The sequence below is a fragment of the Mesorhizobium sp. B1-1-1 genome, from assembly GCF_006442955.1.
Taxonomy (GTDB): Bacteria; Pseudomonadota; Alphaproteobacteria; order Rhizobiales; family Rhizobiaceae; genus Mesorhizobium.
Window position 1 is genome coordinate 389,953 of record NZ_VFWW01000005.1, and the last position, 96,477, is coordinate 486,429.

The 96,477-nt window shown below is 60.9% G+C and carries 85 protein-coding genes and 3 pseudogenes (1 of these 88 only partly in view); 45 read left to right on the top strand and 43 right to left on the bottom strand.

From position 1 onward, the window contains the following. Both FJ986_RS12700 and FJ986_RS12705 read left to right on the top strand, forming a co-directional pair. Positions 1 to 629, top strand: the 3' portion of a protein-coding gene (locus tag FJ986_RS12700; protein WP_140674430.1) for an NAD(P)-dependent oxidoreductase. 268 nt of this gene lie to the left of the window's left edge; only the last 629 of its 897 coding nucleotides appear in the window; the start codon falls outside the window, past its left edge; its stop codon occupies positions 627 to 629. 671 nt (positions 630 to 1,300) lie between these two features. Continuing rightward, positions 1,301 to 2,923, top strand: a complete 1,623-nt coding sequence (locus FJ986_RS12705) for an alpha/beta-hydrolase family protein (RefSeq protein WP_140499384.1) — start codon at positions 1,301 to 1,303, stop codon at positions 2,921 to 2,923. 8 nt (positions 2,924 to 2,931) lie between these two features. On the opposite strand, the pseudogene FJ986_RS12710 reads toward FJ986_RS12705, so the two are convergent. The 3 genes and pseudogenes from FJ986_RS12710 to FJ986_RS30775 form a co-directional block, all read right to left on the bottom strand. Continuing rightward, positions 2,932 to 3,057, bottom strand: a pseudogene (locus FJ986_RS12710) (ionic transporter y4hA); the annotation flags it as partial. Between the two features lie 259 nt (positions 3,058 to 3,316). Beyond that, the gene (locus FJ986_RS12715) at positions 3,317 to 4,792 is read right to left on the bottom strand and encodes a Do family serine endopeptidase (RefSeq protein ID WP_140556221.1); all 1,476 of its coding nucleotides are present in this window, start codon (positions 4,790 to 4,792) and stop codon (positions 3,317 to 3,319) included. A 656-nt stretch (positions 4,793 to 5,448) separates the two neighbouring features. Further along, on the bottom strand, positions 5,449 to 5,703 hold the full coding sequence (locus FJ986_RS30775) for a hypothetical protein (RefSeq protein WP_224655846.1): 255 nt from the start codon (positions 5,701 to 5,703) through the stop codon (positions 5,449 to 5,451). A 166-nt stretch (positions 5,704 to 5,869) separates the two neighbouring features. Here FJ986_RS30775 and FJ986_RS30780 point away from each other — a divergent pair, with 166 nt between their 5' ends. The 5 genes from FJ986_RS30780 (at position 5,870) to FJ986_RS12745 (ending at position 9,356) form a co-directional block, all read left to right on the top strand. Then, complete coding sequence (locus tag FJ986_RS30780) at positions 5,870 to 6,019, top strand: BA14K family protein (protein WP_224618859.1); 150 nt, start codon at positions 5,870 to 5,872, stop codon at positions 6,017 to 6,019. Positions 6,020 to 6,076: 57 nt separating this feature from the next. Further along, positions 6,077 to 6,637: a hypothetical protein gene (locus FJ986_RS30785; protein WP_224655847.1), complete on the top strand. Its 561-nt coding sequence runs from the start codon at positions 6,077 to 6,079 to the stop codon at positions 6,635 to 6,637. A gap of 806 nt (positions 6,638 to 7,443) precedes the next feature. Then, entirely contained in the window at positions 7,444 to 7,989 is a 546-nt protein-coding gene (locus FJ986_RS12735) for a DUF308 domain-containing protein (RefSeq protein ID WP_181181875.1), read from the top strand. A 415-nt stretch (positions 7,990 to 8,404) separates the two neighbouring features. Beyond that, positions 8,405 to 8,926, top strand: a complete 522-nt coding sequence (locus FJ986_RS12740; RefSeq protein WP_140499392.1) for a DUF1269 domain-containing protein — start codon at positions 8,405 to 8,407, stop codon at positions 8,924 to 8,926. 85 nt (positions 8,927 to 9,011) lie between these two features. Then, positions 9,012 to 9,356 (top strand): hypothetical protein, encoded by a 345-nt coding sequence (locus FJ986_RS12745; protein WP_140499394.1) that lies wholly within the window; start codon positions 9,012 to 9,014, stop codon positions 9,354 to 9,356. 31 nt (positions 9,357 to 9,387) lie between these two features. Here FJ986_RS12745 and FJ986_RS12750 read toward each other — a convergent pair whose 3' ends face one another. The 4 genes from FJ986_RS12750 to FJ986_RS12765 form a co-directional block, all read right to left on the bottom strand. Further along, positions 9,388 to 10,416: an AI-2E family transporter gene (locus FJ986_RS12750; protein WP_140499465.1), complete on the bottom strand. Its 1,029-nt coding sequence runs from the start codon at positions 10,414 to 10,416 to the stop codon at positions 9,388 to 9,390. Positions 10,417 to 10,563: 147 nt separating this feature from the next. After that, positions 10,564 to 10,878 (bottom strand): YMGG-like glycine zipper-containing protein, encoded by a 315-nt coding sequence (locus FJ986_RS31160; RefSeq protein ID WP_348640446.1) that lies wholly within the window; start codon positions 10,876 to 10,878, stop codon positions 10,564 to 10,566. Between the two features lie 197 nt (positions 10,879 to 11,075). Then, a complete protein-coding gene (arcA, locus tag FJ986_RS12760) occupies positions 11,076 to 12,320 on the bottom strand; it encodes an arginine deiminase (protein WP_140556220.1) in 1,245 nt (414 codons plus the stop codon). A gap of 18 nt (positions 12,321 to 12,338) precedes the next feature. Beyond that, entirely contained in the window at positions 12,339 to 13,772 is a 1,434-nt protein-coding gene (locus tag FJ986_RS12765; RefSeq protein WP_140674434.1) for a basic amino acid/polyamine antiporter, read from the bottom strand. A 265-nt stretch (positions 13,773 to 14,037) separates the two neighbouring features. Here FJ986_RS12765 and FJ986_RS12770 point away from each other — a divergent pair, with 265 nt between their 5' ends. After that, a complete protein-coding gene (locus tag FJ986_RS12770) occupies positions 14,038 to 15,468 on the top strand; it encodes a basic amino acid/polyamine antiporter (protein ID WP_140556218.1) in 1,431 nt (476 codons plus the stop codon). Here the strand turns inward: FJ986_RS12770 and FJ986_RS12775 are convergent. After that, a complete protein-coding gene (locus tag FJ986_RS12775) occupies positions 15,465 to 16,520 on the bottom strand; it encodes a helix-turn-helix domain-containing protein (protein WP_140556217.1) in 1,056 nt (351 codons plus the stop codon). The genes FJ986_RS12770 and FJ986_RS12775 overlap by 4 nt on opposite strands. A gap of 471 nt (positions 16,521 to 16,991) precedes the next feature. Here FJ986_RS12775 and FJ986_RS12780 point away from each other — a divergent pair, with 471 nt between their 5' ends. The 13 genes from FJ986_RS12780 to FJ986_RS31065 all read left to right on the top strand — a co-directional run bounded on the left by FJ986_RS12780 (position 16,992) and on the right by FJ986_RS31065 (position 33,243). Next, positions 16,992 to 18,185 carry a succinylglutamate desuccinylase/aspartoacylase family protein gene (locus FJ986_RS12780; protein ID WP_140674487.1) on the top strand — a complete coding sequence of 398 codons (1,194 nt, stop codon included), beginning with the start codon at positions 16,992 to 16,994 and terminating at the stop codon, positions 18,183 to 18,185. Between the two features lie 79 nt (positions 18,186 to 18,264). After that, positions 18,265 to 19,707 carry an amidohydrolase family protein gene (locus FJ986_RS12785; protein WP_140521318.1) on the top strand — a complete coding sequence of 481 codons (1,443 nt, stop codon included), beginning with the start codon at positions 18,265 to 18,267 and terminating at the stop codon, positions 19,705 to 19,707. Between the two features lie 266 nt (positions 19,708 to 19,973). Next, positions 19,974 to 20,555 (top strand): HdeD family acid-resistance protein, encoded by a 582-nt coding sequence (locus FJ986_RS12790; protein WP_140674436.1) that lies wholly within the window; start codon positions 19,974 to 19,976, stop codon positions 20,553 to 20,555. A gap of 15 nt (positions 20,556 to 20,570) precedes the next feature. Then, the gene (locus tag FJ986_RS12795) at positions 20,571 to 21,704 is read left to right on the top strand and encodes an efflux RND transporter periplasmic adaptor subunit (RefSeq protein ID WP_140556215.1); all 1,134 of its coding nucleotides are present in this window, start codon (positions 20,571 to 20,573) and stop codon (positions 21,702 to 21,704) included. Further along, a complete protein-coding gene (locus tag FJ986_RS12800; RefSeq protein WP_140674438.1) occupies positions 21,701 to 24,862 on the top strand; it encodes an efflux RND transporter permease subunit in 3,162 nt (1,053 codons plus the stop codon). Before FJ986_RS12795 ends, FJ986_RS12800 begins: the two co-directional genes overlap by 4 nt. Before the next feature lie 238 nt (positions 24,863 to 25,100). Continuing rightward, on the top strand, positions 25,101 to 25,808 hold the full coding sequence (locus FJ986_RS12805; protein ID WP_181168378.1) for an META domain-containing protein: 708 nt from the start codon (positions 25,101 to 25,103) through the stop codon (positions 25,806 to 25,808). A gap of 18 nt (positions 25,809 to 25,826) precedes the next feature. After that, complete coding sequence (locus tag FJ986_RS12810) at positions 25,827 to 27,008, top strand: alpha/beta fold hydrolase (protein WP_140499415.1); 1,182 nt, start codon at positions 25,827 to 25,829, stop codon at positions 27,006 to 27,008. A 38-nt stretch (positions 27,009 to 27,046) separates the two neighbouring features. Continuing rightward, on the top strand, positions 27,047 to 27,754 hold the full coding sequence (locus FJ986_RS12815) for an MgtC/SapB family protein (protein WP_181174428.1): 708 nt from the start codon (positions 27,047 to 27,049) through the stop codon (positions 27,752 to 27,754). 62 nt (positions 27,755 to 27,816) lie between these two features. Further along, the gene (locus FJ986_RS12820; RefSeq protein WP_140499417.1) at positions 27,817 to 28,017 is read left to right on the top strand and encodes a hypothetical protein; all 201 of its coding nucleotides are present in this window, start codon (positions 27,817 to 27,819) and stop codon (positions 28,015 to 28,017) included. Between the two features lie 110 nt (positions 28,018 to 28,127). Next, positions 28,128 to 29,066, top strand: coding sequence for an AraC family transcriptional regulator (locus FJ986_RS12825; protein ID WP_140674440.1), 939 nt, complete (start codon positions 28,128 to 28,130; stop codon positions 29,064 to 29,066). A 651-nt stretch (positions 29,067 to 29,717) separates the two neighbouring features. Further along, positions 29,718 to 30,788: an AraC family transcriptional regulator gene (locus FJ986_RS12830; protein WP_140499421.1), complete on the top strand. Its 1,071-nt coding sequence runs from the start codon at positions 29,718 to 29,720 to the stop codon at positions 30,786 to 30,788. Positions 30,789 to 31,536: 748 nt separating this feature from the next. Continuing rightward, complete coding sequence (locus FJ986_RS12835; RefSeq protein ID WP_181181876.1) at positions 31,537 to 32,388, top strand: helix-turn-helix domain-containing protein; 852 nt, start codon at positions 31,537 to 31,539, stop codon at positions 32,386 to 32,388. Positions 32,389 to 32,637: 249 nt separating this feature from the next. Continuing rightward, positions 32,638 to 33,243, top strand: coding sequence for a L,D-transpeptidase (locus tag FJ986_RS31065; protein ID WP_140565654.1), 606 nt, complete (start codon positions 32,638 to 32,640; stop codon positions 33,241 to 33,243). Between the two features lie 137 nt (positions 33,244 to 33,380). Here FJ986_RS31065 and FJ986_RS12845 read toward each other — a convergent pair whose 3' ends face one another. From FJ986_RS12845 to FJ986_RS12865, 5 genes are all read right to left on the bottom strand, one after another. Continuing rightward, positions 33,381 to 33,833 carry a universal stress protein gene (locus FJ986_RS12845; RefSeq protein WP_140499425.1) on the bottom strand — a complete coding sequence of 151 codons (453 nt, stop codon included), beginning with the start codon at positions 33,831 to 33,833 and terminating at the stop codon, positions 33,381 to 33,383. Between the two features lie 673 nt (positions 33,834 to 34,506). Further along, entirely contained in the window at positions 34,507 to 35,331 is an 825-nt protein-coding gene (locus FJ986_RS12850) for a Ku protein (RefSeq protein WP_140517447.1), read from the bottom strand. Between the two features lie 137 nt (positions 35,332 to 35,468). Then, positions 35,469 to 36,464, bottom strand: coding sequence for a YihY/virulence factor BrkB family protein (locus FJ986_RS12855; protein WP_140630372.1), 996 nt, complete (start codon positions 36,462 to 36,464; stop codon positions 35,469 to 35,471). A 5-nt stretch (positions 36,465 to 36,469) separates the two neighbouring features. After that, complete coding sequence (locus FJ986_RS12860; RefSeq protein WP_140630370.1) at positions 36,470 to 36,709, bottom strand: hypothetical protein; 240 nt, start codon at positions 36,707 to 36,709, stop codon at positions 36,470 to 36,472. 102 nt (positions 36,710 to 36,811) lie between these two features. Further along, on the bottom strand, positions 36,812 to 37,117 hold the full coding sequence (locus tag FJ986_RS12865) for a preprotein translocase subunit YajC (protein WP_140500644.1): 306 nt from the start codon (positions 37,115 to 37,117) through the stop codon (positions 36,812 to 36,814). Positions 37,118 to 37,637: 520 nt separating this feature from the next. Between FJ986_RS12865 and cyoA the strand changes: the two genes are divergently transcribed. The 15 genes from cyoA (at position 37,638) to FJ986_RS31070 (ending at position 51,622) form a co-directional block, all read left to right on the top strand. Continuing rightward, on the top strand, positions 37,638 to 38,585 hold the full coding sequence (gene cyoA, locus FJ986_RS12870) for a ubiquinol oxidase subunit II (protein WP_140630367.1): 948 nt from the start codon (positions 37,638 to 37,640) through the stop codon (positions 38,583 to 38,585). 2 nt (positions 38,586 to 38,587) lie between these two features. Further along, complete coding sequence (cyoB, locus tag FJ986_RS12875; protein ID WP_181170974.1) at positions 38,588 to 40,591, top strand: cytochrome o ubiquinol oxidase subunit I; 2,004 nt, start codon at positions 38,588 to 38,590, stop codon at positions 40,589 to 40,591. Beyond that, the gene (gene cyoC, locus FJ986_RS12880; protein WP_140674444.1) at positions 40,588 to 41,262 is read left to right on the top strand and encodes a cytochrome o ubiquinol oxidase subunit III; all 675 of its coding nucleotides are present in this window, start codon (positions 40,588 to 40,590) and stop codon (positions 41,260 to 41,262) included. Before cyoB ends, cyoC begins: the two co-directional genes overlap by 4 nt. Further along, positions 41,259 to 41,669 (top strand): cytochrome o ubiquinol oxidase subunit IV, encoded by a 411-nt coding sequence (gene cyoD, locus FJ986_RS12885; protein WP_140517457.1) that lies wholly within the window; start codon positions 41,259 to 41,261, stop codon positions 41,667 to 41,669. The genes cyoC and cyoD overlap by 4 nt, the downstream gene beginning before the upstream one ends. A gap of 429 nt (positions 41,670 to 42,098) precedes the next feature. Then, positions 42,099 to 42,821 carry a heme-binding protein gene (locus FJ986_RS12890; RefSeq protein ID WP_224519043.1) on the top strand — a complete coding sequence of 241 codons (723 nt, stop codon included), beginning with the start codon at positions 42,099 to 42,101 and terminating at the stop codon, positions 42,819 to 42,821. Between the two features lie 122 nt (positions 42,822 to 42,943). Beyond that, entirely contained in the window at positions 42,944 to 44,704 is a 1,761-nt protein-coding gene (locus tag FJ986_RS12895) for a methanol/ethanol family PQQ-dependent dehydrogenase (RefSeq protein ID WP_263486167.1), read from the top strand. Continuing rightward, positions 44,685 to 45,554, top strand: coding sequence for a substrate-binding domain-containing protein (locus FJ986_RS12900; protein WP_140672434.1), 870 nt, complete (start codon positions 44,685 to 44,687; stop codon positions 45,552 to 45,554). The genes FJ986_RS12895 and FJ986_RS12900 overlap by 20 nt, the downstream gene beginning before the upstream one ends. After that, complete coding sequence (locus FJ986_RS12905) at positions 45,551 to 46,084, top strand: c-type cytochrome (protein WP_140663469.1); 534 nt, start codon at positions 45,551 to 45,553, stop codon at positions 46,082 to 46,084. The genes FJ986_RS12900 and FJ986_RS12905 overlap by 4 nt, the downstream gene beginning before the upstream one ends. Then, positions 46,081 to 47,094, top strand: a complete 1,014-nt coding sequence (gene coxB / locus FJ986_RS12910) for a cytochrome c oxidase subunit II (RefSeq protein ID WP_140500653.1) — start codon at positions 46,081 to 46,083, stop codon at positions 47,092 to 47,094. Before FJ986_RS12905 ends, coxB begins: the two co-directional genes overlap by 4 nt. Next, on the top strand, positions 47,091 to 49,061 hold the full coding sequence (gene ctaD / locus FJ986_RS12915) for a cytochrome c oxidase subunit I (protein ID WP_140674446.1): 1,971 nt from the start codon (positions 47,091 to 47,093) through the stop codon (positions 49,059 to 49,061). Before coxB ends, ctaD begins: the two co-directional genes overlap by 4 nt. Continuing rightward, the gene (locus FJ986_RS12920) at positions 49,058 to 49,663 is read left to right on the top strand and encodes a cytochrome c oxidase subunit 3 (protein ID WP_140674448.1); all 606 of its coding nucleotides are present in this window, start codon (positions 49,058 to 49,060) and stop codon (positions 49,661 to 49,663) included. The genes ctaD and FJ986_RS12920 overlap by 4 nt, the downstream gene beginning before the upstream one ends. A 1-nt stretch (position 49,664) precedes the next feature. After that, positions 49,665 to 50,006, top strand: a complete 342-nt coding sequence (locus tag FJ986_RS12925; protein ID WP_140500656.1) for a hypothetical protein — start codon at positions 49,665 to 49,667, stop codon at positions 50,004 to 50,006. Beyond that, positions 50,003 to 50,881 carry a cytochrome c oxidase assembly protein gene (locus FJ986_RS12930; protein ID WP_140559931.1) on the top strand — a complete coding sequence of 293 codons (879 nt, stop codon included), beginning with the start codon at positions 50,003 to 50,005 and terminating at the stop codon, positions 50,879 to 50,881. Before FJ986_RS12925 ends, FJ986_RS12930 begins: the two co-directional genes overlap by 4 nt. Position 50,882: 1 nt before the next feature. After that, complete coding sequence (locus FJ986_RS12935) at positions 50,883 to 51,269, top strand: c-type cytochrome (RefSeq protein ID WP_224519045.1); 387 nt, start codon at positions 50,883 to 50,885, stop codon at positions 51,267 to 51,269. Positions 51,270 to 51,496: 227 nt separating this feature from the next. Beyond that, positions 51,497 to 51,622 carry a hypothetical protein gene (locus FJ986_RS31070; RefSeq protein ID WP_263490097.1) on the top strand — a complete coding sequence of 42 codons (126 nt, stop codon included), beginning with the start codon at positions 51,497 to 51,499 and terminating at the stop codon, positions 51,620 to 51,622. Between the two features lie 340 nt (positions 51,623 to 51,962). Here FJ986_RS31070 and FJ986_RS12940 read toward each other — a convergent pair whose 3' ends face one another. Next, the gene (locus FJ986_RS12940; RefSeq protein ID WP_140558719.1) at positions 51,963 to 52,952 is read right to left on the bottom strand and encodes an NAD-dependent epimerase/dehydratase family protein; all 990 of its coding nucleotides are present in this window, start codon (positions 52,950 to 52,952) and stop codon (positions 51,963 to 51,965) included. A gap of 563 nt (positions 52,953 to 53,515) precedes the next feature. On the opposite strand from FJ986_RS12940, the gene FJ986_RS12945 reads away from it, so the two are divergent. Beyond that, a complete protein-coding gene (locus FJ986_RS12945) occupies positions 53,516 to 54,391 on the top strand; it encodes an ABC transporter permease (RefSeq protein ID WP_140559933.1) in 876 nt (291 codons plus the stop codon). Positions 54,392 to 54,394: 3 nt separating this feature from the next. Next, a complete protein-coding gene (locus FJ986_RS12950; RefSeq protein WP_140559934.1) occupies positions 54,395 to 55,624 on the top strand; it encodes an ABC transporter ATP-binding protein in 1,230 nt (409 codons plus the stop codon). 9 nt (positions 55,625 to 55,633) lie between these two features. On the opposite strand, the gene FJ986_RS12955 is transcribed toward FJ986_RS12950, so the two are convergent. The 9 genes from FJ986_RS12955 to FJ986_RS12995 are packed head-to-tail and all read right to left on the bottom strand — an operon-like array spanning position 55,634 to position 65,319. Next, positions 55,634 to 56,572 carry a glycosyltransferase gene (locus tag FJ986_RS12955; protein ID WP_181165252.1) on the bottom strand — a complete coding sequence of 313 codons (939 nt, stop codon included), beginning with the start codon at positions 56,570 to 56,572 and terminating at the stop codon, positions 55,634 to 55,636. Next, a complete protein-coding gene (locus tag FJ986_RS12960) occupies positions 56,569 to 57,447 on the bottom strand; it encodes a glycosyltransferase (RefSeq protein WP_140674450.1) in 879 nt (292 codons plus the stop codon). The genes FJ986_RS12955 and FJ986_RS12960 overlap by 4 nt, the downstream gene beginning before the upstream one ends. After that, positions 57,440 to 58,477 (bottom strand): polysaccharide deacetylase family protein, encoded by a 1,038-nt coding sequence (locus tag FJ986_RS12965; RefSeq protein WP_140674452.1) that lies wholly within the window; start codon positions 58,475 to 58,477, stop codon positions 57,440 to 57,442. Before FJ986_RS12965 ends, FJ986_RS12960 begins: the two co-directional genes overlap by 8 nt. Next, positions 58,435 to 59,997 carry a glycosyltransferase gene (locus tag FJ986_RS12970; RefSeq protein ID WP_140672440.1) on the bottom strand — a complete coding sequence of 521 codons (1,563 nt, stop codon included), beginning with the start codon at positions 59,995 to 59,997 and terminating at the stop codon, positions 58,435 to 58,437. The genes FJ986_RS12965 and FJ986_RS12970 overlap by 43 nt, the downstream gene beginning before the upstream one ends. Next, the gene (locus tag FJ986_RS12975) at positions 59,994 to 61,088 is read right to left on the bottom strand and encodes an NAD-dependent epimerase/dehydratase family protein (protein WP_181172023.1); all 1,095 of its coding nucleotides are present in this window, start codon (positions 61,086 to 61,088) and stop codon (positions 59,994 to 59,996) included. Before FJ986_RS12975 ends, FJ986_RS12970 begins: the two co-directional genes overlap by 4 nt. Further along, the gene (locus FJ986_RS12980) at positions 61,085 to 62,188 is read right to left on the bottom strand and encodes a Gfo/Idh/MocA family oxidoreductase (protein WP_181175404.1); all 1,104 of its coding nucleotides are present in this window, start codon (positions 62,186 to 62,188) and stop codon (positions 61,085 to 61,087) included. The genes FJ986_RS12975 and FJ986_RS12980 overlap by 4 nt, the downstream gene beginning before the upstream one ends. Then, the gene (locus FJ986_RS12985) at positions 62,172 to 63,164 is read right to left on the bottom strand and encodes a glycosyltransferase (RefSeq protein WP_140672443.1); all 993 of its coding nucleotides are present in this window, start codon (positions 63,162 to 63,164) and stop codon (positions 62,172 to 62,174) included. Before FJ986_RS12985 ends, FJ986_RS12980 begins: the two co-directional genes overlap by 17 nt. After that, a complete protein-coding gene (locus FJ986_RS12990; protein WP_140517478.1) occupies positions 63,161 to 64,177 on the bottom strand; it encodes a glycosyltransferase in 1,017 nt (338 codons plus the stop codon). The genes FJ986_RS12985 and FJ986_RS12990 overlap by 4 nt, the downstream gene beginning before the upstream one ends. Continuing rightward, a complete protein-coding gene (locus tag FJ986_RS12995) occupies positions 64,174 to 65,319 on the bottom strand; it encodes a glycosyltransferase family 2 protein (protein ID WP_181170979.1) in 1,146 nt (381 codons plus the stop codon). The genes FJ986_RS12990 and FJ986_RS12995 overlap by 4 nt, the downstream gene beginning before the upstream one ends. A 611-nt stretch (positions 65,320 to 65,930) precedes the next feature. Between FJ986_RS12995 and FJ986_RS13000 the strand changes: the two genes are divergently transcribed. After that, a complete protein-coding gene (locus tag FJ986_RS13000; RefSeq protein ID WP_224655852.1) occupies positions 65,931 to 66,155 on the top strand; it encodes a hypothetical protein in 225 nt (74 codons plus the stop codon). Between the two features lie 103 nt (positions 66,156 to 66,258). Here FJ986_RS13000 and FJ986_RS13005 read toward each other — a convergent pair whose 3' ends face one another. The 14 genes and pseudogenes from FJ986_RS13005 to FJ986_RS13065 form a co-directional block, all read right to left on the bottom strand. Then, positions 66,259 to 67,380, bottom strand: a complete 1,122-nt coding sequence (locus FJ986_RS13005) for an aminotransferase class I/II-fold pyridoxal phosphate-dependent enzyme (RefSeq protein ID WP_140672445.1) — start codon at positions 67,378 to 67,380, stop codon at positions 66,259 to 66,261. Between the two features lie 11 nt (positions 67,381 to 67,391). Next, positions 67,392 to 68,651 carry a cysteine desulfurase-like protein gene (locus tag FJ986_RS13010; protein WP_140500672.1) on the bottom strand — a complete coding sequence of 420 codons (1,260 nt, stop codon included), beginning with the start codon at positions 68,649 to 68,651 and terminating at the stop codon, positions 67,392 to 67,394. Positions 68,652 to 68,662: 11 nt separating this feature from the next. Next, positions 68,663 to 69,652 (bottom strand): pyridoxal-phosphate dependent enzyme, encoded by a 990-nt coding sequence (locus tag FJ986_RS13015; protein ID WP_140622704.1) that lies wholly within the window; start codon positions 69,650 to 69,652, stop codon positions 68,663 to 68,665. Between the two features lie 14 nt (positions 69,653 to 69,666). Beyond that, on the bottom strand, positions 69,667 to 70,653 hold the full coding sequence (locus FJ986_RS13020; protein ID WP_140672446.1) for an ornithine cyclodeaminase family protein: 987 nt from the start codon (positions 70,651 to 70,653) through the stop codon (positions 69,667 to 69,669). An 11-nt stretch (positions 70,654 to 70,664) separates the two neighbouring features. Beyond that, positions 70,665 to 71,789 (bottom strand): aminotransferase class I/II-fold pyridoxal phosphate-dependent enzyme, encoded by a 1,125-nt coding sequence (locus FJ986_RS13025; protein WP_140672447.1) that lies wholly within the window; start codon positions 71,787 to 71,789, stop codon positions 70,665 to 70,667. Between the two features lie 20 nt (positions 71,790 to 71,809). Continuing rightward, positions 71,810 to 72,619 (bottom strand): histidinol-phosphatase, encoded by an 810-nt coding sequence (gene hisN / locus FJ986_RS13030; RefSeq protein ID WP_140500676.1) that lies wholly within the window; start codon positions 72,617 to 72,619, stop codon positions 71,810 to 71,812. Continuing rightward, positions 72,606 to 73,340 (bottom strand): ABC transporter permease, encoded by a 735-nt coding sequence (locus tag FJ986_RS13035; protein ID WP_140663445.1) that lies wholly within the window; start codon positions 73,338 to 73,340, stop codon positions 72,606 to 72,608. Before FJ986_RS13035 ends, hisN begins: the two co-directional genes overlap by 14 nt. Then, complete coding sequence (locus FJ986_RS13040) at positions 73,337 to 74,035, bottom strand: ABC transporter permease subunit (protein ID WP_140500678.1); 699 nt, start codon at positions 74,033 to 74,035, stop codon at positions 73,337 to 73,339. Before FJ986_RS13040 ends, FJ986_RS13035 begins: the two co-directional genes overlap by 4 nt. Before the next feature lie 77 nt (positions 74,036 to 74,112). Beyond that, positions 74,113 to 74,904, bottom strand: coding sequence for a transporter substrate-binding domain-containing protein (locus tag FJ986_RS13045; protein WP_181181877.1), 792 nt, complete (start codon positions 74,902 to 74,904; stop codon positions 74,113 to 74,115). A 25-nt stretch (positions 74,905 to 74,929) separates the two neighbouring features. Next, positions 74,930 to 75,694, bottom strand: coding sequence for an ATP-binding cassette domain-containing protein (locus tag FJ986_RS13050; RefSeq protein WP_140500680.1), 765 nt, complete (start codon positions 75,692 to 75,694; stop codon positions 74,930 to 74,932). A 129-nt stretch (positions 75,695 to 75,823) separates the two neighbouring features. Further along, on the bottom strand, positions 75,824 to 77,305 hold the full coding sequence (locus FJ986_RS13055) for a PLP-dependent aminotransferase family protein (RefSeq protein ID WP_140674456.1): 1,482 nt from the start codon (positions 77,303 to 77,305) through the stop codon (positions 75,824 to 75,826). A 223-nt stretch (positions 77,306 to 77,528) separates the two neighbouring features. Beyond that, positions 77,529 to 77,639: pseudogene (locus FJ986_RS30795) on the bottom strand (integrase); the annotation flags it as partial. Between the two features lie 151 nt (positions 77,640 to 77,790). Continuing rightward, positions 77,791 to 79,122: an aspartate aminotransferase family protein gene (locus tag FJ986_RS13060; RefSeq protein WP_140500682.1), complete on the bottom strand. Its 1,332-nt coding sequence runs from the start codon at positions 79,120 to 79,122 to the stop codon at positions 77,791 to 77,793. 97 nt (positions 79,123 to 79,219) lie between these two features. Further along, complete coding sequence (locus tag FJ986_RS13065; protein ID WP_140500683.1) at positions 79,220 to 80,197, bottom strand: LysR family transcriptional regulator; 978 nt, start codon at positions 80,195 to 80,197, stop codon at positions 79,220 to 79,222. 118 nt (positions 80,198 to 80,315) lie between these two features. Between FJ986_RS13065 and FJ986_RS13070 the strand changes: the two genes are divergently transcribed. The 3 genes from FJ986_RS13070 to FJ986_RS13080 are packed head-to-tail and all read left to right on the top strand — an operon-like array spanning position 80,316 to position 86,796. Then, entirely contained in the window at positions 80,316 to 82,763 is a 2,448-nt protein-coding gene (locus FJ986_RS13070) for an FAD-dependent oxidoreductase (protein WP_210241333.1), read from the top strand. Then, entirely contained in the window at positions 82,760 to 85,225 is a 2,466-nt protein-coding gene (locus FJ986_RS13075; RefSeq protein WP_140674461.1) for an FAD-dependent oxidoreductase, read from the top strand. The genes FJ986_RS13070 and FJ986_RS13075 overlap by 4 nt, the downstream gene beginning before the upstream one ends. A gap of 14 nt (positions 85,226 to 85,239) precedes the next feature. Next, entirely contained in the window at positions 85,240 to 86,796 is a 1,557-nt protein-coding gene (locus FJ986_RS13080; RefSeq protein WP_224684688.1) for a trimethylamine methyltransferase family protein, read from the top strand. An 80-nt stretch (positions 86,797 to 86,876) separates the two neighbouring features. Here FJ986_RS13080 and FJ986_RS13085 read toward each other — a convergent pair whose 3' ends face one another. The 5 genes from FJ986_RS13085 to FJ986_RS13105 all read right to left on the bottom strand — a co-directional run bounded on the left by FJ986_RS13085 (position 86,877) and on the right by FJ986_RS13105 (position 92,186). Continuing rightward, positions 86,877 to 88,403: an ABC transporter permease subunit gene (locus FJ986_RS13085; protein ID WP_210241334.1), complete on the bottom strand. Its 1,527-nt coding sequence runs from the start codon at positions 88,401 to 88,403 to the stop codon at positions 86,877 to 86,879. Beyond that, the gene (locus FJ986_RS13090; RefSeq protein ID WP_181181882.1) at positions 88,390 to 89,442 is read right to left on the bottom strand and encodes a betaine/proline/choline family ABC transporter ATP-binding protein; all 1,053 of its coding nucleotides are present in this window, start codon (positions 89,440 to 89,442) and stop codon (positions 88,390 to 88,392) included. The genes FJ986_RS13085 and FJ986_RS13090 overlap by 14 nt, the downstream gene beginning before the upstream one ends. A gap of 164 nt (positions 89,443 to 89,606) precedes the next feature. After that, on the bottom strand, positions 89,607 to 90,620 hold the full coding sequence (locus FJ986_RS13095) for a glycine betaine ABC transporter substrate-binding protein (RefSeq protein ID WP_140517491.1): 1,014 nt from the start codon (positions 90,618 to 90,620) through the stop codon (positions 89,607 to 89,609). 120 nt (positions 90,621 to 90,740) lie between these two features. After that, entirely contained in the window at positions 90,741 to 91,094 is a 354-nt protein-coding gene (locus tag FJ986_RS13100; RefSeq protein ID WP_140500687.1) for a Rieske (2Fe-2S) protein, read from the bottom strand. Positions 91,095 to 91,103: 9 nt separating this feature from the next. Next, positions 91,104 to 92,186: an amidohydrolase family protein gene (locus FJ986_RS13105; RefSeq protein ID WP_140674463.1), complete on the bottom strand. Its 1,083-nt coding sequence runs from the start codon at positions 92,184 to 92,186 to the stop codon at positions 91,104 to 91,106. A 124-nt stretch (positions 92,187 to 92,310) separates the two neighbouring features. Here FJ986_RS13105 and FJ986_RS13110 point away from each other — a divergent pair, with 124 nt between their 5' ends. From FJ986_RS13110 to FJ986_RS30800, 3 genes and pseudogenes are all read left to right on the top strand, one after another. After that, complete coding sequence (locus FJ986_RS13110; RefSeq protein ID WP_140559947.1) at positions 92,311 to 93,168, top strand: LysR family transcriptional regulator; 858 nt, start codon at positions 92,311 to 92,313, stop codon at positions 93,166 to 93,168. Between the two features lie 89 nt (positions 93,169 to 93,257). Beyond that, positions 93,258 to 94,313 carry a hybrid-cluster NAD(P)-dependent oxidoreductase gene (locus tag FJ986_RS13115; RefSeq protein ID WP_181181878.1) on the top strand — a complete coding sequence of 352 codons (1,056 nt, stop codon included), beginning with the start codon at positions 93,258 to 93,260 and terminating at the stop codon, positions 94,311 to 94,313. A gap of 99 nt (positions 94,314 to 94,412) precedes the next feature. Then, positions 94,413 to 94,665: pseudogene (locus FJ986_RS30800) on the top strand (zinc-binding dehydrogenase); the annotation flags it as partial. A 68-nt stretch (positions 94,666 to 94,733) separates the two neighbouring features. On the opposite strand, the gene FJ986_RS13125 reads toward FJ986_RS30800, so the two are convergent. Further along, positions 94,734 to 96,477: hydantoinase/oxoprolinase family protein (locus tag FJ986_RS13125; protein ID WP_140674467.1), on the bottom strand; the 1,744-nt coding region annotated here is incomplete at its 5' end.

Sequence of the window (96,477 nt, forward strand, 5' to 3'; positions counted from 1 at the left end):
TCCTGCGACCGGATAACGCCATGTTCGCCGCCAATGTGCAGTCGACCTACAATGTGATCGAAGCCGCCACCAAGCTTGGCATCCGCAAGATCGTCACTGCTTCCAGCGAAACGGTGTACGGTGTGTGCTTTGCCGAAGGCGACCGCGATTTCACATCGTTTCCGGTGGACGAGGACTATGACGTCGATCCGACCGACAGCTATGGTCTCTCCAAAGTGCTGGGGGAGAAGATTGCGCGCTCTTTCGCCTCCCGTACTGGAGCCGACGTCTATGCCCTGCGGATCGGCGGAGTCGTCGAACCGCGGGACTATGGCCGCTTCCCGGAATTCCTGGCCGACGCCTCGAAACGGCGGCGCGACGGCTGGACCTACATGGACGTGCGCGATCTTGGCCAGATCATCGATCTGTGCATCGAGAAGGACGGCTTGGGGTTCCAGATATTCAACGCAGTCAACGACAACATCGTGGCCGAGATGCCGACGGCGGAATTTCTCAGCAAGCACGCACCCAACATACCAGTCACACGCGCCATGGATGTATTCGAGGGACCGATCTCAAATCGGAAGCTGCGCGACATCCTTGGGTTCCGGCAAGAGTATGACTGGCGCACACAGCCTGCGGATACTTGACTGGTGGCGGAGAAGGCAGCGGTAGATGGGGAATGTTCCTGAGGCCAAGGTTGGCGCAGAGACCAGATTTTCCTGAACTCAAGCAGCGCGCTGGGTAAACGTAGCACTCGGTTCACGAATATTGCCGGCGCTGCGGTGCCACATGGCTTCAGGGCCTTTGGCCGGGCTAGTCCAACGTCTGCTTCCTAGCTCACGCAGTTTGGAGCTAAACGGCGGGTTGGAGCCGCAAAGCTGCCATCCGCAGACGATGCGATCGGCGAGTGTCTAGACCATCGCCTCGAATCGCCTTGGCGAACCGCTTCGTAGCCTAATGGCGGATAACGACAATGGTCGGCCCGGAGGGCCGACGTCTTCTACTGGAAGTCAAGACGTTAGCGGACGGTTCGGCAACCCGTTTCCTTCATATTCTCTGGTATGGTCTGGCGAACCTAAAGAACCGGGGGAGCACTAGTTTTTACTACGCGTGGTATCTCTGTCTTGTCCCGCAAAGGGGTCGATGCATGTTGACCCAGGGCATGAGCCCGACTGGTTAGGAGGCCAATAGCGGACGCGCGACTCCGAAGATATAAAAACCATAGGCCAACGTTATCCTGCGGTCCAACTCGAGGCGTAACACCCAAGTGACAACTACTCGTTTCCTTAGTATCTGGCGATCGCTCTCCGGTGTCGGCATGGCCCTCGGCATGCTGTTCTTCGCGGCCGCCCTGACGCCGACGCTCGTTCCCCGCACCGACCTGACGCAAGGCGTACTGGCGGGCGCGTGCTTCGCCATCGGCTACAGCCTTGGCGTCGCCTTGCGGTGGCTGTGGAAATATCTCGAGATTCCGGAACTGCCGCCACGGCCGCGTTTGCTGTCCAAGGCGATTATCCTGGTCCCGTGCCTCGGCCTTGCCGTTGTGGCACTGTGGCGATCCGGCGCGTGGCAGAACTCCATCCGCGCGGTGATGGGCATGCCGGCTGTCGATGGCGCTCATCCCCTCAATGTCTGCGCCCTGGCCATTTGCACCTTCATCGTCGTGCTCGCGCTGGCGCGCCTTGTCGCTTGGCTGGTGCGCGCCATCGCCGGGGCACTGAGACGCTACATACCCCGGCGCCTGGCGAATGTCGCCGGCGCCGCTGTCGCCGTGCTGCTCATCTGGTTGCTGGTGAGCGACGTTGCGATCCGCGCGATCTTCGGCGCGCTCGATTCCTCGTTCGCCAAGTTCGACGCACTCATGGAACCGGAGCGCCAGCAGCCGAGCGAACCCTCCAGGACCGGAAGCCCCGCCTCGCTGGTCAGGTGGGACGAGCTCGGCCGCGCCGGCCGCGAGTTCATCGCGGACGGTCCCGCCGCCGCCGAGATAGGGACCTTCACCGGCCGGCCGGCGCAACAGCCGGTCCGGGTCTATGTCGGGCTGGGAGCGGCGGACAGTGCGCAGGCCCGCGCGAAACTCGCGCTGGAGGAGCTGAAGCGGGCGGGCGGCTTCAGCAAATCCACGCTTGTGGTCATCACGCCGACCGGGACCGGATGGATCGATCCGGCCTCGATGGATGCGCTCGAATATCTGTGCCGCGGCGATGTCGCCAGCGTCGCCGCGCAATATTCCTATCTGAGCAGTCCGCTGTCGCTGCTGGCGCAGCCGGAATACGGCGCCGAGACGGCCCGGGCGCTGTTCCTCGAAATCTACGGCTACTGGACCACCCTGCCGAAGCAGTGGCGGCCGAGGCTTTACCTGCACGGGCTCAGCCTTGGCGCCATGAACTCCGAAAGATCGGCCGGGCTGTTCGAGATATTCAGCGATCCGATCAGCGGCGCACTCTGGAGCGGCCCGCCCTTCGAAAGCCGCATCTGGCGCTCGGTGAGCGATACGCGCAACAACGGCTCGCCGCAGTGGCTGCCGATCTTCCGCAATAGCAGCCTGGTCCGGTTCATGAACCAAAGCGGCCCGGCGGTGGCGCCCGACACGCCCTGGGGCCCGCTGAGGATCGTCTACCTGCAATATGCCAGCGACCCGATCGTATTCTTCGATTATCGCGACGCCTACCGGCAGCCGGATTGGATGAAGGCGCCGCGCGGGCCGGACGTCTCGCCGCAACTGAGCTGGTACCCGGTGGTGACCATGCTGCAGCTCGGTCTCGATATGGCCGTGGCGACAACCACGCCGATCGGCTACGGCCATGTCTACGCGCCGCAGGACTATGTGGAAGCCTGGAGTGCGGTGTTGGGCGTGAAGGACTGGTCGCGACAGGACCTCGCCGCCCTCAAAACCCATCTTGCCAGCAAGGTTGCAGCACAGGCCGACAGAGGCGGCTAGCTGGGGCTTCAGGGCACGGCCGAAATCAGCAGGAACATGGCGAATATGCCGAGATGGACCACTCCCTGGAGTCTCGTCGTGCGGCCCGTGCCGAGCGTGGGCGTGCTGACGAACATGGTGAGCAGAAGAAACACCGCGAGCCCCGACATCCGTTCAGGCTCATGATGCAGTCGATTTGCCACTGACGTAAATGGCGGAAAACGGCAGCGGGCGTAGGGAGCCCGCTGCCGCCAGGAGCGAGGCACGACGACGGACTGACGTGCTCGGCTCCTTGTTCCCGCAGCGGCTTGGCGGCAGACATCGCCGCGGGAAATTGCTGGATGTTCGCGGCTATCGCGGCGGCAGCATTTGGGGCGGGCGCCCTGAAACCAACAGGCTCCAGGCCGCCTTCTGTCAGGCCTTGCCCACGGGCAGCGCGACGAACCGGCTCGAGTCGTCGCGGGTGATCTGCATCAGTACGGCCTTGCGGCCAGCCTTGGCTGCATCGGCCATGGCCTTGGAGACGTCATCAGTGGTGTTCACCTTGGTCGAACTGACGGCGGTGATGACATCGCCCGGCTGGATGCCACGATCGGCCGCATCGCTATTGGGATCCACATCGGTGACGACCAGTCCTTTGCCATCGTCTGACTTGGCGATGGTCAGGCCAAGATCGGCCAATGCGTCGGCCTTGGCAGGCGCGACCTGCTTGCCGTCATCGCCGGAGGCCTGTTTGTCGCTGGACGGCAGTGTGCCGAGATCGACCTTGATCGTCTGGCTTTTGCCATTACGCAATACGGTAAGATCGACCGACTTGCCCGGCGCATAGGCGCCGATCGTGCGGGCGAGGTCTTTGGGCGAATCGACATCCTTGCCGTCGACCTGGGTGATGACGTCACCGGCGGCAATGCCTGCCTTGTTGCTGGGACCAGCGTCCTGGGCGTTCGAGACCAGTGTGCCCTTGTCGGATTTCAGACCAAGGGATTCAGCAATTTCAGCGGTGACCGGCTGGATCTGGACGCCGAGCCAACCTCGCTTGATGGAGCCTTCCTTCATCAGGTCTTCCACGACCTGCTTGGCGGTCGAGGCCGGGATGTCGAAACCAATGCCGACACTGCCGCCCGACGGCGAGAAGATGGCTGTGTTGATACCGATCACCTGGCCATTGAGATTGAAAGTCGGGCCCCCCGAATTGCCATGATTGACCGGAGCATCGATCTGGATGAAGTCGTCATAGGGGCCGGCGCCGATATCGCGGCCCCGAGCGGATACAATGCCGGAAGTGACGGTGCCGCCGAGGCCGAACGGGTTGCCGACTGCCACCACCCAATCACCGATGCGGATCTTGGAGTCGTCGGCGAAGTCGACATAGGTGAACTTGCCGCCGCCATCGACCTTCAGCACAGCCAGGTCCGTCCGCGGATCGGTGCCGACCAGCTTGGCGTCGAGTTCCTTACCGTCACTGGTGACGATGGTGAAGGACGAGCCTTCCGAGACGACGTGATTGTTGGTGACGAGATATCCGTCCTCCGAGATGAAGAAGCCTGAACCCTGTGCCACCGGGCGCGGCTTGCCGTCACCATGTTTGAAGCCGCCCTGCTGCCGGTTGTCGGGCAGGTTCTCGAAACCATCCTGATCGTCGGAACCGTCGTCGGCGACCGGCTGGACCGTGGACTTGACCTTGACGCTGACGACCGCCGGCGAAACCTGCTCGACGACATCGGCGAAGCTCGGCATCTGCGGCGCCTGGACATGCACCGCGTCGGCCAGCACGGGGGCAGTGCCGGAAACAACAGCTCCGACGCCTACAGCGCCTACAGCGCTCAGCGACACTACAGCCGCCGCCAGGCGCCGACGAGTTCCGGAATACGAATTGGGGACAATATTCATGGGGTTCCATCCTTTTGAGTGAGATGCACTGAGCATCCTTGGCCAGGATGGTTAGAAGAACCTACATTACGGCATCATTGCCATATCATGAAAGTTTTGTCATTTTCATTCCATAGTATTTATAAAGACGATATGTATAGTTATTTTCACTAATATTGCAAATTTGTAACTTGCACGTTCGATTATTATTCAATTCTGTGACATCGAATTCGGTGGATTTGCGATGTCACGACAATCTAAATCGACACTAGAAAAAGTGAATGTGCCTTCCGATTTATTCGGAGTTTACGCGACATTGGGCCGGGGCTTGCCGGGCGGCGATTTCAGATCGAATTTCATCGCGAGTTCTCTATGTGTTGATTGCATGGCAGGCCATTTGAAGGTAGCGCGCATGGCATTGGGCGCGCCTTTGTCGCCGGGACGCCAAGAGGCCGCTCCGGGCGGTGATTTTCAGCAGGGTGAGAGCCTCCCCAGGAGGTGATTATCGTCCAAGCGAGGCGTCGAGAGGGTCTGTCGCTAGCTCGCTAAAGACCGGCGCACCGCTACCATACCACTGGCCCTCCGTCCCGCATCGCCACCGGCATTCGAGCAACACTGGTGGCGCCTGTCGCGACGGGCGTCATTGGCGGAAAGACATGCTGTTCGACTAGCCTCATTCATACCGCAAGCAAGAAATAAACGCTCGATCCACGTTTGGGATTCACCGCATATTCCAAGAAAACCAGGTACTGCCTTAAATTACTTGGCTTTGATGCCATCCGCAGCAGCAGGTCGCACGGCGGGATGAAGTCCACGGAGAAGCATATGAGGCGCATCATCGTCGCTGCGATCATCGCAAGCATGGCAGCCCCCACCTGGGCAATGCCCGTCGGAGCGCTAAGGCCGTCGGCTTCCGATACGGTCACGAACATCGACCTAAGGAGGCCTTCCCGCCATCGACCGGGACATGGAGTACGGCCACCGCACCACAGGCCACCCCATTATCGGCCCTCGCGTCCGCCACGCCATCACCGGCATTCGAGGAACAATAGCGGCGCCGTCGCCGCGGGCCTCATTGGCGGAATGCTGCTCGGCGGGATGGCGATCTCGGCTGCCCGCCAGCACAATCACAGCGCTTGGAACAACCATGTGAACTGGTGCTCGCAGCGGTACCGCTCCTACCGGGTCTCGGACAATAGCTGGCAGCCCTACAATGGCCCACGCCGGCAGTGCATCTCGCCCTTCTGAGTGCGCTCTGGGCTCGCTGGTGCTAGGAAGCCTACTGGGATTTGTTGAAACGGCTGAATGCAAGCTTGGACGGGAGCAAAAGCGAGCCTGGCAAAGGCCGGCGGGGCCATTGGCGTGAGCCAGCGGAAGTATCCCGCCTGTTCAAAGAGCATCTCCGCGAAGGCGTTTGCCGATCAATTGATACATGTCCGGCGTTCTGGTCGATGCGACGAATCTCGGTCCGAAAGTCGCAGGTCCGCAGGGAAGACATGGTTCTCTGTTTTCATCCACGTCGATGCGCCAGTTGGGAGGACTATTGTGCTAAAAAATCTATCGATCGCGGCAATCAGCGCCATCATGATTGTAAGCTTCAAGCATTCCGCGTTTGGCACGTCGATCGGCGTGGGCAATCCCTACCCAGTCAGTCACTACGAGTGCCAGGACGGCACGCGTCTGGCAGTGCGTCTCCTCGGGGATCGCGCTTCTGTATCCGTCAACGACGCGGCCGAGGTCGATCTGCCCTCCAAGGGACCGGAAGGAACGACGTATTCGAACGGTCAGTGGACGCTGACCATCATACAGGGACGCCTGTCCTGGGGTGTTGGCCGAGCTGTGCCATCTCTATGCGCCGGCGGTTGAGCCTCCCACCTCAGGAAAACTGATGAAGACTATCCAGTTCGGTCGCGCACTTCATCGCAGCTTTCGAGATCCAGATACGCGTCGGCTCCTCGTGCATTGCAGTGTTTCTGGACGCCTGGTGCCTCGGCGCGGCCGGCGGCAGGAACAATGGCACCCATGACAATCTCCATCCGTCAAACCAGCGGTTAATGCATGTCGCCCAGAAGTGCGCAGCGGTTCTGGGACAACGATATGCATCAAAACAAAGACTTAAAGCGAGTCGCCTGAATCTGTTTCGACGCGACACGCTTTAATCCCAAGAGATGCGCTTCGACAATAATACCGAAAACGCACGCGCTCTGACGGCAGTGCATAAAATGCAAAGAATCCAGAAACTAGGCATTGTGTCTCCAAATATCCGAGCCACCATGCAGAATTATTGACAACGTGTTCGCATGCGCGTGATGTCGGCTTAATTCACCAAAGAGGACGAAAGATATGCGGAGATATGCACTAGCTGCCCTGTTAAGTGCCGCACTCGGCTTTGGTATTCCTCTTGCCGCTGTGTCCCCAGCGGGAGCTGTGACCGTAAATATAAATATCGGATCAAACCTTAACAACGGCCGCGCGATTACTTGCGCTCAAGGCCAGCGATTGATTCAGAGCAGAGGCTTCAGGGACGTGCGTCGCGTGGACTGCCGGGGACGCAATTTTGTTTATCACGCGCGTCGCATTGGCGGCAGCACTTTCGAAATAGTGCTGAATGCCCGTACTGGCCGCGTGGTGGATTTCCACCGCATTCGTAGATGACTCAGAGAGGCAAGGGAATGACGCAGTTGTCCGAGACCCAGCAACCCAGACGATCTGCGTGGACGAACTCGGCGATCGGAATCGTCTTTATCCTGGCAGGGATCTTCGTGTTGGGCGATCTGGCGCTGGCCACGACCATCAGCGCGCTTGTCCTGGGAATTGCGATCGTATGCGCCGGCTTTGTCGAGATCGCCCTCGCCATCTGGGCCGGCGGGTGGCGTGGTTTTCTCTGGCAGACGATGCTCGGCATCCTGTACGTCGTTTTTGGCTGCCTGCTCATCAGCTTGCCGGTGCTGGGATCTATCATCCTCACATGGGTGCTCGGTGTCGTGCTCGTGATATCTGGGCTCGGAAGAATGTCTTTGAGCCTGCGCTACCTGTCCACCGACCGATGGATGATGCTTCTTTCCGGCCTGTTCGGTCTCGCGGCTGGCTTCTTGATACTCATCGGATGGCCATCGACCGGGGTTTGGGTGATTGGGGCGTTCATGGGTATCGACCTAGTTCTTCACGGCCTGGGCTGGCTCGTTACAGGCTTTCGGCCAACGGATACGACCCGATGATCCAACCATTTTCACCGTGACCGTTACCCGCTTTGCGGCATTGGCTCCTGTCCTGCCGCGACGGTTCCCAAGCGCGGCAAGCTTTTTGCGTAGGGTTTCATTTTGTCCTGGACGTCGCGAACGGCCCGTCGATGCGCACGATGCCGCATGATCGGGATCAGCCACCCCTCGAGACCAGCAGCGCGCCTCTGATCACATAGGAGAAGTTCGGGCGGCTCCGGACGAGAATTCGTCGCGACAAAGCCGAGCGCAACGGACGAAGCGGCCGACAACCAATGTCGAGACCGCAGGCTTGCCAGTCGGACAGGCAAGCAAAATGAGACGTGCTGCACACTATTCGGATTTCCGGCTCAATCTTTCACCTTCTAGGATGTGTATTACGTGCCCTTGGAAAGTCTTAGCCTAGGAGGGTCCCATGTCCGATCTGATCGTCATCGTCTATCCAAACGAGGCCAAGGCTGAAGAGGTACGTCAACGGCTCATAGGACTTCAAAAGGAATACGTTATTAAACTTGGCGACGCGGTTATTGCCACCAAGACCGAGGCGGGTGCGATAAAGCTCAATCAACTTGTGAATACGACGGCGGCAGGCGCTGTATCCGGTAGCTTCTGGGGCTTGCTTATCGGTGTTCTCTTCCTGAATCCGTTGATCGGACTTGCGGTCGGCGCCACCTCCGGAGCCCTTGGCGGCGCTTTGACGGACGTGGGTATCAACGATGCGTTCATGCGCGATCTGTCAGCCAGCATCCAGCCTGGGGACGCTGCCCTGTTCGTGCTCGCGCACGAGATGACAGCGGACAAGGTGCTCAAGGAGATCCAGGCCTTTGGCGGCGTGGTGCTTAAGACGTCGCTGGATGAGACGAAGGAGCAGGTTCTGCGCGATGCGCTTCAACGCGCTTCGGCGATGGCCGGCCAAGGCGCGGCCGCGACCGCCTGACCGCGGTCACGGAACATCCCGGAATCGGAACTCTGCTGGTCGGCAAGGGCGATGGATGGCCCGATAGTAAGTGGGCGATGCAAGCATGTCCGGCCTTGAGACAGCGGCCCTGCTTTTGATTGAAGCCATCTGCGGCGCGGGCGGAGCTTTCGCTACGACTTGGTTTTGGCGCATGGCTGCGCTGGGTTGGAAATCTGTCGCGGCGGCTGGCGTCGTGGGAGGACTGACCCTGACAGGGCTGGCCGGTCGGATTCCCGCCTTGGCAAACTTCCTCGGCAACGTCGAAAATGCTGTCGATGCCACCGCTCGTGGTGTCGGCACCCTCACGCCCGGCGTGCTGATTGGCGTCGGCATTGCCGGCCTTCTTGGCGGCATCCTGTCGGTTTGTATCATCGGCCTCGTCCGGGGCGCGGGATCCGGACGTCGCTAGGGGCCCGGCCAATCGAATTTCCTGGCGGCAATCACGCGTTCCGCCGATCGGCGGACCCAAGCAACTGAGCGATCCAAAGGGTCGCCGGCGATTGCGAGCAAAAAGTAACCAGCGCGATGGTGATGGGCACACCTATGAACGCGCCGAACACACCCCAAAGAAACGACCAGAAGAAGACCGAAAACAGCACCACAAAAGGCGACATCGCCAACACGTAACCGGCAACCCGCGGTTCTATGTAGCTGCCGATGACGAACTGAATGATGTTGAGGCCGGCAAAAATCGAGACGGCGGCCTGTGGCGATCCGAACTGCGCGAGCGCGTAAAGCGTCGGCAAGAATGTCGCGACGAACGGCCCGATAAACGGAATATAGTTCAAGGTGAAGGCGATAACGCCCCACTCGGCGGCAAACCGCAGTCCGAAAGCCGCCGAAAGCGCGCACACCATCGAACCGGTCGCAAGGCTCATCAATGTCCGAACCAGCATGTAACGTCGCCATTTCGATGCTGTCTGACTGCTGCCATTGATCAGTGCGGCCGCCGCCTGGGCGCTCAGCGCTACACGAGCATTGCGAGCCGCCGCTTCAGCGTCGAGAAGACCCAGAAGCACGTAAACGACGACAACGATCCAGAACGAGATCACGGTATTCAGCCTTGCGGTCACGCCTTGAGCTATCCGCACGAACCAGCCGACATTGAAATGCTCGGCCCAGGCGCCGGCCATCACGACACCGTGCCCTTCCAACCACTCGGCGAGTTGACTGTAGAGTCCTTGAAAGCGGGCGCTGTCGGCGAGGACCGATCGGCCAATGCGGCCAAAACCCCAACTGGCGATCGATGCAAAGGCGAAGAATGCCAGGACGACGACACAGACGACTATCGCCAGTGCGATCAGCTTTGGAAGAAGCCGCTGCAGGTTGCGCTGCAATGGCCACACCAGCGCGATGAGGAAAAGAGCGCACACGACTGGCGCGAAAATTGAGGCAGCGGCCTGCAGCGCCCATATGACGGCGATAACCGCCAGAATATACGTAGGCGCAAAGAGCGTTCGCTTCGCCATGGTATAGTCTGTTCCCGGCCGGCTGGATGACGTTACAGACAACTCCGAAATTGGTCCGGAAGCTTGCTCAGCGCCCAGACCAATGTTCATCGATATCGCTTAACCAGCTCGATTCGTGCTGAATAAAGCTGATCTTACGCATCGCGCCTAGCACCGTTTTGTGATGGGTCGACCCTGACGATCGCGAACCGTGTGACCCCAGCGATCACGAACCCAGCATTCGCGATGATGCGCGCGCGGTGCCGTCGCAGCGCCGACCACAGCCCCTGTGCCGCCACCGACCGCCGCGCCTACAAGGGCACCTCGACTGCCGTTTGCAAGGCCGCCGATGACCGCACCCGTTCCGGCTCCTGCCAACGCCGTGCCTGCTGTTCGCTGTTCCGTGGCAGTACAACCCGCGGCCATCAGAGCCAAAGCAGAAACGAATATAATACTTCTCATGGTTTCATCTCCTGGGTACATTTACATCCGCTCGCCAACAACGAGCATTCCGTCCAACAATGTGCCGATTGTTCCTATAGGATTGGGAGCGACTCCAACGCTCTATGAGCAATTCTGGGGTAGACGGTCTTTATGTGCTGGAGGCCGTCCGACAGGTATGGCCTTCAGACTATTTGGGGGCCGACCGGCCGCCTGTATCGAGCCCGGCCGGATTGCTATCAATAGTCGACCGCATCGCGAATGATGGGACAGGTCATGCAATGACCCCCGCCTCGGCCGCGGCCGAGCTCCGCGCCTGAGATAGTGATGACCTCTATGCCTTCCTTGCGCAGCAGCGTATTTGTGTATGTGTTGCGATCGTAGGCAAAAACGACACCAGGCGAGGCGCAAACCAGGTTGGCGCCGCTGTCCCACTGGGTGCGCTCGCGCATGTAGTCGTTGCCGCCGGTTTCAACGACGCGCATCTTCTTGAGACCAAGCGAGTCACGCACCGTCTCAACGAAACTGCCTTTGTCCTTGTGGAGTTCGACGCCCCCCTTGCCGTCAGGGCGATAGGAGAATGCGTCAATGCCGTTGACGATGTCCGGATACATCAGCACGCAGTCACGATCGGCAAACGTGAATACCGTGTCGAGATGCATCGCCGCGCGCAGCTTAGGCATTGCGGCGACGATCACACGTTCGGCAGCTCGTTTCTCAAACAGGGCCGCCGCCACTTGGCTGATAGCCTGGCGCGAAGTGCGCTCGCTCATGCCGATAAGCACATTGCCCTTGCCGATAGGCATCACGTCCCCACCCTCGAATGTGGCAAGCCCCCAATCCCTGGTCGGGTCACCCCACCAGACATTGACCTTGCCGGCGAAGTCCGGGTGGAACTTGTATATCGACGTGGTGAGGATGGTCTCCTCGTGGCGCGCAGGCCAATAAAGGGCGTTCAGCGTCACGCCGCCATAGATCCAGCAGGTGGTGTCCCGGGTGTAGAGCGTGTTGGGCAAAGGCGGCAGCAGATATTCGTTGACGCCGGCCGCGTCACGGATCAGCGCCAGTTGTTCGCCGCCGATGCTTTCCGGGAATTCGAAGGTCGACAGCCCGCCGATCAGTGTTTCAGCGAGGTCGCGATTAGAGAGGCCGTCGAGATAGGAGCGGACCTCGTCGATGAGGCCGAGGCCGACCTGGTTCGGTACGATCTGTTGGTCGAGGATCCACTTCTTGGCTTCCGGAATGGCGACCGTCTCGGCGAGCAGATTGTGCATCTCGACCACCTCGACGCCCCTGTCGCGCATCTTGGTCATGAAGTCGAAATGATCGCGCTTGGCATTGTCTACCCAGAGCACGTCGTCGAAGAGGAGTGCGTCACAATTGCTGGGTGTCAGCCGCTGGTGGGCACGGCCGGGAGCGCACACCATGACCTTGCGCAACTGACCAACCTCTGAATGAACGCCGAATGAAGTATTGTTTGTCATGACCTTCCTTCTTTCTGTTCAAGGTGCGATGGCGCCCGTCAGCAGCCCGTAGGCTCCGATCAGGCCAGCGATGAGCGTGACGGCGAACACGAAGAGTTCGGCGAGCGTGAACAGCTGCAATTTCTGCTCGCGCCGCGCCCAGACGTAGAGGATAGTTCCGGGCGCGAAGAGGACGGCAACAAGCAGCACGTATTTGAGCCCGGCGGCGACGAACATGAAGACCGTGTAAATCGCCGCGATCCAGGCGAAGATCTGGTCGCGGCCGCGCTGATCCGGCGTCTTTTCATAGCCAACGCCGCTACGAGCGAGCAGGATGCCGTAGCCAGCCACGAGCAGGTAGGGCAGCAACGCGGTGACGCTCGTCATGTCGAGCATGAAGTTGAACGCGTCCCGCGACCAGTAGGTGGAGATCACGAAGAGCGATACGACGATGTTGGTGAGCCAGAGTGCATTAGCGGGAACCTTGTTGCCATTCTGCGCTGCGAAGAGCCTTGGCATGTCCTCCGACTTCGCCGCCGCGAACAGCACCTCGGCGCAGATTAGGGACCAGGCGAGATAGGCGCCGAGCACCGAGATCAGAACGCCGATCGAGATGAAGACCGCACCCAAGTGACCGACGACCGCTTCGAGAACGCCGGCCATCGACGGCTGCTGGACACCGGCGACAGCCGATTGCGGCAGAGCCGCGTAGGGCAGCAGCGTGACCGCTACCATCAGGCCTGTGACGCCGACGAAACCGAGAATCGTCGCCGTACCGACGTCGGAACGCACCTTGGCAAAGCGGGAATAGACGCTGGCGCCCTCGATGCCGAGGAAGACGAAGACCGTGATCAGCATTGTGTCGCGCACCTGGGCGATCAGGGACTTCGGCGGCATGTCCAAGCCGCCGAAGAAATTCTCGCGGAACTGCCCGAAATGAAAGAAGAAGATCAGGAGCAGGATGAAGACCAGGATCGGCACGATCTTGGCAATCGTCACGACAGTATTGATGAAGGTCGCCTGCTCGACGCCGCGCAGGATCATGAAGTGGAAAGCCCAGATGCCGATCAACGAGACGATGATGGCGATGGCGCTGCTGCCGTCCCCAAAGATCCCGGGAAAGAACCGCCCCAGCGTCGAGCCGATGAGCACCCAATAGAAGACGTTGCCCAGGCAACTACCGAGCCAGTAGCCGAAGGCGGAAAGGAAGCCCATGTAGTTGCCGAAGCCGGCCTTGGCATAGGCGAAGACGCCTGAGTCGATGTCTGGCCTCTTCTCGGCCAACGCCTGGAACACCCGCGCCAGCATGTACATGCCGGTTCCCGCAATTGCCCAGGCGATGATTGCGCCGAACGGACCTGTCGCAGTCGCGAACCGGCCAGGCAGATTGAAGATGCCCGCGCCGACCATCGATCCCACAACCATGCTGGTCAGCGCAAACAGCGAAAGCTTCTGATTTTCGTTTGAAGTCATAAACCGCTCTCCTGGCTGGGCGAACCAGAGTTCGCGATCAGACGCCTCGCCGACACGTCTCGGTCCAGCAAGGTTATGTCTGATCAGAAGCAGTAAATTCGAATATCGGCAACCGGTTAAACGAGCCAAGGCAAAGGTTTTGGACGTCAGGTATACTAGTGGGATTTTATGCCAATCACGTGGGCGCCAGATTCGAGATAGGTTGCAGGCGTAACAATGAGGCCGCTGGACCGCCGTCCGCTAAGGAATTGTTGATCCAAATTCAATGAACTCGACCGTTCAGCAAAAATTCTCGATATGGACCCTGACGGCTATGGTCGTCGGTTCGATGGTCGGCGCGGGCATCTTCTCTTTGCCGCAGGCTTTTGGTCGCGAGACCGGTCCGTTCGGGGCCATGATCGCTTGGGCCATCGCTGGCGTCGGAATGCTGATGTTGGCCTTCGTCTTCCAGACCTTGTCGGTTCGCAAGCCGGACCTCGATGCGGGCGTGTATGCCTATGCCAAGGCCGGCTTTGGCAACTATCTCGGCTTCCTCTCGGCCCTCGGTTACTGGTCTGCCGCCGTTCTCGGCAACGTTTCCTATTTCGTGCTGATAAAGTCGACGCTGGGGCTTTTCTTTCCTGTGTTCGGCGATGGCAATACCATCACGGCGATCGTCATTTCCTCGATGCTTCTGTGGATCGTACATTCGCTGATCCTGCGGGGCGTCAAGGAAGCGGCGGCGATCAACACCATTGTCACTTACGCCAAGATCATTCCGATCTTTCTCTTTATCATCTTCGTTATCTACGGCTTCAGCGCCGATGTCTTCACGGCCAATTTCTGGGGCGGGGAAGAAGTCAGCGTTGGCAGCATCGCGAGCCAGGTTCGCGGGACCATGTTGGTGACCGTATTCGTCTTTGTCGGAATCGAAGGCGCGAGCGTCTATTCGCGTTACGCACGCAACCGCGGGGATGTCGGGGTCGCGACGCTCCTTGGTTTTCTCGGCGTGCTCTGTCTGCTTGTGCTGGTCACCATTCCCTCCTACGGGATCATGCTTCGTCCTGAACTGACAGCGCTGCGCAATCCCTCCATGGCCGGCGTATTGGAAGCGGTGGTCGGGCCATGGGGCGCCAAGTTCGTCAGCTTCGGCCTGCTGATCTCCGTTGCCGGTGCCTATCTGTCCTGGGTGCTGCTGGCCGCTGAAATCCTGTTCACCGCATCACATCACCAGACCATGCCGCGTTTTCTTGCGTATAAAAACAAGCATGGCGTGCCGTCGCGGGCGCTCTGGCTGACCAATACGGTCGTGCAGGTTTTTCTGGTCCTGACGCTCTTTGCTCAACAGGCCTTCAGGCTCGCTCTCGAGCTGACCAGTTCCATGATCCTCATCCCATATCTTCTTGTCGCCGCTTACGGGGTCAAGCTCGCATGGGGCGGCGAGAGCTACGAGAACGACCCCGTAGCGCGGCGTGTCGACTTCGCAAGGGCGGCGATAGCATTGATCTATACGGCCGGTCTCATCTACGCCGCCAGCGCCAAGCACCTGCTGCTCTCGGCCGTCATCTACGGACCGGGCACGATCCTCTTCGTCATGGCTCGGAAGGAGCGGGGGCAGAGGGTGTTTACTCCCGCCGAGATGGGGATGTTCGTCGTCGCCGCACTTGGCGCGGTCGCGGCAATCTACGGCATCCTTGCCGGCGCCATCGCAGTCTAGGGCCCAAAGCTGTTTCGCAGCAGAAGACCACTCAGCGTGTGCGCCCTGCTGTCAGGCTGGCTGATCTGCTGCGAGCTCGTGGCTTGGGCGCCTTGCCAGCCTTCCACGCGTGCCTCCTTTGGCGTAATGCCGAATTCCTTCCTGAACATCCGGCTATACGCCGATGGATCCGTGAAGCCCCAATCCCCGGCAATGGCGGAGATCGGGCGCCCATCCAAGCTGTTGGAAAGTATATCGCGTGTCTTGAGCAGGCGTTTGTGGCGAATATAATTCGAAACACCTCCGGCCGGTTCGAATATCCGGTAGAGGCGAGAGCGGGACACACCGAGTTCGCGGCAAAGCCTGTCGGATGCCAAGGACTGATCATTCAAACTTTGTGCAATGATTTTGGCAGCGCGCTCGGCGATCACGGCGTCGATCACACGCTTCGCCTCGGTGATGCGGTCATGTGATGGCGACACGCACGCAGCCAGCAGATTGGTGGTGGCAGTGGCAATGTGCGACACATCCACGGCCCTCAGATCGGAAAAGGAACGGTGCAGCAGAAGCATGTAGTCTGCCAGGAGTCTTTTCGACTCCTCACGTATTTCAATCCTGGACGATTGGATGAAAGGCAGGTCGCGTGGCAGGAAAACGGCAAGGAGGGCGTCGTTCTCCATCACGCATTCGTAGGGCTCTGCAAAAGATTGCAGGGTCGTTCTCACGACCTGCCAACTTCCAGGAAGCCTGCCCTTGGACAAGGGCAGGCTCAAATACCAATTGTCCACCGAAGGGTTTTTCAAATGCCGCCAGCGACAGCGGTAGCCACTGCCAGGCAATTCGAGGAACATGACAGCCAACGTTCCCAGATCCCACACTGTTTCATGTGCTGGAAACGAATGGCTCCGTTCTTGCATAAGTTCAGTGTCGGCAACGCCTTGATACCAGGTTCGAAACAGGTCGAATTGCTTAGCAGGTGGTGCCGTGGAGGTATCGATGTCGACGGCGCATTGCAGGGACTTCTCGGCACCTGCTCCTCCAGATAGCCCGGCGGCATGAACCATAGCATCCATAGCAACTATCCGTCTTTGTTGGTGCAACACGGGTTATTGCAAGAACATTAGTTCATTCTAATATATACAACTCCGGCAAGCAATGTTGAAGGTGGATGTAATACCCTGTCTACTACCAGCATAGAAGCATGTTAATCAATCGTTAACATGCCATCTGGCCCATTTGAGGTATCCACCAGGAATTCGTGAACTGGGCTTAATTGTACCCGACGGAAGTTGTGGAGGTGGCTGCGTGATATCCGAGGCTTATCAGACCGGTTGTGGTGGCTCTCAACTCAGTATGCAAGGCATCCCAATCATAGACCACCAGTCCATTTTTCTTGTTGGAGGCTGTACTCCCTGAAATGTCTTGTGGGACTAATGCCCGGATACCACGCGCACAACGGGAATCGGTAAGGACGATCTAGCCGCCCTCGCAGGCGTCACCGCGAGATCTGCAGCATGATCCTCATCGGCAGGGACCACACAGCCATGGCGCATGAAACCAGCGAGGGCCTCGGACGTCGCGACTTCATGATCGCATCGGTCGCTACCATCGGCGCTGCCGCTGCGCTCATGGCCGGGCCGGCGCAGGCGCAAACGGGCTCGGCACCTGCAAGCGCGTCTCCCGCAGGGACGTCGGGGACCGTCTATACCGGCGATGTCATCGACGGAAAGAAGGTCATCAGTTCGCTTGACATCTCGGATCTGAAACCAGGCAAGCACAGCTTTTATTTCCAGGGCGTACAGATGCCGACGGGCCAGCACTGGTACGTCTCGGTGATGGTCGCCAAGGGGGCAGCCCCAGGCAAACGACTGGGGCTGATGAGCGGCGTGCATGGCGATGAAATGAGCCCCATTCAAACCGTGCAATCCGTAATGCGTGAGCTCGATCCGGCCGCGATGTCGGGATCGGTGGTGGCGGTACTCGACATTTCGCGCCCCGCAATGGAAGGCATGGAACGGAGATGGCCGAATTCGGGGCGCGGGATCGACCTGATCGACATCAATCGGTTGTTCCCTGGCAACGAGGACGCTCCCGACGCGCCGACGCGCCACGCCGGCCTGATATTCAACCGGCTTCTGCGGTCAAACCTCGACTACGGGATCGATTTTCATACAGCCGCCACGGGCATGGACGCGACGGCGTTCCACCTTGCGCGCATGGATCTCCCCGAAGTGCGGGCGATGGCGGAACTCTATCCGGTCGATCAGATTTTCGACAACTTTGGCGAGCGAGGTCTTCTCGCCAATGCCCTCATCGATGCCGGCATTCCCGCCTTCACGCCCGAGATCGGCAAGCCGCGGATCTTCGATCACGACATGATCGCCCTGTTCGTCGAAGGAACGATGAACGTCATCAAGCACCACGGAATAATTTCAGGCCCTATCGGCAGAACCAGCAAGGATTCGAGCGTTTTCGTCGCGGACGGCATGTTTCCCGTCACCGCGACGCATGGCGGTTTCGTCGAATTGTTGGTCGAACTCAATGAGACCGTTCGGCCCGGACAGAAAGTTGCAGTCCAGAGGAACACCTTCGGCGAAATCGTCGCGGAATATTTCGTGCCTCTCGGCGGCGAAGTCGGCGCCAGGCGGACCGATGCAACAGCCGAGTCGGGGACTCCGATCGTATTCCTCATCTTTGACAGCGCCAATCCTGTCGGCGGCGATGTGTTGGTCGAGTAACGGGACCTGAAACGACAAGAACCGCGACACGAAGCGCCGTCCGGCAGGTGTCAGTGTCGCTCAACCGAAAGCAAAAGACATGCTGCGGCTAGGCTCGAAGTACGGTCACCTCGTTCACAGTTCCGGTTGCGGTTGTCTCAATCCCGATCTTCAACGAGTCTCTCGTCGTCTGGAGGCCTTTTCCAGGCGTAGTTTTCTCTCCGGTTTCGGGGCTGCCGCCATCGCCGGGGTGCTGACAAAGCCGTCCTTCGCGCAGACGGCCGCGCCCCCTTCCAAGATCCTGTTTCGCGAAGTCCGGCTATTCGACGGCAAGTCGGGTACGGTGAAGGACGGAGCGCAAATCCTGGTGGAGGGCGGCAGGATTTCCGGAATCGATATGACGAACGCCCCTCCCCCGGAGGACGCCACCGTCATCAAATGCCGCAATGGCGTTCTCATGCCAGGGCTCATCGACGCGCATTGGCATGCGATCTTCGCGGCGGTCCCGGTCAACATCCTGCTTAACGGCGACCCGGGGATTATCTTCGCAGCGTCCACCGCCGAGGCGGATCGCACGCTCAGTCGCGGCTTCACCACCATACGCGATCTGGGAGGTCCCTCCTTCTCCTTCAAGCAGGCTATCGACACCGGGCTGATCCCTGGCCCGCGCATCTATCCCTCCGGCGCGATGATCACGACCTCCGGGGGCCACGCCGATCTTCGCCTGCCAAGCGAGATTCCGCGCGACGGCGGCAAGCTCAGCAAAGGTGAACTCCTGGGGGGAGCGGCCATCGTCGACGATATCGGCGACCTGAAGATGCGGATCCGGGAGCAGCTTCTCCAAGGCGCGTCACAGATAAAGTTGGTGGGCGGCGGTGGCGTATCATCGCCCCGCAGTCCGCTGGACATCGTCACCTTCAGCGAAGAAGAGCTGCGGGCAGGCGTCGAGGTGGCACAGGATTGGAGCACCTACGTTACCGTGCACGCCTATACGTCTCGCGCGATACGACGCGCGCTGGCAGCTGGGGTGCAGTCGATCGAGCACGCGCATCTGATGGACGAGGACACGGCGGCGATGATCGCCGAGAAGGGCACATGGCTAAGCACCCAGCCCTTCCTGACGGCGGAGGACACCGGCCCGCTGACGGGACCTAGCGCCGACCGCGCCCAGGAGCTTTTCTCAGGGACGCCGAGGATATATGCCTTTGCTCGCAAGCATGGCATCAAGACGGCCTGGGGTTCCGACGTGCTGTTCTCGCCTGCGTTGGGTCCGCGCCAGAGCATGATGCTCACGCATTTGGCCAACTGGTACAAGAACGCCGAAGTCCTGCAGATGGCCACCTCCGGCAATGCCGAACTGCTCGCACTCTCCAATCTGCGCAACCCTTATCCGGGCAAGCTCGGCGTCATCGAAGAAGGAGCTTTCGCGGACCTCTTAGTCGTGGACGGCAACCCGCTCGACGACATCCGGCTGATCGAGGATCCGCATAAGAACTTCGTCGTCATCATGAAGGACGGCCGGCTTCACAAGAGCACCCTTTGAGAGTCAGCGGAAAACCGTATGCCGCCTTCACTTCCTAGCAATCAGTTAATCCGACACGGCCTCATGGTCCTGACGAAGCAAGGCCGCGAGAAAATCTCGACTAGGCAGTGGTCGTCATCGGGAAATCTCGCCGCGAGGCAACCAGACAGGCTCCTGACGCTCCGTCCGGCAGACTTCTTCCTGATACTTTCCATTGAGCGCTCTCGGCTCTCTTCTCTGCCCGCAGGGTGCGAGATCGATATTTAGAACCTGCATGGAACGGGGACATGCCAGAAAAATCGGATCACCCACCTGCAACGCCATATGAACGGGCCGAAATCGAGCAGGGCAAGTGGCGCAGGTTTCTGCTCTTTGGGCTCCTCCTGCTTGCGGGCGGCGTGTTTTCAGTCGCAGTTCCCAGCGTTTCCAATTTCGCATCCAACGTCGTGTTCGCCGTGGCCCTGATGGCAGTCGGCGTCATCAAGGTCATCCAATCGCTCTGGATCAAAAGTTGGGTGGGCTTCGTGTGGCAGGAACTGACCGGCTTCTTCGAGCTCATCGGCGGCATCATGATTTACTTTAATCCTATCAAAGCATCGGCCGCAATATCACTGTTCATAGCGTTTGTACTATTTGTCCACGGTGTTCTTCAATTAATCATCGCCGCTGAAGTCAGGAAAGTCGGCGGCTGGTATTGGTTCGCCGTTTCCGGAATCGCGGCCATATTCGCTGCTTTCTCCATACTGCTGAAGTGGCCGATCGTCAGAGAGATGCCGACTGGCTTGGTGGCCGGATTTTCCATGATGATTGCTGGACTGGCGTATCTCGTCATTGCCCTGAGCGTGCGCAGGACGAAGATTTTGTCTTGAGAGCAGGATCCGACGATGATGAAAAGCAATTTTGACTTTCGAGCCAGGGTCGTGGCGGCCGCATTGCTAGTCAGCGTGGGCGGCTTCGCGGGAGCGGCACGTGCGCAGACCGCGGCGACGGTGCCAGTGGTCGTGCAGAAGGTCCAGTCCGGTCCGGCAAACGCGCCGCTGACATACAACGCGCAGGTCGAGGCGATCGATGCGGTCGACATTCAGGCGCGCGCGTCCGGCCTGCTCAAGGAGATCAGGTTCTCCGAAGGCCAGCACGTGAAGGAGGGCGATCTGCTTTTCGAAATCGAGCCGGATCAACTGTCGGCGGCGGTAATGTCCGCACAGGCGCAGGTGGCCAGGACCGAAGCCACCCGCAACGCCGCGCGACAAAGCCTCTCACGCGCCAGGGACCTGCTCAGCCGCAGGACTATTTCTCAGGCCACGTTGGATGACGCGCAGGCTGCATTCGATGTCGCCGCGGCGGATGTTCAAAGCGCCAATGCAGCCCTCAATACGGCCGAACTCAATCTTTCCTATGCTCAGATCAGGTCTCCCATCAATGGCACCATCGGCCGCTCCCTGGCGACGCGCGGTAATCTCGTGGGGCCCGGCTCCGGATCATTGGCGCGCATCGTACAACTCGATCCTATCCGCGTCGCATTCTCGATCGCTGACAGCACTTTGGTCGACATCAGGCAGAAACTTGCCGGTGGCCAGAAGATCGATGCGAACAAATTCCACCTGAGTCTGTCTCTCGCCAACGGCACACAATTTGCTTTGCCGGGGCGGGTGCAGTTCATCGACAACGAGGTCAATCAGCAGACCGGTACCGTCGCTGTCCGCGCGCTGTTCCCCAACCCCGACCACATTTTGGCGCCTGGCCAGTTCGTCCGGCTAACAATCGTCGACGAAGAAGCCCGGAAATTGCCGATGGTGCCGATGGCGTCCGTTCTTCAGGACCGCCAGGGCAAGTTCGTCTTCGTGCTCAACGACAACAATACCGTGACCAGGCAGGCGATCACGACCGGTGCGCGCATCGACAATCGCTGGGCGGCGACGAGCGGATTGGAAGGCGGCGAAACGATCGTCGTCGAGGGCCTGCAACGCGTTTCCGATGGTCAGCAGGTCACCCCCCGCGAAGCGGAGGGTACGCAATGATCTCGGACCTCTTCATCAGCCGCACCCGGCTCGCGATCGTCGTCTCGATCATCATTTCGATCGCCGGCGGGATCGCGGTGTTTTCCCTTCCCATACAGCAGTATCCGCAGATCACCCCTCCAACGGTGACGGTGTCGGCCTCCTATCCGGGAGCAAGCGCGGAAGTCATCGCCGACGTGGTGGGCGGCCCGCTGGAGACGGCCATCAATGGCGTGGACCACATGATGTACATGTCGTCCACCAGCTCCAATGCCGGCCAATACACGCTATCGGTGACCTTCGAGGTCGGAACCGATCCCGAGACAGCACAGATCAACGTGCAGAACCGCGCTCAGCTGGCGATCTCGCGCCTGCCGGCAGCGGTCGCGCAGCAAGGTGTCTCCGTGCGTGCCCGCTCGCCGGATTTTATCCTCGGCATCGCTTTCTATTCGCCGGACGACAGCCTCGATGCGCTGGCGATCACTAATTTCATCACCACGACCGTCGCCGACACGATATCGCGCGTGCGGGGCGTCGGCGAGGCTTCGGTCGCCGGGGCTTCGGAATACTCGATGAGGGTGTGGCTCAACCCGCAGCGCATGGACGCGCTTAGCCTGACGCCCGACGATGTCTCGGCCGCCATCCAGCGGCAAAACATCCAGGCGACGCTCGGACAGGCCGGCGCCCCCCCGCAGGCGCAGGGCTCGGAGCTGCAATACACTCTGGTCGCGCAGGGGCGGCTGAGAAGCGTCGAGGAATTCGGGGACATCGTCGTGCGCACGGGCTCGGCGGGGGCCAAGGTCTACCTGCGCGATATCGCGCGGCTCGAGCTTGGCGCGCTAAGCTATGCTTCGAGCGCCAGCTTCGCCGGACACGCCTCGGCGATGATGCAGATCAACCAGTCGCCCGGCGCCAACGCCATCCAGACCACGGCGTCGGTCCGCGCCGAACTGGAGCGCCTCTCGTCACGCTTTCCCAAAGGCATGCAGTATCACATCGTCTACGACGCGACCCGCTTCGTGAATGCCAGCATCTCGCTGACGGCCAGAACCCTGCTTGAGGCGTTCCTGATCGTTCTCGCAGTCACCTACGTCTTCCTGCAGGATTGGCGCGCCATGTTCATCTCGGCGCTTGCCATCCCGGTTTCCATGCTCGGCGCCTTGGCGGTGCTGTTTGCCGCCGGCTATTCGCTGAACATGATTTCTCTTTTGGCGCTGGTGCTGGCGATCGGCCTGGTGGTGGACGATGCCATCCTTGTCGTCGAGAACGTCAAGCATGTGCTGGAGGATACCCCTGACATCGCGGTCGCCGACGCCACGCGCAAGGCGATGCACCAGATCACTGGGCCGATCATTTCCACGACCTTGGTGCTGCTTGCCGTGGTGACGCCGACTGCGTTTCTCGGCGGCATAGGCGGCCAGCTCTACCGGCAGTTCGCCGTGACGCTGTCTTCGGCCCTGGTGATTTCCTCCTTTGTCGGATTGACCCTGAGCCCGGCGCTGGCCGCACTGCTTTTGCGGCGCGATGTGGGCCATTTCAAGCGTGGCCCGCTGGCCTGGTTCACGGCATTCATGAACAAGACGCGTGACGGCTATGGACGCCTCGTCGGGTTTCTGGTGCGGCATTGGTACGTGCCGATGGCGGGATTGCTTGCCTGTTTTGCCGCCGCCTATCTGATCTTCACCGGGCTACCGTCGACTTTCCTGCCCGACGAGGACCAAGGCGCGTTGTTCGTCGACATCCAGTTGCCCAATGCCGCTTCGCTCGACCGCACGAAAGCCATCGTGGAGGACGTGCGCAAGATTCTGACCGACACCGGAGGCGTGCAAGACGTCATCACGGTTGCGGGGTTCAGCATCCTTCAGTCGACGAGTTCGCCGAGCGGCGCAATGGCGGTCGCGGCGCTGAAGCCCTGGGACGAGCGCAGGTCCAGCGAACTGCAGCTCGCCGGCATCCTGCAGGCGCTGCGGATGAAGTTCTCCCAAATTCCGGGCGCGAACGTCGCCGTGTTCGCGCCGCCGGCGATTGCCGGCATCGGCTCGGTCGGTGGCCTGGACTTCCGCCTGCAAGCGCTTGAAGGACAGCCGCCACAAGAGATCGCGCAGGTCGTCGGCGCCCTGCTTGGCGCCTTCAATCATCTGCCGGAGCTCGGCGGGGCCGCCACCACCTTCAGCGCCAATGTCCCGCAGGTCTATGTCGAAGTCGACAGAACGCGCGCCGAAGCGCTTGGGGTAAGCGTGTCGGACGTCTATTCCACCATCGGCGCGGCCTTCGGATCGCGCTACGTAAATGATTTTACGCTCAATGGCCGCGTGTTCCAGGTCAATCTGCAGGCCGATGCCGATTTCCGTGCCCATGCGGAAGACATCTTGAACCTGCATGTGCGTAGCCGGAACGGCACCATGGTGCCCTTGAACAATCTGGCGTCGTTGACGACGATCCTGTCGCCATTCGCCATCCAGCGTTACAATCTCTCGGTCGCCGCTCCCATAAACGCCATTACCGCACCTGGAAGCAGCAGCGGCGGCGCCATGGACGCGATGGAGAAGACAGTGGCCCAGCTGTTGCCGAATGGCTATGGCTTCGAGTGGTCAGGCCTGTCGTTTCAAGAGCGCCGCGGCAGTGGCCAGGAGGGGCTGGTCTTTGCGCTGGCGTTCCTCTTTGCCTATCTCTTCCTTGTCGCCCAATACGAGAGCTGGTCGCTTCCGTTGATCGTCATCCTTTCGCTCGGAGCGGCTCTCTTCGGCGCCATAGCGGCATTGAAGGTCTTCGGGTTGCAGAACAGCCTCTACGTGCAGATCGCCATCGTGCTGCTGATCGGGCTGGCGGCGAAGAATGCCATCCTGATCGTGGAATTCGCCAAGGAGCGGCGCGATGAGGGACTAAGCATAATGAAGGCGGCGCGGATCGGGGCCGAGCAGCGCTTCCGGGCCGTCATGATGACCGCGGTTTCCTTCATCCTCGGGATCATTCCTCTTGTCGTGTCGACTGGTGCCGGTGCGGGCGCGCGGCGGGCTGTTGGCGTCACAATTTTCGGGGGCATGGCCGCGGCTACGACTATTGGCCTGTTGATCATCCCCTCCGTCTATTTTGTCGTCCAGAAAGCAACCGAGTATCTGTCGTCCCGGCGTCGGGGAGATCGTACGGAACGCCTCGATACGATCGAACCATCACATTGAGGTTCGTCCTCGCCAAAGGGCGGTCGAAATGGCCCGCGGCAACCATTTATATTCTTGGAATCTCAATTCTTGGCTTTGCGTCCATTTTTTCGCCGAACGGACTCCTTCTCCGAAACGCGACGATGGACTGAAGACCGGATGTAGGTACATTCGGCGCAATATTTGGCGAAGTTGCCCCCAGAGGCCGGTTTCCGGGCGGCCTTCGAATTCAGTGACGCATCGTCTGGAGGCTGCAACCGTGAGTCCAAAGTCCTGCTCATCCTTGCCGTTGGCCGCTTTGCTCGCGGTGTTGTCGCTGTACGCCACCGCAACGAGCAATGCGGAGGCTGCCTCGTTGGCTGCACGCGGCAACGAACCCGGCTGGCAAATCAGCATCTCGGACACCGCGCTCAGCTTTAACGCCTTAGGGGGCGAGACCTTCACAGCTCAGCCGGCTCCGCGTCCCACAAGGCAAGGCGACGCCGACACCTATCTGGCGACGGTAGACGGCCGGCAACTCGCGCTGACCATCGCTGCCAAAATATGCGTCGATACCATGAGCGGAATGCCATACCCCCAAACCGCGACCGTCATCCTTGGCGACCGGAAATTTGAAGGCTGCGCCGGAGAGCCGGGCGACCTCCTTCACGGAGATTGGCTCGTGGACGAGATTCGAGAAGAAACCACTGTCGCGGGTTCGAAACCCACCCTTGCCTTCGAGCCGGATGGACGCATCCATGGGAATGGTTCGTGCAATCGGTTCTTTGGCGGCTTCGCCTTGACCGGAGAAGCGCTGACGATCTCGGAAACCGGCTCGTCCAGGATGATCTGCGATCAGCCCCTCATGGATCAAGAGCGCAATCTTCTGGAGGCACTCGGGTCCGTCCGTCGCTTTGAAGCCCCACAGACAGGACGAGTGCAACTGTTGGACAAGGATGGCCAAAGGCTGGTGAGTTTACGAAGATAAGCCGGCGCGGCCAGCAGCATGCAGAACCCCGCAGGACGATTTGTGTTGGTTATCTCACTGGCGTTGCTGGTGCAAAGCTGCGCCGGTCCAAGAGCCGTGACGGGCCTTGCCTCGCCTGTACAAATTAGCAACGAAATGTCGGCTATTTCCTTCCTGATTGCCACCACGCGCACAAGGTTCCCCACCTCCGAACCGCCCTATTCGCGGGATCGTTCCCCGACATTGAGTTTTTCGCAGTTGACTGTCGTCGTGCCGGCCACACACCGGCCGGGCGTCGTCGAGACGTCATCGACATCACCCGATCCGAAGCGCCATTTTTCCGCTCGTGATCTTGTCCGCTTCGAGAACAGAGCATCCTTCGCAGGTCGGTTGAACGGGATGCTGGCGAAGCGTCCGCCTTCGGAGCGCGAGGTGTTTATCTTCGTGCACGGCTACAACAACAATTTTGCCGAAGGCCTGTTTCGTAATGCCCAAGTCGTCCACGACTACCGCATCTCCTCGGTTCCGGTTCATTTCTCCTGGGCGTCGGCGGGATCTATCGGCGCCTATCTTTTCGATCGCGATAGCGCTCTCCAGGCGCGGGACGGCTTGGCCGAAACGATCGAAATCGCAGCTCGATCGAACGCTAGCGGTGTTTTCATCGTCGGCCATTCCATGGGCGCGTATGTCGTAATGGAGGCGCTTCGCACCCTTGTATTGCAAGGTAAGGCGGCGGTTACCTCAAGAATCCGCGGCGTCTTGCTTGCCGCGCCCGATATCGATCCAGATGTCTTCAGCAGCCAAGTCAGGGACATACCCCAACTGCCGCACCCCTTCACGATCGTTGTCTCTCGGCGAGATCGCGCCTTGAGCCTGTCGCGGCGCATTGCAGGTGGCCAGCCACGAGTCGGCAGTGGCTTCGATATCCCGCTCCTTCAGAAAAAGGACATTCAGGTTATCGACATTTCCGACGTGGACGGCGGCGGCCACAGCGGCTTTGCAACGTCGGAAACACTGATGAAGCTGTTGAGGTCCGGGCCCCTGCTGCGCCGTCTCATCGTGAACGAAGATATGCCGGTCGAAGACAAAGCCGAAGAGACCCGGCAGATCATCTTCGATAACGCCTCCCTCGTTCTCCATCTGCCGCTCACAATCCTGAAGCGGTCGGCATCCCGGCAATCCGTGTCCCAGCAGCCGGCGTCCGAGATCGGCGCCATGTGATGAAAGCCCCTGCATTTTGAATCAGACGGAATGAACATTTGGAAGCTGAAGTCGCGATAACTCAATCAATCCTGCTGAAGCTCGTGCTTGCGTTGCTGCTCGGCGCGCTGATCGGTGCGGAACGCCAGTACCGGCAACAATATACAGGACTTGTGACGCACGCGCTGGTCGCACTGGGCGCGGCGGCATACTCCTCGCTGCCGGGCGCTCTTGGCTCAGGTCTCGATCTTAGAATGGGGGCTCAGGTCGTAACCGGCATTGGCTTCCTTGGCGCCGGCCTGATCATCAGGGACGGTTCCAACATAAGAGGGTTGAGTACGTCCGCGACGATCTGGAGCACTGGCTCTGTCGGGGTCTTCGTAGGCTTTGGCTTTCTGCTGCTGGCCGCGGAAACCGCAATGCTCATTATTATACTCAATTCGCTTCTTCCTAATTTCTCAAGATTCTTTCGAAGGCACTCTCAGGAACAACCTGCCGTCGAATACACGTACACCGTAGAGATCGTATGCTCACGAGATAATGTTTATTTGCTCAGATCGATTCTGCTTCAGACCATCAATACAAACCTCCTCCGCCTACGCTCCCTTAACAGCCATCCCATCAATGAGGGCGACGCCATGAGAATAGAAGCAACGTTGTTCAGCAACCGTGATGATGCGCAATCAGTCGAACGCGTCGTCGCTCACCTCGCGCTCGACTCGAATGTTCAGTCGGCTTCCTGGGAGCCGGAAGAAAAGACCGAATAGAGCGAAAGCCAGAAAGACCCTCGACACCACCTCGAAACGTCAAATTTTAAGGAGCTGCTACAATGGAAGGAAACACCAAGGCCTTGTTGGCAAACAAATTGATAGCTATCGGCCTCTTGCTCATAGGCTTTCTCATTTTTGCATCGGGCTATCGCTATGGCTCTCCATCGAGCATCATGGTTGGCTGTCTTCTCTTTGCTATCGGAATCATTCTTCTGATTATAAAGATCGCCCGCAGAAACAAGCCGGACTCGGTTGCTTGACTTATCGAGTTGGACGAAAGCGATCGCGTCCAACTCCAGTCCGGACAAAAGACTTGGAGAGGCCCTCGTTGTTGGAGGCTCCTAGCTGGTACGCCCGCCAGTATAATTCCGTGGTCGCGCGCACCCGCGAGTCCGATCCCGACGCGGAATTCCATATCCAGCAGATTGGCGAGCAGCGCCATGCATCGAGCCTTGCAACGATAGACTATGGCGACGCGTTCGTCCTCGATTTGCGGGACAAGGGTGGCATCGCCATGTCCGGGGCGATCAATGACGATGCGTTGACGGCGGTGTTCCTCTGGGGCGAAGGCACGACCTTCAACGGACAACGGAGTGAAGTACCGCAGTTGCGGATCATCGGCCCGGGAACAGAATTCAAGCTGGAGATGCCAGGAAGCTATCGCCTCATGCGGATCGGTCTGCGTGGGTCCGCGCTCGAGTCTCTGCGCACGGCATCAGCCTCCCACCTGGGCCAGAGGACCGCGCTGATGCCAGGGATACATGAGCAACGCCTCACGGCAGGAGCCGAGCTGGAGCTTCAGCAGAGGCTGCTGCGAACCGTCGGGTTCGCGGAAGCTGCAGCACAGCGTGGCTATGACCTAAGTGCCGGCCTGGCCGTTGCGGCGAGCGAAGCGGGCGCCGCGCTCGCGCGGGTGCTTTCCCTCACGGAGCAACCATCCCCCCGCGCCCTCGGCTCCAGCGATCGGCGCGATATCGTTGATGCCACCCTGGCCATTCTGGAGGCAAGGCCTCATAGCCCTGTTTCCATCAGTGCAGTCTGCGAGGTACTGGGCATTGGCGAGCGAATGTTGGAGCGCGCCTTTCAGGAACGTCTGGGAGTCAGCCCTCGAGCTTACGAGCGGGAGCGGCGGCTTCGGGCCGCGCACGGCCTTATCCTGACGCAGGGCGATCGCCTCTCGATCACCGACATCGCCATGAGCTTTGGTTTCTGGCACCTGGGCCGTTTCGCTGGAGCCTATACGTCAATCTTCGGATGCTCCCCCAGTGAGGCGCGTCGGCGCTTCTGGAGACACGCAGCACCAGACTGATGGGATGCTCAAACCTGCCGATCCGAGGCTGGTTAACGCGGTGCCCCAGGCATTTTGATCAGGATGGAAGACGATGAAGCCGTCGGCTCCTGTGGACGGAGGCAGTCGGCAGAAATGCCGGATACCCGCGGTCGGCGAATCCTAAAGCCAACGACACACCTACGCGTAGGGCCTCATCACAGCTATGTGCAGCCCGCATTCGGCCTAGTTGCCTACTGAACCACCCCTTTCCGAGAGCTTTCGGGCACTCCGTCGGAAAGTGGATAGAAATTGGTTGGCCGTCAGGAGATTCTGATGGCGCGACCTCAGTGGGGCCGCGACAAACCTTCCGACCGGTTGGTCGCAAGCAAGAGAAACGCAAGGTCACTCCACATGGCGCGCTCGGCGCCGATGAGAATGGCCATAGTCGCAAGGGTAAATACGATGCGAAAACGCTGTCCCAGCTTTCACGAGAAATAAACGCATTGTCTACGTTTGGGATTCCTAGCCCACTCTAGGGGAGCATCTCCGGCTTAAGATTGCCTCAAAATCAATCTCATCCGCGGCGGCAGGTTGAGGGTGTGTTTTATTGTCGGTTTCCTTGCCGGAAACGGCCTGCCGACCTCTTGATCTGCCTATACTTCGGCGTCTCATGTACGACAGGAGTTTGTTATGGACGCGAGAGTAACCGCTGCCGGCATTCCCACCGACCCTTTTGCGGATGAGCCTCTAAGATGCGCCATCGACGTAAATAGCTTGTCGGCACCCCCAGCCGAACAGTTTGATTTCTATCGATCATGGTTTGCCGGGGTTGCCGAAATACAGCTTCTTCGGGCCGAGCACGCCGTGTTCCCGGCTCGTCATCAGGTATGGCAGTTGGGCGATCTGGCGTTGAGTTCCATCGAAATCCCAGGCTCCGGCTACGAGATACAATGGGAACATCGCAGACGGTCCCTGTTGGATCACTGGATGCTGTCCGTGCCGTTCTCGCAGTCTGCTGCCGGCGAGATGATATCTCGTCGGCCCCGCATGAGGTGTCTGGCCTTGCCCGATGTTGGAGTGAGCAACGATGATCTGTTCATCACACTGTTTCTGCCCCGCACATGGCCGGCAACCAGATCATCGAAAATCGAAGCCAGCGACGAGGCACTGGATTTTCTTGCGCACTACGCCGTTCTGCTGCACCGCTCACTTCCTCATTTGAGAGAAGCGGATCTGCCCCATATCGTCACCGCGACTGCCAACATTTCCGCGGCTGCTCTTATGCCGACAAAAGATCATCTGGCAGAGGCGCAAGGGCCTGTGAACGCGGTGTCTGCCGCTCGGATTGCCAAGCGTATCGCAGAGAGGTTGAGCGATCCCGACTTGACGCCCAACAAACTCTGCCGCGCGGTCGGTGTCTCACGCTCCCGTCTCTACCGGATTTTCGAGCCGGTGGGCGGTGTGTCCAACTATGTGCGGCGCAAGCGGCTGCTGAAAACGCGCGACGCTCTAGCGGACAGTTCGGACAGGCGAACGATCTCCAGCATTGCCGAAGTATGGGGCTTCCAAGATCCGTCTACCTACAGCCGGATGTTCAAAACAGAGTTCGGCATCTCTCCAAGGGAAGCGCGCGAACTCGGGTGGCAGGGCGTCAAGCATTCGACCTGGCTGACTGTGGATGAGCCCCTCGCGGATGCTGGCATCCTGAGCAACCTTCTGATCAACAATTCATTGGGATTGTCCCTTTCTTCAAGACAGTGACGGATTCCTGGCAGAGGTCGGGGCGCCTGGAGATCATCCCACAAGCTACAAGAAATATACGTCAAACCCATATTATGGATTCCTCGCATATTTTTCAAAAATCGATGACCGTTTAAGCTCGGCCGTGTCCTCGTCATTAGCATCACGATTTTCGATAACTCCACTCTGGGTTTTTAATTGTCAGGACCGTCTCCTTGCGAAAAGCACATCGTTCATTGTTGATCTACTAGCTCGATAGGAGCTTGTGATGGAGGTAACAGTACGAAGCGATACTCTTGGCGAGCCGGTCGCTGGAGCAGTTGCCATACACGCTGCCGACATCCGCACATCATCGATTCTGCTGGCTGGGCGAGATGTTCTTGTCGACTGGTTCTATACCACCCAAGCAGGTGCGGGTGTCGGGATTTCAAGTCCCATAACCTCGATCTCGCCGCGGCTACATCCGCCGGGGATGAGCCCGATACGTCTGGTCTCTTGATCGAGAATTCCATGGGGTTGCCGTCACCCTCTTTCAAGCAATGAGTTTGCCTCAATGCAAGACAAGCCATCAATTGTCAGCGAAAGCGAAACGATCGGGAGCCCAGAACCTCTAAGATGCGTCGTAGACGTTGATACCTCGCAGGCGCCACCGCCCGAGCAATTCGACCTTTTCCGGAGTTGGCACTCAAATATAGCCGACGTCGAATTGCTGCGAGACGAGTTCGGCTCGTTCTCTGCGCGCGAGCGGGCGTGGCGGTTGGAGAGCCTCGTGCTGGCTTTCATCGAATATCCCGGGATGGGGTACCGTCGGCGGTGGCGCAGCAGAAAGAGTCCGGTGTTCGACCACTGGGCTCTTTCGGTGCCCCAGACAATCCCCGCGGGCGGCGGCACGCCAAGAATGGGACAGCTGCGCTGGCAATGCCTGGGTGCACCCCATGAAGACCAGGGTGAGGATGACGGTGTCCTTGCGCTATTCCTTCCGCGGGATTTCGCCTTCTCGCAACCCTTCACGCTCGATATCCGGCCCGAGATGGCCGCATTCGTCGCCGACTATGTTCTGCTGCTCTATCATTCCTTCCCCCATCGCACGGAAAGCGACGTCCCGTATGTCGCATCGGCGACCACCAGCCTGCTTGCCGCGTGCATTTCCCCGTCCCGGGATCACTTTTTCGAAGCACAGGAGCCGATCGACGCGGTCATCATGGCCCGCGCGAACAAGATCATAATAGCCAATCTGGCCGACCGGAATCTGACACCGGGAAAGCTCTCGCAAGACCTCGGCATTTCACGCTCTCGACTTTATCGGATTTTCGAACCAGCCGGAGGAATCTCGCACTATATCCGGCGACAGCGGCTGCTGAAAACGAGGGACGCGCTCGGAAACATCGCGGATGGACGCCCGATTTCGAGCATTGCGGAGGAGTGGGGCTTCATGGATCCCTCGACATATAGCCGGACATTCAGGCGCGAGTTCGGAATCTCGCCCAAAGAGGCGCGGGAGGCGGGCTGGCTGGGCCTCAAGCACCCTCCGTTGGCGGAGCGGTCGAACAACGGCAAACCTTCTCTGAACAGCCTCCTGGCCAACAATTGCCTTCTCAGCCATCAGCTTTCGAGTACGTGATTGGAATCTTCGGCTGAGGTAATCTTGTCGAAGACAAGAGTGAACCCATTCCTTGGCGAAGCTGGAGATTGGACGCCGGTTCGAACTGCCCGCCGGGAACACCCCGCAGTCTGACGAGGCGCTCGTATGGCATGAGATTGCACCCTCAGCGGAGAGGCCGATGTCAGAAATGTTGGTCCCGATAGCGCAGGCTCATCGAAGCTCATAAAATACCAGCCAAGAAGTCATTAAATTTCGGAGGTTCATTTGGTGAATTCTTTGAGCAGACGATCCGTGATCGTTGGGGGAATATCATTTCTGGCGCTGTCCGGGCATGCGGAAGCTTCCCAAAAGAGTTGGTATATCGGGAGAATTCCAGATAAGCCTTTTGACATCCCTCTCGTAGACAAGACGCGCATCCCCCGGCAATTCCGTCGGCAAACGGTGCCTTACTTGGGTAGGGAAACCGCCGGAACAATCCTAATCAACAAGCAGGAGCGCTTCCTGTACTATGTCGAAGACGCAGGCAGGGCGATCCGCTTCGGCATCGCTGTCGGTCGGGATGGACAGAGATGGGGTGGAGAGGCCATCGTTGAACGAAGAGCCCAATGGCCGACCTGGACCCCCACCGCCAACATGCGACGCCGTAATCCGAGCTTGCCGCAGCGCGTTCCGGGAGGCCCAAACAATCCTCTCGGCGCCCGGGCGCTGTATCTGTATCGCAATGGCCAGGACACGCTGTATCGCATTCATGGGACCAATGAGCCGTGGACCATTGGAAAAGCTGCATCATCCGGCTGCATCAGGATGTTGAACGAGCATATTTTTGAACTCTTCGGAACGATGCGCAACGGCGCGCGCGTTATCGTTGTCTAGCCTGCGGCAATCATGAATGCCATTGCGCGGCACCTCTAAATGCCGAGGCCGACGCGTGGAGACATCCTCGTCACAGGACACCGTCTCTCCGGAAGGTTGAGCGCAAAGGAAGCCGGCGCTTCTCCGGTTTCGTTTGGCTACCGTACGACCAATACAGGCACACTTCCATCCGCGAGAACCTCCGACGTCTGGCTTCCCAGCAAAAGCTTTCTGATGCCACGACGGCCATGGGAAGCCATCACAATCAGATCGCAGCCTCGTGACTTGGCGGTGTCGATAATCGCCTTGGCCGGGTAGGTATCCGGGACATGTAGAAATTCTGCGGAAACCCCCATCCGGTCGGCTGCCTCCCTGACTTGATCGAGGACTTGCCCTGCGAATTCCTTGCTCGCGGCCTCAAAACTATCAACCTCCTCCTGCGAAGGAATAGACCCGGAGGTAAATCCGGTTCCATAGTCAATCAGCATTGGCTCCGTGACCGTGACAACTGTCGCCTTGGCAGCCAAGGCTTTCGCCAGGGCTATCCCCTGCTCAACGCCCTTCCTGGCGACGTCGGAGCCATCCGTGCTCACGAGGATATGAGTGTACATCTGAGTTCTCCCTGCCTGGTCGACCACGGTTCCGGCAACACCAACACTCGTCGAGATATGCACGTTGGTGCACTGCAAGCCCTCTCTTGGACATCCAACTCACGCCGCTTGTATCGCGACGCTGGGCACATTCGGGAGCGGACGCACCATCTCCAAACCGCGGAGGAATAGCGCTAGCCCGGCCCGACGATCACCAATTGCCTTTTCGTGTACCAGCTATGGTTAAATCACAGACAAGACGACAGATGTTCGCAATGCCTTTGTTGCCCGCTCAACCTACAATTCATCGAGTCATTGCGTTATGTGCAATTTATCCCAATGAATTGCATCTCGTCCAATTCTCCTTATTGCGACGTGCATATGTTGGCGATTCCCCTTTCGACCCCAAAATCGAACAATATGATTTGATCAATGTATCTTTCGGTGAGTATCTCCATGTGAAAAGAAGCACATTATTGACTGGAGGGGCGGCAGCCGTCACCGCCTGTCTGCAAAGCCCGCCTTTTCGCAGTCGATGGGACGTGCATCTTGGGGTTAAAGGCGACGCGCCCCTGCACCGCGCGAATGACTCGGGCGGAAGCCCCGAGCCCGAGCGACCAATCGATCTTTTCTGATCCCGGCACAGGATCGTTTTCGGTCATAATTCGAAGAAAGCAGACAACCAGATCCGCGACTATGCCGATTTGCGTCCGGCTTTGGCTTTGGGGCGGTCCTTGATGCCTTCCTTGGCGAGACTCTTGCGGAGAACCGACGCCAGATCGATAACGTTCTCCTTGGGCGGGGGCACCGGTTTGGGCGGCTGCTTGCCCTTGCGTTTTGCGTCGATCAACGCGATGAGCGCATCCTCGTAGGTGTCTTCAAATTTCGACGGATCAAACTTGGTCACTTTTTTGTCGATCAGCAGGCCTGCGATTTCGAGCAGTTCCTGGTCATATTCATGGCTTTCCAGGTCTTTGAATACGGTCTCTTCCGAGATCATCTCGTCATGGGTCCGCAACTCGGTAAGCAGCATTCCCTTGCCATATGGCTGTATCACGACTTCGCGCCCGCGTTGGTACAGCACCACGCAGGACCGCGCCGCCACGCCCTTCTTGGCCATCGCTTCGCGCAGCACGGAGAAGGCCTCGGTGGAAGCACCGTCGGCAGGGATCAGGTAATAAGGCTTTTCCAGGTAGCGCGTATCGATATCCTTGATGGCGACAAACTCGTCGACCTCAAGCGTGTGCTCAGACGTCATCTTTAGCTTTTTGATCTCGTCCGGTTCGACCTTGATGAAATCGCCCGCGTCTGCCTCGTAGCCTTTGACTTGGTTTTCGCTATCGACGACATCGCCCGTCTCTTCGTCAACATAGGCAGCCTTGACGGGCAATCCATCTTTCCGATTCAAAATCTTGAAGTGGATTTTCGATGCCTCACTGGTTGCACCCACAAGCTTCACTCCGCACGACACGGACCCGACTTTCAGAAACCCTTTCCAAACTGCTCGTGGGGCCGCCATGCAGTCCTCCTGTCGCGCCGATCCTTGGCACAAACGTCAGCCGGATCGTTCCGTTCCGCCCGCCTGATCAGCATCGACGCACGCGATCGCATCACGGATGGTGCGGCTTTCCATGCCAACGGTGCCCCCGCGCGGCGTCAATCCTGCTTTCGCCGCGACAAATGCGAGAGCAGCGCGGTGATCAGGCTGCTTACCACAATCCATGCGGCGATCTCGCCGTCATGCACCTCAGGCCGGCGCGGCGTGTCTATCTTGTCGCCGCTCAACGCCACTACCGGCGCAAGGTCTGGCCGGCTTCCGCGCCTGACCGAGTAAGCGCGCGTAATTTCTGCACCGAAGAGGAATATCTGCGCTGAATAATAGACCCAAAGCAGCACCACCATAAGCGCGCCTGCCGCTCCGTAGGAAGTCGCTATCGCGCTGGTGCCGATATACCAGCCGATCAGCGACTTGCCGATGGTGAACAGCAACGCAGTAACCACCGAACCGACGGCAACATCGCGCCATTTGAGCGTGCGATCCGGCAAGACCTTGTAGATCGCCGCGAAGAGCAGCCCAATTAGCAAGAAAGAGACAACGGTGTTGACGCTGCTGAGCACCAGTTCGCCGAACGGCAGGTGGTGATTGATGACATCGCTCAGCGCGGTGATCGCTGCGCTTGCCGCCAGCGATACCAGCAGCATGAAGCCCAACGCGGCAACCAGGCCGAGGCTTGCCGCGCGCGCCCGCACCAGGCGCGAAAGCGACAGGCCGTCGGCTTTTACCTTCCAGATCTCGTTCAACGACTGTTGCATCTCACCGAAAACACCGGAGGCAGTGAAGAAGAGCGTCACCAATCCGATGAGCGTGGCAAGCGTCCCGGACCATCGGTGCGAAGCCGTCTCGATCGTCGCCTTGAGTAGATCGGCACTCTGCGCGCCCATCGCGCCGGATATCTCCGCTGACAGGGCGAGCTGGGCCGCATCCTTGCCCACGGCCAGACCGGCGATCGCCACGACGATCAGAAGGATCGGCGCCAGCGATGTCGTGGCGTAGAAAGCCACCGCTGCCCCGTGGCTCAACGCATTATCGTCGATGAAGCCGGTGACGGCGTCCTTCAAGAGAATCCAGGTACCGCGAACCCAGTGTGGCATCTCCCTCATCCGTCACGCCATATCGGACGCGGAGCGTCGTGGCCTGTCCCGATTGATGTCACGATCGGTGGAAACTGCCCTGCACGCCGTTCTTTGGCCGCTTCCGCCAGTGCCAACACCGCGTTGCGGACCCCGGTCTGGATTGCGCGGTTGGCGTCAAGCCCTTCATGGCTCGTCGCATAGGGCTTCCAGTAGCCGATATAACGCGCGAGTTCGGCCACCTCGCCGATGAGGTCAAGCTTCATCAAGCGCAGCCCGTCGGTAGGGCCGGCGCGGCGAGATGGCGTGGATAATCCCATCCCGCGAGCTCGGCCTCGTTGGCGAGCTTTGCGTCGCGGGGTGATGCGTCAGCCATTTCGGGCCGCGCAATTTTTCTTGAGCCTTATGATCGCCGATTTGTGGACGGTAACCACCCCGCCACAGTCAATCCGTACGCTCAGCTTGTTGGTTTCAGGATCGACCCGAGTGACGTCCCCAACAAGAACGACTTTGTCTCCGACGTGAGTTCTGGGGGGCGCATCGATCGCATAAGGACGATCATAGGAGGGGATGCTCACCCTGGCGCGCCCACTGGGAAGCATGTCCATGACCGTACTCGTCAGGGCAACTTCATCACCGATTGCAACTTCTCGAGGCAGGTTGAATTGCAGCATGGCATTTCTCCCGAGACTATCCCAAATCAATGCTGGCAGCTCGAGTTGGTTGCCTGAAATCGCACCTACATAGCAGGCAATCGGAGACGTGCCGACGCGGATCGCGAGCCGCGGGCTCAACAGCTCGCCGGGGAGGAGCACACGGGGGCGGAACCTTTAAGAGCCAAGCCAACCGATATTGCGTGATCGCGAAACGTCCCAGCGCGCAACGGCGTCTCGCCCGAGGTTGGGTTGCATCTTGTAGGGCTCGCGTTCGCCGTAGCACCGGCGGTACCCCCGAGTTGGACATTTGCTGTCCGTTTCCGCAGGAAGAGCATCCAGCCTGCAGCACGTTAGCTTGCCGTAACGCTGACGTAGAACAAGTTGAGATCGGAGCGTGGGGCGCGCGAGACGCTCCGTCATCTCGACGTAGCGCTCTTCGCCGTTGGAGACGAAAGCGCGCCTTTGCGGAACAAGCAGCCCGCGCCTCAGTTATGCAGGTACTGATCCCGGGGACGGCGGCTGGCTATGATGTTTTCCAGTGTTACACCGTTGTAGTCGAGGCCCATCGCTTTTCTGGATTTTTGCGGCGGTAACCCTGTCCGGTTGCGCGGGAGGTGTGCTCGACCCGCAGGGACCGGTCGGCGCGGGGAACCGCACGATTCTCCTGAACTCAATGGCCGTGATGCTGGTCATCGTCATTCCGACGCTGGTCGCGCTGCTTGCCTTCGCCTGGATATTCCGTGCCTCGAACCGCAGGGCTCGGTATGATCCAGAGTTCACCTATTCCGGCCGGATCGAGCTCATCGTCTGGTCGATTCCGACGCTGACCATCCTCTTCCTCGGTGGCTTGATCTATTATGGATCGTACCATCTCGATCCTCGCAAGCCGATCGACTCCAGCCGGCCGCCACTCGAAATCCAAGTCGTGGCGCTCGACTGGAAGTGGCTGTTCCTCTATCCCGATCAAGGTGTCGGAACGGTCAACCAGCTGGTTATTCCAACCGGCATGCCGGTGCGTTTCAGATTGACCTCGGCCAGCGTCATGAACACCTTCTTTGTGCCCCAGCTCGGCAGCATGGTCTATGCTATGAACGGCATGCAGACCGAGGTCAACCTGCAGGCTGATCGCGAGGGCGAGTACTTCGGCCTGTCGGCGCATTTCAGTGGCGATGGCTTTTCGGACATGAATTTCCGTGTCAGGGCAGTCTCGGCTGACGCCTTCGCCAGTTGGGCCTCCTCCTTGCATGGCGGAGGCGGCGTGCTCAACGCCAGCGCCTATCGCCAGCTTGCCAGGCAAAGCATCAACGCGCCGGCATCCTCGTTCGGCCATGTGCAGCCGGGCTTGTTCGATGCGGTCGTGCGCCAGACGCTACCTCCGGGGCCGGGACCTGCTGCGACCGCCGCCGGAGAGCCGCAGGTGAGCCCGAAAGCTGAGCCCAAGGCGGGAGCGCCGCCCATGGCTCACCAGCACGATGAAGGAGGATGACGATGCTCGGCAAGCTCGACTGGTCGGCCGTTCCCTTTGACCAGCCTATTCCGCTCGGCGCGGCCCTGATCGTCTTCCTGGCCGCCGCCGCCGTTCTGACCTGGGTAACGATCAAAGGCTACTGGCCCTATCTTTGGCATGAGTGGATAACCTCCGTCGACCACAAGCGGATCGGCGTCATGTATATCGTGCTGGCGGCGCTGATGCTTCTGCGCGGCTTCGTTGACGCCGTCATGATGCGCACCCAGCAGGTGCTCGCCATCCACGGGCCGGGATACCTGCCGCCGGAGCACTACGACCAGGTCTTTTCGGCCCACGGCACGATCATGATCTTCTTCGCCGCGATGCCCTTTGTCATTGGGCTGATGAATTTCGTCATCCCGCTGCAGCTCGGCATCCGCGACGTCGCCTTCCCGACGCTGAACTCAGTGAGCTTCTGGCTGACCGCGACCGGCGCGCTGCTCGTCAACATTTCGCTCGTCGTCGGCGAGTTCGCGCGCACCGGGTGGCTACCTTATGCACCGCTGTCGGAGACGACCTACTCGCCAGGCGTCGGCGTCGATTATTATTTGTGGTCGATCCAGATCTCCGGCGTCGGCACCCTGCTCACGGGCGTCAACCTGGCGACCACCATCCTCAAGATGCGCGCGCCAGGCATGGGCTATCTGCGCATGCCGATGTTCTGCTGGACCTCGCTTGCCTCCAACATGCTCATCGTCGCCGCATTCCCTATCCTTACCGCAACCCTCGCCATGCTAACCCTCGACCGTTATCTCGGCTTCCATTTTTTCACCAACGAAGCCGGCGGTAACCAGATGATGTTCGTCAATCTCATCTGGGCCTGGGGTCACCCCGAGGTCTACATCCTCGTGCTTCCCGCCTTCGGGATCTATTCGGAGATCTTCTCGACCTTCTCGTCGAAACCGCTGTTTGGCTATCGTTCGATGGTTGCGGCGACGATGTTCATCTGCATCGTCTCCTTCATGGTCTGGCTGCACCACTTCTTCACCATGGGCGCCGGCGCTGATGTCAATGCGGCTTTCGGCATCGCCACCTCGGTTATCGCCGTCGGCACCGGGGTCAAGATCTACAACTGGCTCTTTACCATGTATGGCGGGCGCGTGCGCTTCGAAACGCCAATGCTGTGGGCGCTAGGCTTTGTCACCACTTTCATCATCGGCGGCATGACCGGCGTGCTGCTCGCCGTTCCGCCGGCCGATTTCATGCTGCACAATTCGCTCTTTCTCGTGGCGCATTTTCACAACGTCATCATCTCGGGCGTGCTGTTCGCGGCCTTTGCCGGCTTCACCTACTGGTTCCCGAAAGCCTTCGGGTTCCGGCTGCATGAGGGTTGGGGCAAGGCGGCGTTCTGGGTCACGCTTGCCGGCTACATTCTGGTGTTCGTGCCGCTCTATATCGTCGGCCTTCTCGGCATGACCCGCCGCCTTCAGCATATCGACATGGATATGTGGGCGCCGTGGCTTGTCGTGGCGGCCTTCGGAATCGTGGTGATGATCGTCGGCGCCGCATGCCAGGTCACGCAGCTTGTCGTCTCGATCAGGCATCGCGACGAGTTGCGCGACGAGACCGGCGACCCTTGGGACGGGCGCTCGCTGGAATGGTCGACATCCTCGCCGCCGCCCGTCTTCAACTACGCGCGGCTGCCGCATGTCGAAAACGAGGAGCCCTACTGGACCGTCAAGCAAAGGGCAATGGACGAGCAGAGTCAGGAGACCGAAGAGGACTACGAGGCGATCGAGATGCCGCGCAATAGCCCCACAGGCTTCGTCACCGCCTTCTTCAGCACTCTGATTGGCTTCGCGCTCATCTGGCACATCTGGTGGTTGGCGATTGTCGGCTTCATCGGGGCCTATGCCACCTTCGTTGTATTCGCCTGGCGCGAGCATGGCGATTACGAGATCCCTGCCGAGGAGGTCGGCCGCATCGATCTTGACCGCAAGGCAGCCCAGCTTGCCTGGATGCGTAGACGCGAGCGTGTGGCATGAGCGACATCCCCGCCGGCACCGCAACGCGCGATCCCTACCGGCTGGGCCGCACCGCAGGGCATGGCCATCACGTGTTCTCGGCGACCGGCCACGGCGAGGGAGGCCCGGCCTCGAAGTTCGTCACGGTTGCCTACGGCTTTTGGATCTTCCTGTTGTCGGACATCATAATGTTCTCGGCTTTCTTCGCCGCGTATGCCGTCCTGTCCAATTCGGCGGCGGGGGGGCCAACAGGCAAGGAGCTGTTTGAGTTGACGCGCGTCGCGGCACAGACGGTGCTGCTGCTCACCTCGAGTTTCACCGGCGGCCTTGCGATGCTCGCGACCCACCGCCGGTCAATGGCCGCCACCCAGTTCTGGTTGCTGGTGACCGGCCTGCTTGGTGCAGCCTTCCTGTTCCTGGAGGTGCAGGAATTCGCGGCCATGGTGAATGAGCAGGCGGGCCCATCACGCAGCGCCTTCCTGTCCGCGTTCTTCGCCCTTGTGGGCTGCCACGGAACTCATGTTGGACTTGGCCTGCTTTGGCTCGGCACCATGATGGCGCAGCTCTGGATAAAAGGCTTTCGTCCCGACATATTGCGCCGGCTTCACTGCTTCAGCCTGTTCTGGCACGCGCTCGACATCATCTGGATCGCCATCTTCACCCTGGTCTATCTGCTGGGAGCGTCATCATGAGCGAAATGGACAGCCGGAACGAGGACATGCTTGACCGCCGCGATTCCGCACCAGGCGAAGAACGCAGCGAGGAACACGAGGTGGCGGGAGGCCTTTCCGGCTATCTGCTGGGCTTTGGCCTGGCAATCCTGTTGTCAGTGGCGTCCTTCATTGCGGCACAAACCGATCTAATTTACCAGCCGGCCGTGATCTCGGCCCTGACGGTGCTTGCCATCGCACAAATGGGCGTCCATCTCGTCTTCTTCCTGCACCTGACGACAGGACCTGACAACACCAACAACGTGCTCGCGCTCGCTTTCGGTGTGCTGATCGTGACCTTGGTCGTTTTGGGCTCGGTGTGGATCATGAACCATCTCAGCCAGAACATGGGAGCGATGGATGCGCATCAGGCTCACATGATGCCATAATGCGGTTCCAGGTCTGTGGCCTGGGCGCAAAACCGCCTGTCCGTCGGTTCGGTTACCTTGCGCATAGCGTCTGCACTTTCAGGCGTCGAAAATCCATAGGTGCGGAGAGCGGTGAGGAGCTGGTCGAGCTGTTTGGCCCGGCAATGTCTATATCGGCCCGCTCACGGTCGGCGGCAGAATGAGCTGCTGCCCATGGTCGCAACGTCTGTGCCTTCCATCATAATTTCAGGAACTAGGAACATAGGGGCCTCGTCCGAGTTCCATTGAAAGTGTGGGAACATAGCTCAGTTTGCCAAGGGATCGGGCGAGGATTCCTTGCTCTGCGAGCGCTCCCACTTTCCACATTGTGTTCAACGAATGCTCCGGATCATGGGTCGCCCACAGCTTTCCTCCCTGGCTTTCAGCCTCCTGGTACTCGTTAATTGTGCATTGCTGCAAAGCAGGGCCTGGGCACAGCTACCCTGCCCCGCCGACCACGCCAAGCTCCTGGCTGCCCTCAAGGCAAACGTCAAAGCAAGCGGAGGCCCCGCCAATGGCGGCTTCGAGACCAATGAATGGGCGGCGATCGTTACGCGTGACGGGACAGTTTGCGCCGTTGCTTTCAGCGGCCCCACCAGCGATGCGCAGTGGCCCGGCAGCCGGCTGATCGCAGCCGAAAAGGCCAGCACGGCCAACGGGCTCAGCGTTGCCCAGATGGCTCTCTCGACGGCGAATCTATATGCTTCTGTTCAGCCGGGTGGCCCCTTGTTCGGCTTGCAGCTTACCAATCCTGTCAACCAGGCAGCCGCTTATGCCGGCGACAGCAAGACCTTTGGGAGTGCGAGCGATCCGCTGATTGGCAAGCCGATCGGCGGCGTCGTGGCATTTGGCGGTGGCCTTGCTCTCTACGACGGCAAAACGATTGTCGGCGGGCTTGGCATCAGCGGCGACTCCTCCTGCGCCGATCACAATGTCGCTTGGCGCCTGCGTGCGGCCCTGGGCCTGGACAAGGTTCCGGCGGGCGTCAACCCCAACGCCAAGGACGCCATCGTCTACGATCTCGATCCTGGCGGAAAGAGCGCCTCCGGCTGGGGTCATCCGTTGTGCGCGGGAACCGAGGCGGACGTCGCGGCCGAACTCGGCGCCGGAGTGGGAGGTTCGATCCGCAAATGAGGGGATCTCTGAAACTGGCGGGGAAATACGCATCTGCGACACCAGACGGCCGAGGAGCGGAAAGGGGCCGCGGTTTCGACTTTAGGCCGTTGAAGTGGCTGGTGCTGGCCGCAGGCTGCTCATTGCTGAACGCCGCGGCCGCGCAGTCCGCGGTGACACCCGCCATCACACCGCCCGCCGCGGCCGCGCCACCTGATGACGGCCAATGGACAATGCCGGCTAAGAATTATGCCTCGACGCGCTACAGCGAACTGGCGGACATTAACGAGGACAATGTCAAGAACCTTCAAGTTGCCTTCACTTTTTCGACCGGAGTGAACAAGGGTCAGGAAGCGGCGCCACTCGTCGTCGGCAACACGATGTATATCGTGACGCCTTTTCCAAACATCGTCTACGCGCTCGATCTTTCCAAACCGGGCGCGCCGATGAAATGGAAGTACGAGCCAAATCCTGAGCCTGCCGCGCAGGGCGTTGCCTGCTGCGACGTCGTCAACCGCGGTGCGGTCTTCGCCGACGGGCGCCTCTTCTTCAACACGCTGGATGGTCACACGATCGCGCTGGATGCCGCCACTGGCCAACCGGTCTGGAACGCGCATGTCGGCAACATCAATATCGGCGAGACCATAACCATGGCGCCGCTTGTGGTGAAGGGCAAAGTGCTGGTCGGCAATTCCGGCGGCGAGATGGGTGTGCGCGGCTGGGTCAAGGCGCTGGACGCGGGCGACGGACATGTCGTCTGGACGGCTTACGGCACCGGACCGGACAAGGACGTGCTGATCGGGCCGGATTTCAAGCCGCATTACGACATGGACAAGGGCAAGGACCTTGGCGTGACCACATGGCCGCCGGAAGCCTGGAAGATCGGCGGCGGCAACATGTGGGGCTGGATCTCTTACGATCCGGACCTCAACTTGATCTATCACGGGACCGGCAATCCAGGGCCGTGGAATCCGGACCTTCGGCCCGGCGACAACAAATGGACCTCCGGGATTTTCGCGCGCGATCCCGATACCGGAGCCGCGAAATGGTTCTACCAATGGAGCCCGCACGACCTGCACGACTACGACGGCATCAACGAGCAGATCCTGCTCGATATGAATTGGCAGGGTAAGCCGCGCAAAGTGCTCGTCCGCCCGGAGCGCAACGGCTATCTCTACATTCTGGATCGGACCACCGGGGAAGTCCTGTCAGCGACACCCTATGGGGCCGTCAATTCCAGCAAGGGCGTCGATCTGAAAACCGGGCGCCTGATCGAAAACCCGGACAAGAAAACCGGCACCGGCAGGGTGATCCGGGATATCTGCCCGACAGCATCCGGGCTCAAGGATTGGCAGCCATCTGCGTTCTCGCCGAAGACAGGACTGCTCTACATCCCACACAACAATCTGTGCATGGACGAAGAAGGCCTCGAGGTGAACTACATCGCCGGCACCCCCTATGTCGGCATGAATGTGCGCATGATCCCGGGCCCGGGTGGCAACCGCGGTGCCTTCACCGCCTGGGACATCGCGGCCGCAAAGCCAGCTTGGAACCTTAAAGAGAATTTTCCGGTGTGGAGTGGCGCGGTCGCCACCGCCGGCAACGTCGTGTTCTACGGCACAATGGAGGGCTGGTTCAAAGCTGTGAGCGCAAGGACAGGGGAATTGCTTTGGCAGTTCAAGACCTCGTCCGGGATCATCGGCCAGCCGGTCACCTATCGCGGCCCCGACGGGCACCAATACGTCGCGATCCTGTCGGGCGTCGGCGGTTGGGCCGGCGCGATCGTATCGGGCGACCTCGACCCGCGCGACGCTACCGCCGCGCTCGGCTTCGTCAATGCGATGAAAGACCTGAAGAACGCGACCACGGCGGGAGGCACGCTCTATGTGTTCCGGCTCCCCTGATGCTTTCGAGTTGAAGGCAGTTCGAAGACGCGAGGCGAACGGGCGTCTTGTGGTCGCGGTGGTAGCGTTTGCCTCGCTGCTCTTCGCGGTTGCCGCCGACGCACGTGAACTCAAGGTATGTGCCGACCCTAACAACATGCCGTTTTCCAACGCCGCTGGACAGGGCTTCGAAAACAAGATTGCCCAGATCATCGCCAAAGAGCTGGATGCAAGACTTTCCTATACCTGGTGGGCCCAACGCCGCGGTTTCGTTCGCAACACGCTCAAGGCAGGCCTGTGCGATCTCATACCTGGCACTCCCGCCAATCTCGAAATTCTCCGCGCCACCGCTCCCTATTACCGCTCGACCTATGTCTTCGTGACGCGGCGGGACAGTCCCGAGATCACGTCTTTCAACGATCCACGCCTGCGCACTCTGCGCATCGGCGTGCAGCTCATCGGCGATGACGGGGCCAACTCCCCACCGGCCCAGGCACTCGGCCGCCGCGGCATTGTCGGTCATCTCGTCGGCTATCCAGTCTATGGCGACTATTCGGCTCCCAACCCGCCCGCGCGCATTGTCGAGGCGGTGGCCAGCGGCGAGATCGATGTTGCCGTCGTCTGGGGCCCGCTCGCCGGTTATTTCGCCGCCAAGCAGAAGACACCGCTGCGCATCACGCCCGTGACACCTCGAATCGACGGGCCTCAATTGCCAATGGTCTACGACATCTCCATGGGCGTCCGACGCGGGGACGACGCGCTGCGCGACGAAGTGGATGCAGCCCTTGCCAAGCACAAGGCTGAGATCGACGCGACCCTGGCCCGATACGGTGTGCCGCGCCTTGATACCGGCGGGAGCGCGGCGCGATGAAGCGGAGCCTCACCGTGCTCTTGTCGACGATGCTGACCCTTGCCGCTTGCCAGCGGGAAGAGCGCGACACACGTCCGCAATCGGCCCTTGGGTCCGGCCAACAGCCAACGCCGGTGACTGCGCTGGAGCCAGGCGGCCAAAGGCCGCTCCCGAGCGACAACAAGGCGGCCAGCTTCGAGGCCAACGCCTTTCATCTCAGCGAGGGCAAGCGCCTGTTCAGCTGGTTCAATTGCTCGGGGTGCCATGCCAATGGCGGCGGCGGCATGGGACCGGCGCTGATGGATGAGAAGTGGGTTTACGGCAGCTCGATCGAGAGTATCCACGCAACGATCCGGGACGGGCGGCCTAACGGCATGCCGAGCTTCCGAAACAAGATTCCCGATGATCAGATTTGGGAGCTTGCAGCCTTCGTACGTTCGCTGAGCGGCAACGCGCCCTCCTCCGCCGCACCGCAGCGTAACGACGACATGATGGTCCATCCGTCGGAAAATCGCCTCCCCGATGCCGCGACGCTGGGGAAATCGCCGTGAAACGCCTTTTTCCCAAAGCGTGTTGCGCAGCCGCCCTCCTGGCGCTTTCAGGTTGCAGCGGCTGGCAGTCCGCTCTCGATCCGAAAGGCCCCGCCGCGGGCGAGCTCGCCTGGCTGATCTGGTTTTTCACTGCCCTGTGCGCGGCCGTGTGGATGCTGGTGATGGTCGTGCTGGTCGCTACCCTGTTCCAGCGAGTTCGAACAGGAAAAGATCCGCTCGTGCTCGACCTCGCCTCCGAACATCGCAAAATGCGCGTGGTCTTGACCGCGGTTGGGGTGACTGCGGCGATTCTAATTGGGCTGACCCTGTTGAGCTTTTTCGCCAACAGGACGCTTGCCGGGATCGGCTCGGATGAGGCGCTGACGGTCCGCGTGACCGGCCACCAATGGTGGTGGGAAGTGCGCTACGAGAATGCCCAGCCAAGCCGCATCCTGACGACGGCGAACGAAATCCACATTCCGGCCGGCGAGCCGGTTCGGCTTCTTTTGACTTCAACAGACGTAATCCACTCCTTCTGGGTGCCGAGCCTTGCCGGCAAGCTCGACCTCATCCCCGGACATATGAATGTGCTGGACATCAGGGCTGACAAGCCAGGCGTCTATCGTGGTCAATGTGCTGAGTTCTGCGGCGCGCAGCACGCCAACATGGGCACCTTCATCATTGCCGAGCCGCGGCCGCAGTTCGATGCGTGGCTGGACGACCAGTTGCGGCCTGCCGCCGCTCCGACCAATGCCGAAGCCAAGGCCGGCGCGGATCTTTTCCTCCAGCGGCCCTGCGTGATGTGCCACAGGATCGGCGGCACACCCGCAGGTGGCACGGTAGCGCCCGATCTTACCCATATAGCCAGCCGGCAAACTCTCGCAGCCGGAACGCTGACGATGAGCCGCGGCAATCTCGCCGCTTGGATCGCCGACCCGCAAGGCATCAAGCCCGGCTCCCACATGCCTGTAACGGCTCTCAATGGCGACGAGCTCAATGCCATCATTGCCTACCTCGAGGGGCTGAAATGACCAGCGCCGACCTGACGAGCGGACGTGACCTGCGGGCGGAGGCGCAAGCAAAGGGAGATCTCGCTCCCGAGCATGACGGACCGCGCGATACCGGCATGGAGCAAGCCGATCTCCAGCGGTGGCTGGAGCGCACCTGGCGTACGCCCCCGGGCATCATCGGCGCGCTGTCGAGCGTCGACCACAAGGTGATCGCCAGGCGCTATCTGATCACTGCCTTTGTCTTTCTGTGTCTGGGCGGGCTCAACGCAGTGGCTATGCGTGTTCAGCTCTCGGGACCACAGCGTGGGCTGATCGGGCCGGACCTCTACAACCAGCTGTTTACCATGCACGGCGTCACGATGATGTTCCTGTTCGCGGTACCGATCGTGCAGGCGACCGGCATTTATCTCGTGCCGCTGATGGTCGGCACCCGCAACATCGCGTTTCCGCGGCTGAATGCGTTCAGTTATTGGGTCTATGTTTCGGGCGGCCTGTTCGCCTGGGTGTCTTTCGCTCTCAACATGGCGCCGGACGTCGGCTGGTTCGCCTATGTGCCGCTGTCCGGTCCCGAATTCGCCCCTGGCAAGCGCGCCGACGTCTGGGCGCAGATGATTACCTATACCGAGGTGTCTTCACTGGCTGTGGCAGTGGCGACGATCGTCACGATCTTGAAGCAGCGTGCTCCCGGCATGTCGCTGGACAAGATCCCGCTATACGTCTGGGCGATGCTGGTCACCTCCTTTGTCATCGTCTTCGCAATGCCGGCGGTGATGATCACCTCGACATTCCTGATCCTCGACAGGCTGGTCGGCACACACATCTTCAACCCGGCCGAAGGCGGTGATGCCTTGCTGTTCCAGCATCTGTTCTGGTTCTTCGGTCACCCCGAGGTCTACATCATCTTCCTGCCGGCGACCGGCATGGTCTCCTCGATCATCCCGGCTTTCGCCCGGCGACCGGTGTTCGGCCATCTCGGCATGGTTCTGTCGTTGATCGCGGTCGGCTTCCTGTCCTTCGGCCTGTGGGTCCACCATATGTTCGCGACAGGCCTGCCCAAGCTCGGCGCCAGCTTCTTCACCGCTTCCAGCATGATGATCGCTATTCCCAACGGCGTACAGATCTTCTGCTGGCTGGCAACGATGTGGGACGGCAGACCGGTGATCCGCACGCCAATGTTGTTCGTGTTCGGCTTCTTCTTCATCTTCGTCATCGGCGGTCTCACCGGCGTCATGCTGGCCTCCGTACCGCTGGATCTGCAGGTGCACGACACCTACTTCGTCGTCGCGCATTTCCACTATGTGCTGATCGGCGGATCGGTATTCCCGCTGCTGGGTGCGGCCTATTTCTGGTTTCCTAAAGTCACCGGCCGAATGATGAGCGAGCGCCTGGGCCGCTTGCATTTCTGGCTGGCCTTCATTGGCTTCAACGCCGCCTTTTTCCCGATGCACATCGTGGGGCTGTGGGGCATGCCGCGACGGGTCTACACCTATCCGGCCGAGCTTGGCTGGGGGAACATCAACCTGTTCATAACAGCAGGCGCGGTGGTCTTCTTCCTGAGTTTCGTCCTGTTCACCTTCAATCTTGTGCATGGCGCGTTGAAAGGCGCAGCGGCAGGCAACAATCCCTGGGAGGCCGGCACCCTGGAATGGGCAACGCCCTCGCCGCCGCCGAGCTATAATTTCGCGCGCATTCCGGTCGTCACCAACGCGGAGCCACTCTGGGCCGAGCGCGACGCTCTTCCCGTAGCGACCGGGCTTCGCGTCGACGCGCGCGAGCTGCTGGTCTCGACAGTCGCTGAAGCGCATCCCGACATTCGCGAGAAATCGGCGACACCGTCGATCTGGCCGCTCTTTGCAGCGTTCGCCGTAGGCGGCACGTTTCTCTATTCGATCTTCACCCCCTGGGCCATCGTGTGGGGCGCCCTGCCAATCGCCATCACCTTGATCGGCTGGTTCTGGCCAAAAGGTGATCTGGAGGACGAGGAATGAACGAGCGTCCCGTCACAGATGTTTCCGGTCTCCCCACCTTTGGGCATGGTCCGCGCAGCCCGACCTGGTGGGGCACGCTCGCTTTCATGGCTCTGGAGGGCACCGGCTTTGCGCTCGCCGCAGCCGCCTATCTCTACCTGGCGGTCTCTTGGCCTGAATGGCCGTTGAGTGCACCGCAGCCGAACCATTGGCCAGGAACGATCGTCACGCTGCTGCTGATCGCCAGCCTGGTGCCGAACCACATCCTCGATCGCTATGCCAAGCAATGCGCCATCGTGCCGGTGCGGATCGGACTGGTTGTCATGTCGCTGCTCGGCCTCGCCCCGCTCCTTGTGCGCTGGTTCGAGTTTCCGGCCTTGAACGTTTACTGGGATACGAACGCCTACGGCTCGATGCTTTGGGTGCTGCTCGGGCTCCACACCACGCATCTGATAACAGATGTCGGCGATACGGTCGTGCTGACGGTGCTGATGTTCACGCGCCATGGCTATAGCGGGCGACGCTTCGGCGACGTCGGCGACAATGTTTTCTATTGGGATTTCGTGGTCGCAACCTGGCTTCCGATCTATCTGCTGATCTACTGGGTACCGAGGCTCGGCTGACATGCGCGCGGTCCGGTTGGGAACTTCCTGGGGTGGGCTTTTGTCGGGCCCGTTGGCTTGGGCGGTCTCGACGCAACTGAACTACTCGCTGGTTCCCTGGCAATGCAATCACCAGGTGCCGGTCGTGCTTCCCTTAGCGTTGCTGCTTGCCTTGTTCTCGCTTCTGGGCGGTGCTCTGTCCTGGCAGGCAAAGCGGCAAGGCGGCGCTGCTTTCAAAGCAGAACGCACGCGCGGTACCGAGCATTTCGTCGCCGATCTCGGCATGCTGGCGGCTCTCCTGTTTGCACTGGTCATCATCATGCAGGGAAGCGCCGCACTTATCCTGGACGAGTGTCTGCGATGAACCTGGCCACTCTCTTCTCCACCTCGATCTGCTATGGCTCCGGCGCGCCCGAGGCCGGATGGACACTTGCGCTTCCCATCACGGCCCCGCTGACGGCCGTCGCGCTCATCTACATGGCCGGTGCGATGCGGCTGTGGCGCCGCAGCACTCGCGGCCGTCCGCTACGGATGCGTCAGGCGCTGCTGTTTGCCGCCGGCTGGAGCGTACTGACGGCAGCGTTGGTCAGTCCGATCCATGCTCTCGGCGAGCGGCTGTTTGTCGCGCACATGATCGAGCACGAGTTGCTGATGGCAGTGGCGGCGCCGTTGCTGGTCATCGCCTGCCCCGCCCCTGCTCTGCTGTGGGCATTTCCCGTAACGTTCCGGCGCGCCCTGGGCACGGTCGGGCATGGCAAATCGCTGCGAACGCTCTGGACCTTTGCGAGCCGGCCTGTCACCGCAACGATTGTTCACGGGATCGCGATATGGGTGTGGCACATTCCGGTCCTGTTTGAGGCAGCGCTCGAGCATGGCGTGCTGCATTATGCGCAACATGCGAGCTTCCTCGGCACCGGCCTGCTCTTCTGGTGGGCGTTGCTGCCGCGCCAAGGCCAACAGCAGGCATATGGAAGTGCCGTGATGCATCTTTTCTTCACCTCCCTGCACACCGGCCTGCTCGGCGTCCTGCTTCTTCTATCGCCGAAGCTCTGGTACCCGGAGAATGCTGCCGGGGCGGCAGTGTGGAATTTAAGCCCGATCGAAGACCAGCAGCTTGCCGGGCTCGTTATGTGGGTCCCGGCCGGCCTTATCTATGGCGGGGCAGCGCTATTGCTGGCCGGCCTCTGGATAACGACGAGCGGAACCAGGAAGGTCGCGCATGCGCCCTGGCCCATCTAAATTGATCATCGCCGTGTGCATTCTGCTGGTCGTCGCGGGCGGCGCGCTCGCATTGTGGGCCGACCGAGCCCATCGGGTGCAGCAAGAGGCGGACGCCGCTACCGGCGGCGTCGGCGCACGTGCGGTACCGATCATGCTGGCGAATGGCTGCGCCGGCTGCCACACCATCACCGGTGTACCCGGTGCGGTAGGCCACGTCGGCCCGCGCTTAGACGCCAGTCTATCTGACAGGATCTATGTTGGCGGCGTGCTGGCTAACAATCCGGAGAACATGATCCGCTGGATACGATCAGCAAGGGACGTTAATCCGCACACCGCCATGCCCTCCACCGGCATCACCGAGCAGCAAGCGCGTGACATCGCCGCCTATCTCTATGCTTTGAGATAGACCGCCGCCTCGGCGGGATCACGGGCTGTGCCCAGGACCATAGCCGACGACCGGGGAACAAAGCTGCCCGATTATGGTTTGGACAGCAGCCGGCACAGTACAAATTCAAGTCCGCCGTGCTGCTGGGTCATAAGCCCCAGCCAAGAGCCCGCTTCCCCCTCCCTCAAGAGCGGGCTCTTTCCTTGTGGATCGGATGCGGAGCGATCAGGGGCGAGGACTGAGGCGACATGAAGCAACTTCTGTCAGATCTCGCCGCAATGGCCGAATCCGGCTTCTGGATCGCCTTGGGGCTTTTAGCCCTGCCTTACTCCGTGGGAGTAATCTTCCTGATCAAGACATGCCACTGCCTCTGATCGCCCAGCCTTCCGATCGTACGGGCTTTATTACCTGCCAGCGCAAGATGTGAGTGACCATCACGAACTGGGATCGTCGCCGAGACCATCCGCGCCGCTCGAACACCCATAAGGTTGCCGACCACGCGTTGGAGGAGTTGCTGGGGAAGCATGCATTGCCGCGGGAGGAGCCTTCCGCACTTGTATGTCGCCTTCGGTGGCCCTGAACGATGCGCGGAAGCGCGCGTTCACAGCATCGAACTGGCCGGTTGAGCATACCGCGACGTTGGTCGAAGAATCCGGATTGCGGCGAGCACATTTCTCCCCTTTTTCGGTCACATTTTATCGGGGCGGATCCCACTCACACCGATGCGGCAACCATCGAGTCCGAGGAGACACTGGACAAGTCGTTCTGTTGCTGGCGGCGAAACCAGTCCAGGGTGAGGCGCACACCCTCTTCAAGAGGTATTTGACAGGCCCAGCCGGGGATGATCCTCCGCGCTAGGGTTAAGTCCGGACAGCGGTTCGTCGGATCTTGGGGAATCGGATCAACATGCACGATTTTGGTGCCTGGCACCAAGCCAGCGACGTAACGGGCAACATCGACAACGGAAATCTCACGATCGTTTCCGATGTTCAGGGGACCAATATAACCATGCTCCTTCCCCCAGAAGAATTGTTCTAGGCCGTCCACGATATCGCTGACGTATCCCCAACTCCGCGACTGCAAGCCGTCGCCAAAAACGATTATAGGTTTGCCGAACAGCGCATTCGTGATGAAATTTGATACTGCACGTCCATCGTCAGGTCGTGTCCTAGGTCCGTAGACGTTGAACAATCTTGCAACTCGAATGTCGAGCCCGCTCAATCGGTTACTCTCAAAAAGCAGGGCCTCGGCGCAACGCTTACCTTCGTCATACGATGAACGCGGCCCGGTGCAATCAACGGAGCCCCTATAAGTTTCCGGTTGCGGCGTTACCAGCGGATCGCCGTAAACCTCAGACGTGGACGTGAAACAGAAGCGGCCCCCGGCGCGAAGAAGGGTCAGAAGCCGCATAGTTCCTATTACGTTGGCCGAGATGGTTCGTACCGGATCTTGCATATACCAGGGAGGCGAAGCAGGCGAGGCGAGATGATAGATCTCGTCAAAAAGGCTCCCCTGCTGAAAATCTTCAACAGCCACATCTATCACGACCAAGCGAGGGTCGGCGATATGATCCAGATTGGCACGCGTACCAGTCCAGAAATTGTCAACAGCAACAATTCGATTGATTTCTTGCCTTAACAACAGTCGATCAACCAGGTGGGATCCGATGAACCCGGCTGCTCCCGCGACAAGAACACTTTTCATTTCCGACCCAAAGCTTTGCAGCTTGCTCAGGAGCTATGAACGCTGACTCGTCAAGCCGTCTGAATTTCCAATGAGATGTCACTCCCTCCACGCAATGATGGTTCGCGCAACGCGCATCGCCCGAACAACCCTAATCCGCGCAAATAGTACCACCCCATTGGACAATGGCACATCTTAAGGACCCTGTCACCAGCGGTGCAGTGCATACACTACACTGTAAAAACGACAGATTTCTGTAGCCTGACTATCTTCGATGGGCATAACATCACCACAAGTTCAATGGGAAATGTATCCTCGACAAACCCAGCACAGGTGGGAGAGTAGCGGTAGAAACTCAGACGGCCCGGGCAGGTGTTCGTTCGCATCCGGATCGAACGTAAAGTCCGTGTGCGAGAAATGCCCTCCTTCTTATCGAACAACGGGGATATGTGGCGCGATCTCGCGCCCCCGGAGGATCTGGTCGAGCATTAAGGGCGGCTGCTTGCGCTCTCGAATGGTGAGGTTCGTGGAACGGCAGGCACCATCAAAAGTGCTGATTGCACTGCGCGGAAATGTAGGCCTCAATGGGGCTGTCAAGGGAGGCGGACGCCATCATCGTGTCAGATCGGACAGGCGCGCAATCAGCTGTCGTGACAATCATCGATCCGTCCCGCAAGCGAGGACTGTTCGAACCTTCCGAGCTTTGGCGATATCGGGAAGTTGTGTTCTTCCTGGCCTGGCGTGATTTCAAGGTCAAATACCGGCAGACTTATCTGGGCATCCTTTGGGCAATGCTGCAGCCGCTCGTTGCTATGTCGGTCTTCAGCATCTTCTTCGGCAAGCTCGCAGGCATTTCGTCCAACGGCGCGCCATACCCGCTATTTGTTCTGTGTGGGCTTGTGCCATGGAGTTTTTTTTCGCGAGCCGTCGCCAGCATGACGGGCAGCCTCGTCAGAAACCAGGAACTGGTGAAACGCGTCTATTTCCCGCGTCTGATCATTCCCATCTCCACGATGGCCTCATGCCTGACCGATATGCTCGTCGGCTTCGCTCTTTTGTTCGCCGCCATGCTGGCATTCGGAAACTGGCCGGCACCACAAGCAGTCTTCTTGCCGCTGTTCGTGCTCGTAATGGCTGCGTCAGCGACTGGAGTGGGCGTGGCATTGTCGGCGATCAACGTTCGCTTTCGCGATGTGGGCTATCTGTTGCCGTTCAGCCTTCAGATACTTCTGTTCATGACCCCGATCGTCTATCCAGCCAATCTCGTCCCTCAATTGTGGCGGCCGCTTTATAGTCTGAACCCAATGGTTGGGACAGTCGAGGCCATCCGCTGGAGCGTGCTGGGCACGCCTGCGGACTGGCTCATGATCTCGATATCAACGCTCTCCTCGCTAGCCCTTCTCGTTGCCGGACTGACTATCTTCTCAAAATCCGAACGCGCGTTTCCGGACCTGATCTGAGTGATGACCGACATCGTGATCCAGGCTGCCAATCTCTCCAAGGCGTATAGACTTGGTGTGGCGAACAACAGCTTCCCCACGCTGCGAGACGCGCTCGCCAGCAAAAGGCGGGGTCTTCGCGGGGAGGCCGATACAAGCCACCGCAAAGGTGCGGACGAGCCGTTCTGGGCGTTGAAAAACGTCTCCTTCGAGGTGCACGCAGGCGAAGTCCTTGCCGTGATCGGTCCCAACGGTGCAGGAAAGAGCACCATTCTCAAGATACTGGCGAAGATCGTGGAGCCGACTTCCGGCCGCGCGACGATACATGGACGGCTGGGAGCTTTGCTGGAGGTCGGCACGGGGTTCCATGCCGAACTGACCGGCCGTGAGAACATTTATCTCAACGGGGCCATACTCGGCATGCGGCGCATCGAGATCAATTCCAAGCTTGACGAGATCGTGGATTTCTCCGGGGTCGAGCCGTTTCTCGATACGCCTGTCAAACGATACTCAAGCGGCATGTACTTGCGTCTGGCCTTCGCGATTGCCGCCCACGTCAATCCCGACATTCTGGTGGTCGATGAGGTCTTGGCCGTCGGCGATGCCACGTTCCAGAAGAAATGCATCGCCAAGGCAGCGAGCATCGCCGGGACAGGCCGCACCGTGCTGATCGTCAGTCACCAGATGCCGGTTCTGCAGCGACTTTGCACCCGCGCAATCCTTATCGACGGCGGGACGATCCAGGCGGACGGTCCGACTCAGGACGTGGTCCGGGATTATCTCCAGACGCTTGAGGCCCGCGCAGGAACCGATCTGAGTGTGCGATCCACGCGCACCGGGCGCGGCCGCCTCCGTGTGGTCGGCATCGAAGTTTTCAATGAAATGGGTCCCGTCGCGTCCGGGCAGCCGGCAACTTTTCGGCTTCAGGTTGATGGGCCGCGCGAAACATTGCAGTGCCTTGTGACTATCATTGATGATCTGGGGGATCCTGTGACCTCCTTTGATAGCCGGGAGCATTCCCTGCATGACCGTCACGGCGAAGTCTACACGGTACATGTGGACAGCCTTATGCTGAGACCAGGGCGCTACAGGATTGACGTAGCGCTGGTGGCGGACGACAGGGTGGTCGAAGACCATGTCGAGACGGCCGCTGTGTTCGATGTCATGCCCGGTTTGCTCGACGATCGACCGGTCAGCGCCCAGCCTGGCTTTGGCAATGTCAGCTTCCCGCATCGATGGGTGGTCAGGAAGTGACGCCTGTTTTCACCTGGCCACGTGCGCAAGCTGTCGCCAAACCCTGCGCCGCTGCTTTGCTGTCCACATCATGATCTTCAGGGCAAGCCGTTCGGCTTTGCTTCCGATCGTTGCAGGCGTGACATAGGGCGCGCGTGCCAGCCGCAGCGCCAATTGGAGGCGGAAATCCCGCGTTCCACTTTCCATCATATGCTCCGCGATCCAGTCCAGAAAAGCGGCGCGGGCGGGGTGTTTCCCCATCCGATCGTAGAGCCCTCGCTGAGTGGCAATCGCCGAGGCCGAACAGGAATGCTGCCGGTAACGTGCGAGAGTTACAGGAGTGATAAAGGCTGGGAATCGCAGGAATAGCTTCGCCCACAGAGCCTGGTCTTCATAGAGCTCAAAGTGCTCCTCAAAGCCACCAACCGTGCTAATCGCGCTTCTCCGCAAGAGCACGGAACAGGTGCACGGCACGTGGCCGTCCTGCATCAGCAGCAGCCGACCCAAAAGCCGGGGAGGCTGATGTAAGCGTGCGGCAAGTCCATCCGTCGGCTCGACCCAGTCGGAGCGCGCTCCATCCGGGTACCACCATTTGGTCGGCCCGAAAATCATTGCGGCATCCGGGTTGGCATCGGCTGCCGCCAGGACCGTCTGCAGCATATGCGGCTCGTACAAATCATCTGCATCCAGGAAGGCAAGCAAATCGCCGCAGCTGGCCGCTATTCCGGCGTTTCTCGCTGCCGCGGCGCCACGCTTGGATCCGGGAGGCCTGCGCAGCACCTTAATTCGAGGATCGATTGCCGCGGCATCATTGGCGATCCTGATACTGTCGTCCGTCGAATTGTCGTCAACCAGCAAGAGCTCCCAATCTGCAATCGTCTGGGCCCGGACGCTGGCGATCGCTTCACCCAGATTTGACGCCGCATTGAGGAAGGGGGTTATGATCGTCACCCGCGGCACGGAAGTCATCGCTGCAGCCGTCTTACGATGCTTCGCTTGCTCGTCTTCCAGGTTTCGCGCGCGAGCACTTTCCAGATTGCGGAACGAATGCGGAAGGAGGCGCCCTGATCCGCCATCACCCCATTCAGCCATCTGAGAAACGTGATACGCGCGGCTTCGTCAGCGCCTGCCCTGGCAGAAGCGGCAGAGCAGCTTTCGACGTGCTGGCGATATCTCGCCCAGGTCTGGCCGGACACGTAGACGGGCGCGAATGCGAGCGCCTTCGCAAAGAAGGTCTGGTCTTCGAACATCAGGCGGAAGCTGTTCTCGAATCCCCCGAGCGTTGCCAACAAACTTGAACGCATCAGGGCGTTGCAAGTTGTCGGCGTCTGGGCTTGGTTCTGCAGCAGCAGTTCCAGCAGCACGGGCGGATCGTATCGGGCGTTCGGTTCGACTCCGAGCGGGTAATAGTAGTCCGCACGACCAGCAAGCTTTGCCCAGCTATGCCAGATCAACGTCCGGCCGTAGATTAGACCGAGCGCCGGATCGTTTTCCATGATGGAGACTTGTTCGGACAGCTTTTCGGGCAGCCATGTATCGTCTGCATCGAGAAACGCGACATAGGCGCCCCGCGCCTCGGCCAGCCCGCGGTTGCGCGACGCGCTGATACCATGATTGCCCTTGTCGGGATGGGAGAGTAGTCGCACCTTGCCTGGCAAGCGCTGCGCATAGTCGCGCACGATGACAGATGACCGGTCCGTCGAGCCATCGTCGACGACGAGGAGTTCCCAGTCGGTGAAGCTTTGACCTACAACGCTGTCAATAGCTTCTCGGAGATATCTCTCGCCGTTGAACACGACGATGATTCCCGTGACGCGCGGTTCTCGGCATGCATGGTCAGCCATGGCAAAGGACCGCGCGCCGGAACTCTATCTCACCCCAATCAGCGACCGTGACCCGCGGCAGTCGGAAAGGGTCGACCCTGAGCCCAGCTTCACGCGGCAGGGTGGTTACTGCATAGTCCATGCCAGCAGATCTTACCGCTTCGGCGGTGCTGTCGTCGAAGTCTCCGAAGGGGTATGCGAATCCCGCCACCCTCCGCCCTGTAATCTCTTCGCATTGTTGGCGGCTAGCGGAGATCTCGCGTTCAAGACTGTCCCGTTTCAGCAACGGCAGGGATGGATGCGTGCAGGTGTGGGCACCGATCGAAACGCCATCGGTGTCGGCGAGATGCCGCAGCTCCGAATGAGTCATGGCGCGGTCACGCCTTCGGGGGCTGGCGTCGGTTCCTGCCCATCTTGCCAGCTGCTGCAGCGCCCTCCTCCGTTCGTGTACTCTCAACGGCTTCAGCAGTGCGTGCAAGCCGAAATGGAGCGCCGTGCGGCTGATGACGAGATTCGATTTCGCGCGCGTGGCGTCCTCCGTCACCAGCCAATCATAGTTTCGGCCTGCGATCTGGATCGCGAGCCTCTCCGGGAGAGCAGGCGTTTCCAAAGTGATGCGCGACAGAATATCCCACCAGAACACTGAGGGGTCGCTGAGCGCGTGGGTAGTGACGAAGACGGTCACAGGAGCGTTCATGCGTAGCATGACCGGCACGGCATTTTGCACGACATCCGCATAACCGTCGTCAAAGGTAACTGCCGCGGCATTTCTCGCTGGCTTTCCGTCCCGAAGCCGTTGTGCCAGCCATTGCAGGGGAACAATATCGCGCGCCTTTGTCAGGATTTCGATTTGGCGTGCGAAATTTTGTGGCGAGACCGAGAGTTCCCAAGGATCGACGCGTGGTTCTCCGACGCGATGATACATCAGCACGAGCGGCCGGTTGTAACCGGCAAGCAATCGGCCCCGTCGCAGGAGCTTGCTAAGAGCTTGACGCACTGTCACGCCGCTCATCGCCTGAAAGCGCGCGCGGCGACAATCACCGGGCAACATGGGTCATGCACATCGAGCATTGCCGAATTCAGCTCATGCTCCGCCAAGCCATAGAGAAAGCCGGTAGCCGAATAGGCGTTTCCATAGTGGCGGACTTCGACATTCTCCACCCCGAACCTGTCTGAGAGAAGCCGGCCCAGCGCCGCCGGGGTTATCGACCAGAACCAGCTCTCGCCCCATTCTCCTCGGTCAATCGGGCTTACCCAAGGGACCGTGACCAGAAGCACGCCTCCCGGTTTCAGCATCCGCCATAGGGTTGCAACCGCGACAGGCATGTTGAAAAGGAGGTGCAGGGTCTGGGTGAGCACGATGCAGTCAAATGTCTCGAGCGGCAGGTCGTCGCCGTTGGCCAGATCGCCAACGAAGGTCGTCAGCGGGTGGCCTTCATATCGGTTTAGAACGTCGCTCCTGGCAACTCGACTGCCTCCGAAGCGGGTCGTATAGGCGTTGTCCCCGATCTCCAGAACCCTGCCGGATATGTTCAGCGAACATGATGCGAGGAAAGTCTCGACATAGCGGCGGTCCACTGGCTTGCCGCGATCAAAACCGAAATTTGTACTGAAGGGCAGCGGGCGGCTGAGGTCACCGAACCGGACGCCCGATCGGCGCCGACTTGACCAGCCCTTGAAACGCTGCCGCAGCATCATGGTGGTCTGCAATGGCGCTGCGAGCGAAACGGCAATGGTGTTCAGGAGCTGACCGCCGAGCGAAGAACGGGATCGAACCGCTGTACTAAGCTGTCCCAGTTGCATGTGCGCATAATAGCGTTTCCAATTTTCGACGCCCTGATGGTAGGCGGCCGTCCAGTCTGGATTGGTCCGCGCAAGATTCCTCTGCCGGCCAAGGACTTTGAGCGCCGCGCGCAACATCATCGGATTGCTGTTGGACATATTCGTTGCGTGCCTGCGGTAATCTGCGAGACACTCCGGGGTGCATGCGGCCTTGTTTGCCCGAGACAGGCGAAGGTAGACGTCGTAATCCTCGCAAGCCCGCAGGGATCGGTCAAATCCGCCAGCAGCCTCCAATGTGCTACGCCGATAGAGCACTGTCGCATGCATTCCAATCAGGTTGCCGGTCAAGAATCCGGCATACGGGTCCTCTCCCACCGGCCTCAGCGGAACTGAATTCCTGACTGCGCCGGCCTCATCGATGTAGCAATAGGCTCCATAGACAAAGGCGCAATCCGGACTGTCATGGAACAAAGCAAGATTGGTAGCGAGCGCCGTCGGGCGCAGCCTGTCGTCGGCATCCAGGAACGCGATGAATTCGCCACGTGCTGCCTTCATTCCCGTATTGCGGGCAGCGGCTAAACCCTGGTTTTCTTGGCGGATGTAGTGGACGTCGACATACCGGCGAACAACATTTTCGGGATTGTCCAACGAACCATCGTCCACAACGATGATCTCATCGGGCCGCACGCTCTGGTTCCGGACACTGTCGATCGCTTCCGCGAGAAATCGAGCATGGTTATAGGTCGTAATGACAACCGAGACACAGGCTGCGGCGGGTCTGACGGTCATCTTTCGCCCACTTGGCTCTGCGCAGTCGGGTAGCCGGCAAAGGTTAGCCATGCGACTGAGCGCCGACATGCCTCCTCGAAGCCGACCACCGGCTGGTATCCGAGCTCGCGCTCGGCCTTGGCCGACGGGAGTTTCACCCGACACCGGTGCAACAGCGCACGTTCTTCAGATACCTTGATCTTTGGAGCCATAGGCGGCCTCTGATCGAGCCCTGATTTCCGCCACTCGGCATAGCCTACCTTTAGTCCGCTACGAACGGGTCTCGGGAGGCTTCGGACAAGCCGCCGGTAAAGGTCGCCATCTCTCAGCCATTGTGTCCAGTTCGGCGCGAATGACAATGGCGCGGAAACCGAAATCGCAGCCAGGTCGAAGCCCAATGCCTCGGCTATCGGGCGGCAAAGATCTGCCCAACTTATCCTTTCGCGGTCCCCGACCAGATAAGTTCGCCCAGCCGCCTCGGGCACTTCGATGGCAAGCTTGATCGCATGAACGACATTGTCGACATAAGCGCTGTTGCAGATGCCATGGCCGCCATCCACCAGATAGGCAGAGCCGTCGAGGAGATCGTTGGCGAAGCCCCCCGTCCAGCTGGAGCGCGGGCCAAAGACAATTCCGGGCCGCAGCACCACCACCTGGACTGCACCGTCCCGTGACAATTCCCCGAGACGACGTTCAGCACGAACCTTGGCATTGTTGTACTCGACCGTCTGGCCGTCGTGCAGCGCGCTCGTTTCGTCCGTTCCGGGCGGCGGCGATTGGCCATGAACGGATGCGCTACTGAGGTAGACCAGGCGAACGACGCCCGCAGCGGCGGCGGCACGATAGACAGGCTCGACGGCATCGACGATCGTGCGACTATCACCGGCAACTGCATGAACAACGGACTGACAGCCAAGAAGGGCCGCAGTAAGAGCCGGAACGTCATGCGCGTCCGCCACCCTTCCATCGATCGCAAAGCGGGACAGGCTGGCGAAAGCACTCGGCCTGCGAACGATCGGCCTCACCTCAGCCCAGCCGGAAAGATGCAGCAACTCCACTGTCCGGCAACCTATGAAGCCGTTGGCGCCAAGCACGGCAACAGTGCCGGTCATTGTCTGGTCTCGGCGGAAGCAATGACGTGGCGAAAGTCTTCTGCTCCGAGCCAAGGCATGTCCAGCCGTTTCCGTCTGGCATAGCATTCCTCGATTCGCTTGAGCACGTTGCGCCCCGCTGCGGCTGACCCGGAAAGGAGGGTTCCATTTCGGACCGTGTCGACCAAGTCCGAAATCTGATCGCAGAACGCGTCGACGAAATCGCGCGACCGGTCGTCGGTGTCGGTGAAGGAGGCGGTGGCTGCCGTGCGGCATCCTTTCAAGGCGATCTCTACAAGCTCAGTCTCATTGACTGCCCAAGAAATCGAGCCACGTTCGCCCTCAAGACGGTAAAGGTTGGGACGAGCCCAATCACGGCTCAGCCGGACCGTTGCCTCGAAGCCGCCAAAACCTAACCGGACAAGGCAGTTCGCCTCGACGCCGCCCATTGCGTCATCGGCGTAGTGGATTTCATGGGGCTCTCCGAACCACCAGGTCAGGAGGTCAAGGCAATGCGTGCCTATGTCCTGAAGCACGCCACCGCCGGATTCCGCGCGGCTGAAATAGCTCGTCGAAGCGACAGGCCACTGGAAAGGGCCACCCTCAAAACAACAGACACCTTGAATTTTTCCGATCAATCCGCCCTCGACCATGGCCTTTATCGATCGGGTGGCAGGGAACTGCCTTCTGACGAGGCCTGTTGCCACATGCAGATTGTTGGCTGCCGCTACCGCCAGGATAAGTTCTGCGTCGGAGCTGCTCGTGGCCATCGGCTTCTCGCATAGAACATGCATGCCGGCCCGCAACGCCTGCATCGACTGATCAAGATGGTATCGAGGCGGGGAAGCGATGATCGCCACATCGGCGCCCACAGCCAGAAGGCCGTCGAAACTGGCTGCAACCTTCGCTCCGGGCAGCCGCGCCTGTACGACCGCGGCGGATTTCGCTTCGGGATCAAAGATGGCTGCGACTGCGATCTGGCCTCTGCCTTGAAGGCGCGACAGCGCTTCCGCATAGTAGAGCTTCGTGACGGCGCCACATCCGGCCAAAACGAGACGGACAGGCTCACCTTGCCGCAGCCGTGCCGGCTGCCGTTGCACAGTTTCAATTTGGGCGGACAATCTCGCCTCCCTGCTTCGCAACGAGCCACAGCATACGTCCAATTGTCTTGAGCGACGGATCGAGGTGGAAGGCTTCACTCATTTGTGCGAGGCATCCAGCCCAATCACCAGAGCCAAGCAGCCGCCGTCCGGTTTCGAGAGCGCTTTGCGAATAAGTCCGCCGAGCCGATGCGGCGACATCGTCCGCGAGTTCGCTTGGAAGATAGCTCTTGAAAATATCAATCGCCATTCGCGTGTAGGCCATGTCCGCGGCATTCCGGATATGGCGCCCTGTGTTCGATTGCGGGTGCATCCGATAAAGCGCAAGGGCTTGCGGTTCGTACCAGACAGGAAAACGAGAAGCGATGCGTATCCACATCTCCCAGTCTTCGCTGCATTTCAGCCGCCGGTCGAAGCCGCCGAGTTCTTCGTAGACCGCGCGTCGGACCGCGATGGACGGCGTCATGATGCGCTGTTCGAGCGCCAATCGGACCACCGCATTCTCAAGCCTTCCGGAGATTGACTGCATTGCAGGTTCGATTGACAACTCCTGTCCGTGGGCGTCCATGAAGACCGTCCGGCAGAACGCCGCTCCTACTCTCGGATCCGCATCGAAACCCCGACCGAGCAATTCGTAAAATTCTGGTCGGACGGCATCGTCGCCGTGCAGGAGATGGACAAGTTCCCCCTGGGCTCGGCTCAGACAGGTATGGAAGTTGCCGATGTGGCCGAGGTTTTGCGGCTGGCGGAAAAAGCCGACACGCCTTCCCCCGATTTCGTTCACGACTTTTTGCGGATCGTCGGACGAACAATCGTCAACCACTTCGATCTGCATATGAGCCGGGTCAGGGGCTTGCGCGAGCACGCTTTGCAGCGTTGAGGCAAGAAAGCGGGCGCTATTATAGACGGGGATCATCACCGACCACTTCGGACGAACAGCCGCCTGTGGCAATGACGGGACCGGATCGCGATTCTCGAAGTTGCGGAAAGCCGTCATCTCCCGAGCACCGAGGATTTCAGCAGGAGCAGTGCCAACCGCGCGATATCGCGTTTCGGCACGTTGTTTCCGCCAGTGCCGCTTCGCAGCAATCGTAGGAAGCACGATCTGGCCGACGGCAAGTCACCTCCGTTCAGATACTGCTTCGACCATTCGTAAAAGTAGCGGGAACAGCCGCCACGGGCAAACTGTGCCCCACGGGCATCCATGACATTCGCCATTCGCCGGTAGAATCCCTCGATCGCATCAAGCCTGAGCGGGCTTGGCAGCGCCGATACAAGCCCACCCGGGTGCAGACGATAGATACCTGCCACCTCGTCGACAAAGGCGAGGTCTGCTGTCTTTGCGCAATGCACATACAGCGGCCAATCAGTAATCGGAAAGAAATCTGCATACCAAGACGGTACATCCCGAACGCACGCGGTTCGCATCATACCGCCGCAAGTGGCGAAGGGATTGCCTTCCCAAATTTCCCTTTGTGTGATTAAGGGCTTCTGATCCCGTGGCGTCCACCGCCGCGACGTGATCTCGTCGCCGTGCGCCACGAGCGCATTGTAAAATATGGCCGAGAGCTCAGGATGCGCGTCAAGATGGGCCACCTGATCTCGCAGCTTGGTCTTGGATGTCCACAGGTCGTCGCCATCAAGGATCGAGACATAGCGCCCGCGCGCAACCCGGAGTCCTCTCGCAACGACCTCGTTGGATCTCAAATTGCTGCCAGAATAGATCGCCGATAGTCTTTCGGGATAATCGGATACATACCGCTCCACGATCTCCCGGGTACCGTCGGTCGAAAAATCTTCGCTGATCAGGATCTCGACACCGGATTCCGTATCTTGCATGAGAACGCTGTCGATCGCTGCCGCTACGTAGCGAGCGTGATTGTAGGTGACAATGAGCACGGTCACACTGACCGTCGGTTCATTCACTGTCCGCTCAAAAGTGCATTCTGCCCTCTGAGCCAAATTGCGGCCCGACGACATCTGCTCTTCCGACAGCAGCAGCTTCTTCATTCCAAGCCTCTAAGGAGAAACGGGCTGTCTGAGCCGCTGCCCTCTTGGGGCATTGCAAAGGTTCCTCGTTCGGGATGCTGCGCCAAATAGCCTCCGCAGGGTCCAAGTTTGCTGTCCATTGCAGCCAGATTGTTGAGCAAGGCACGGTAATCGGTATTCTCGCCGCGATCGAAAAGCTCATCGACAGCGTAGTCCCAGAACGGTTTCCCGATCCCCGAGCTGCGGCCTTCGCGTTCCAGTTTGGTTCCTTGCTTCGCCTTGCGCCGGAAAATGGCAAGCGTCGCACCGACGACTTTCGCGAACTGCGAGGGCGATCGCCAGAGCACTCTGGCGAAGTTCATGCCGACGGCAGCAAAGCGGCGCCTTTTAAGCCCGAGCCTGGCGATCTCGACATCGTTACGGAACATCACATCCGATAGGATCGGGCTCACCATCTCGCTGCAGCGAGCAAAGAGGCTCTCGAGCACCATCCGACGCGAGATGAGCATTCGGACGAAATCTTGCGACATGGCTCCTGGCGTTCGGCGGTATCCGACCAAGTGCTCCTTGACGACATCGAATCGGTATTTCGAGGCGATACTCAATTGGAGGAAGAAGTCCTCACAACCCTCCGCACCGTTTTCGCGCAGTCGCGAGGAATAGCCACCCATTTCGAGTAAGACATCGCGCCGGAACATTGCCGAACTTCCGTGACCGATAAAGTTCTGTCCGAGATGCTGCATGAATACCCATCCGTGCGGGTGCATGCGCTTAGGCGTAATGATCGCCTTATCATCGGCATCGATCGTCCGGTAAAGCGTATAGACAAGCCCAACATCATTGCCTGCTGCAGCGAAAACACGCAGCTGCTTTTCGAGTTTGGTTGGGTGCCAGAGATCGTCGGCGTCTATAGGAGCTATATAGATGCCTTTGCTTGCACGTATCCCCGTATTCCGCGCCGACGCGACGCCACTGTTCTTCTGTTGTAGCAACTTGATACGCGGATCGTCATTGGATAATCGGCGGACAATTGATGCAGTTTCATCAATCGAACCGTCGTCAACGACTATTATTTCGATGTTTCTGTATGTCTGGTTTATCACCGACGCCAAGGTGCGTTCGATAAATTGTTCTGCGTTGTAGGCAGGGATAATGACAGCCACGAATGCGTGAGTAGGACATTGTGAGTTGCTCGTAGAACAACTCCCCTTGGTGCGGCCACTTCCCTTCACTGTCACCCGGCCTCTGAGCTCTGCATGTACTGCTAAACGGCTGTTGTCCGGCTCACTAACATTTTGGGCCACGCACACTGGACGGCCCTCGCCCGGCCTTCTTAGGTGGCCGATCCATTCTCTTTGTGCCACAGCCCATAGCGTATTTTCCTTTCGCCCCTGGCCGACTTGGGGTTCGAAAACTCACGCAATAGCCCACGCTGCACCCTGACTAAGTGACCCAAAATGATCTCGCCCGTGCGTAGAGCCGCCCACGCAGAGTGGCGGATCCGAGAGTATCTGCTGTTCCTGCAATCTATGCCCCTGGATGGCGAGTAGATAGATCGTCAAAAGCGGTACCCGTTAAGGAAAATTCGCGACCGTTTCGGGATGCCCCGAGAATAAACGCTCTCTTTGCTGCGCGCGTTCACGAATGTCACGAGCTGACTGAATCGCACCCAAGGCTGCGGAAATTCGCGTTCCATCTGGAGTTCGCCCCTGGGACCGGACAAATTGAACAAGCAGAATTGACTTGGAAGCCGGGCTTTCGAAGGATGGAAGCGATGGTGACTTATCGCACGCACAGCATCGAGTTCAAACGTCAAGTAGTGCAGGAGTTCCTCTCTGGCGAGACGCTGCATGGTCTCGCCAGGCGGCACGAACTGCCGCGTAAACCTGATCCGCATCTGGGTCCTGAATTACGAGGCCGGCTCCTTCGACGAGACGTGGCGGCGGCTGACACGATGCAGACGTATGAGCGCGGATCGCAGCGTTGGAGCGGCTGGTAGGCCGACAAGCCTTGGATCGAGTTTCCAAAGGGCTCTGAAACGCGTGCCACGTCCCAGAGGCGGGACTACATCCGCCTTCGGCGGCAGGACATCGCCGTATATGTCACGACCTTTGCCGGGAAGAATGCTTGCGAATCACTGCGGAGATCGCCGCTAGGCCACCCCGCAGTTCGTCCTCAAGAGGATAGAGGAAGCCGATACGCATGTGGTTGCGCGGCATCTCGAACCAGTGGCCCGGACCGACATAGGTGCCATAGCTTTCCAGCAGGTCGGCGTAAAAGTCGTCGAAATCGAATCCCGGACCATGACGGAAACGGGGGAAGCAGACCACGCCGCCCTGGGGCTCGACCCATTCGATCAGCTCGTCGCTCTCAATCCAATCGCGCATGATGGCAAGGCGTCCGGCCAGCACTGGCGCCTGCGCGGCGAGGAAGGCGTCGCGGCCTTCCAGGATGCGGGCGCCGATCCACTCGTCGACGACGCTGCCGCAGATGCCGATCTGCTCCTTCGCCGCCAGGAAGCGCTCCATCAAGTGCACGTCGCGCGTCATGATCCAGCCCATGCGGATGCCCGGCGCGCCGTAAGCCTTGGACAGCGAAGCCACACTGATCGCGGCGGGGCTGAGCGAGGCGGCGGGGGGCAGCATCTCGCCATGGGTCAGGTCGCGGTAGGTTTCGTCCACCAGTAGCCTGCATCCCGCCTTTTCGACCAAGGCGATCAGCGCGTCCAGTTGAGGGCGGCCGATCATCGTGCCGGTTGGGTTATGCGGGCAGGTGATGCTGACATAGCGGGTGTTCGGGCGCAGAGCGCTGGCGACGGCATCGATGTCGAGGCCGAACCGATCGTCGAATTTGAGGTCGATAAAGGTGATGCCGCAGCCGATGGCGCGCGGCGTCTCGATGTTAGTGGCATAGTTCGGCCGCACCACGACAAGATGGTCGTCGCGCGATAGAAGCGTGGTGGCGATGATGAACAGCGCGCCAGCGGCGCCGGCGGCCACCAAAACGTTGTTGGGGCCGAGGCCCTTGCCCTGCGCGGCTACCAACGCCCGAAGCTCAGGGTCGCCGCGATGCTCGCCATAGGGCAGCAGCAGGTCAGGGACGGAGAGATGGAAATCGGACAGCTTACGGTCTCGTACGGAGCTTTCCGACAGGTTGAAGCGAATGCGGTCATAGCCGTATTCCTCCGGTGATTCCTTCTCGATCACCATGCGTGCGTAGTCCATGCTTTCCCCCGTCAGGCTGCCAGCCGGGCGACGGCCAAAACGGCCTGGTCGACCTCGTCTGCTGTGGTGTAATGCGATAGGCCGAGCCGAGCGACGCCGCCTTGCTCGCGCAGGCCGAGCAGGCCGGAGGCTTCATAAGCGTAGAAATCGCCGGCCCAGCCGAAGATGTTTTCGCCCGCCAGCGCGGCTGCGATCTCCTGCGGCGACCTCTTGGCCAGCCGGAAGCTGAAGGTGGGCACACGGGCGTCCAGCCGGTTGCGGCTGGCGATGCCGCAGAGCTTGAAACCGGGAATGCCGGCAACACCCGCCAGGAACCGGTCCATCAGTCCGGCTTCGTAGTCGGTCGCCGCCTCCAATCCCGCCACGATGCGCTGGCGCAGCGGCGCGGCAACGTCGACGCCGGCGCACTGCTCGCCGAGCCAAGCGATGTGCTCGATCGCCGCCTGCGTGCCGGCCTGCGCCTCGAAGGAGGGAGTGCCGGGGGTGTGGCGCCACGGCATGTCGAAGGAGGCGGGCCGCACCTTGAGCGGCGTGAGCCGGTCGCGCAGCTCCGGCCGTATATACATGACCCCGGCGTGCGGACCGAAGAACTTGTAGGCAGAGCATGCGAGCAGGTCGCAGCCGATCGCCGACACGTCGAGGGCCAAATGCGGCGCCGACTGCACGGCATCGACCATGGTGACGGCGCCGGCAGCTTTACCAGCAGCCACGATACGGGCAACGTCGTTGACGGTGCCAAAGATGTTGCTCGCGTGATTGCAGGCAACCAGACGCGTGCGCGGGCCGATCAGTTCGTCCAGCATGTCGTAGCGATATTCGAAGGTTTCGGTATCGAACTCGAGCCAGCGGACGGTGACGCCACGTTCCTCGGCTGCGATGATCCACGGGCCGACATTGCCATCATGGTCCATGCGGGTAAGCACGATCTCGTCGCCCGGTTTCCAGTCGCGTGCCACCATGCGCGAAAAATGGAAGATCAGCGAGGTGCTGTTGAGGCCGAAGACGATCTCGTCCGGCTGTGCACCGAGCAAGGCGGCCGCCGCTGCATGCGCTCCCACCAAGATGCGGTCGCTATCACGCGAGGTGTGGAAGGCACCGCCCTCGTTGGCGCAGCTTCGCAGCATCACCTCGCTCATGCGCTCGACCACGCGTGCCGGTACTTGCGAGCCGCCCGGCGCGTCGAGATAGATACGTGGCTTGCCGTCGTCGGTGATCGCCAGCGCCGGGAAGGCCCCGCGCACCGCCTCGATGTCCCATCGTCCAGTCGTCATGGAATTCCCTTTCAGGTCGGTCGCACCGCCGCGATCGCGGCCGTCAGTTCGTCGTAGTCGAAATTCCCGCCGCACAGCACGATCGCATTGACTTGGCCGCGGTACCGTTCCGGGTGCTTCATCAGCCCTGCCAGCGCTAGGCCGGCTGCACCCTCGACCAATAGATGCTCTTCGATCGCGAGACGGGCGAGCGCGCCGGCGATCTCGGCTTCGGAACAGATGACCACATCGTCAACGACCGACCGGGCGAGGCCGAGCGTGACTGAATCCTCATCCATGCCGCCGGCGACGCCGTCGGCCAACGTCGGCAAGTGCTCGACATCGATCACCTTGCCCGCTTCCATCGACGCTGCCAGCGCCATGCTGTTGGCGGCCGCGCAGCCGATGATCCGCGTGCGCGGACTGAAGGCCTTCATCACGGCACCGATGCCGCCGATCAACCCGCCGCCGCCCATGGCGATGAAGACATTGTCGATACGCGAATGCTCTTCCAGCAGTTCGAGCCCGATCGTGCCCTGGCCAGCAACAACGTCGGGATCGTTGTACGGAGATACGTAGACGAGTCCCTTCTCCTCGCCCAGGCGGCGCGCGTGCGCCTCGGACTGGCCGCTTTCGTCGCCATGCAGGATCACGTCGACGCCAAAGGACCGTATGCGCGCCAGTTTGGCCTTCGTGACATTGTGCGGAAGCACGACCGACAATTTTCGGAACAGGCGCGACGCCGCGAAGCTGGAGGCTATGCCGTGGTTGCCGGACGAGGCGGTGACGAACGGCCGGCCCCCGGTCGCATCGTCCATCGCGGTCAGCTTCGAGAAGGCGCCTCGCGCCTTGAAGGAGTTGGTGAACTGGAAATTTTCGCATTTGAACAAAACGGTGCTACCGATCGCGTCGCCGACGGCGGACGCGCCCAGCAGCGGCGTCTTCGCGATGTGGCCGCGGATGCGGGCATGCGCCCGCACGGAACGCGCGGCAGCGGCGGCGATGTCACCTTCGTTCGACATGGTTCTGTCCTGGGTCAAGAGTTTGCGGCTGTGCCGGCGCTCGCGAGAATGGCGCTGGCGATTGCCGCGTCCTCTGCGCCGAGGCCGGTCAGGTCGGCGATGCTGATGTCACCAGGCTTGCGCGTCAATGAGCCAGTCCGCAGCGATACGCCGATCTCACCGATCCGCTCTGGCTCGACGAGGCCGGCCGCGATGGCATGAGCGAACTCGCCATGGTCGATGCTCTGCAGGGCCGAATCGGCGAGCAACGTGTTGGCGCGCGCGACCAGCGTATTCTCCAATTCCTGTTTGCCGGGCGCATCGGCTCCGATGGCTGTAATGTGCGTGCCGGGCGCGATCCATTCAGCGCGCACCAGCGGCGCGGTCGCGGGCGTCGTGGTGACAATCACTTGTGAATCGGAACAAAGGTCGGCGAGCGAGCCGACTGGCGATACCTGGAGGCCAAGGTCGGCCACGTCGGCGGCGAAGCGTCCCGCCGCCGCTGGCGAGCGGCCCCATAACGCGACCGAAAGCGGCTCGCCGTGAGCCAGCGCTCGCAGCGCGCGTAACTGCATGCGTGCCTGGGTTCCGGTGCCGACGATGCCGAGGCGCGTCGCGCCCTTAGGCCAGCACAGCCGGGTCGCCAGCGCGCCGGCATAGCCAGTGCGCCAGTCGGTCAGCATGCCTTGGTCGAACAGCAGCGCTACCGGTTCGCCTGTCGTGGCCGACAGCGCCACCATCATGCCGTTGCCGCTTGGAAGGCCCTTGGTCGGATTGTCGTAGAACCCAGTCGCGACTTTGACGACGAAGATCGACGCGCCCGATACATGGGCGCATTTCACATGGCAATCGCCGTTCGCCGCCGCGAATCCCATGTGGACGACGGGCGGCTGCTGGACTGCCCCGGCGCTGTAGGCGACGAGGCTTTCGCGAACGGCCGCAATACCGGCGGCGTGGTCGAGCCGCCGCAGGATCTCCGCCCGGTCGAGGATGAGCGGCATGTTTGCGGCTGGCCTAGCCATGGTCGTTCCGTTCAGGCCGCCGAGCGGGCAAGGCCGCGCAGGAAGAGCTGCACACGTTCCAACCCGCCTTCCAGGACATGCGCCGGCGCGCCGATGCCGACGCGGAAATAGCCGTCCATGCCGTAGACGTCGCCCGGCGCGACAAGCACGCCCTGCTCGTCCTTGACGCGATGCGCCAGCTCGGTCGAATTTATCGGCAAGTGATAGCGCACGAATGCCATGCCGCCTGCCTGCGGCGGCGCCAGCGAGACCAGCCCCTCGTTGGCGCGGACCCAGCGCACCATCATGTCGACATTGCGTGACAGGAGGTCCCGGCTGCGGTCGAGGATCGCCTTGCGGCGCGCCGGCTGCAACACCATCGACGCGACCAGTTCGCTGACCGCGCCGGTAGTGATGGAGGTATAGTCCTTGCGCTGCCAGGAGGCATAGATCTCGGCAGCGGGGCCGACCAGCCAGCCGATGCGCAGGCCCGGCATCGCCATCGCCTTCGACAGGCCGCCGGTGACGATGGCTTTCTCATAAAGGTCGACGCTGCTCGGCGGCTCGAGGGTACCGTATTCGGCTCCCTTGTAGACCTCGTCCGTATGTAGCCAGATGCCGTTGGTGCGTGCGATGGCCACAATTTCCCCGAGCAGGTCCGCCGGCACCACGCGTCCGGTCGGATTGTTGGGCGTGCAGAGCGTGATGACCTTGGTGCGGGGCGAAATCGCCGCGCGGATGTCGGCCGGATCGGGCAGCCAGCCCAGTTCCTCGCGCAGCGGCACATCACGTACCACCGCCCCGAGCGCCTTCGCCCATCCCCTGATCTGCAGGTAGTTGGGGACGACGACGATGATCTCGTCGCCCGGCTCCAGCAGCGTCATCGCCATCAGAAAATTGGCTTCGGCCGAGCCGTTGGTAACCATCACCTCGTCGGCCGTACGATTCTTGTATGTGGCCGCGATCGCCTCGCGAAGGACGACGGCACCGTTCGTCCAGCCGTAACCGAGTTCGGCGGCAAGCACCTTTTCGCGTTCCTCCGGGCTCAGCAGTTCGTTGAGCGAATAGGGGTGCACCCCGCTATCGGAGAGGTTGTACTCGACGATGTTCTCGTAAAGCGACTGGATGCGTTCGAGGGTGAATTCTTCGATCTGCATGTGTGTACGATTCCTCTTCTTCAGGAAGCCGCGCGGGCCGGTGAGGTCGCGTTGGCCAGGATGCCTAGCACAGTTCTGTGCAACTCAGGTGTGGCGCTGGCCACGACGGAACGGCGGCCGGAACGGATCGTCAGCTCGCCGCCCTGCCAGTCGGTCATGACGCCACCGGCGTTACGCACGATCGGGATCAGTGCGCAATAATCGAAGGCGTCCAGCCCCCCGTCCACATTGATGTCCAGCGCGCCGTCGGCGACGCGGCCATAGGCATGGCAACCGCCGCCATAGACGCTCCAGCGCACCTGGCGGCGCAGCCTCTTGTAGGCGGCCGTATCCTTGTCGTCGAAGGATTCCGGGTTGCCGTTGCCGACAAGGGCCTCGCTAAGGTCCTGGCAGGCGCGCGTGCGTACGGGCTTGCCGTTGAGGGTGGTCGGCGAACCGTCGGCGCCCAGCCAGCGCTCGTTGGTGACGGGATTGTCGATGACCCCGAGCATGGGAACGCCGTTGCGGGCCAGCGCGATCAGCGTGCCGAAGGTCGGAATGCCGGTGATGAAGGCTTTGGTGCCGTCGATCGGATCGATGACCCAGACCCATTCCGCGTCGAGGCCGACGGACCCAAATTCCTCGCCGAGGATGCCGTGGTCGGGATACGCCTCCTGGATGCGCGCGCGCAGCCTCTCCTCGACCTCCCGGTCTACCGCGGTGACAGGGCTTGCATCGCCCTTGGAAACGAAGCCGTGTTGCTCGCTGAGCGCTTCCTGGATTGTCGCCCGGCTGACGTCTGCCAGCGAACCGGCGAAAGCCGTAAAGGTCTTGGGGTCAGATGCCGGCATTGTCGGCTCCCTCTATGAGTGGGGTTGCGGGTTCGCCCAGAGGACGCGTGTGTCGTGAAAGCCTGTATTCGAGGGCGCGCAACGCCGTGGTGAGCACGTAGGTAATGGTGAGGTAGATAAGCGCCGCGGTGATGAAGAGCTCATAGGGCGCGAAGGTGCGGGCGACGATCGTGTTGGCGGCGCCGGTCAGCTCCATGACGGTGATGGTCGAGGCGAGTGATGTGGATTTCAGCATGCTGACCACCTCGTTGCCGTAAGCCGGCAGGGCGATGCGGAAGGCGCCCGGCAGGATGGTCGTGCGGTAGGTCAACGCCGTCGACATGCCGCAGGCACGCGCCGCCTCGATCTCACCGGCTGGCACCGCCTCGATGGCGCCGCGCAGGATGTAGGCGGTGTAGGCGGCCGTGTTCAGGCTGAAGGTCAGAATGGCGCACACCCAGGCCTGGCGCAGATATGGCCACAGAAAGCTGTCGCGAACGACCTCGAGCTGGGCGAGACCGTAATAGACAAGGAAGATCTGGACCAGGAGCGGCGTGCCGCGGAAGAAGTAGATGTACCAGTGCAGCAGGAGGCGCACCGGCGCCGGGCCGCTGACGCGCAGGATGGCGACGGGAAGTGCCACCGCCATGCCGCAGAAGAGTGAGGCGACGAGCAGTTCGATCGTCGTGACGGTGGCCGACAGCAGCGCCGGCAGGCTCTCGACCATAAGCTCGAAGTTCATCGCGCCAGCTTCCTCTCGCCGCGCGTCGCACGCCGTTCCAGCGCGTCGACAATCGAGGTGTTCAGTATGGTGAGCAGGAGGTAGATCAGCGCTGCGGCGAGGTAGAAGCGGAAGGGTTCGCCATTGACCTGCGTCGCCATGGTGGAGATGCGCATCAGCTCCTCCAGCCCGACGATGGAGATAAGCGACGTGTCCTTGATGAGCGAGATCCAGTTGTTGCCGAGGCCGGGCAGCGCGTAGCGCCACATCAGCGGCAGGCGGATGTGGATGAAGCTGGTCGCGGCCGACATGCCAAAGGCATCTGCCGCCTCGATCTCGCCCTTGGGAATGGCGAGATAGGCGCCGCGCAGCACCTCGGCCGCGTAGCCGCCGAAGACCAGGCTGAGCGCGAAGACGCCGGCCGGCATCGCCGGCACTTCGAGAAAGCGGATGCTGGGGTCAATCATCTTCGCCAAGCCGGTCAGGGCCACCGTGCCGCCGAAATAGGCGATGAGGATGATGAGGAGTTCGGGCGTGCCGCGCACGACCAGAGTGAAGCCCCGGCCGATGGCGCGCAGCACACAGTTCGAGGAGAGCTGTGCCAGCGCGCCGAGAATGCCCCAAACGAGGCCGACCGCCAGCGACAGCAGCGCGACCTCGACGGTGGTCATCAGCCCGCGCGCGACCTCCAAACCCCATCCCTGGAAAATGTCCATCTGCCGCTCCTGCGGTGGCAAGAAGAAAGACGCCGGCCATCGGGTGAAATGGCCGGCGATGAACCGTACGGCTCGGCCTAGTTCGATGCCGGCAGCACGCTGAACGACCAGTACTTGTCGTTGATGGTCTTGAACGTGCCGTCGTCGATCATGGCCTTCATCGCCTTGTCGAGCTCGTCGCGAAGGCCGGCATCGTCCTTGCGCATGCCGATGCCCACGCCTGGCCCGAAATACTTCACGTCCTTGATCTCCGGACCGATGAATTTGTAACCCTTGCCTCGGTCCTTGTTGAGGAAGTCGTTGGCGAGCTTGATCGGGCCGGCGAAGACGAGATCGGTCCGCTTCGAGGTCAGGTCGAGCAGCATGTTGTCGGCCGTGTCGTAGAGCTGGATCGTGGCCTCAGGAAAGTCGTCTCGCATGTAGTTCTCGTAAGTTGAGGCACGCTCGATCCCGATGGTCTTGCCCTTGAGACCATCGGGGTTGGGCTTGCCGTCGTTCGTCAGCGGCTTGGCATCGCTTCCGTCCGGACCGACGAACCGGGCGGTGGAGGAGCGGTACGGGATCGAAAAGTCGATGCTCTTCTTGCGCTCGTCGGTGATCGACATCGACGCGGCGAGAAGATCGAACTTGCCGGCGACAAGGCCCGGAATAAGCGAATCGAAAGGCATGCAGACAAAGGAGGCGTCGGCGCCGAGGCGCTTGACAACTTCCTTCGCGACATCGATGTCGAAGCCGCGCAACTCGCCGTTCGCGTCCTTGTAGTTGAACGGCGGGTATGTGCATTCACTGCCGACGCGCAGGTCGCGCGCCGAGACCTGCGTGGCGAAGGCGGCGAGGCCGGCCGCAAGCATCAAGACAAGTTTTTTCATCATGTTCCCCTGTTGTTTGTCCTGTTCAAAGAACGCGCTGCAGGAAGGCCCGGCAGCGCGCCGATTGCGGATCGCCGAGAACCTGTCCCGGCGGGCCGCGCTCCTCCACCATGCCCTGGTGGAGAAAGAGCACCTCGCGCGAGATCTCGCGCGCGAAACCTATTTCATGGGTGACGACGATCATCGTGCGTCCTTCTTCGGCGAGCGTGCGCATGACCGAGAGCACCTCGCCGACCAGTTCCGGGTCGAGCGCGGAGGTCGGCTCGTCGAACAGCATCAGCTTCGGCTCCATCGCCAGCGCGCGGGCGATGCCGACGCGCTGCTGCTGGCCGCCGGAAATATGCGCGGGGTAGTGGTCGCGCTTCTCGAACAGCCCGACCTTGGCGAGATAGGCCCCGGCTCGCTGCCGGGCCTCCTGTTTGGACAGGCCGAGCACCTTCATCGGTGCAAGCATCACGTTGTCGAGCACGGTGCGCTGGCTCCACAGATTGAAGCTCTGGAAGACCATGCCGATGCGGCTGCGGATGCGATTGATCTGGCGCGCATTCAGCTTCGCGCGCCCCGAACTGCGATCCAGCGTCAATTCCTCGCCTTCCACCGCGATCGTGCCGGCGTCGGGAATTTCCAGAAGATTCATGCAGCGCAGGAAGGTGCTCTTGCCCGACCCGCTGGCGCCGATCATGGTGATCACGTCATGGGCATGGGCGACCAGGTCGACGCCTTTCAAGACTTCCAGAGCGCCGAAGCTCTTACGGATGTTATTTGCCCGCAGAACGGTGTTTTGGTCCATGTCCACTTGGTGCCCTTGCCTCCCGATCGGCTGGACACGGAGATTGTCCCGGAAGCGCGGCTGCCCAAAGAGCCAATTTCGCCGACGGGCAGCGGACCAATTCCAGTCCCGTGGGCTGTGAATGCGTCGTCAACCGTGTTCGAGGATAGTCTGCGCGAGGATGTCGACGCAACGCGGGATGCGGCGGACCGACGTGTTGCCGAAGCCCAGCACAAGACCCTTCGGCTTGGTTTCCCGGCGTGCGTAGCGCGAGAGTGGTGGGCAGTCCAGCCCCTTCTGGAGCAGTGTTCGCGATACGGCCACGTCGTCAAACGGTTCGCGTGCGTGGACGGTCAGGTGCAGGCCGGCGTGAACGTCGGGAACGTCGAAGCCGTCTCGCAGCTTTGCGCGCAGGCATTGTGTCAGGCAGGCGGCGCGATCGCGGTAGATGGTGCGCATACGCCGAAGGTGCGAGGCGAGTCGCCCCTGGTCCATGAAGTCGGCGACCAGCGCCTGGTCCGGTAGCGGTGCGTAGAAGGAGAAAATACGCTGGGCGAGGGCGAACGCCTCGACCAGCGGCATCGGCGCGATCAAATAGGCGAGCCGCAGGCCGGGCGCCAGCATGCGGTTGAACGAGCCGGCATAGATGACCCGCCGCGGATCGCGCGCGTAGAGCGTCGTCTGCGCTTCGCCCGACCAGCGGATCTCGCTATTGGAATCATCCTCGAATATCCAGCCGGGCCGGTCCGCCGCCCAATCAAGCAGCTTTTGCCGGCGATCCGCCGTCATCGTGCAGCCGAACGGCCATTGCTCGGTCGGGGAGACAACGGCCATACGCGCCTCTCGGACCATCACGCCGGCGGCTTCTGTATCGAAGCCTTGCCTGTCGAGCGGGGCGGGAACGGTGACAAGGCCGAAGGCTTCCAGCGTGGCGATCTCGGGCATGTGGCAAGGATCCTCGACCAGAACGGTGTCGCCGCGGTCGAGCAGAACATGAGACGCGAGAGCGGCCGCTTGCAGCGTATTGCCGATGACGATGATCTGTTCGGGACGACAGTTGATCGCTTTAGCCTCCGCCAGATAGCCCGCGATGCGGGTGGCCAGCAGTGGCGCGCCGCGCGAATAGTCATAGCCGGTGTGGGCGCTGGCGTGCTCGCGCCAGCGGCGGCTAGCGATCTGAGCGAACTCGTCATAGGGGAACTCGTTCAGCGCCGGCACGCCGGCGCTGAGATCGTAGGTCTCGATGCGTTCGGCTGGCAGGTTCATGTCGAGCAGCGCCTGGCCGCGGCGCGAGGGTGCCGGGAGCGCATTTGGACCTGACACCGGTATGACCGCCGTCTCGGCTCGGGGGTGATTGTCTTCCGGCAGCATGGTTTCGACGAAGGTGCCGGCGCCGATCCGACGTGCGACATATCCCTCCGTGGCAAGTCGCTCATAGGCGAGGACAACGGTGTTGCGCGAGAGCCCGAGTTCCTCGGCCATGACGCGGCTTGGCGGCAGGCGCGCTCCTGGCGCCACGATGCCATCCCGTATCCAGCGGCGCAACTGCTCGAAAAGTTGCTCGTTCAACGGCGTGCCACGGCTGCGGTCGAAGACGATCCTGTTCCAGCTGGGATAGTTGAAAGCGTGCATGTCTGTTCACCGGCTACGGCGGGACCTCACGAGCGGCGACGCAGCCATAAGGATGATCTTCCTATCGAATTGAAATCACCCTATCACATGACGAACGATGAGCAGAAAGCCTTCTCTGCATGCGTCGAATGCCAGCTTTCAGCCACTGGCAGCGTTCACCAAATGGCCGAGATGCACGCGCAAATTGTTCACGGCTCCACTCGTGAAGTGGAGCCGCTCTTGATCACACCTCAGTTGCCTCGGCAAGTTCGAGAGCATCTTCTACATCGACTCCCAGATAGCGGACCGTGTTCACGATCTTGCTATGACCGAGCAAAGACTGGATGGCTCCCAGAGGATAACTGACCTCAATCCAACAAGCATGTTTCTGACAGCTCAGCCTCCGCACGTCGACAGAGCCGGTTTGGGCGGGCCCGGTCCTTTCCGAATGATTCTCTCTGCTGCTCAGCCGCCAAAGGTTTGTGCCCCTCCGAGCACAGGAACCGTTATTGACCGCTGAATGCCGCAAAGCTTTTTTCGAAGCGGTCGACGACATCCTCGATATCGGACATTGCTAAGCAAAGCGGCGGACACATGCGGATGACATTGCGGTACGGTCCCGAGCGGCTGGCGACGAGCCCGTTGCGGCGCGTTTCCTCGAAAATGGCGAGCGTCTCCTCCGGCGCCGGCTCTTTCGTCGCGCCGTCCTTGACGAGTTCGATCGCAAGCATAAGCCCACGGCCCCTGATATCGCCGATGATTGGAAAGCGCTCCTTCATGTCGTTAAGGCGACCCTTGAGCACCGCGCCAACATCCCGGGCGTTCTCCTGGAGTCGTTCCTCTTTTATGACCTTTAGCACGGCTCGGCCGGCCGCGCATGCCACCGGATTGGCGCCATAGGTGTGGAACAGAAATTTATCGGCCATGGATTCAGCGACATCTCGCTTGGCGATGACCGCGCCGAGCGGGATGCCGTTGCCCACACCTTTGGCGATGACGACGATATCGGGCACAATGCCATGGGATTCAAACGCCCAGAAGGCATCGCCGGTTCGGGCGACACCGGATTGCACTTCATCAATGATACAGAGACCGCCGGCCGCGCGGACACGCTCGACAGCGCCGGCAATGTAGCCCGGCGGCATCGGCACGATGCCGCCATAGCCCTGCACCGGCTCGATAATCATGCCGGCCAGCCCGCCGCTGGTTGAACTCGCTATGGCGCGCTCGACCTCGTCGAGATAGGGCTGCAAGCCTTCGCCATGAATGCCGCGATACTGGTTGGGCTCGGCCACGAAAGTGACCCCGCCAAGCTGGGGCACGGGATGGCGAAAACCCGCTATCCCGGTCACCGACTGCGCGCCGAAAGTGGCGCCGTGATAGCTCGAGGCAAGCGCCAGCATGTCGATGTTGCCGGTATGCGAGCGCGCCATCAGCAGCGCAAGATCGATCGCTTCGGCCCCGCTGTTGGTGAAATGTACGACCCAATCGTGACCGGCCGGCATCGTTGCCACCAGTTCCTCCGCGTACTGAGCCGGAACCGGGTGGTAGAACATCGTCGTGCAATGCGTCAGTTCCGCCAGTTGCTCGGTGGCCGCCTTGACCACCTGCGGATGCGCGTGGCCGACCGAGATGCAAAGATTCATGCCGAGCAGGTCGATGTATTTACGATCCTTCTCGTCCCAGACATACTGGCCCTTGCCGCGCTTGAGGATCAGCGGGTCCTTGTAAGGTACGAACTTGCGCTGCGTGGCCGAATAGAAGCGGTTCCGCCGATCGACGATGGCCTCGGTCGACCAGTCGATGTCCAGGTTGGAATGGACGTGCGGAGCGTTCATGCCGTGTCTCCCGTGTTGCGAACTCCTGGATTGAAAACACGGAATGCGCGGCGCGCACACCGCCAAACCTCCTTATCAGGATAACTGATGGAGTTGATTAGTCATGCGACGAGGGGCGATCGACGGCATAGCAGTCGGCGGGAAGGCCAGGCAGGCGGGTGCTGATCGCGTTGGTCAGCACTTCCGCGGTACGCGTGGCGAAAGCCTCGGGGAGGTTTCCGAGCTCCCGCTCGCGCGCGACCAGAAGGATGTTGCGCGACAGCCCGGTGAACGGCAAGGGATGGACGTCAATCTCCATACCCTCCGCCAGCCCGTCGATGAGCAGGGTCGGCGTCAGGATCGCAAAGCCCATGCCGGCCGCGACCGGCGCCATCACCACGCTGGAGCGGTCACCTTCCATAGCACGCGGGATCTCGATGCGCAGGCGGCTCAGATGCTGGTCGACGCGCAGGCCAACCGGCGTCTCGCGCGAGAAGCGCACGAAGGCGAGCTTCTTGGAGAGCTTGACGATGTCACCGACATCGCCGGCAAAACCCTTTGGCGTCACCAGCAGGAATTTTTCGGTCATCACAGGATAACGTGTCAGTCCCTCAATCTCGAACAGCTCGCCGGAGGTGACGGCGAGGTCGGCGCGGCGGGCCCGCAGCAAGGCGACGTGGTCGGTCGCCAAACCCGCGAACAGGCTGAGCTCGGGAATGCCGAAACCCTTGCGGGCAAGGACCGAAAGCGCCGGCGCCAGCGTTGTCGCGATCGACGCCAGAAGCGCGATGCGCAACAGCGGCAGCGGTGCTGCATTGACGCGCCGCGCGTCGGTGCGCAGGCCCTCGACCTCGGCCAGTATGGCAACGGCGCGGCGATGCAGCGCGATGCCGGCTTTGGTGAGCTCGATCGGCCGCAAATTGCGATCGATCAGGCTGACGCCGAGCGCGCTTTCCAGGTTCTTCAGATGCTGCGAAGCGGCCGATTGCGTCATGCCCAGCATCTGTGCCGCCTGGGTGACGTGCCTGGTCTCGACGATGGCGACGAAAACCTCGATCGATCGGAAAAGGTTGAAATCGAAACTGCCGCTCTTCACCCGCAACTCCGCCCGTGAAGCATCATAAGTTTTCCTAATGTTGCGAATTTGGGTTGAGCGCAAGTGGTTTAGCGGGAAAAGATCGCGCTGTTCCAATCCAGCGAAGGTATCCCACAAGGTGAATGGCAGCACACGCATCGTGATCATTGGCGGCGGTGTCATTGGCCTCGGCATAGCTTATCACCTTGCCGAACTGGGCGTGAGCGATGTCGTCCTTCTGGAGCGCCACCAACTGACCAGCGGCACATCCTGGCACGCCGCCGGAATCGTCGGTCCGTTACGCGCCAGCCTCAACCTGACAAGGCTGGCGCAATATGCGACCGAGCTGTTTCCACGCCTCGAGAAAGTGACGGGCCAGGCGTCCGGCTACCGCCGCACCGGCGGCCTGTGGCTGGCGCGACGTGCGGAGCGCATGGACGAACTGAAGCGCATCGCGCATTTGGGCGATGTCTGCGGCCTCACCGTTGAGATTGTCGATCAGGCGGGCGTGGCCGAGCACGTGCGCGGCATCGTCACCGATGGCGTCGAGGGCGCGCTGCGGGTCGAGGAAGACGGCCAGGCCAATCCAGTTGATATCTGTGCGGCCTATGCAAAACGGGCCCGCGCCGCCGGTATCCGCATCCTCGAGGGGTTAGCCTGTTCGGGCATCGTGACCCGCAACGGCCGGGTCGCTGGCGTCAAGCTGGCCTCCGGCGCCACCATCGATTGCGAGACCGTCGTCAACTGTGCCGGCGCCTGGGCGCGCGATATCGGCGCGCTCGCCGGCGTTCCTGTGCCGCTGCAGGCCGTCGAGCACATGTATGTCGTGACGGAGCCGATCGCCGGCCTGCAGGATCCGTTTCCCATCCTGCGCGACCTCGACGAAGGCATCTACATCAAGGGTGATTCGGGCAAGCTGGTGCTGGGCGGCTTCGAGCCGAACGCCAAGCTCTTCGACGTTCGCGGACCGGTTGGCGACAGGCCATTCCTCGAACTGCCCGAGGATTGGGAGCAGTTCGAGCCTTTCATGTCGGCCGGGCTGAAACTCCTGCCGGCGCTGTCGCAGACCGGCATCAGGCACTTCATGAATGGCCCGGAGAGTTTTACCCCCGACACGCGGCCGCTGATGGGCGAGTCGCCCTATCTGCGCGGCTTCTATGTCGCCGCCGGCTTCAACTCGACAGGCATGATGTCGTCGGCCGGCGCCGGCAAGGCCATGGCCGAATGGATCGTCGACGGCGAGCCCAGCCTCGATCTGTGGGCGCTTGACATCGCCCGCTTCGACCGCGCCGCCGCGGCGCGCTCTTTCGTCGGCGCCAGGATGGAGGAAGCGGTTGCCGACCTCTTCCGCATGCATTGGCCTTACAAGCAGGCCGCCGCCGGGCGCGAGGTGCGGCGTTCCGCCTTTCACCGTACGTTCGCCGAAGCGGGTGCTGTGTTCGGCGCGCCGACCGGCTGGGAGCGACCGCTCTGGTTCGGCGGCACGGAGACGCGCGGCTATTCCGTCGGCGCTCAGAAATGGTGGAGCCCGGCCAAGGCCGAAGCCGAGCGAATGGCGCAAGGCGTTGGCCTGTTCGAGCTTTCGCCCTTCACCAAGATCGATGTGCGTGGACGCGACGCGATCCAGCTGATGCAAAGCCTGTGCGCGGGGGACGTCGACAGGCCCGAAGGCCGCGCCGTCTATGCGCAGATGCTCAACGCACGCGGCGGCATCGAGGCCGATGTGACGGTCACGCGAGTCGACGAGCACGGCTTCCGGGTTATTTCAGGTGCCGCGACCAGACAGAAAGATTTTGCCTGGATCGCGCGCCATGCTGAGGATCTTGGTCTCAACGTCTCGGTCTTCGACGCCACGTCCGCGGAGGCCGTTCTCGGGGTCATGGGGCCGAATTCGCGGGCGCTGCTGCAGAGCCTGACTGACGTCGATCTTTCGGACGCAGCCTTCCCGTTCTCGACTTCGCGCCGCATCGACATCGGCACCGCGAATGTGCGGGCGACCCGAGTCAGCTTTGTCGGCGAGCTCGGCTTCGAGCTTTATGTGCCGGTCGAACACGCCGAGAGCCTGCTTGCCATGATCGTCTCAGCGGGCGGCGCCCATGGCCTGACCTTTTGTGGCCACTACGCGCTGGATGGCTGCCGGTTGGAAAAGGGCTATCGCCATTGGGGCCATGATATCGGGCCGAAGGACACGCCGCTGGAGGCGGGCCTGTCCTTCGCGGTGTCCTGGAAGAGGGATGATTTCATCGGCCGCGATGCCCTGCTGAAGCAGAAGGCCGATGGCCTGAAGCGCCGGCTCATGCATTTCGCCGTCGACGGCGACAATCCGCTTCTGCTGCATGACGAACCGATCTATCGCGACGGCAAACTTGCCGGGTTGACGACGTCAGGTGGCCTCGGCGTTCGCACGGGGCTCAGCCTTTGCCTGGGCTACGTTGCCTGTGATCCAGGCGAGACGAAAACGCAGCTGCTTGCCTGCGACTACCAGATCGCGGTGGCCGGTGCGCGCTACAGGCTGCGCCCACTCGACAAGCCACCCTATGACCCAACCGGATCGCGCATGCGCGTAAGCGCGGAGGAAAATTCATGAGACAACAGGCCCGCGTGGTCGTTATCGGCGGCGGCGCCATGGGCGTGTCGCTGCTCTATCACCTGGCCAAGCGCGGCTGGAGCGATGTCATGCTCGTCGAGAGGCAGGAGCTGACAGCAGGCTCGACCTGGCACGCCGCCGGGCTCTGCACGCATTTCGCCCACAATGCGACGATCATGGAGATGCGCGCGCATTCGGTGCGGCTCTATCGCGAAATCCTGACCGCCGAGACCGGGTTGCCGACAGGTTTCCACCCAAGCGGCGCATTGCGCATTACGCGCTCGCCGGAGCGCATTGACGAATTCCGCCATGTGCAGGGGCTTGGCCGGTTCGTCGGCCATGACTTCCACATTCTCAGTCCCGATGAGCTCAAGCAGATCTATCCGCTCTGCCATACCGACGGCATCATCGGCGCGATCTACGAGCCCAATGACGGTCATGTCGATCCGACGCTGGCGACCAACGCAATGGCCAGCGGCGCGCGCTCGCGCGGCGCCGAGATCGTGCGCCACAATCCGGTCCTGGCAATCGAGCGCAAGCCATCGGGCGAGTGGCTGGTCCGCACACAACAGGGTGACATTGTCGCGGAGCATGTGGTGAACGCGGCCGGCACATGGTGCCGCGAGATTGGCGCCATGATGGGGCTCGACCTGCCCGTGGTGCCGATGCTGCACCAATATGTCGTGACCGATACCGTCCCCGAGATTGCCGACCGGATCGCCGCCGGCGCCAAGGAACTGCCGATCATCCGCGATCCGGAAGAAAGCTGGTATCTGCGCCAGGAGCGCGACGGCTTTATCGTCGGCCCCTATGAAAAGTCGGCTCACCCCTGGGCGGTCGATGGCGTGCCACCAGAATTCGGCATGGACTTGCTGCCGCCCGACCTGGATCGGGTCGAGCACATCATCGCGCTGGCGATGGAGCGTGTCCCGGCACTCGCCAATGCCGGCATCAAGACGGTGGTCAACGGGCCGATCACCTTCACGCCGGATGCCAATCCGCTGGTCGGTCCGGCATTCGGCCTCGGCAATGCCTGGCTGCTCACCGGCTCAAGCATGGGCGTGATGGAAGGCGGCGGCGCCGGTCGCTTTCTCGCCGACTGGATCGTCGACGGATCACCGCCAATGGATGCGCTTGCCATCGACCCACGCCGCTTCGGCAATTATGCCGACCGCGACTATCGCATCGACAAGGCGGTGGAAGGGTTCGGCCTGCAATTCGGCATCCACTATCCCAACGAGGAACGCGAGGCCGGCCGCCCGCGCCGCACGACGCCGGCGCTCGAACTTCAGAGAAGCCAGGGGGCAGTGCTGGGCGCCGCCTATGGCTGGGAGCGGCCGAACTGGTTCGCTGCCAACGGCGCCGACCGTGACCCGCCACTGACCTTCCGCAAGCCCGGCTGGTTCGACGCGGTGCGCGGCGAGTGCCGTGACGTGCAGGCCAGCGTCGGCGCCATCGACCTTTCGGCCTTCTCCAAATTCGAGATCGGCGGACCAGGCGCCAGCGCCTTCATGGCTTCGCTCGGCGCCAACCGACCACCGGAACGTCACGGCCGCATCGGGCTCATTCACGCGCTGACGGCAAAGGGCGGCGTGGCGTCGGAATTTACCGTGACCCGACTCGGCGACGATGGGTTCTACTTGACCAGCGCAGCACTTGCGGAGCGACATGACGAAGGTCTGCTACGCTCACGCGCCGCAGCCTTTCCAGGTGTGACGATCGACAACGTCACCGAGAGGCGCGGCGTGCTCGGCGTGATGGGGCCGCGTGCCCGTGACCTCTTGGGAAAGATCTGCGAAGCCGATCTATCGAATGCTGCATTCCCCTGGCTTTCCGCGCAGATCATCCGCGTGGCCGGCATCAAGACGGCAGCGCTCCGGGTCTCTTATGCCGGTGAGCTCGGATGGGAACTGCACGTTCAGTTGGCGCAGTTCGGCAAGCTCTACGAAGCGATCACCAAGGTCGGAACGCAGTTCGACCTGCGTCCGTTCGGCATCTACGCGCTCAACGCGATGCGGTTGGAAAAAGGTTATCGTGCTTGGGGCGCCGACCTGACCACCGAACGTACGCCGCTGGAGGCTGGGCTGGGTGCGCTGGTCAAGACTGACAACCGGACGTTCGTCGGCCGTGAGGCGATGCTGGAGCGCATCGGCGAAAGCGCCTGGTCCATGCTGCTGCTCGAGATCGATGACGACGGCGAGAGGCTGCCGTTCTACGCCCACGCCGTGATGCAGGCGGGGCGCCCGGTCGGGGTCGTTACCTCCGGCAGCCACGGCTTCCGCACCGGCAAGACCGTTGCGCTCGCCTATCTACGACCCGGTGTTGCGGCTGAAGGCCTGACCGTCTCGATCCTCAGCAGGGAACTGACGGCACGGGAGCTGAAGAAAGCGCCTTACGATCCGGACAATCTGCGGCTGCGCGGCCTTCAGGCCGATGCGCCGGCCGCCTTCATGCCTGCCTGATCACGGAGACGAAAATGGACAAGGACGCGATGATCGACGCTCCAGCGCCACGAAGCGGGGGCCGAGCGGGAAGGCAAGGCCAGCGCCTGGCCCAGCAGGCGCCGCGGCGTCCCTACATCAGCCGGCGGATCGGCACGTTCAATATCCTCGACGAGGAAGGCCTGAGCTTGATCGAGGCGAATGCCGACCGGCTGCTCAAGGAGGTCGGCATGGAGTTCCATGACGATCCCGAGATCCTCGACATCTTTCGCGATGCAGGCGCCGACGTGCAGGGCACCAGGGTTCGCTTCGAGCCCGGCATGTGCCGCACGATCATCCGCGCCACCGCGCCTTCGCAATTCAAGCAGCACGCCCGCAACCCGGCCAACACGGTGGTGATCGGCGGCGACAACACCGTGCTGTGTCCGTCGTGGGGGCCGCCCTTCGTCCACGATCTCGATCGCGGACGGCGCTACGCCACGATCGCGGACTTCCGCGATCTGGTGAAGATCCATCAGATGATCCCGCATCTGCATCATTCGGGCGGCGTCGTTTGCGAGCCTGTCGACCTGCCGGCCAACAAGCGTCATCTCGACATGCTCTACACCCACATCCGCCATTCGGACCGTGCCTTCATGGGCGCGTTCATCGGTTCGAGGCGAGCACAGGACGCGGTTGACATGGCCAAGATCGTCTTCGGCGAGGAGTTCGTCGCCAACAACGCTGTGCTCTACAACGTCTCCAACACCAATGCGCCGCTGGTGCTCGACGCCAACATGTCGGGTTCGCTGAAGGTCTGCGCCCGCAACAACCAGCCGGTCGCCTGCACGCCATGGACGCTGGCCGGCGCGATGAGCCCGTGCACGGTCGCCGGCACGCTGGCGCAGGTGCTGGCCGAGGCGCTCGCCTGTCTCAGCCTCGTACAGCTGATCAACCCCGGCGCGCCCTGCCTGATGGGAAGCTTTGCCAGCACGATCTCGATGCAGAGTGGAGCGCCGACCTTCGGGACGCCGGAAGCGGGCAAGATGGTGCTCGCCTGCGGGCAGTTGGCGCGTCGCGTCGGCGTTCCGTTCCACACCGTCGGTTCGCTGTCGGCCTCAAAGCTTCCCGACGCACAGGCCGAGCAGGAAGCGACATGGGGCATATTGATGTCGATGTTTGCCGGCGCCAACGTGATCAACCACGCCACCGGCTGGCTCGAGGGCGGACTGGTCACCGGTTTCGAAAAGACGGTCATCGACGCCGATCTCTGCGGCAAGGTCGCCAGCCTGTTCGAAGGCATCGATCTGTCGCTCAATGCGCAGGCGATGGAGGCGATCGAAGCGGTCGGGCCGGGATCGCATTTCCTGGGCAGTGCGCATACGCAGTCCAATTTCCTCTCGGCCTTCTATCGCTCCACCAGCAGCGACAACAATTCCTTCGAGCAATGGAACGAGGACGGCCGGCTCGACGCCGCGCAACGCGCCAACCGGCAATGGAAGAGGCTGCTCGACGACTACCAGGATCCGGGGCTCGATCCGGCGATCGACGAAGCGCTCCAGGCCTTCATCGCCAACCGCAAGGCCAGCGAGCCGGACCAGGCTTATTTCTAGAGCCGGTACCGCATCTTTGATGGCCCGTTCGTGGAATGTTGACCGGCCGAGCTCCACGAGAAGATCGTTCCCAAACGGCTTTATCTGGTTCGTCCTTGCACGATACGGTCGATGATCATGGCGCAGAGAAGTATGGCGAAGCCCGCGAGCAGTCCCTGCCCGACAGCTGCGTATTGAAGCGCATTGAGGACATCTTCTCCCAACCCTTTGGCGCCGATCAGGGAAGCGATGACCACCATTGAAAGGCACATCAAAATGGTCTGGTTTATGCCGGCCATGATGGAAGGCATCGCTAGCGGGAGATCGACCCGGGTCAGGAGAAACCATCTTGTTGCACCATAGGCTTGCGCGGCCTCTCTAATGGCCGGCGGGACACCCTGCAAACCGAGCGCAGTCAGGCGCACCACTGGCGGCGTACCGAAAATCAGCGTGGCGATGACGCCGGGCGGCTTGCCGATGCCGAACAATGCGATCACCGGGATCAAATAGACAAATGCCGGCATGGTCTGCATGAAGTCGAGCACCGGCCGCACGGCGGCATAGACGCGCGGTCGGCGCCCGCACCATATCCCAAGCGGAATTCCTATCGCGAGGCAGATAATGGCCGATGTGCCCAACAGGGCGACTGTTTCCAGGCTCTTTTCCCAAAAGCCAAGCACGGCAAGATAGGCGAGCGCAGCCGCGGTGAAGATGGCGACGCGCGGCCCCGCCAGTTGCCAGGCCAGGGCTAGAATGATCGCCATTGTCACTGGCCAGGGCATGCCCGTCAGTCCATAGGCCAAGGCATCGAGCACCAACGATATTGCGCCTGTGATGCCGCCGAAAAAGCCCTCCCCGAGATGCGACACCGCTCCCATCAGGCTGTCCAGACCCGATGACAACGCGGCCTGCCACTCGCGATTCGAGGGCGCGGCAATCAGCCAGACGGCTGGTGTCGGCGCGGCGAAGCGATAGACCGAAAGCCCATAGGCTGCGATGCAGAAGGCAAGGGCGCATAGCGCCAGCGGATGATTGAGCCCGCGCTGAAGCGTCGGGTTCGAACGCCAGCGCGCGAAGCGCCGCTCCAGCATCCGGTTGGCGAGGAAACCGGCGATCAACCTGGCGAAGAGCAAAGTGACAATGCCGGACCCAATTACAACCGGCGCCTTCGCTTTTGCGGCGTCGGCCCGCATTCTGGCCGTGTTGGCAGCTTTCTCCAGAGCGGCCGCTGATGATTTCAGGCCAGCTGCATTGTCCGCCCCCGCTGCCTCGGCGGCCTTTGCCTGTTCCGCGCGCACCTGTGCCTGCTTGGTGACGCGTTCGGCGCGTGCTTGCTCCCCGGCGCCGAGGTTGCCAGCCGCGCCGATGCCGATCTGAACCACCGCAAGCGTCTCCAGGAAGAAGATGAGCCAGAACAGAAGTGTGATGCCTCGGGCAGCGGCCCACACCGGTCCAAGCAGCGCGGCCGCCAGGTTGAACGGCCAGACGGCACCGGAAGCCCGCCGGATGCGGGCGAACACATCGATATAGTAATCGGGGTTGCGGAGGACGAATTCTCGTACGAGTCCTTCCTCTACCGGTTGGGCGTGCTCTATCGATTGCACAGCGACAGGATCATGGGCGTTCACGGATTTCGCCCTTTCGCAGACCGTGGAGCAGGATCTGCCTGTCGACGATGCCGACGACAGACCCACCGGGATCTGTCACAGCAAGCGGTGCGGCATCCCGTGCCGCGAGTTCGACGAGTTCGGCCAGGGATTCTCGAGAATCCACCCTGCGCAACCGCTCGACGTCCAATTCCGGATGAGACCGGCTCTTGAAACTCTCGACCGACTCCATGATGCGCCCGGCGGTGATCACCTTCAGGCGCGAGATGTCGGCGACGAATTTCGCGACATAGTCGTGCTTCGGAGATGTGACGATCTCCTCGGGCGTGTCGGTCTGGACGATGACGCCATCTTTCATGATCGCGATGCGATCGCCGATCCGGATCGCCTCGTCGAGGTCATGGGTGATGAAGATCACTGTCTTTCCCATCGAGCGCGAGAGGGCCAGGAACTCGTCTTGAAGTTGCCGCCTTATCAAGGGATCGAGCGCGCTGAATGGCTCGTCCATGAGCAGGATCGCTGGATCGGCAGCCAAAGCGCGGGCGAGGCCGACGCGCTGCTGCATGCCGCCTGAGAGCTCATGGCAGTAGCGATCCCCCCAGCCCGACAGGTTCACCTTGGCAAGTGCCGCCTCGGCCGCGTCAAATCTCCGCTGCTTGGTCGCGGCTTGGATCTCCAGCGGGAGCGCGACGTTGTCGCGTACGGTGCGATGCGGAAGCAGACCGAAGCTCTGGAACACCATGGCGATCCTGCGAGACCGCAATGCCCTCAACTCAGCGGGCGACTTGGCCATGACGTTTTCACCGTCGACGAAAATCTCGCCGGCGGACGGCTCGAGCAGGCGGTTTATATGGCGGATCAATGTCGATTTGCCACTGCCCGACAGGCCCATGACGCAGAAGATTTCACCCGGCCGAACCGAAATGTTGACGTTGGCGACGCCCACGACACATCCGAAGCGCCTGGCCACTTCGTCCTTGTCGAGGCCGTCGCGCAAAACCGCCACAATCGCCTCTGGCGCGCGGGCGCCAAAGATTTTCCAGACGCCCTTCAAAATGATGGCGGCACCGTGGCTTGCCGCGTCTCCGCAGTCCGCCAGGCCGGGTCCTCTCGGCGCAATGATCGGTGCGGTGTCCACCGTCTACCGCTCCCGTCCGATCACGGATTTGAGCGGCCGGGCAACAGTGCAGGCCGGTTCAGAGCCTGCAATGCCGGCCCTGGACTTCAATGACCGAACCACTTCGCCACGTCGTCGGGGTGGGCTTTGATCCATTCCTTCGCCACATCGCCTGCCGGCTTTTTGTCGACGATGATTGCATAGGCCCATTTGCTGATGTCGTCCGGATTGAAAGTAATCCGATCCAGGGCGGCGGTCAGTTCCGGTTGCCGCTGGGCCAGCGAAGCAGCATAGGCGATGTGCACGGTGGTGTCAGCATATGCCGACGACACTTTCGATTTTTCGAACCATTGAGGATCCTCGCTCGGCTGCAGCATCACGAACTTAGCTGGGTCGTGTTTCGGTTCGGTGAGAAAGGCAAGCTTGTAGCGGGCGAAATTCTGGTGTGGGCCGTAGCAGTAGCCGACCCATGGCTTGTCTGCCTTCGCGGCCCGGTCGAGCGATGCCGCGGCCACCGCTTCGTCGGTCACCTGGAGATCGAAGAAATCGGCGAATCCATAGTCGCGGGCCCGCACCTTTTCGATGTTTGTCGACTGCCAGCCTGACGCGCCGATCCAGATTTCGCCCTTGCCGTCGCCATTGGTGTCGAAGATCTTGGCGTTGTCCGGATTGGTGAGATCCGCGACATCCTTGATGCCATATTTGTCGACCGTGACTTGGGTGACGCAATAGCCTTGCTTGGCTTCGTAGCCGTTCTGCGCGAGTTTCACCGTGCCGGCGCCTTTGACATATTTGTCTACCAGGCCCTGCTGGTTCGGCAGCCAGACATCTGGCCAGATGTCGACCTCGCCTTTGTTGCGATCCATGGCTTCCCAAATGACTGGGACTGCGGTGGTGGTGACGGTGGAAACGTCGAGCCCAAGCTCCTGTTCGGCCGCGTTCTTGATGACGTTCATGACCGCCGTTGCGGTAGCATAGTTTGGATCCGGCATAGTCACGTCTGCACCGAACGCCGACGATACCGGCGCCAACAATAGAACGCCGAGAGATGGTGCAAGAAGTCGGTTTTTCATATCGTTCCCCAGTTGAGTTGCGCTGATTTTTCTCAGCTTATTGGTCAAGTTAGCGAAACGTGCAGGCAATCCATCCCAAATTGTGCCGCATTAGCAAAAACGATGAAGCGCATAAGGCGGTCGTTGAGATTCCGATACCCGCTCTGTAGGCAGAGGGTGTCTCCATGCTCAGGCCGTCACGTATATGCTCCCTGCCTCGACGGAGACTGGGAACGTCCTCGCGCGAACGGACGGGTTGACCAATGCTGCGCCCGACCTGATGTCGAATTCCCACCCGTGCCAGGCACAGCGAACGATTTCATTCTCACGGTGATAGATGAATTCGGCTCGCTCGACGGGAGCAGTCGTTCCGCATTGCGGCCCCTCACAAAGGGGGGCCCCTCGATGCGGGCATACATTCAGCAGCGCATGGAAACTATCGCCGATCCGGAACACGCCGATCGACAGGCTGCGCACCTTGGCGATGAACGGCGTTCCGACCTGGATCTCGTCGGCGCGACAAATATACGTCTTCTCAGCCATAGCAGGTCGTCACGCTGCAGCAGCGGCTTGCGGGCGGGGAATGCGCTTGTAAACGTCTAGCGCATTCTGGCCGAGCACCTTGCGGCGCCATTCCGGCGGGATGTGCAAAGTGTTGACGTCATCGTAGTCCCAATGGGGGTAGTCGGACGCAAACAGCAGCGTGTTCTCCCCGTCCATGGCCTCCAGGATCGCCCAGAGGTGGTTGACATTCGAAGGCTGCTCCAGCGGTTGGGTGGAGAAACGTATGTTGCGCCGGCAATATTCCGACGGCAGCATTTTCAGCCATGGCGTCTCTTTTCGCAGTGCTTTGTAGTCGGCATCCAGGCGCCACAGGACCGACGGGACCCAGGCGACGCCGCACTCGATGATCACGAAGTAGAGGTCCGGCCATTTCTCAAAAACGCCATGGGCAATCATGCTTGCCACATGCGACATGGCCGACATGTGCAGGATCGCATGGGTCTCCCAGAAGAAAGTGGTGGGCGCTGGCGCGACAGCGTTCCAGTTGATGCCGCCATGTCCACCAAGATGTATGGCGAACGGCAAACTGACCTCGGCACAGGCCTCGAAGATCGGGTGATAGACCGGGTCGCCATACGGCCGCACAGAGCCTTGGGAGGCCAGAACTTGCGCCATCCGGGGATGCGCGCCGAGGCGCCGGATCTCCGCCGCCGCAAGGCGCGGGTCTTGCGGTGCGATGATGATGGAGCCCATGAAGCGGCTGTCTTTCGGCAGCCATTCATTGATCTGGTAGTCGTTGTAGGCGCTTACCAGCGCGCTAGCGTAATAGGGATTTGCCAGTGTCGACGCTTCGATGGGCTCGTCGCCAGTTAGGATTGCCGCTCCGACATTGTATTTATCGAGGTGCTTCTCCTTCATGATCAGGTAGTTGTCCGCCTCCACCTTCGGTCGCACATCCTTGCGGGAGAAATCCTGCGGATGAAACCAGGGGCGATGGCCGTGCGGAAAAGCGCCGACCGGGCCGGTCTTCTCGCCCTCGATGAACATGTCTTTCCAGACACCGGACAGGTAGGGCTCCAGCACCGTCGCGTTGGACCAATAGTTGTGGCAATCGCAATCGACTATGAACACTTTTCCCTCTTCCTTTGATGCGGCCGTCACAGACCGTGGCTTCTGCACCGAACTTCCGCTTTGATAGTGCACGGATCAAGCGTATGAACAGCTAGATACGATCGCAAAAATCGATGGCTCGCCTATGCAGTTGGAACAAATAGAGACGTTTCTCGACATCATTGAATCGCGAAACTTCAACCGGTCGGCGGAGCGCCTCGGACTGACGCAATCGACGGTCAGCACTCGTGTCAAGAACCTGGAGGCCGCCGTGGGGTCCGAACTCTTCCATCGCGGCCGCGCCGGTGCCGAGCCGACCGCGGCAGGGCGGCGGTTTGAGGTTTACGCGCGGTCAATGCTGTCGACCTGGTCCCAGGCCCGTCACGACGTGCGCGCCTTTAACAGATTCGAAGGCAGCCTTCGGGTCGCTGCCCAGGTTGGAATGACTCGCTCGATCCTGCCGGGTTGGTTGGAAATGCTGCTGCAAGTCTTGCCGCGGTCCTCGATCCATGTCGAATCCGACTACTCGCCGCAGATGATATCTGATCTGAGCCTGGGAAACCTCGATATTGCTGTTGTTTATGCTCCACGCTACCTGCCCGAGATCACATATGACCAACTGATGGTCGAGGAATATACAATGGTCTCGACCAAGGCACGCCGGCTTAGCGATGTAAGCCCGGACAATTACATCCGGCCGGGTTACACCGTTGCGCTCGAGAAGGCTCATGCCGAGGCGTTGCCAAATCTGACTGCGTGCCGGCTTTCGATGGGCTCCGAAACGCTGGCCGACAATATGCTGAGGCGCGCAGGCGGCACCTGCTACATGCGCGCCGACGATGCGCGTCGCTTCGCCGCCGAGCAACCCTCCCACATTGTGGAAGGTGCTCCAACTCTGCATCAGCCCGTCTACACCGCAATTCTCGCGCGACGCCGGCATGAGCCAAACATAAAGAAAGGCATTCGCGCGCTTCATCTTGCGGTCATGTCGCTGGAAGGTTGATCGATATTGTCGATCATAGATGCTTGAGGTTCCTCCTGTATCGAACGTAGGCCTGCTGGCATTCTTGGCCCCTTAATGGGAGCCAGATGATGAACGCCCTCGTTTCTTTCGCTCCCTCCTGCCGATCCGACCGCGTCAGCGGACGTCACACGCTGATCTGTCGCGGCATCGTTCAGGAGACGCACGACGTGAAGACCTTCGTCTTTTGTCCAAAGCGCGGGCAGGCCGGCCAGTTCAAAGCCGGGCAGTTTATCACTCTGAACCTCGTGATCGACGGCGCTCCGGCCGTCCGAACTTACTCGATCTCTTCGCCGCCAACCCGGGTGGGAGACCTCAGGATAACCGTCAAGCGCGTCCCCGGCGGCCTCGCTTCCAATTGGCTGCATGACAATCTCGAACAGGGAAGCGAAATAGAGATCGACGGCCCGTCCGGCAGCTTCAACTGGGATGACCTGCGGAGCGACCGGCCGCTTTTCCTCTCCGGCGGCAGCGGCATAACACCGGTGATGTCGATGCTGCGCACGCTCGCCGACAGTGGCTCCGACAAGGATGTCTGCTTCATTCATAGCGCACGCTCGCCGAAGGACATCATCTTCGGTGACGAGCTTGACAACCTGGCACGGGACCATCGCAATTTTCACGTCCATGTCGTCTGCGCCGAAGCTGTGCATAATTGGGCCGGTCCAACTGGATTGGTTGGTGAGTCCATGTTGCTGAAGTTTGCTCCCGACATTAGGGAGCGCACCGTTTATGCCTGTGGGCCCGAGCCTTACATGAACGCAGTCCGGAACGCCCTCAACAGCATCGGCTTGGATCCTGGTCGGTATCATGAGGAGAGCTTTGGCGGCCTGCTGAAGCCTGCACCGGTGTTGCAAACAGCCCAGGCCGCTTTCGTGCGTTTTGCTCGCACAGGTGTCACCCACCAATGCCGTTCGACACAGACCCTGCTCGAAATCGCTCGGAGCGTTGGTCTGTACCTGCCAAGCGCTTGCCAGCAAGGGATTTGTGGGACCTGTCGTGTGCTGAAGGTCAGCGGCGACGTGGAAATGGCTGATTTCGGCGGACTCAGCGCACAGGAGAAGGACGCCGGATATGTGCTCGCCTGCTGCACACATCCCATGGGAGCGGTGTCGATAGACTTGTAACTGCAGGCGCACACCGCGGCCGTGCAAATCACAAAGCAATTCAATACCGATATTGTCGTGGAAGGCACCGAACCGATGACCAATTCGCGTGAGAGATAAGACATAGGCAGCATCGATCTGGTGTTCGACGTCATCGGTGGCGACATCCAGAAGCGGTCTGCAGCCCTGATCCGGGGGGAGGTATGCTGGTGACCGTCGTCGGACCAGCCGAGGCGCAGCCCGCAGATGGGTTGGCGGTCGATTTCGTCGTCGAGTCCGGTCGTGGCCAGTTGAGCGAGATCGTCCAGCAGGTGCGGAACGGACGGCTGCGGACGAACATTGGCAAGGTCGCGATCTCGACGAGGCGATCGCCGCCTCAGGAAAAAATACTGTCAGAGCATTGTCACCCGACAACGCTTCACTCACAACAACGCGTGCATGTCACGACGCGATTCGCGGCCGCCCGGTGGCTGTCGCGACGACGATGGCTTCCACGAAACTGCGCTCGCCTTCGATTGTAGCAGCTCTTATGTCGCGTGCGATCTCGATCCGAGCCTGATCGGCCCCGGCGCGCTCGGCAAGACCTGCCGCCAAGACTCGAATGTGGGCTTCGGCTGCGGCCATCGCCTCGTCCTCGGTGTCATAGTCGTCCAGCCGCTCGCCGGAATTGAGACGGAAAAGCCCGATCTCCGGTTGGCTGACACGCGCTTCCGCTGACATTCGCACCTGCCCAACCACGGCGCCCAACGCATTTGCGACATCGGCGTGTTCGGCAATGCTGCATTCATTGCCGATCAATTGCGGCAGCCCGGCAAAGTGCAGCGAAGCCGACGCCCCGAGGCCGATCACCGGCCGGTCGAGCGCGATCGACAGCCGCGCCATGCCGCCTCGCCCGCCAACCGCCCGCTGAACCAGCGGGTTGGCAACGGAGACGCCGCCCTCCAGCCCGTCCTCGGCAAATACCGATTCAAGAATTACTTCGGCAGAACGCCGGGTGACGGCGGCAAGAACCATCTCGGAAAACGCTTCTGCGCCTTTGGCGACACGATGCCCCTGGCCGTCGCGCTTGCGTGAGAACAATTCGGCGCCCAGTCGAGCCGCGACAGGATCCCAGTTCCCTTGCCGGCCGAGCACATGGGCCGCGTCAGATGGCGTGAAGCCGACGATATGCACCAGGCCACGTGCGACGAGGCGATTGAGCGTCGCGACCTGTGACGTCGATACGAGCAGCCGGTCGAGCGCGGCGGGAATTGCCGAAATGTCAGCATAGAGCCGCGTCTCGGTAACCGTCAGGCCTGCGGTTAGACGTTCGGGCACACCTGTGCGCAATGCGAAGCGGCCGTCCAGCCGGCTGGTGTTGGGACTGAGCAATTGCCGGTTGAGACCTTGGCATATGGCATCGCCGTGTTTCACCGCGGCGAGCGCCAGCGGTACCAGCCGCCGGGGCCCGAGCACGATCGTCGAAGCCAACGACTGCTCATGAAGCGAAACTTCCGAATCCCCACCAAGGCCAAAGGTGCGCATGGCGACGGCTTCCACCATGGTTCGCATTCCGCCGACGGTGGCGCCTTCCGGATCGAGCCGCAGGCGGCCGCCGTCCAGAACTGCGATGTCGGTGGTGGTGCCGCCGATGTCGGATACCACCGCATCATCGATGCCGGTCATGTACCGCGCCCCCACCAGGCTTGCCGCTGGTCCTGACAGGATGGTCTCGATCGGCCGAGCGCGGGCGAATTCTGCGGTAATGAGCGCGCCGTCGCCGCGCACGACCATGAGCGGAGCGACGATCCCGCGTCTTGCCAGAAAGCTCTCGGTGGCGTCGACAAGGCGATCGATCATCGAGATCAACCGGGCGTTGAGAAGCGTGGTCAGCGCCCGACGCGGGCCGCCGAGTTTCGACGACAATTCATGCGAACAGGTCACCGGGAGCCCGGTGCGCTCGCGGATGACGTCACGTACCGCGATTTCGTGTTCGGGATTGCGAACGGCAAAATAGGAGGCCACGGCGACGCCTGAAACTGTGTCGGCGAGAAACGGCAGCGCAGCCACGAGAGGGTCGAGCACCAGCTCACGCGGATCTCCGTGGACGTCATGTCCGCCCGGGCAAAAGATCACGGGATCGGAGCCAAGGGCCTTTGACAATCCGTTCCGGGCAAGGTCGGCTTCAGTGAAGCCGATCATCACC

What these genes read in the sequence shown, in the direction of transcription:
- FJ986_RS12705 (WP_140499384.1), top strand. Translation starts at nt 1,301, where the DNA reads ATGGCCCTCGGCATGCTGTTCTTCGCGGCCGCCCTGACGCCGACGCTC.
- FJ986_RS12715 (WP_140556221.1), bottom strand. Translation starts at nt 4,792, where the DNA reads ATGAATATTGTCCCCAATTCGTATTCCGGAACTCGTCGGCGCCTGGCG.
- FJ986_RS30775 (WP_224655846.1), bottom strand. Translation starts at nt 5,703, where the DNA reads ATGTTCGTGACCGTATCGGAAGCCGACGGCCTTAGCGCTCCGACGGGC.
- FJ986_RS30780 (WP_224618859.1), top strand. Translation starts at nt 5,870, where the DNA reads ATGGCGATCTCGGCTGCCCGCCAGCACAATCACAGCGCTTGGAACAAC.
- FJ986_RS30785 (WP_224655847.1), top strand. Translation starts at nt 6,077, where the DNA reads ATGCAAGCTTGGACGGGAGCAAAAGCGAGCCTGGCAAAGGCCGGCGGG.
- FJ986_RS12735 (WP_181181875.1), top strand. Translation starts at nt 7,444, where the DNA reads ATGACGCAGTTGTCCGAGACCCAGCAACCCAGACGATCTGCGTGGACG.
- FJ986_RS12740 (WP_140499392.1), top strand. Translation starts at nt 8,405, where the DNA reads ATGTCCGATCTGATCGTCATCGTCTATCCAAACGAGGCCAAGGCTGAA.
- FJ986_RS12745 (WP_140499394.1), top strand. Translation starts at nt 9,012, where the DNA reads ATGTCCGGCCTTGAGACAGCGGCCCTGCTTTTGATTGAAGCCATCTGC.
- FJ986_RS12750 (WP_140499465.1), bottom strand. Translation starts at nt 10,416, where the DNA reads ATGGCGAAGCGAACGCTCTTTGCGCCTACGTATATTCTGGCGGTTATC.
- FJ986_RS31160 (WP_348640446.1), bottom strand. Translation starts at nt 10,878, where the DNA reads ATGTACCCAGGAGATGAAACCATGAGAAGTATTATATTCGTTTCTGCT.
- arcA (WP_140556220.1), bottom strand. Translation starts at nt 12,320, where the DNA reads ATGACAAACAATACTTCATTCGGCGTTCATTCAGAGGTTGGTCAGTTG.
- FJ986_RS12765 (WP_140674434.1), bottom strand. Translation starts at nt 13,772, where the DNA reads ATGACTTCAAACGAAAATCAGAAGCTTTCGCTGTTTGCGCTGACCAGC.
- FJ986_RS12770 (WP_140556218.1), top strand. Translation starts at nt 14,038, where the DNA reads ATGAACTCGACCGTTCAGCAAAAATTCTCGATATGGACCCTGACGGCT.
- FJ986_RS12775 (WP_140556217.1), bottom strand. Translation starts at nt 16,520, where the DNA reads ATGGATGCTATGGTTCATGCCGCCGGGCTATCTGGAGGAGCAGGTGCC.
- FJ986_RS12780 (WP_140674487.1), top strand. Translation starts at nt 16,992, where the DNA reads ATGGCGCATGAAACCAGCGAGGGCCTCGGACGTCGCGACTTCATGATC.
- FJ986_RS12785 (WP_140521318.1), top strand. Translation starts at nt 18,265, where the DNA reads ATGCTGCGGCTAGGCTCGAAGTACGGTCACCTCGTTCACAGTTCCGGT.
- FJ986_RS12790 (WP_140674436.1), top strand. Translation starts at nt 19,974, where the DNA reads ATGCCAGAAAAATCGGATCACCCACCTGCAACGCCATATGAACGGGCC.
- FJ986_RS12795 (WP_140556215.1), top strand. Translation starts at nt 20,571, where the DNA reads ATGATGAAAAGCAATTTTGACTTTCGAGCCAGGGTCGTGGCGGCCGCA.
- FJ986_RS12800 (WP_140674438.1), top strand. Translation starts at nt 21,701, where the DNA reads ATGATCTCGGACCTCTTCATCAGCCGCACCCGGCTCGCGATCGTCGTC.
- FJ986_RS12810 (WP_140499415.1), top strand. Translation starts at nt 25,827, where the DNA reads ATGCAGAACCCCGCAGGACGATTTGTGTTGGTTATCTCACTGGCGTTG.
- FJ986_RS12820 (WP_140499417.1), top strand. Translation starts at nt 27,817, where the DNA reads ATGGAAGGAAACACCAAGGCCTTGTTGGCAAACAAATTGATAGCTATC.
- FJ986_RS12830 (WP_140499421.1), top strand. Translation starts at nt 29,718, where the DNA reads ATGGACGCGAGAGTAACCGCTGCCGGCATTCCCACCGACCCTTTTGCG.
- FJ986_RS12845 (WP_140499425.1), bottom strand. Translation starts at nt 33,833, where the DNA reads ATGTACACTCATATCCTCGTGAGCACGGATGGCTCCGACGTCGCCAGG.
- FJ986_RS12850 (WP_140517447.1), bottom strand. Translation starts at nt 35,331, where the DNA reads ATGGCGGCCCCACGAGCAGTTTGGAAAGGGTTTCTGAAAGTCGGGTCC.
- FJ986_RS12855 (WP_140630372.1), bottom strand. Translation starts at nt 36,464, where the DNA reads ATGCCACACTGGGTTCGCGGTACCTGGATTCTCTTGAAGGACGCCGTC.
- FJ986_RS12860 (WP_140630370.1), bottom strand. Translation starts at nt 36,709, where the DNA reads ATGAAGCTTGACCTCATCGGCGAGGTGGCCGAACTCGCGCGTTATATC.
- FJ986_RS12865 (WP_140500644.1), bottom strand. Translation starts at nt 37,117, where the DNA reads ATGCTGCAATTCAACCTGCCTCGAGAAGTTGCAATCGGTGATGAAGTT.
- cyoB (WP_181170974.1), top strand. Translation starts at nt 38,588, where the DNA reads ATGCTCGGCAAGCTCGACTGGTCGGCCGTTCCCTTTGACCAGCCTATT.
- cyoC (WP_140674444.1), top strand. Translation starts at nt 40,588, where the DNA reads ATGAGCGACATCCCCGCCGGCACCGCAACGCGCGATCCCTACCGGCTG.
- cyoD (WP_140517457.1), top strand. Translation starts at nt 41,259, where the DNA reads ATGAGCGAAATGGACAGCCGGAACGAGGACATGCTTGACCGCCGCGAT.
- FJ986_RS12900 (WP_140672434.1), top strand. Translation starts at nt 44,685, where the DNA reads ATGTGTTCCGGCTCCCCTGATGCTTTCGAGTTGAAGGCAGTTCGAAGA.
- FJ986_RS12905 (WP_140663469.1), top strand. Translation starts at nt 45,551, where the DNA reads ATGAAGCGGAGCCTCACCGTGCTCTTGTCGACGATGCTGACCCTTGCC.
- ctaD (WP_140674446.1), top strand. Translation starts at nt 47,091, where the DNA reads ATGACCAGCGCCGACCTGACGAGCGGACGTGACCTGCGGGCGGAGGCG.
- FJ986_RS12920 (WP_140674448.1), top strand. Translation starts at nt 49,058, where the DNA reads ATGAACGAGCGTCCCGTCACAGATGTTTCCGGTCTCCCCACCTTTGGG.
- FJ986_RS12925 (WP_140500656.1), top strand. Translation starts at nt 49,665, where the DNA reads ATGCGCGCGGTCCGGTTGGGAACTTCCTGGGGTGGGCTTTTGTCGGGC.
- FJ986_RS12930 (WP_140559931.1), top strand. Translation starts at nt 50,003, where the DNA reads ATGAACCTGGCCACTCTCTTCTCCACCTCGATCTGCTATGGCTCCGGC.
- FJ986_RS31070 (WP_263490097.1), top strand. Translation starts at nt 51,497, where the DNA reads ATGAAGCAACTTCTGTCAGATCTCGCCGCAATGGCCGAATCCGGCTTC.
- FJ986_RS12940 (WP_140558719.1), bottom strand. Translation starts at nt 52,952, where the DNA reads ATGAAAAGTGTTCTTGTCGCGGGAGCAGCCGGGTTCATCGGATCCCAC.
- FJ986_RS12945 (WP_140559933.1), top strand. Translation starts at nt 53,516, where the DNA reads ATGGGGCTGTCAAGGGAGGCGGACGCCATCATCGTGTCAGATCGGACA.
- FJ986_RS12950 (WP_140559934.1), top strand. Translation starts at nt 54,395, where the DNA reads ATGACCGACATCGTGATCCAGGCTGCCAATCTCTCCAAGGCGTATAGA.
- FJ986_RS12955 (WP_181165252.1), bottom strand. Translation starts at nt 56,572, where the DNA reads ATGACTTCCGTGCCGCGGGTGACGATCATAACCCCCTTCCTCAATGCG.
- FJ986_RS12960 (WP_140674450.1), bottom strand. Translation starts at nt 57,447, where the DNA reads ATGGCTGACCATGCATGCCGAGAACCGCGCGTCACGGGAATCATCGTC.
- FJ986_RS12965 (WP_140674452.1), bottom strand. Translation starts at nt 58,477, where the DNA reads ATGTTGCCCGGTGATTGTCGCCGCGCGCGCTTTCAGGCGATGAGCGGC.
- FJ986_RS12970 (WP_140672440.1), bottom strand. Translation starts at nt 59,997, where the DNA reads ATGACCGTCAGACCCGCCGCAGCCTGTGTCTCGGTTGTCATTACGACC.
- FJ986_RS12975 (WP_181172023.1), bottom strand. Translation starts at nt 61,088, where the DNA reads ATGACCGGCACTGTTGCCGTGCTTGGCGCCAACGGCTTCATAGGTTGC.
- FJ986_RS12985 (WP_140672443.1), bottom strand. Translation starts at nt 63,164, where the DNA reads ATGACGGCTTTCCGCAACTTCGAGAATCGCGATCCGGTCCCGTCATTG.
- FJ986_RS12990 (WP_140517478.1), bottom strand. Translation starts at nt 64,177, where the DNA reads ATGAAGAAGCTGCTGCTGTCGGAAGAGCAGATGTCGTCGGGCCGCAAT.
- FJ986_RS13000 (WP_224655852.1), top strand. Translation starts at nt 65,931, where the DNA reads ATGGTGACTTATCGCACGCACAGCATCGAGTTCAAACGTCAAGTAGTG.
- FJ986_RS13005 (WP_140672445.1), bottom strand. Translation starts at nt 67,380, where the DNA reads ATGGACTACGCACGCATGGTGATCGAGAAGGAATCACCGGAGGAATAC.
- FJ986_RS13010 (WP_140500672.1), bottom strand. Translation starts at nt 68,651, where the DNA reads ATGACGACTGGACGATGGGACATCGAGGCGGTGCGCGGGGCCTTCCCG.
- FJ986_RS13015 (WP_140622704.1), bottom strand. Translation starts at nt 69,652, where the DNA reads ATGTCGAACGAAGGTGACATCGCCGCCGCTGCCGCGCGTTCCGTGCGG.
- FJ986_RS13020 (WP_140672446.1), bottom strand. Translation starts at nt 70,653, where the DNA reads ATGGCTAGGCCAGCCGCAAACATGCCGCTCATCCTCGACCGGGCGGAG.
- FJ986_RS13025 (WP_140672447.1), bottom strand. Translation starts at nt 71,789, where the DNA reads ATGCAGATCGAAGAATTCACCCTCGAACGCATCCAGTCGCTTTACGAG.
- hisN (WP_140500676.1), bottom strand. Translation starts at nt 72,619, where the DNA reads ATGCCGGCATCTGACCCCAAGACCTTTACGGCTTTCGCCGGTTCGCTG.
- FJ986_RS13035 (WP_140663445.1), bottom strand. Translation starts at nt 73,340, where the DNA reads ATGAACTTCGAGCTTATGGTCGAGAGCCTGCCGGCGCTGCTGTCGGCC.
- FJ986_RS13040 (WP_140500678.1), bottom strand. Translation starts at nt 74,035, where the DNA reads ATGGACATTTTCCAGGGATGGGGTTTGGAGGTCGCGCGCGGGCTGATG.
- FJ986_RS13045 (WP_181181877.1), bottom strand. Translation starts at nt 74,904, where the DNA reads ATGAAAAAACTTGTCTTGATGCTTGCGGCCGGCCTCGCCGCCTTCGCC.
- FJ986_RS13050 (WP_140500680.1), bottom strand. Translation starts at nt 75,694, where the DNA reads ATGGACCAAAACACCGTTCTGCGGGCAAATAACATCCGTAAGAGCTTC.
- FJ986_RS13055 (WP_140674456.1), bottom strand. Translation starts at nt 77,305, where the DNA reads ATGCACGCTTTCAACTATCCCAGCTGGAACAGGATCGTCTTCGACCGC.
- FJ986_RS13060 (WP_140500682.1), bottom strand. Translation starts at nt 79,122, where the DNA reads ATGAACGCTCCGCACGTCCATTCCAACCTGGACATCGACTGGTCGACC.
- FJ986_RS13075 (WP_140674461.1), top strand. Translation starts at nt 82,760, where the DNA reads ATGAGACAACAGGCCCGCGTGGTCGTTATCGGCGGCGGCGCCATGGGC.
- FJ986_RS13080 (WP_224684688.1), top strand. Translation starts at nt 85,240, where the DNA reads ATGGACAAGGACGCGATGATCGACGCTCCAGCGCCACGAAGCGGGGGC.
- FJ986_RS13100 (WP_140500687.1), bottom strand. Translation starts at nt 91,094, where the DNA reads ATGGCTGAGAAGACGTATATTTGTCGCGCCGACGAGATCCAGGTCGGA.
- FJ986_RS13110 (WP_140559947.1), top strand. Translation starts at nt 92,311, where the DNA reads ATGCAGTTGGAACAAATAGAGACGTTTCTCGACATCATTGAATCGCGA.
- FJ986_RS13115 (WP_181181878.1), top strand. Translation starts at nt 93,258, where the DNA reads ATGAACGCCCTCGTTTCTTTCGCTCCCTCCTGCCGATCCGACCGCGTC.